Origin of the sequence: Agathobacter ruminis (assembly GCF_002735305.1) — a bacterium.
In the GTDB taxonomy this organism is placed as follows: domain Bacteria; phylum Bacillota; class Clostridia; order Lachnospirales; family Lachnospiraceae; genus Roseburia; species Roseburia ruminis.
Genome location: NZ_PDYG01000008.1, coordinates 1 through 95,870, shown reverse-complemented (window position 1 = coordinate 95,870; position 95,870 = coordinate 1). Strand labels below are relative to the sequence as shown.

The following is a 95,870-nucleotide window of genomic DNA, read 5'->3' as shown; positions in this document are numbered from 1 at the left end:
TCATCAATTTGTGTCCCAGTTGAATCCTTTACAACAGCACATCCTACATTAAGGAAAAGAAGGGCTATACAGATTCCTACCTTTATTTTCATATTCTTAACCATAGTATCTTCTCCCTTGAATTGTCAAGACTCGCTCCCACCAGAAAAAGATGCTCTAGGAGCATCTTTTTCTTCTCATTCTGGAACACTATCCGGACTCCATACCCCTTCCACATAAAACGGAAACACATTATTACGATTAGCACCAATCACCGCATATTTTAAATTCTCTTCATAAACCCAATTTCTCATAAATCTAATAGTGCCTTTATTAAAGAGATAATGATAACCTCTTGAAACATCCATCATAGTTTTTTTATCAGAATAATTTGTTCCATAAACATATGCTGTATATGTTTTGTTACTTGGCATAATAGTGCACTTCATATAACAGGATGAATCATCTTTTTTTTCTCGTGCATTCGTCTGAGCTTCCCATCCACTAAAATTAAAAGTATATTTAGTATCCTTATGGTTATTCGCATCAACACGATTCATACCTAGCTTTACTGATGTAACAGCAAAAAACAATATCAGCAAAACTGCAATCCCTTTTTTCTTCATAAATAAACCTCCCTTTCATCATTTTGCATAAAATTTGTTTTTTTAAATAACAACTTACTATTTAATTATAACAAAACAAGATTGAAATAAAATGGGTCTTTCGTCCCAAAACAAAAAAATCCAGCTGATGATTATCAGCTGGATTTTTAGAAATTTTTATACAGTTATATCAGCAGTCACTCCGAGTTCTGCACGATTCTTTTCGAGCACCGGATGAACCACATCTCGCAAATAAACTTCCACCTGATACGGAGCTCTTCCGACATACAATTCCGGTTTCAGGTTCTTTTCAATTTCTTCTTTTGTCAGATTAAAGGACGGATCTGCCGCAATCAATTCAACCAGATTGTTTTCCTTTCCTTCTACCTTAACTGTCTTTCCTGCTTCCATGGACAGTGTACGAATCTTTTCATGTAATTCCTGACGGTTGCCACCATTCTTTACCGCATCCATCATGATATTCTCGGTTGCCATAAATGGGATCTCACTCATGAACTGCTTGTAAATTACCTTTGGATAAACCACAAGTCCATCCACTACGTTCAGACACAAATCCAAAATTCCATCAGTTGCCAAGAATCCTTCCGGAATAGACAATCTCTTATTGGCCGAATCATCAAGGGTGCGTTCAAACCACTGCGTAGATGAAACGATAGCAGGGTTTAAAGCATCAACCATCACATAATCTGCAAGGGAAGCGATACGCTCACTGCGCATTGGATTGCGCTTATAAGCCATTGCGGAAGAACCAATCTGTGATTTTTCAAACGGTTCTTCGACCTGCTTTAAATGCTGAAGCAGGCGAATATCATTTGACATCTTATGTGCAGATGCCGCGATGCCTGCAAGCACATTGGCCACTCTCGTATCAACCTTTCTTGAATAGGTCTGTCCGGATACCGGATAGCATTCTTCAAATCCCATCTTCTTGGCAATCATCGGATCAATCTTGTCGATGGTCTCATTGTCACCATCAAAGAGTTCTAAGAAGCTTGCCTGTGTACCCGTGGTGCCTTTGGATCCAAGCAGTTTCAAAGTCGACTGCACATATTCGAGGTCTTCGAGGTCCAGCATGAATTCATTCAGCCAAAGAGTCGCTCTCTTTCCAACGGTCGTCGGCTGTGCCGGTTGGAAATGAGTAAAGGCAATTGTTGGCAAATCCTTATATTCCTTTGCAAACCTGGCAAGTTCATCGATGACACAAACCAGTTTCTTATGCACGAGCTTTAATGCCTCACGCATAATGATAATATCGGTATTGTCTCCGACATAACAGCTGGTAGCACCCAAGTGGATGATTCCCGCTGCCTTTGGGCATTGCTGTCCATAGGCATAGACATGACTCATCACATCATGGCGCACCTCTTTTTCACGCGCCTTTGCCACATCATAATTGATATCATCAATATGTGCTTTCAATTCATCTATCTGTTCCTGTGTGATAACCGGCTTCCCATTCTCGGATAAACCAAGCTCCATCTCGGTTTCCGCAAGTGCAACCCACAGCTTACGCCAGGTGGTAAATTTCATATCCTGCGAAAAAATATATTGCATCTCTTTGCTGGCATAACGCTCAGAAAGAGGGCTGATATAACGATCAGTTCCCATTGTATCTTATCTCCTTTTTGCAAAATCTTCAGTCGTTACGGGCGAGAAAGAATGCGTTTTTCCAAATCCGCCTCTTTGTCATAATAATCTCCGCGAATATCTTCTGTCGGAGGGTCCATCGGATAATTACCGGTAAAGCATCCGTTGCAAATCGGCAATCCATTGACCAACTGTGGCAGTCGTTCCAGTTCAAGATATCCCAATGAATCAGCCCCGATTATTTGGCGGATATCCTCGATGCTGCGATTGTAGGCAATCAGCTGCTCTCTTGCCGGAATATCGGTTCCGAAATAACACGGCCACAAAAATGGTGGCGAGCTGATTCTCACATGCACCTCTGTTGCACCGGCGTCACGAAGCATCTTTACAATACGGTCTGATGTGGTACCACGCACAATCGAATCGTCGATCATAATCACGCGCTTTCCCTGTACTGCTTCCTTCAGAACATTCAGTTTCACCTGCACAGACGACTCTCGTGCGGACTGCTTTGGTTTGATAAATGTACGACCCACATACGCATTCTTCACAAATGCGGTTCCGTAAGGAATTCCCGACTCTAACGAATAACCGAGTGCAGCTGCATTTCCGGATTCCGGAACACCCGTCACCAGATCTGCTTCCACCGGAGAATCCTGTGCCAGAAAACGACCGGCTTTGATACGGCTTGCGTATACGCTTTCGCCATCAATATGGGAATCCGGACGCGCGAAATAGATATATTCGAAAATGCATCGTGCTTCCTGCTCCTTTGGAACTGTCATATCCAGATTCGATACAATGCCGTTTTCAGGGGTAATCGTAACCACCTCTCCCGGCTTGATATCGCGCACAAAAGTAGCACCAATGGTATCAAGTGCGCATGTCTCGGAAGTGATAATATACGCATTGTCGCGTTTTCCGATGCAAAGCGGTTTAAAGCCCTGTGGATCTCTCGCACCAATCAGCTTACGCGGAGATGCAACCACAAGAGAATATGCACCTTTTAATTTGCGACATGCGCGTCCGACAGCTTCTTCAACAGTCTTCGAATTCAAACGCTCACGCGCGATATGATATGCAATTACCTCTGAATCAATTGTAGTTTGGAAAATAGCGCCTGTATACTCCAAGTCGTGACGGAGCTCTGCGGCATTGATCAGGTTTCCGTTATGTGCCAGAGCCAAGGTGCCCTTTACATAATTCAAAACCAGTGGTTGTGCATTTTCGCGGGTGGAAGACCCTGCTGTAGAATAACGCACATGACCGACTCCGATATCCCCATGCATCTTTTCCAACTGCTCTGTTGTAAAGACTTCGTTTACCAATCCCATTCCCTTATAGGATAACATATTTCCTTTCGGTCCCTGGGTGTCAGAAACAGCAATACCACAGCTTTCCTGTCCTCTGTGCTGGAGGGCAAACAGTCCATAATAAATGGAAGATGCTACATCATTTGCATCAAAGTCGTAGATACCGAAGACGCCGCACTCTTCGTGCAATGCGTCTTCGTCATATAAATTATTGTATAACTCGTTCATTAATAACCTCTAGAATGGCTTTCCTGTCAAAAGTTCAAATGCTTCTTTATATTTGTCGATTGTCTTTTCGATGACATCATCCGGGAGGAGATAATCACTGTCCGGATTTGCCTTTAACCAGTCACGCACGAACTGCTTGTCATAAGATGGCTGTCCTTTTCCAGGTTCATAACCCTCCAATGGCCAGAAGCGTGAACTGTCAGGGGTAAGCATCTCATCACCCAAGACAACATTTCCATTCTCGTCAAGTCCAAATTCAAACTTGGTATCGGCAATAATGATTCCTTTTGAAAGTGCATATTCTGCACATTTCTTATAAAGAGCAATCGTGTAATCACGAAGTTTCTCGGCATATTCGCGACCGCGTTCTGGATAGATTTTTTCCAGAACTTCTACTGATTGCTCGAAAGAGATATTCTCATCATGATCTCCGAGTTCAGCCTTTGTCGAAGGAGTGTAAATAGGCTCCGGAAGTTTATCTGATTCAACCAGACCTTCCGGTAAAGTAATTCCGCATACGGTTCCATTCTCCTGATAGCTTGCCCATCCGCTTCCGGTGATATATCCACGGACAATACATTCGATTGGAAGCATCTCGAGTTTTTTACAAAGCATGGAATTGCCGTCGAATCGTTCCTGTTGGAAGAATTCCGGCATGTCCTTAACATCAACTGATACCATATGATTCGGAAGGACATCCTTTGTAAAATCGAACCAGAATTCTGACATCCGGGTCAATATTGCGCCCTTATCGGTAATCTTGTTTTTCAAAATGTGATCAAATGCTGAAATGCGATCGGTCGCTGTAATCACAAGATTGTCTCCGATGTCATATACCTCTCTTACTTTTCCCTCTTTGAATGGCTTGTACTCCTGCATGATAGTTCTCCTTTATTTTATTTCATATATCTTATGTAAGAATTATCTTACCAATAAGCTCTTTCCGGTCATCTCAGCCGGCTGCTCAAGTTCCATGATATCAAGAAGTGTCGGCGCAATATCGGCCAGACATCCGTTTTCACGAAGCGTAGCGCCTTCCGGTCCGTTTACGAGAATAAATGGAACCGGGTTGGTTGTATGAGCGGTATGCGGTTCGCCGGTCTCATAATTGATTTCCTGTTCCGCATTTCCGTGGTCTGCACAAATAAATAATGCTCCGTTTACTTCCTGAATTGCATCGACCGCTTTACCTACAAGCTCATCGATTTTTTCAACAGCCTTGATACATGCCGAAATCACTCCGGTATGACCTACCATATCAGGATTTGCAAAATTTATGACGATTACATCGTATTTGTCTGATTTGATTGCTTCTACTAAGTCAACTCCAACTTCCGGTGCACTCATCTCCGGCTTCAGATCATAGGTTGCAACATCCTTCGGTGAATTTACCAGCAAACGGAATTCATCCACATTCGGATCCTCGACACCACCGTTGAAGAAGAAAGTAACATGTGCATACTTTTCGGTCTCAGCCAGACGAAGCTGCTTCTTGCCGCATTTTGCAAGGTATTCACCAAATGTATTCACGATGTTTTCTTTTTCAAATGCAATGGTCTTGTTCGGAATTGTCTCATCATAATCCTTGAAACATACATATGTTAACGGAAGGAATTCACGATTGAAACCTTCGAACTTGTCATCACAGAATGCACGGGTAATCTCGCGTGCACGGTCCGGGCGGAAGTTGAAGAAGATTACGGAATCATTCGCCTTTACAAGAGAAAGCGGATTGCCTGCTTCATCTGTAATCACAGTAGGAAGTACGAATTCATCAGTCACATCCTGTGCATAAGAATCGGCAACTGCAGCAACCGCATCTGTTGCCTTTACGCCCTCGCCCTTTACCAGGGAATCATATGCTTTCTGAACACGATCCCAGTTGTTGTCTCGATCCATTGCATAATAACGGCCGGAAACCGATGCTACTTTTCCGACTCCGATCTCGTTCATCTTATTCTGTAATTCTTCAATGAAATCTTTACCGGATGCAGGCGGTGTATCGCGTCCATCGAGAAATGCATGTACAAATACTTTGGTCAGCCCCTGCTTCTTTGCCATTTCAAGCAAGCCGTAGAGATGGGTGATATGACTGTGTACACCACCATCGGAAAGCAGACCCCAAAGATGTAAATCGCTGTCGTTCTTCTTGCAATTCTCCATTGCAGCCAGAAGTGCGCTGTTTTCAAAGAAATCACCGTCTTCGATTGCCTTGGTAATGCGGGTCAGATCCTGATAAATGATACGGCCGGCGCCGATATTCATATGTCCAACTTCGGAATTGCCCATCTGTCCATCCGGGAGTCCGACTGCAAGTCCTGATGCATTTCCTTTCACGAACGGACATTCCTTCATCAATCGATCCATAACCGGAGTGTTTGCCATTGCAATGGCATTTCCCTCCGTCTTATCGTTCAGACCGTATCCGTCCAAAACCATAAGTACAACCGGTTTCTTATTCATAATTTATTCCTCACTTTTCTTTCAGATAAACTGTCTCTTATTAACCATACCTATCATACAGAGAAACACCTCTGTTTGCAATGGTTATGTTAGCCAACTTTTTGCCTTTTTTACCGCAGATTTCCTACACCATCAATGGCATTTCCATCCAGATCGATACTTGCAGTCCTTTTCGCATATTCGCGGCCCGAATAATAGGCAAATGAACCATCCGGTTCTCCGGTTCGAAAACCAAGTGTTCCATCCTCTTTGATTCCGATTGCATAGGACAAATCTGCAAAATATTCATAGAATGCTTTGCGCTGATTGTCATCCTTGAGCACGGATGTATAGAGATTGGATTGTTTGCATGGCAAAACCGAAACTTCCAGTGCTCCGGATTTCGGTACCGTGATTTGCGCAACCGCTGTATATAAGCTGCCCGTCGAAAGCCAAAAATTGCCGAGTGACCAGATTACCGGGACCCCGTCCACATAAGTGGCTCCCTGCATTCTGTGCGAGTGATTTCCTACAATCACATCTGCTCCGGCTTTTGCAAACGCTCTCGCCAGTTCCATCTGGGCCTCGTCCGCACGCAGTCGGCCTTCCCAGCCCCAGTGTACATAGGCAATCACATAATCACTGTTCTCTTTTGCTTCCTGAATGACACGGACAAACTTTTCCGGATCAAGTGTCTTTAATACACCTGCACGATCCTCTGTTGCTTCCTTGGTATAATTCAGGCTGATTTCCACCTGTGTTGCCGCGACAAGCGCAATCTTTTTGCCGCCGACAATAAAATATTGTGGTTGCATGGCTTCCTTGATATCTTTTCCCGCACCCACATAACGAATCCCTGCATTGCGCAGAGTTTTCATGGACGACAGTACCCCATCCGCGCCATAATCATAGGCATGATTATTTGCCAATGATACAATATCAATGCCCAATGCATTCAGATTTGCAACATTCTTTGGTTCTGTTGCAAATATATAATCTTTTCCTTCTAATGGGGTTCCGCCGTCGGCATATACAAATTCATTGTTTGCCCAGGTGACCGCAGACTGATTCAAAGTGCTGATCAAATCCGCAGAAAATACAGAGGTTAATGCACCTCCGTTTTCCTCGAGCATGTTTTGCGTATACCATCCGTTTGAAAAGCACAAATCTCCCACAACCGAAATGGTGGAATTGTCTGTGGCCTGCGGCCATGTGACATTTCCTGTTGTATAAGTTGCAAAACTTTTTTCCTTGCAATATTCCGCATACAGTGTGTGGATGCTCTCCCCTGTGCATTCTCTCCAGATTTTTTCGGTTGCGATTCCCTGATGAACCGAATATGCCAGATCCACAATCGCATCATGGCCGAATTGTGCGGCAATCCAATAATAGAATGCTTCATCCAATGGATAATCTCCGGTCAGCGAATGATCAGCCTCCTCTATCATAATCAATACCGCCTTGCTCACACCGGTCTCATCATCCAAATGTAAAGTTTTCCCATACTGATTTTCAATTTTTTCCTGCCTGGCTTGCTTCTCGCTCATACGCTCTCGGTACTCACTCCCAAAAAGCGCCGCAGAAAGTATGACAAGAAGCACGATCACACAAATCAGGATTCTCATGTTCTTTGTCATTTTCATAAACCAAATTATATCATATTCATGATAAAAAAAGGACTTTTTATCTAAATTCAGATAAAAAGTCCCTTTCATTCATTATGCGTTTACGACTTTACCAAAATCAGCCTTCAAAGAAGCGCCTCCGATAAGTCCACCGTCAATGTTTGGCTTTGCAAGAAGTTCAGCAGCATTGCCTGCATTCATGGATCCGCCGTACTGAATACGAACTGCATCAGCAGTTTCCTGATCGTAAATTTCTGCGATCAATTCACGGATTCCCTTACATACTTCTTCTGCCTGATCGGAAGTAGCAGTCTTGCCTGTTCCGATTGCCCAGATTGGCTCATAAGCAATTACAAGCTTCTTTACCTGATCTGCAGTTACACCTGCAAGATCGGACTTAATCTGAAGACGAATCCAATCCATGGTCACGCCAAGCTCTCTCTGCTCTAAGCTCTCGCCACAGCAAAGAATCGGAGTAAGTCCTGCTTCAAATGCCTTCTTAACCTTTTTGTTCAAAAGAACATCATCTTCCTTGAAGTAATCTCTTCTCTCAGAATGTCCAAGGATTACATACTTTACGCCGGCATCTACAAGCATTGCAGCCGAGATTTCTCCGGTGAAAGCACCGCTCTCCTCAAAATACATATTCTCAGCACCAACTGCAACATTGGTACCCTTTACTGCCTCTACAACCGGTACAATATCGATTGCAGGTACGCAATATACTACATCTACATCCGGATTTACAACAAGATCCTTTAATTCATTTACAAGTGCAATTGCCTCGGAAGGAGTCTTGTTCATTTTCCAGTTTCCAGCAATAATTCTTCTTCTTGCCATGATTACTATCTCCTTATGATTTATTTGTCATCTGCAGCTGCTACACCAGGTAACTCCTTGCCTTCAAGGAATTCAAGGGAAGCTCCGCCACCGGTAGAAATATGGCTCATCTTGTCTGCCATACCCATCTGGTTTACTGCTGCTGCGGAATCACCACCACCGATAATGGTAGTAGCATCAGCCTTTGCAAGTGCCTCAGCAACTGCGAGTGTACCTGCTGCAAGAGTAGGATTCTCGAATACACCCATTGGTCCGTTCCAAACAACGGTCTTTGCATCAGCAACTGCTGCTGCATAAAGTTCACGGGTCTTAGGTCCGATATCGCATCCTTCACGATCTGCAGGCATTGCATCTGCATCATAAGTTTCGGTCTCGATTGGAGCATCGATTGGATTTGGGAAATCCTTAATGGTAACAGCATCAACCGGGAGAAGAATCTTCTTGCCAAGCTTCTCTGCCTTTGCCATCATTTCCTTGCAGTAATCAATCTTAGACTCATCAAGCATAGAAGTACCGATTTCCTTGCCCTGTGCCTTTAAGAAAGTATAAGCCATTCCACCACCGATGATTAAGGTATCAGCCTTCTCAAGAAGGTTATCGATAACATTTAATTTATCAGCAACCTTAGCACCACCGAGGATTGCTACGAATGGACGAACCGGATTCTCTACAGCCTTTCCAAGGAAGTCGATTTCTTTCTGCATCAAATATCCAACAACATTCTCGCCGCCCTTTGCAGAGATGAATTTGGTAACACCGGCTACGGAAGCATGTGCTCTGTGAGATGAACCAAATGCGTCACATACATATACATCAGCAAGATCTGCAAGTTCCTTAGAGAACTCTTCGCCGTTCTTGGTCTCTTCTGCACCGCGGAAACGGGTATTCTGAAGAAGAACAACATCTCCTTCTTTCATGGCAGCAACTGCTGCAGTTGCTGCCTCTCCGGTTACATTGTAATCAGCTACAAAATTAACCGGCTTGCCAAGCTTCTCAGCAAGTCTTTCTGCAACCGGTGCCAAAGACTCACCCTCGTTTGGTCCGTTCTTTACTTTTCCGAGGTGTGAGCAAAGGATTACCTTTCCACCATCATTTAATAATTTCTGGATTGTAGGAAGTGCTGCAACAATACGGGTTTCGTCTGTAATCTTGCCTTCCTTCAACGGAACATTAAAGTCACATCTTACAAGGACTCTTTTTCCTTTTACATTGATATCATCAACTGATTTCTTGTTTAATGACATTTTGATTCCTCCTTTATTGAATGAAAAAAACCCCAGTCAGTGTCTGACTGGGGTGATTGTTCTTGTGCCCGACACAAATTCGCCTCTGGCAAAACCATAATCCAGCCAAATTATGCCGTTCTTCCCGTTAAAGTTAGAAAAATTAAGCTAACTCTGAGAAGTACTTGATGGTACGAACCATCTGAGAAGTGTAGCTGTTCTCGTTATCATACCAAGAAACAACCTGAACTTCATATAAATCATCAGAGATCTTGCTAACCATGGTCTGAGTAGCATCGAATAAAGATCCGAATCTCATTCCTACGATATCAGAAGAAACGATTTCATCCTCGTTGTATCCGAATGACTCGTTTGCTGCTGCCTTCATAGCTGCGTTGATTCCCTCAACAGTTACGTCTGCCTTCTTAACAACTGCTGTTAAGATTGTGGTAGATCCTGTAGGGGTAGGTACACGCTGTGCAGATCCGATGAGCTTTCCGTTTAACTCTGGGATAACAAGGCCGATTGCCTTAGCTGCTCCGGTAGAGTTAGGAACGATGTTAACAGCTGCTGCACGAGAACGACGAAGGTCACCCTTACGCTGTGGTCCATCAAGAGTCATCTGATCTCCTGTGTAAGCATGGATGGTTACCATGATACCAGACTGTACAGGTGCATACTTGTTTAATGCATCTGCCATTGGTGCTAAGCAGTTTGTTGTACAAGAAGCTGCTGAAATAATGGTATCAGAAGCCTTTAATGTCTCGTGGTTAGTGTTGTATACGATTGTAGGAAGATCGTTTCCTGCAGGTGCAGAGATAACAACCTTACGTGCTCCTGCATTGATATGAGCCTGAGCCTTTTCCTTAGATGTATAGAATCCTGAACACTCAAGAACAACATCAACATTTAATTCTTTCCAAGGGCAGTTGTTTGCATCTGGGAATGCATAAATCTTGATTTCCTTTCCATCAACGGTGATAGAATCCTCACCAGCAGATACCTTGTCTGCCAATTCATACTTACCCTGTGATGAATCATACTTTAATAAGTGTGCAAGCATTTTTGGGCTTGTCAAATCGTTGATTGCTACTACTTCGTATCCTTCTGCTCCGAACATCTGTCTAAAAGCAAGACGACCGATACGGCCAAATCCGTTAATAGCTACTCTTACTGCCATGTCTATTTCCTCCTAAGAAATGATAATAAAATTTTACAGCGCTCATTCGCTGAACCTTTTACATTGTATAAAAAAAAACACATTGTTGCAAGTACTTTTCCATAACTTTGTTAAAAACTAATCAAACTTTAGTGCTTTTTTGCATTTTTCGTACTTTCCGGCATGCTTTTATGCTATGATAAACCTAAATTTGTTTTGTTATCAATTTCGGAAAGGACTGATATCACTATGAGAATATGGGATGCACATATGCATTGTCACTTTTCCGGTGACAGCGATGCTTCGCCGGAATCCATGATTGCCTCCGCAATGGACAAAAATCTTGCCGGCATCTGCTTTACGGACCATCTGGATTATGATTATCCAAATGAGCCGGATGCGTTTCTTCTGGATTTTGAATCCTATGAAAAGAAAATTTTGAGCCTGCAGCAGGAATACGATGGCATCTTTCCTGTCAATATGGGAATCGAAGTCGGCTTACAGCCACATATTGCCGATCAAAACCGGCAGGCCGTCGAGGCACACCCGTTTGATTTTGTCATCGGCAGTTCACACACCTGCGACCGTCTCGATCCTTATTATCCAAGCTTCTATGAGGGACGCACCGAAGAGGCTGCCTACCGCCGCTATTTCGAGAGCATCCTCGAGAACATCGACACGCCGGTTGACTTTGATGTCTACGGTCATCTCGACTATGTCGTGCGCTACGGTCCAAACAAAAACCAAAACTACTCCTATGAAAAATATGCAGATGTCATCGATGAAATACTCATCCGCCTTATCCGCAGGGACAAAGGCATCGAAGTCAACACCGCCGGATTCAAATACGGTCTTTGCGCACCGAATCCATGCCCGCAGATTATCCGACGCTACCGCGAACTCGGTGGCGAGATTCTGACCATCGGAGCCGACGCGCACCAGCCGGAGCATGTCGGCTACGCCTTCGATCAGATTCCGGCCCTGCTCAAAGACTGCGGCTTCAACTACTATACCGTCTTTACCGCGCGCGTGCCGGTCTTCTACAAGCTTCCGGACTAATCGCGCATTACATATCCTCAAGTCGACCGTGCTTTTCGTATGTCGTCTTGCGCTGTATATGATTACTGTTGTCGACGAAGACAACCTGAGGGTTATGATTTTTGGCTTCGTCGGCATCAACCTGGCAATAGCACATGATGATGACATGGTCATTAACCTGTACCTGGCGGGCAGCAGCGCCGTTTAAGCAGATCATTCCGCTGCCGCGCTCTCCTGCAATCGTATAGGTTTCGAATCGATTTCCGTTTTCGACATCGACAATCTGTACCATTTCATATTCGAGGATGCCGGCGGCATCGAGGAGATCTTCATCCACCGTAATGCTGCCCACATAATCGAGTTCTGCCTGTGTCACCACCGCACGGTGGATTTTTCCTTTTAACATTGTCAAGTTCATAATGTACCTCTTATTCCACAATAAAATTATCAATCAAACGGACATTTCCGATGAATACGGCCACAGCCATCAGAATCGGTCCATCAATCGTTTCTACCGGCTGTAATTCATTCCAGTCAACGATTTCCACATAATCGATTCTTGCAAGCGGTTCTGCTTCAATCATATCCCTTACGGTCTTTACCACTTTTGCCGCATCCTTTTCGCCGGCAAGTACCATCTCGCGTCCCTTTGTCAGTGCGCGATTGAGCACAACCGCTTTTGCACGCTCATCCGGGCTCAGATAGGTATTTCTGGAGCTCTTTGCAAGTCCGTCTGCCTCACGGATGATCGGACATCCGATGATCTCAATATTAAAATTCAAATCGCGTACCATACGGCGGACGATTGCAAGCTGCTGCGCATCCTTCTGTCCGAAATAGGCACGGTCTGCTTCTGCGATATGGAACAATTTGCTGACAACCGTGCATACGCCGTTGAAATGGATTGGACGGCTCTTGCCGCACAGGCCTTCCGACAAAGTGTCCACACCGACATATGAATGAAAATCCGGTGCATACATTTCAGACGGTTCCGGATGGAAAATCAGATCCACACCGATGCCTTCGCACAATTTGCAATCTGCATCAAAGTCACGCGGATAAGTTGCCAGATCTTCCTTCGGTCCAAACTGAATCGGATTAACAAAGTCCGATACGATGACAATATCATTTTCCTTTCTTGCACATTCCATAAGGCTGGCATGTCCCTCATGCAGATATCCCATCGTCGGCACGAGTCCGATGCTCTTGCCTTCCTTTTTCCATACACGAACATGCTCTTTTACTTCTGCGATTGTATTTGCGATAATCATGATAATTTCTCCTTTACTGCCTGAATAATTTCCGGGTCGATGGCAAAGTTATGCTCTGCTGCAGGGAATGTTTTTGCCTTGACCTCCTCGTCATATGCGCGGAATGCCCGCTTCATTTCTTCTCCGATATTGGCAAAATGTTTTACAAATTTCGGTTTGATACCGGAAAACATGTTAAGCATATCCTGATATACCAATACCTGTCCGTCACATCCGTTGCCGGCGCCGATGCCGATGGTCGGGATGCTCAGCTCCTGTGAAATCAATGTAGCAAGCTCGTCCGGTACACATTCGAGTGTCACCATAAATGCACCGGCACGCTCAACTGCTTTTGCATCTTCGAGGATCTGCAATGCACGCTGTTCATTCTTGCCCTGCACTTTGAAACCGCCGAATGCATGAATGGACTGCGGGGTCAGACCAATATGTGCCACAACCGGAATGTCCGCTTTGACAATCGCTTCAATCTGCTCGCAAACGGTCGCACCACCCTCTAATTTGACAGCCTGTGCATGGCCTTCCTTGATTAGGCGGCCTGCATTCTTAACCGCATCATATACGCTGGTCTGATAAGACAAAAACGGCATATCCGCCACCAGAAAAGTATCATGCAGTCCTCTTGATACACATGCGGTATGATGAATCATATCCTCCATCGTAACAGAAAGTGTATCCGGATATCCCATCATGGTCATACCAAGCGAATCACCGACCAAAACAGCATTGATCTGTGCTTCTTCGATGAGGCATGCTGTCGTATAATCATAGCAGGTCAGCATGCTGATTTTCTGTCCCTCCTGCTTCATTTTTTGTAATGTTGTCACTGTGTTTTTCATCTTTTTATGACTCCTGTTTTTTATTTTTCTTCCAAAATTTCGTACAATTGATGATAATCGCGATGTGGATGCTTGCCCTTTGCAATTTCAAGCACCTCCAGCGACAGATCCCGATAAATCCGCGCATGCAAATCGCGAAAGGTATGCAGATGCCGCTCAACAGTCTGCACGTCCGCACGCTCAATCGGTCCGGTTAGGGCATCCACTGCCGAGGTCTGCAAATAGCGTTCGACATTGCCTGTTACCAGCGGTTCCAATGCCTTCTTCGCATTCTCCTGCGTGAATCCGCACTGCTCGAGTTCTGATTGTGCACATGCAAGCAATCCCAATACCAGATTGGATGCCATCACGGCAGCTCCGTGATAACGCGTCTTGACATCTGCGGCAATTCGCTGCACCTGCAAATTCTTTTCCCTGCAAAATGCCTCCATTGCTTCAATGCCTTGCGGACTTCCTTCAATTGTAAATAATGCTTTTGGAATTTCACTGTACGATTCGTGTCGATTGGACACGGCCAGTAATGGATGGATTGAAAAACCGGTTGCTCCCGTCTTTTCAATATCATAAAAGATTTTCGAGGATAACGAACCACTGCAATGACAGATCATCTTTCCGTGAATCGGATATTTTTTGATTTTCTCCCACACCGGTGCAATCTGTCCATCCGGCACAGTCAAAAATAAAATATCACTTTCCTCTATAACTGCCTCTAATGTTTCAAATGCGTTTGATTTGGTAAATTCTGCCGCGTCTCTTGCAGATTGCGGCGACTTACTGTAATAACCGGATACCTGCGTCTTCTGCTCTGCGAGATACTTTCCCAACGAGCAACCGACCTTTCCGGCTCCTACAAATCCAACTCTCATGACATCACCTCCTATCATATTCCGTCCGGGTGATATAAGTCTTGTTCATGCGATACAAGCTTTGTCATGCAGTCTCCACCATAAAACTTAAGAGCACTCTCTAAAAAATACGGTATAGTTTCTCTCGAATACCATCCGCCAAACACTATATCAGTTTTCCACCACAAATTCAAGTCTCGCTCGGGCAGAAAAAAACCGGCGCACATGGCGCCGGCTGTCTTAGAATTTAACAGTTGTATACTGAATCTGGGTAACCGCATCATCCTTTAAAAGGAAAATGAGTTTCATCTGATCTTTTTCATATACCATCTGGCTGCTGTCGCTGGAAGACGGATCTCCGTATGCAGCGGTAACATCAGCGGAAGATGCCCCAACACTAACCTTCTCAGGTGTGCTGACAGTATCATCCTTAAGGATTACCTTTGATACATAATCAACCTTGTCCTGCTGGTAAGTATCTACTTCGAATCCCTTATATGTCCAGATTTTATCGAGGTCACCAAATGCACAGCTGGCAGCTTCAAAACAGCTTTCTTCCTGTCCGAGTGCAGATTTGAACTGCTCGAATTCCGCATCGATTACGATTGCGGTACCGTCAGCAGTCTTGAATGCATATCCGTTGGAAGTCTGGCTTGATGCAGAACTTGCATTGTTGGAAACCTTCTTTTGTGTGCTGCCACCACATGCAGTCAATGCACCGATGCAGAAGCATGCAACCAGGATAAGCGCTAATTTTTTCTTCATAATAAAATTCCTCCTAAAGAAATCGATTATTTCTTATAATTGTTTTTCAGTGTTACTCTATCAATTTTTCCATTTGCAGTCAATGGCATTTCTTCAAGCTGAATGATTTTGTTCGGAACCATGTAACGAGGAAGTTTTTCCTTGAGTTCGAGTGTCAGATCCTTTTCGCTGATATCGCCAACATAATAAAGGACAATCTTGCCCTTCTCGGTGTCATAGATACAGCCGGAGAATTTGATGGCATCCACCATATTGACATTGGCTTCGATTTCACCGAGCTCGATACGATGACCCATATGCTTAATCTGATAATCCTTGCGGGATACAAAGATCAAATCACCGTCCTCATTGAATCTGCCGAGGTCACCGGTACGATAAATCAATTCCGGATAATGCGGATTGAGCGGATTCTGCGTATATGCCTCCGCAGTCTTTTCCGGATTGTTGTAATATCCGAGTGTAATGGAAGTTCCGCGGATACAGATTTCTCCGACTTCTCCGTCTGCCGCTCTCTCGTTTTTGTCATTTAACAGGATGATTTCGGTATTTTTGAACGGGCGTCCGACCGGAATCACCTCATCAAGTTCAAAGTCACGGTTGACATGATAGAAACAGCACATGCCGGTTCCTTCTGTCGGTCCGTACAGGTTGGTAAAGGATGCTTCCGGGAGCACTTCCTTCCAGATGCGGAACTGCTTAATCGGGAATACTTCACTTCCGAATGCAATATTGCGCAAATACTGTGGCTGAACTGTCTTGAATGTTCCGAATGCGGAAATCATGGTAAGCGCAGATACAACCCAGCATACGGTATTGATCTGATACTGATTCAGATATTCCACCAGTTTAATCGGCTGCATGAACAATGCACGCGGAATCAGATATGTGGTTGCACCGAATTTCAGAGTCGGATAAAGTTCTTTTAAGCATGCATCGAAATATAATGGTGTCTGATTACCAAATACAGTATCTTCGTTGAAACCAAGTGTTTCGGAAAGCTGCTCGATATAATCGAGTACAGAGCGATGGCATGCACATACGCCCTTTGGCACACCGGTAGAACCGGAAGTAAATACAATATAAATCGGATCGGTATCGATTGCCTTATCATAGATTGCCTTTAAGCACAGATCATCCACGGCAGTCTTTGCAATTTCATCATAAAGTGCAACTTCTCCGGAAAAATTAAAATTCTGTGCCTTTTGCGCAGTCGCCTCATCGCAAATGATGACCGGAGACTGTACATTGTCCAGAATCAGCTGAATACGGCTTGCCGGCATTTCCTCATCGATCGGCACATAATAATTGCCGCCGGTGATAACACCAAAGAAAGCGGTCACTTCTTTCGGATGCTTATTCATGAATACAACAACAGGCTGATGATAAACACCCTTCTTTGCCAGAAAAGTACCGATTGCACGGCTCTGGTCATAGACTTCCTGAAAAGTCAGTCCTTCTTCTCCGTTTGAAAAAGCAAGCTTTTCCGGTTTTGTCTTTACGATATTGGTTAAATAATCTAGTACATGGTTTTGCATTTTTCTACTCCGTAATCAAATTATTATATTCTTCTTTGAGTTTTCCGCATGCAAGGACTGCCTGACGCGCAAGCACTTCCATCACATCCAAAAATCCTTTTCCAATCTGATAATCACGCTTGATCAGCGAAAGCTCCGTACAGCCGAGCAGAACCGTCTGCGCGCCCTGTGCAAACAGTTTGTCGGAGACTTCCTCAAACAGATCCATCTCCACCGGTCTGCCGGATTTGACATCATCATAGATGATATGCATGACTTTAGCCTGGTTCTTTTCACTTGGGATTACACAGGCGATTCCGTATTTTTCCAGAATTGTCTGAAACAACCGGCTTTCAACTGTGCCATCCGTCGCCATAATACCCACAACGGTGATACCTTTTGATTTCAAATATTTCCCGGTTTCCTCGATTGCATGAATCACGCGGGTGCCGAGTGTCTTCTCCAAACGCTTCTGAAAATAATGCGCCGTGATACAGGGAATGGCAATCACATTGGCCCCCTGGCGTTTCAGTTTGCGCCCGGCATCAAGCAGGAAAGGCATCGGATCTTCGTCGCTTTTTCCCAATATGAATTTTGTACGATCGGGAGTAGAGGGACGAGAATAAATGATCGTCTCGATATGCTCCTGGTCTGATGCGGCATCGGTCATCTGTACAACAAGCTGATAAAAATATGCTGTTGCCATCGGACCGAGGCCACCAATTACACCAAGTTTATTCATTGTTTCATCCTTATTCTTTGCTTTGGATTCTTAAGGGATATCCGGATATTTTGAACGGTCATAATTATGACAGTTGTCATGTGCATCAGAATATTCCTTTAATTCTGCATCGTTCAGCAGACACAGATACGGACGGCCAACACGCGGTGTGGCATCAAAATGATACCATCCATGACCATCTTCAAGGTCAACCAGATTCCAGTAATGCATCTTGTCACCTTCCGGAATACGCTCGATGTCCATATTGGTAATACCGGCTCTGGTCAAAAGTGCCTTGGATACGCTTGCATATACATAGCAGTCTCCACCTCGTGTAGTAATGCCTTCATATGCCGCCTTGACCCAGTCTCCTTTTTCCGAAGAATTCACATATCCGATATGCTCATGTTCCCAATTGTAAATGGCGATACACTGTTTTTCCTTACTCATATCCGATGTGATGATCTCTGCAAGAATCTCATCGCACAATTCATAAAGTTTCTGTTCGCTGTATGCATGTGCTTTGACAGTCATATTGACGGATGTGCTTGCGCTGTTGCCTGCACGGTCTGTGACTGTGTAATTTACCTGATAAGTGCCCTCCTTTTCGGTATCTACCTGGGAGTTGTCTACCTGAATATCCAGTTCTCCGTCGAGATTGTCGCTGACGGTCACATAGCTCTTGTATGCAATTGTATCACCGATATAGACTTCAAAATCCTGTCCACTGATGGTTGGTGCAACATCATCATAAGTCAACTTTAATTTTGCGTCATGACTGGTCTTATTGCCGCCTTCATCGGTTCCGATGATGGTCACATCCTGTGTCCCTTCCGAGCTGCAATCCGGTTCTGTTTCAAACTGATAAACCACCTTGGTGGCATCCTTTGCATCCACTACAAAGTCCTGCGCATTGATCTTGCTGTCCGAAGAATTCACACAGGTATCCAGGTCTTTCACTGTAAATTCCGGTGCAACGGTATCGACCACGCGCAAGGTTGATTTGTGTACAAACAATCCGGACTTAATCGCAATGGTAAAGTCTCCGACTTTGTTTGCGACAAAGCTGTCTCCGGTTACAATATCATCGCTGTCTTCCGTGAAATACGCTTTCTTGTCAGAAGTGCCAAGGAAATCACTTACGGTCAGCTGCGATCCCGCCTCTGCCTCAACGACTTTATAGACACGATTCTTCTCAAGTAAAACCATTGCCACGCCCAGCACAATCAATGCAAAGATAAAGGTAAACACAAGTCGTCTCACCAGTCTTCTCATTCTCTGCTGTTTGCGGCGGCGACGGTTGCGTGATCCGGATGGTCTCGAACCTCTGCCCGATGAATTATAATTGCGATAATTGCGCGTCGAACTGTTTGAATAACGACGCGCTCCGGATGTTCCCGGAATCACTTCAATACTATTTCTACCTGCCAATATTGTTTCCTCCATTTTGTTAATCTTTTTTCAAATTTCACACTTCTATTAACATAATACTAGAGGGACAATTGATATTGTTCACAAAGCATGGTAACGGTCATTGCAATCAATAAATAATCAATTTCATACGCGCCCATGAGTTTAAAATCATCCTGCTGATAAATCTTTTTCAATTCGTTGATGTAATTGACATCAAAGACACCATACTTCTTAATCAGTTCATCACTCAGGAAATCCATGGTAGACGGCTTTTTGATCATTGCCGACATACCCGGTGCCTGGAATGGGAATTTCTTTCTCTTCAGAATCGGATCCGGAACAATGCCCTCACCGGCTCTCTTTAAGATATATTTCTCATTCACACCCTTTAATTTATATTTGTCCGGAATCTTGGTTACAAAGTCAAGCAGTTCCGCATCCAAAAACGGATGACGACCTTCCACAGAATGTGAGAAGAACATGCGGTCTCCGTGCTCTCCGAGCAAATGGTCGGAAAGGCGAAGCTTGTAATCGATATAACTTCTTCTCTTCTGTGAGCTGAGTCCCTTTACTTTGCTGACATCAATCGGACTGGTTGCAAATGCGGAAAATTCATCAATATTTGCTCTGACATCCTTGCTGTAGAGATTCATATGAATCTTTCGGATTTCCGGATGATTGCGCTCAAAACGGAAATAAGGATCGCCCCAGAGACGTTCATTGACTTCGAGCTCTTCCGGTGTCATTTTGCCCTTTTGCATATTGCGGAACAAATCCACCATATATCCGACATATCCATAGAAGAATTCATCGGATCCCTGTCCTGTCAAAACAGCTTTTGCAGGAGATGACTGTACCAGTCCGGAAAGCATATAGGCAGCAACATCATAGCTCTCTTTTACTGCAGATTCCGCATGATAAATGACATTACCGATGTTGTTCCAGATTTCTTCTTCCGCAACCTTTGTGCTGTAATGTTCGGATTTCACACAATCCTTTACGATTTTCTGATATTCACTCTCATCGAGATCGCCCTCTCCGATTTCGGCAGAGAAGGAATAATAACTGTTCAAAAGGAACTTGCCGATATAGCAGGCAACCACGGAGCTGTCAAGACCACCGGAGATATAGAATCCGATCGGCACATCCGCAATCAGTCTGCGGGAAATCGCCTTCTTGAGCAATTCGCGAAGGTTTTCCACATAATATTCCTCGCCCTTGTCTTCCTCATCAGGGGAATACTGCAAATCCCAGTATTCGATATCTTTGATTTCCTCATCCGGACGGATGACAAGCATATGTCCGGCACGAAGTGAATAGATATTCTTAAAGAAGGTATTCGGGGATACCACACCCGGATAGTTCATCAACTGATCAACAGCCTTCATATTCAGCTTGCGCTCAATACCCGGATATTCCACGATTCCTTTAATCTCGGAGCCGTAAATCACACGGTCATCCGCAACGGTATAAAACAGCGGACAAATACCGATCTGGTCGCGCACGAGCACGAGTTGATCCTTGTTTCCGTCATACAGTGCAATGGCAAACTGACCATTCAGATGTTTTGGGAAATCCAGTCCGTATTCTTCATAGAGATGCAAAATCACTTCGACGTCGGTCTTGGTTCTGAACGTATGACCTTTTTTGATCAGATCCTCGCGCAATTCCTGATAATTGAAGATTTCTCCGTTACAGGTCATTGCAATCCTGCGGTCTTCGTTTTCGATTGGCTGCATACCGCCGGAAAGGTCGATGAAGCTTAAGCGTACAAAGCCAAGTCCGACTCTGTCATTGATCAGCATATTCTTTCCGTCCGGTCCACGATGCTTGATTTTTTCAAGCATCTTATCAAGTATTTTCTCTTCAATCGGCTTTACCCCGTGAAGATTATAAATTCCACAGATTCCGCACATTTACTTATCACTCTCCCTGTATCTGTATAAAGTATTTTTGTCAACCTGATAGTATTCACATTGACGATCGATTTCATTTTCGTATTCTTTGATATTCTCGGCCCAGATATCATCGAGTTCCTGATTGCCACGACGATCGATGATGCCATATTCCTCGGAAAGAATCCTGCCGAAATATTCAGCCAGTTTCTCAGCTCCGTTGATATTCATATGCAGACCTGCATCATAGGTATCGGTTGAATAATCGATTCCTGCTTCCTCCGTCAGTTCGAGGAAATTGTAATAAGGCAGATCATATTTGGACGCATAGTCCTCCACCTGCTGCTCGTACTGCTCATACCAGGTCGGATAAACGGACGGTGCCTTTACGAGAATCAACTGAATCCCATTCTCTTCACACAATTCACGCATTTTGTCCAGGTATTCCCAAGCCTTGTCGCCGAACGAATAATCGGCAAGTGCATTTCCTTCCGGAACTGTCTCAACCGGGCGTGTATCCACGCGCATAAAATAACCGTTGTAGCTTACCTTCGGGCTGTGGAACATATATTTGAAATCATCCTCTGTCAATTCGTTCCAGCGGCTGTGATAACGCAAAATTGGGAAAACATAATCCAGAAAATGTTCCTCCTCGGTCATGGATGCATTGATTGCTCCAATCTTGGACTTGGACCACTCCATTCCCTCAATGGACATACGGTTATAAGCCTCATTCTGCGATTCATTAAACTGCAGAGACTGGATATTAAATACCACAGCCTGTGGCACATGATAGCGCAGACTGTCCTCCAGCAAATAGTAAGACTGCCAGATATACTGCTCCGCACTTCCGCGGATATAGCTGTTGATGCCGTATTTTTCCCACAAAACAACCGGGGAAAAATTCTCATAAACTTCACAGTCTCCGACAAAAATCACATCAAAGTCTTTATTCTCTTCTTCGTAATATTCTGCCACAAAAGCGCCTTCCACGATTCCGGTCACATACTTTGGCATCAAAAGCTTTTGCAGGAAATATAATGCAAAGCAAACCAAAAGGACGGATACGATTACGCGCAGAAAAACAGTTCTCTTTTTTGTCATAATTGTTTCCTTTAATTCTGTTTCAAACCGCTAGAAGCGATTGTAAATAAACTGGCTGGAATCATATCCGATTCCATATGCACCCACCAGCAAAATCACTAGGAAGAGTGCAAACCAGATTACAAATCTTACCGGATAAGGTTTTGCAGCAATCTGATCACGGACACTGCCCTTTACCTGAACCATGCTGACGATGAGCATCACCAGTACACCGCAAAGCAAAATGATATAGTCGAGTGCGCTCACACCGAGATTCAATAATTCACCGGTTGTAAAAATCGAATAATTTGCAGAGGTAAACATGGTCAAAAATGCATGGAATGTCTCGGAAACCGAAACATAACAGTCAAACATATTCAGCACACAGATCAAAAGCAAGGTACGAAGTCCCATAAAGATTCTGTAGCCGATGGTGTTTGAAAAGCGGAATTTGCCATGGAATTTGTCGTACAGCGGCTCCAGTTCTTCCGAAACCATCAGAATCAGCCAGTTCAACAGGCCCCACACGATGAAATTCCAGCTCGCACCGTGCCAGATACCGGTTGCAAACCATACTACAAATGTTGAAACATAAACCGGAAGTTTCTTTCCGATATTGTCACCAAAATGTTTGCGTGAAAATTTTGCCAGTCCCTGAATTGCCTTGCTGGTGGAAACCGGATAAAAGACAAATTCACGGAACCACTGGCACATCGTGATATGCCATCTTCTCCAATACTCTTTCAAAGAGGTTGAAAAATACGGACGGTTAAAGTTCTCCGTCACACGGATACCAAGCATCTGTGCCACACCGATTGTCACATCAATTCCACCGGTGAAATCAGCATAAAGTTCAAGGGTATACAGGACCATTCCGACAAATGCATAAGCACCATGATAAACAGACACATCTGAAATCAAAACATTGACTGCAGGTGCCACACGGTCTGCAATGATCAGTTTCTTAAAGAATCCCCACATAATGCGCTCGATTCCGTAAGAGACATTGGTCCAGTCAAATCTATGTTCCGCATACAGTGTCTGTGACAAATCGCCGAAACGGCTGATTGGTCCCTGCACCAGCTGCGGGAAGAAGGATACAAACAATGCAAATTTAAACAGATTTTTTTCGGCTTTCACGGTTCCACGCTTGACATCGATCAAATAACCGATGGCCTGGAATGTGTAGAAGGAAATGCCCATCGGAACGGCCAGATCCATAAATCCGAGGCCTTTTCCGGTAAAAATTCCCACAATAAAATCAGTGTACTTAACCACTGCGAGAATTCCGAGATTAACCAGAACCCCCAACAACAACCAGCGGCCTCGTGCACTTTTCTTACTATTTTTGTATGCCTTTTTTTCTTCTTTGGTCAGACTTTCTTTGTTTGCCTTTAAGTATTCACTTTGCGTGGCAAAGTTTCGTTCAATCATCCGTCCGCAGCCCCAGATGGTCACCGTGGTCACTGCGATATAAATCAAATAAATCGGATTGGCAATCCAATAAAATAGATAACTGAAAAGAAGAAGCAGCATCCATTGCAGCTTCTTCGGGAATACATAATATAAAATTGCAAGGGCGAAGATAAAGCCTATGAATTCATATGATGTAAATAACACAGCTTATTCCTCGTCTTCCAGCTTCTCGATCAAAGCATATAAAGCCTGAGCCGAATTAAAGTTTTCCGGAATGATGTATTCTGCTGAAATGGTAACATCGAAATTCTCGCTGATTTCGGAAATCAAAGTAACAATGTCAAATGAATCCAAAATCATATTATCAATCAAACCAGTCTCAGTTGTAAAATCTACATCCGGGTGTAAGTCATTCAAAATCTCTAATAATTCATCCATGTTGATGTTCTCCTTCCAAATTTACAAAGTCTAATATATCATACAAAATTTGATTGGCAATGTCAAATTTCTGTGTTCACAAAAAATGGCGAAAGAATGGGATTTCTTTCGCCATTTTCGCCAAGAAATTCTTAATATTTCTTTAAGATTCTTTAAGAACTTCTTTAGGCAAAATATTGTGCTTCCACTTCCTTGAGTGGCTTTGAATATCGAGTCGCAGTATCCAGATGTTTGTGTAATGCCACACGCGCCTTGTCGCGGTCCTTTTGCTCGATTGCATCTGCGATTTCTTCATGCTCGAGCATAATCTCGCGGATACGCTCCGGCGTACGCACTTCATAATTGCGCCATCTGCGGATATGAATATACGGATCGGCAATCAATTCCATGACATGCGGTCTGCCAACCGCATCAAATAATACTTCATGAAACAGATTGTCCAATTCATAAAACTTCTGTGAAAAATCAGCACCTTCCTTCAGCTTCTTCTGTGCCTCGATGGCGCTTCTCATATGTTTGACAATCGATTCGACATCTCCGGATTCAATAATTCTGCAGATAGCCTCCTGCTCTACCGATTCACGCATATAGAGGATATCCGATATATATTCCGTATCGATCAGGCTGACAAAAGTGCCGCGCTGCGGATATACTTCCACCAGTCTCCGGTTCTTCAAAGCAGCCAATGCGCCTCGCACAATATGACGGCTGACGCCATACCGGCTTGCGAGCTCATTCTCGCTCAGTCGGTCGCCCGGCATATATTCCAAATTTTCTATTTTATTACAGATATCCCAATAGATGTCATCACTTGTAACAAATGATTTTGTTAATACGTTTCCCATTTTTTGTTCCTTGCCTGAAAAGTTTGCTCATCAACTATATCACATTATAGCATTCTTGTCGACAAGAACTCAATGGATTTGCGACTGCCTTTTATGCTTCCATATCATCAAACGGTGCTTTAATCGAGTGAACCCAATAAATTTCGACAGAATCGATGACCATACCGCTTGCGCCGAAATACAGTTTGACATAATGGGTCGGTGCAAACACTTCGGAAATTTCCATTTCCTTGGTTACCTTTGCCCCGTTGCTGCCCTGGAATGTCAAAATGCCGCGCAGCTGATTGTCAAACGATACCGAAATCGGCAGCTGTGCCAGATCATTGAGATCGGAATGTGCAGTAATTCTGATATTGTACATACCCTTTCTCTGGATATTGGTTGCAAATACTTCGAAATCTCCCTGCTGCGGGTTCCAGTCCGGATTCTCGATACGCAGGGTTCCTTCTTCGTCACTGTCATAGGTGATGATATTCTCAAAATCAATATCGCCCTCTTCCACAATGGCTCTTTCATCCAACTCTTCCTGTGAAATCTCATTCATTTCATATAACATAGCCGGAGACTTTAACAGGAATCCGAGGATGGATCTGGCATTTTCCTGAAGCTGTCCGAGTGTCAGCTCGCCGGATTGATAAGCCGCAAGAATGTCATCCTGCTTCATATCCGTCTGATCGTCCACAACCATATACAGATTGTTTCCGGCAGCAATCATTGCCGCACGGCACTTTCTGTCTCCCGGCTGGTTTTCAATACTTCCTCTTGCCCACCAGTCTGTCATGACGATTCCATCAAATCCCCATTCCTTGCGCAATACGATGGTATTCAGATCATAATGCGAGGAGGTCCAGATGCCGTTCACCGGTCCGTATGTGGTCATCACGGAACGCGCTTTTCCCTCTCGCACAGAAATTTCAAAGCCCTTCAGATAGATTTCGCGTGCAGCTCTCTGTGACATCACACCATTGACATCATTGCGGGAATATTCCTGGTTATTTCCCATGAAATGCTTAATGGTTCCGGTACTGCCCACACAGGAAAGTCCGCGGATCATGGCAGCGCCCATCTTTCCGGTCAAAACCGGATCCTCAGAAATATATTCAAAGTTACGACCGCAAAGTGGATTGCGGTGAATGTTCAGTCCCGGTCCAAGCAATGCGTCGATGCGGTTTTTGCGCAATTCCTTGCCTTCGAATGCATACAGGCTTTCTACCAGTTCCACATTAAAGGTACAGCCCAGGCTGGTACCGTTCGGAAGTGAAAATGCCTTGGTTCCGCAGTCCATACGAATTCCGGAAGGTCCGTCCGTCGTACATCCCGCCGGAATGCCAAAATGTCTTAAGTTCTCACTCAGTCCTCCGAATGCGGAGCCGGTTCCCGGTGTTACTTTCGGAGAACTCATTCCCTCACCGCGGAACAGAACAATCAGATCCTCTGCCGACAACTGTGCCAGGAATTCATCCATGGTTGCCTTGCCGTGATATACATCTGCCAATACAATTCCACGATCACCGGTATAAGCGATTTCCTGCGGTTTGTTGGCCTCCATGCGCTCATATGCGCCGATGGTGCGCAGCGGAGCATCTTCATATTTCAATTCATAATAATTGCCGGACACCGATGGTTTCATACGCTTAAACGGCTTGACCGGTGCATAGATTTCTTCCAGCTGGCTGACAACTGCAAATTCCTGACGGAAGGAACCAATCAGCTGTGCGCTGCGCACATCCGATCCCAGATAGAATTCATAGCTGCCCTCCTCGAGCACATATGCATTCTTGTGACCGGTTACACCGGAATCATCAAAGGAAGCAATCGCATATTTCGGAATCGTGAAAATCACCTTTGTACTTTCGCCCGGAAGCAATGCGCGTGTCTTTTCAAATGCAACCAGTTCTCTTGCCGGTTGGCCAAGCGCGCCCTGCGGCTTCTTGACATACAATTGTGCGACTTCTTTGCCCTCATATTCACCGGTATTGGTCACTGTTGCGCTGATATTGACAAACGGACTGTCAGAATCACCTGCAATCTGTCCCGCCATTTTGAAGGTGGTATAAGAGAGGCCGAATCCAAACGGATAGAGCACTCTGTCTTTTGCAAAGGTTTCAAAATAGCGGTATCCGACATAAATATCTTCTGCATAGATATTCTCATACTGGTTGCCGAAATTGGCGGTTGACGGATAATCCTGAATGGATTTTGCAATCGTATCCGACAATTTTCCGGATGGAGACTGCTCTGCGGTCAATACCGACAGCACCCCGTTGCCGCCTTCCTGTCCGCCCTGCCATACATACATAACAGCCGGAACCTTATCCTCTTCCACCCAGTTCATATCGATGATATTGCCGACATTTAACAGAACCGCAGTGCGTGTGAAATGTTTTGAGACTTTGCGAATCAGATCACGCTCTGTCGCTGTCAGGAGATAGCTTCCCTCCTTTGCAGCATTGTCCTGATCTTCACCCGCTGTACGGCCGATAATTACCAAAGCGACGTCATCTGCTTCAGCCGCCTCTGCGACAGTAGCTTCATCAATCGGCATTTCTTCCTGATTCCATGGAACAGTGCCCCAGCCATGCCCTTTGTCGAGCGGGTGGGAAGCATTCCAGTCCTCATAGATTTTTAACAGTTTCTTGTCAAGACGGATTCCATCGGATGCCATCAGTGCATCGAGGATTCCGGTCACATAACGGGTATTTACCAGACCACCGGATCCCAATCCGCTTTTATAATAATTGGCTGCCATTCGTCCAAAAACAGCAACACGATCTCCCTTTTGTAAAGGAAGTGTTTTGTTCTCATTTTTGATCAGGACACAGCCTTCGGCAACTGCCTGACAGGCAGTCTGCCGATATGCTTCCTGATCTAACTGAAATTCTGACATGATTCATCCTCGCATTTCATTTCTAATCATTCAATTTACATCATTGGTGTAAACAGTTTTAATACCATCAACATGGTTCTGACGATGACATTCTTTTGTTCGCACTCCTCGACCGATACTTCATGGCTGACCTGCATCGCGCCGTACAAATCGCGTTTCACATCACTGATTACCTTTGTGTTGTAATGGAAACTGCCGCATTCAAAATGCAGGGTCAGGCTGCGATAATCCAGATTGATGCTTCCGATGGTTGCATAGCAGTCATCCGCCACAAAGCATTTTGTATGTACAAATCCCGGTGTGTACGTATAAATCTTTACGCCACCGTTTACCAGCGAACGGAAATTGGATTTGGTCATCAGATAAATCAGTTTCTTGTCCGGAATTGCCGGGACAAGAATTCTGACATCCACACCGGATTTTGCGGCATTTACAAGTGCCTTGGTCATCTCGGAACTGATGATCAGATACGGGGTCGCAATATAGACATATTTATGCGCCCTTCCAATCATATTCAAATACACATTTTCCCCGACATATTCCCGGTCGAGCGGGAAATCGCAATATGGCTGTACATATCCGTTTCCCTCCTGCGGCATATATTCGTCATAATCGCTGCGGCGATAATATGGATCATCTTCATATTGGCGCAGGTAATGCGCATAATCCATTTTTTCGGAGCGTGCATATTCCCACATTTCCAGAAACATGACCGTAAAATTTCGCGTGGCCGGTCCGGTAATCCGGACGGCTGCATCCTTCCAATATCCAAAGCGTTCAATCGCATTGATATATTCGTCTGCCAGATTCACCCCTCCGGTATAGCAAACCTGATTGTCAATGACAACAATCTTGCGGTGATCGCGGTTGTTCATCACAATGGACAGAAACGGTTTGAACGGATTAAACCGAATTGCATGAATGCCTTTCTTTTCCAGAATGCGGTCAAATTTGCGCGGCAATACCTGAATACTGCCAAAATCGTCGAAAATCATATATACTTCGACGCCTTCTTTCACCTTCTGCTCGAGTACCTCCAAGGTACGGCCGAGCATTTCTCCCGTTCCGAGAATAAAGAATTCAATAAAGATAAAGTGCTTTGCCTTTTTCAAATCCTCCAGATATTCCGGGAACATGGCTTCACCGCTGTCATAATAGCGTGTGTCCTCCTCGCGAAAGATCGGATAACCGCCATAATTGGCAATATATTCCGATTGCAGATACGCATCCGGGCATTCTGTCCTGAGTGCTTCCGTCACAGTCGGATCACTCATCCTATATTGGCCGGTCTGGGCCAGAACCGCTTCCATCTTTTTGCGTTTTCCGCTGGTCAGCTCCGGGCGTCCAAACAAAAAATAAGTCACGATTCCGACAATCGGCAAAAACAGAATCAGGAATGTCCATGACAATTTGTGCGAAGTCCGGATATCCCGGCTGCAAATATAAAGTGTCAGGGCAACCGCAATCACCTGTAATCCCAGGTTGATGGCATAATTCCCCTGTGCGCCCCAGGCAATCACCGATGCAATCCATATAAATTGCGCCACAATCAAAATCGCCGAAAGGAAAAAGTTGATGATGGACGGAATATATCTTCTCGGTCCATATTTTCTCATTGGTTGATTGGTAGAAATCGTCTTATTCATACCAAATATTGTAGGCGAAAAAAACGATTATTTCAACTTTTTAAAATTATAAAAAAAGAGAGAACCAAATCATAGTCCTCTCTTTTTAGTAAGGTGTCAATTTTTTAGTTTACATATTTAAGAATGCAAAGCTTCTCATATCAAGCATTCCCTTTCCTTCAAACAGGAAATACAGAGCCTGCGTACCGCTGACATCCGCAAGCGGGATTAATTCGCAGCCAAAGTCCTCCGACTGGATATGCAGATCGGCCTCACCAATCACATTCTCTCCTTTTGGATCGGTTGCGACAAGTATGGCTCCGTCATACAGGCCCTTCATCTCAACGATGAGCATGTCTGCACCGAGAAATGCAAAATATTTGTATCCCAAAACAGTACCATCTGAGATATTGGCGACAAACACCTGATTTTTTTGCTCCGTCACCATGGTGGTCTCTGACATAACCGGATTGTCATATGCAATGGCATTCGGATATTTCGGGCATTGAATCGTACATGCGATTGCAGCCGGATAGGCGCCCGAAGCAGGCAACGGACCATTGTTTAATCCACAACTGGTCACTTCCACCTGATCGAATCCGCCGTCTTTGCGCATCGCAAGCTTCTCTGCGCAGCCCTGACGCGAATATTCGGTGCCATGAGTCTGTCGATGATAAAAAATATAATATTCTCCGTTTGCCCTGAGCAGTCCGCCGTGATTGTTTCCTGCCGGTGCCACATGCGTCTCATTTCCGTTCAATCCGACATCCGCATTGGATACCAGTGTGCCGCCGAATACAAAATCACGGTCCGGATAATCGCTGATTGCATAGCATAATTCATGCGACTTATGAGATGAATAAACAAAATAATAACGTCCATCAAATTTGCGAATCGATGAGGCCTCAAAGAATCCATGTCCTTCAAAGCTTGTGCCCCCTGCCTGTTCCTCGGAAGGAATCAGATTATGCGGCATCTCAAGCGTCGTAACCATATCCTCTGCGAGCCCGGCTACCACAGACCACTCATCACATTTGATTTCCGGTGGGAAGATATCTTTCTTTTCTCCACTCGGAGTAAATCCGGAATAGATATAAAATTTTCCATCATCATTCAGCACTGCAGGATCAAATGGGGTCGGCTTTTCCCAGACGGTTCCGTCCGGGAATTTCACATGACCGTAAAATTCAAACGGTCCGTTTGGCTTGTCTGCAACAGCCACACCGATTGCTTTGCAGTTGTTGAACGTATAATACAGATAATATCTTCCGTCCGCACCGCATACGACATCAGGTGCATACAGCTGCAGACTGTCATCCGCATTCATCGGATCCTGATTGCGTCGATAAATGACGCCCTCATACTGCCAATCGGACAAATCATTTTCCGGCGCAGACCATGCCACATAGTGGTCCTCACAATATCCGGTTCCGCCCGCCTTATCATGGGAACCGTAAATATATACTCTTCCCTCAAACAAATGCGGCTCCCCATCCGGAACATATTCATTCAAAGGCAGGTATGGATTAAAAACTGTCATAATATTTCTCCCTCACAAAAACATCGATAATCCATTTTACTATCGATTGCGAATTGCGTCAATCGGACGCTTTCTCGCATTGTGGTTAACCGGAAGGAAACTTGCAAGTGCTGCAACCGCAATACTTACCAGAAACAGTAATCCCACCTGACGCAGGTCAAAATTCAAGATGGTAACCAAAAGTCCGGTTGAGCGACGCGCCAATCTGTTTACAAGCAAAGTCGCAATGAATACGCCTGTTGTCGAAAGCACGAAATTAATCATTGCAATCACAAAGCTCTCTGAGAAAAAGATTCGGAAGACATCACTTCCACGCGCACCGATTGCACGCAGAATACCGATTTCCTGCTTTTTGTATGCGATACTGCTTGAGATAAATGTAGCCATCATCACACTTGCAAAGATTGCAAAGAAAATTCCGACTCTTACAAAGATCTTACTAAGCGCCTTAAAGACTTCATCCAGACCATCCAGCTCATAAGTCACGGAATTTTGCAGGGTGTAGCGTACGCCTCCCTTTCCGGTGTAAGCATATTTTACAATCTTTTTCACATCGGAGGCAGACTTTGGCATTGCTCCGATTGCGAATGTATATTTTCCTTTTTCGGAATAGGCCAGCTTCTCGAAAGACTGATCGTCCAATACCACTCCTTCATAAAAGGAAGTGGATTCATACGGCAGATAGCCAACCACCTGAACCGTATCCTCGAATTCAGTTTCTTCTTCCCAGCCTTCGCCCACTCTTTCCGATTTCCCTAATTGGTAATTCAATTCAATCGGGTCCTTGAGCAATTCTTCAAGCCCGATGCCTTTCATTTCTGCAGCTTGTTCCAGACAATCCTGTGTCAAAATGATCTCATTTTTCGAAAGACTTTTCTTCGGTTCGCCAAGCCATATCACTTTTGATTGGTCAATTTGATCCAATCGGATGAGTGTATCCGGATAAAAATCATATTCTTCGCCCTTGTGATAGCTTATGAAATATTCCGGTTTGATTTTACAGATTTTGGAGTTGCGCTCCTGCACCTTCTGGATATAGCCATCCCCGACCATAATCATCTGCAGGAAACTTAATTCTCTCGCCTTCTGTAATTCTCCGTTTAATGCAGTCTGCAGGATCAGATCCATACTGTTTAATCCCTTGTTTTCTTCGGTAAGAGACTTATAACGGTCCAGATCAAATCCGGTGTCCACCACGCCGACAATTTCCATATCGACGCCATCGATACGAATGGTTTTTCCCACCATATCAGCAGGCTCTTTGATGGTTTCATAGCGTGTCGTTGACTCTTCATTTTCCTGATATTCACGATATCCGGCAAGCATAAAGGTCTGTGCAATATAGCTGCTGATGACCATCTCGTCCTTGCTTCCGTCCGCGAGTCTGCCCGCAATCAGATGAAATCCGCTGGCATCAAGCATTTCCTGATCCAGAGTCGCATATCCCGAAAATCCGTATGCGTAAATATGATAATCTGTTTTGGTAAATTCATAACCGGTATCATATTGTGTCTGGAACGTATTTACGGAATTGCCATACGGATCATTGGTTTCCCATGTCTGCGGCACATAAGCGCCAACCACTTTGATTCCTGTATTCTTTTCGATTTTTTCGAAATCTTCGTCTTTGAGAGCGCTGTCCGAAGAATCCCAGATTCCTTCCATAAGACCATTGTATTTATAGAACTGTGCCTTCTGGAATGTTGCATAATTGATGTCACTGTCCATGATGGACTTCGTACAGGTATTGATATGATCATAACTTGCAAGTGTATCTGCCAGACCAAACAATCCATATGCCACACATGACAACAAAATGGTGATTACCAGTCGGAACTTCTTATGCTTTAATCCGCTCGCACCAATCTTAAATGCGTTTCGCATCGGAAGCTTGGATTTGATCAGTCTGAATGCCCCTGCTATCTGTGGGATGATCCGGCTCTCATCCGTCGGTGTGCAGCTGCGCAGGACATAGGAATCCGATTGATTTCCCACAGCAATGGTTCCACCGTTGCCCTTGACTTCGAGCCATTCATTGATTGCATCGAGATCAGCCTGTGTCAAATGATACTGCGGCGCCACAAGAATGCTGTCCGAACCAAAGGTCAGCCCCTCATTTGACGCATCCACTTCTTCTCCGAAATATTCCATATCACTGATTACATGACCATCCGACATTTCGATGATACGATCCGCATAATGCTCCGCGAATTCCCTGTCATGCGATACCACGATGACCAACTTATCCCTTGACAGCTTCTTTAAAGTATCGAGCACCTGTTTTCCGGTCACGGAATCGAGCGCTCCCGTCGGCTCATCCGCCATGATGATTTCCGGATCCTTGACCAGTGCACGTGCGATTGCCACACGCTGCTTCTGACCGCCGGACAATTCATTCGGTTTTCTGTTTCCATATCCTGCCAGATCAACCTGCTCGAGAATCTGATTGATTTTCTCATCGGTTACCTTCTGACTCTGCAACTGCAATGCCAATGCAATATTAGCACCGACATTGAATTCTTCTAGAATATTGTATTCCTGAAAAATAAATCCCAGATAAGTATTGCGATAGGAATCAAAATCCTTCTGCTTGAAATTCTTGGACGATTTGCCTTTAATAATAATCTCGCCATCATCATAGATATCCAGACCGCCAAGCAGATTCAGCATCGTGGATTTACCGCTTCCGGATTTTCCCAACAGGAATACCATTCCTTTATCCGGAAATCGCAGATTCACATGATCCACCGCCAGAACCGGGACACCCTTTTTCGGCTTATATACTTTTGTTAAATTCCGTACTTCTAACATTCTTTTCTCCCTTTCGTTAAAACTATGCTACATAAAGATTACCCATTCTTCTTCAAAATCACAAGTACTCAATCCCTTAATATTTCTTAAGATTTTATGAATCCATATCGGAATCTAATCTTTTCTAACAGAAAAGAATTGGATATACTAGAAATGGAGAAAGGCGGGTTGCTATGAAGCGTAGAATTTTTGATATTATACAGATTGGGCAAAAGGGGGATTTTGCGAGTCGTGCGTTTGATCTTGGAATCGTGATTGTGATTCTGGTCAACATTGCAACGATGATCCTGCAGACATTTGATGAGCTGGCAAACTATCAGAATGTCTTTGTGGTAGTGGAAACGGTCACAATTGTGCTCTTTATCGCAGAATATATTTTGCGGCTCTGGACTGCGGAATATCTGTATCCGACGAGCCATCGCGCGAAAGCAGTCCTGCGATTTATGATATCTTTTGACGGAATCATTGAACTGTTTACGATTTTGCCGTTTTTCTTTATGTCGGGATTTGTCGCATTCAGATTGTTGCGCGTGGTCCGCATCTTTCATCTGTTCCGCATCAATTCCTATACCGATTCTTTCCATGTAATCAAAAGCGTATTGTATGAAAAGCGCAACCAGCTCGTTTCATCAATTTTTATCATTGTGGTTCTGATGTTTGCCTCATCGCTGTTTATGTATTCGGCAGAGCATTCTGCACAGCCACAAGCATTTAAAAATGCCTTCTCCGGATTGTGGTGGAGCATGTCCACTCTGCTGACGGTCGGCTACGGCGATATCTATCCGATCACTGCGATTGGGCGCATCATGGCAATCTTTATTGCATTTCTTGGAGTTGGGGTTGTTGCGATTCCTACCGGTATTATTTCGGCAGGTTTTGTAGAACAATATCGAAAAGAACAGGATTCGACCAACAATGATCTGCAGCGGATTCATACGATTATCATTGACATCGACAGCCAGTGGCTCGGGCATACCGTCGCCGAAATCGAGCAGCAATACCCGGTGAATATCCTGCTTCGTCAAAAGGGAAAATATGCAATCAAGGCTGACTCCAATGATGTCGTCAGCCTTGAAGATGTTCTTACTGTTTACCAATATGAAGAACCACATATTCAGAAAAAGTCGCAGTCTTAAAACGAATTGTCATGGCATTCTCCTTTACTCACTGCGCAATGCTTCTACCGGATCCTTCTTTGCCGCGCTGCGCGACGGAATCAATCCTGCTAGCATGGTCAGCAAAATACTGATCAGTATCAGAATCACTGCTGCATTCACAGGCAATGATGCATTCAGATTGTTGATATCGGTCAGATGATGAATGACGGCATTAATCGGCAGACACAACAGTGCCGAAATGACAACACCCAGCAATCCCGCAACAAAACCGATGATGATGGTCTCCGCATTAAACATATGCGATACATTTTTCTTGGATGCACCGATTGCGCGCAGAATACCGATTTCCTTTGTGCGCTCCTGTACCGAAATCAGGGTAATCACACCAATCATAATCGATGATACAATCAGTGAGATGGATACAAAGGCAATCAGCACATAACTGATGGCATTGATAATGGTGCTGACTGAGCCCATCATCAAACCTACATAATCTGTATAAGTGATTTGTTTCAGCTCATCTTTGTCCCGGTTGTAATCCTTGATTGCATCTTCAATGACTTCCTTCGCATCAAATGAAGAAGAATATAAGGCCATACGGCTTGGTGACTCAATATCGATATATCCGAGTTTGCTCAGATTCTTCTCATAAGTCGTATCGGAAAATTCCAATACTTCATCATAATAATATGCCGACTCAGCCTCGCTATAGGACTCTGCTGCCGCCATTAAACCGGCGACCAGCTGTTCCGGCTGCATGGTCTGAATCTGCTGCATCGCATCGGCTGCGTATTGTGCACGAATCTGTTGTTCCACCATTGTGCGGTAATAGGTTGTGATATCTTCGGCTGACATCTCCTCCAGATAATGGTTGATATCATCTTCAGACATTCCCATCTGTTCCACCATCACCTGACGCATGGCCTCTTCCATTGCTGCGCGATCCACGGAATCCATGGTCTGATTGATCATTTCTTCCAGCCGGTCCTTTGGAGGTGTTGCAAGAATGGATGTATACAATGCCGCTTTCTCTTCGTCCGTCAGCTCATTGATATAATTTTGGAAATAATCCGCTTTTTCTTTTTCCGTCAAATTGGTGCTGCTGGATTTGAACGGCAGACCTGTAATGATATCCTTGTTCGGGCTTTCACGCTGAATCCGAATGGCATCTGCTTTTCCGGATTCTTCGATGACATATTCCGTCAAAGCGGAAGTATAGGCAATCGAACCTGCGATAATATTTGCATTGGCATCCTCATTTGGGCGGATGACACCTACCACCTTCAGTGGAATCGCATTGCTGTAGAGATATTGTAATCCTGCATCGCTCTTGCGCAAATCCGCATATAATCCGGTATTCTCGTCATAACTGTAGCAGTCGGAATTGAGTACCACGCGATATTCTCTTTTGCAGATATCCTCATAAGACCAGCGGTCGGTCGACAGCTTGGCCTGGCTTCCGTCCATCACCGATTTCATCAGATCGGCCATCTCTTCCTCCGGAATCAAACCGAGAGCGTACAGCGACATATCGGTCAATTCGTTGTTCTCATCCAGCACAAGAACTACTTCGTTATAATCATTCGGCCAGTTGCCATAGACCAGATCATACTGGTTATATACCATATCGCTGATCAATGCACCGTCATTTCCTTCGAGCATTTCGGACCACAATTCAGTTGAACCGGTCATGCTGCTCATGCCCATATTGGACATGGAAGAAAAAGCGGAAAGATTACCGGTTGAGGACTCCATGGTATTCATATAAGACATATCAATGCCCATATATTCGGTAATCAAATCGTTCAACAACTGTTCCGAATCGGAATACAGAATGTTGCCGTCTACATTTTCGGTATAGACAAGCAGATTCAGATCGTAAGAATATTTCACAGCGGAAAGTGCATCCGAAAGACCGCTTGCGGAGTCTTTGTCTGCGCGTTCTTTTTCCACATATTCCTTAAAGGATTTCAAATCATTTTCTGTCGTTTCCGCATTGTTCAAGGCATCAATCATGTCATACATGATCGGATTCATATAAACATCGGTATTGCCATGATCATGGCTGTTCTCCGAACCTCCGAGAAACAGTTTCAACAAAGTGGACAAATCCACGGAACTTGCCTCAATTGTCAGCGGATAGGAAGCCAATGTCTCTTCCTGAACCTGATCGATATAAGTATTTAATCCATTCGAAACCGACGATATCAATGCGATACCGATAATTCCGATACTTCCTGCAAATGCAGTCAGGACCGTACGTCCTTTCTTTGTGAAAAGGTTCTTCAGCGACAATCCGAATGAGGTGGCAAAGGACATCGATGGCTTCTTTTCTTTGCGGCGTTTCTTTTTGCCTGCATTTTGCTCCATGCGCGCTTTTACGAACTCATTCTCCTGTCTGATTTCCTCTTCGCTCAGCGGATTGGAATCATCGATTAGTTTTCCGTCGAGCATACGGATGATTCTGGTCGAATATTTCTCAGCCAGTTCCGGGTTGTGGGTTACCATGATAACCAGACGGTCTTTGGCGATTTCTTTTAAAATATCCATAACCTGAATACTGGTCTCGGTATCCAGTGCTCCGGTCGGCTCATCCGCCATAATAATATCCGGATTGTTCACAATTGCACGCGCAATTGCTACACGCTGCATCTGTCCGCCCGACATCTTGTTCGGACGCTTATGCAGCTGATCGCCAAGTCCAACCTTTTCGAGCGCTTCAATTGCACGGCGCTTGCGCTCTGCCTTGGACACACCGGAAAGGGTCAGTGCCAGTTCCACATTCATCAAAACCGTCTGATGCGGAATCAGATTATAACTTTGAAAGACAAATCCGATGGTATTGTTGCGATAGCTGTCCCAGTCACGATCCTTGTATTTTCTTGTCGAAATACCATTGATGATCAGGTCTCCTTCCGTATACTGATCCAGACCACCAATGATGTTGAGCATGGTTGTCTTGCCGCATCCGGACGGACCCAGAATCGAAACAAACTCATTGTGTCGGAAATTCAAATCAATGCCCTTTAAAGCATGAACCAAACCATTTCCGGCAGGATAATCTTTTTTGATATTCTTGAGTTCTAACATATGCGCTCCTTTTCTTTCTTACGCTGTCTCAAACTGCGAATTGTACAATTCATTGTAGAATCCGCCCTGCTGCATCAATTCTTCATGTGTACCGCTCTCGATCACATCGCCATCCTTTAATACCAGAATCAGATCGGCATTCTTAATGGTAGAAAGGCGATGCGCAATCACAAAGCTGGTACGGTTCTTCATCAGTGCGTCCATCGCTTTTTGAATCTTTAACTCAGTTCGTGTATCCACAGATGAGGTTGCCTCGTCGAGAATCAGCATCGGCCGGTCTTCGAGCATCGCACGTGCAATCGTCATCTGCTGTTTCTGTCCCTGTGACAGATTGACCGAATCATTCAACACGGTGTCATAACCCTTCGGAAGTGCATGGATGAAATGGTGCAATCCCACCGCACGACATGCCTCTTCCATCTGTTCATCCGTAATATTGTCGGAGCTGTAGACGAGATTCTCGCGCACGGTTCCTTCAAACATCCAGGTATCCTGCAATACCATACAAAATTGCTTATGTACATCTTCGCGTTTCAAATCGTGAATGGAAACCCCATCGATGCGGATATCTCCCGAATTGATTTCATAGAATCGCATCAGCAAATTCACCAGCGTCGTCTTACCTGCTCCTGTCGGTCCGACAATTGCGACCTTCTGGCCCGGTTTTGCTTCTGCTGAGAAATCATTGATAATGGTTTTGTCCGGATCATATCCGAAATGTACATGGTCAAATTCTACATGTCCCTTTGTATCCACGATTTCTGCAGTCTTGTCCTGCTCATCTTCCATCTCCTGCGCACCGAGGAATTCAAAGATGCGTCCTCCGGCCGCAGATGCAGACTGAAGTGCCTGAACACCCTGTGAAATCTGGGACAATGGTTGTGTGAACAAACGGACATATACCATAAATGCCACAATGACACCAAATCCGATTTTGCCGTCAATCGCCAGCGAAGCTCCAACGACACAGACTGCAACGAATCCGAGATTTCCGATGAATCCCATCATCGGCATCATCAGTCCGGACAATGTCTGTGCACGGAAAGCCGCGCGGCGGTGTTTCTGATTAATTTCATGGAAAATTTTGCGTCCGTCCGCTTCGCCGTTATAAGCTTTAATCAATGTATGACCGCTGTATGCTTCCTCAACGAAACCATTGACTTCTCCAAGTCTTTTCTGCTGGGAACGGAAATATTTCTGTGAGCGTGACATGATCAGCGACATCAGCACAAATCCGATGATGGTTGCACCGACTGCTGCACCGGTCATCTTCACATTGTTGCGCAACATCATAATAATGGAGCCAAAGAATAAGGTGACTGCAGATACCAGCGTTCCCACACTTTGATTCAATGACTGTCCGAGTGTATCGACATCATTGGTCACGCGGCTTAATACATCACCGGTCGTGGTCTTTCCAAAATATGCCATCGGCAAACGATTGATTTTGCGTGAGATGTCTGAACGCAGCTGCTTTGAAACCATCTGGGTAACATAGGCCATAATCTGCGTCTGAACCAGATTTAACAGCGCGCCGGACAGATAAATCACCCCGAGAATGATAATGACATTTCTGATATGTTCAATGTCAATCTCTCCTGTGAGTCCTTCGGCAATTGCATCCGTCACCTCCTGCAGACGATCCGGTCCGCTCAGTGTCGCGATTGTGCCGCCGATCGCTGCCAAAATGGCAATGATCATCAAAATATTATATTTTCTGCAATAGTGGAGGATTTTCTTCCACGCGCCCGGATACTTCTGGGTGTCAAATTCCATATTATTTCTTCTTGGCATCGTGCTCCTCCTTTCTATGCCAGTTCTTCCTCAGTCAGCTGAGAAAGAGCAATCTGTTGATAAACTTCACAATTTTGCATCAGTTCCTGATGCGTTCCCTGACCGACAATCTGTCCGTCTTCCATTACGAGAATCTTATCCGCATTGCGGATGGTTCCGATACGCTGTGCCACAATAATTTTGGTTGCATCCGCGCAGCGCTCCTGCAACATGTGGCGAACCGCACGATCGGTTTTATAATCCAGTGCCGAAAACGAATCGTCAAAAATCAAAATCTCTGCATTTCTTGCGACAGCACGTGCGATTGACAGACGCTGTTTCTGTCCGCCGGAATAATTATTTCCACCCTGCACGACTTCGCTTTCGATTCCGTTTTCTTTCTTTCCTACAAAATGTGCACTGCTTGAAATCTCGATTGCATTTTGGATTTGGTCTTCGCTAACAGGGCCTTTGCCATTGTCACCAAATGCAATATTCGAAGCAATGGTTCCTTTAAACAAAAATGCTTTCTGCGAAACATATCCGATTCGGTTATGCAATGCATTTTGCGTAAATTCGCGGACATTACGACCGTCGACGAGAACCTCTCCCTCGGTTGCATCATAAAATCTCGGAATCAGATTGACCACGGTAGATTTACCGCATCCGGTCGAACCGATAATTGCCACCGTCTGTCCTTTCTTTGCCGTAAAGGAAATATGCTCCAGCATATTGGAGGCCGCATCCGGATAACGGAATGACACATCGCGGAATTCAATTTCGCCTTCGTGCCCGGCAATGCCGTCTTCTTTGTCTCCGTCCGTGATGGTCGGCCTGGTATTCAATACCTCATTGATACGCTCTGCAGCAACAGAGGCTCTCGGCATCAGAATAAAGATGACCACGAGCATCATGAATGACATAACCACCTGCATCGCATAATTCATAAAAATGACCATATTGGCAAACAGTTCGCCTCTTTCTGTCAGCACCTCCATCATATTGGACATGTCTGCATTGAATGCGACATTGTGAATCAGTGCTGCACCGATTGCATAAATGGCAATCGACAAACCGTTTAGGAGCAAACCGATATATGGCATCATCGATGCCATCACACGGCTGGTAAACAGCGCCGTGCTGGTCAGTTCGTCATTTGCCTCCTCAAATTTGGCTTCCTGATATGCTTCTGCATTGTAAGCTCTGACAACCGAAAGACCGCTTAAGTTTTCGCGTGTGACACGGTTGATATTATCGGTCAGTTTTTGCATCATTTTGAATTTTGGGCGCGCCAGCTTCAATACAATGAACACACCAACCAGAAGCAACAATACGGTAATAAATGTTGCAACTGTCCATTCCAGACCCTTGTCAAAGATTTTGGCAATGGCCCATACCGCCGTAATCGGTGCTTTTACGATTACCTGCAGTCCCATTACAATGACCAGCTGAATCTGTGTAATATCATTGGTGGAACGTGTGATCAGACTCGAGGTAGAAAAACGATTGATTTCTTCCATCGAAAATGACTGTACACGAAGATACAAGCGCTCTCTCAAATTCGCACCAAAATTGGACGAAATACGGGATGCACAGATTGCCACAACAACGGAACCTGCCATGCTGCCGAATGCACACAAAAGCATTTTGCCGCCTGCAATCCAGACATCCTTCATATTATCAGTTCCTGTCGTAAGCAGGCTTGTAATATCTGCCATATAATCCGGCAGACGCAAATCCAGCCAGACCTGCCCGACGATAAACAATACTGCGATTGCCACGAGCATTGCATCTGACTTTTTAAAATTATGAAACAATTTTAACATCTTACATTTCCTTTCCTTTTTCTTGATTCTGATTGTCAAAAGACAATGCAATCAGATTTTCGTACATCTTGCGGGACACCTGCAAAAATATATTGACCTGTTCCGCAGGAATTCCATGAAACAGTTCTGATTTTGCATGATTCCAAATCTCATTCCAGTCATCGCAGAGTGGCTTGGCTGCATCCGCAAGATAATAATGTACAAAGCGACGATCGTTTTCATCCGCCTGATATTCTACCAGCCCGCGCTTTTCGAGCGCATCAAGTGTCTTTGAAACCATAGCCTTATTCATCTGCAGATATTTGCAGATATCGGTACCCCTGGTTTCGCCCGGATTTGCAAAATACAAATATCCAAGAATCTGTGCTTCCACTTTTTTTAAATTATGTTTTTTACGCACAATCTCATTTTGCTCTCTCCATGCCTGAAAGAACAAATTGCCGGATTTCATACGGTCACGTTCGTCCGATTTACAAATAAACATGTGCGATTCTCCTTCCTGCTTTTCATTCATCAAAACAACAAAAAAGAAACCATTTGCATTGACTTTGTTAATGGAATTCTATCCCCATCCTGTTTAGTAGTCAATTGCAAACAGTTTCTTTTTATAAAATATTTATTTCTTTATAATTGGTTCATAAATTATTTGAATGCGGTATAGCTTACGATGGTATTGATCAATTTTACCTGATCTGCATTATTGTCATCGTCCGCCATGGAATATAATACCCAAACGCGTCCCGGTGTTGCGGATTCGATCAGACAAATATAAATCTGTACATTCATGTCCTCAACATGATAATTATAATAAACCATTCTCTTGCTGTCACCGGTGGTCGTTTCCTTTTTCTCTGTGACAGCATATTTGTAATCTTTAAATTGATCGTCCATCGATGTCTTGAAGATTTCCAATGCATCGTCCACAGAGTTGTACTGCATCGGATACAATTCAACGGTATCATCCATGCCAAACATAAATGTGACATCATCCGTCTTGGAAGTATCCACATTGGTTACCAGCGACTTGTCATAAACCACCTCGACAGATGAAACCGTAACAGATGCCGTATCACCGTCTGTTCCCGGAGTCTGTGTATCCTGAGTGTTCTGTGTCTCCTGCGGCTTCTGTGTTTCCTGCGTATCCAAAACCGGTTCATTATAGGCATCCTTCTCCACATAGAGACTTTCGATCAGGTGACGCAAAGTACCTTCCGCACCGTCCATGCTGCGCACGGTATATTCCACATTAAATTTACCGTAGCTTTCGAGATAGCGGTCTACCTGAGCATCATTTCCGCTGTCATTGGTTTTCAGACTCATGCGATAAAGTACTTTATCGCCAACGGTCACTTTCTGAATATCGCCGGTCTCATTAATCTTTGCATCATCCTCAATTTCTTTTTTGAATTGTGCAAAATATTTCTTGAGGCTGTATACAGGCTTCTTGCGCACTGTCACTTCGATGGTTGCTCCGGATTCGAGTGTCACCGTGCAGGCATCATGTGCTTCTGCTGCAGTGGCATTTTCCGGATAGAGGAATGACACATCGGTCGATTCAATCGAAGTCTCCATCACGAGATAACCGGATTCTACATCCTGATTCGTCTTCTTAAAATCATCCGGATCATTCTTGGTATAGTTTTCCGAAATATGCAAAGTCTCCTGCAGGCTGCCATCCAGCAGATTCAGTGGTGACTTCGGCACAAATAAAAGTGCGCATACTGCACCGATCAGAATCAGCAAAACAAGAATTGTGATGATCAGACCCTTTTTCTTTTTCTTTTTCTTCTTTTTGGTCTTTTTACCAGTCGGTTCCGGACCTCCATAATAATAATCTCCGGCTGCCGGTACCGGTTGCTGCGGCTGCTGCGGCTGCTGTGGCATTTGCGGCTGCTGCGGCATTTGCGGCTGCTGCGGTTGCTGCGGTTGCTGCGGTTGCTGCGCCGTATAAGTTCCGCTCACCTGACCATAGAAAGATGTCGGATTCGTCGGCTGCGCCGGCTGAACCGGAGTCTGCGGTTCCGGCTGAATCGGTGTCGGCTGCACCGGCTCGATTGGAGTCTGTGGTTCCGGCTGAATTGGTGTCGGCTGCACCGGCTCGACCGGGGTCTGTGCCGGGGCCCCGCAATATGGGCAGAATTTCACATGATCCTCGATCTGATGCCCATTTGCACATAATTTCATAAATCATTCCCTCCTGTTTTCACATACATAATATAAATTATTTTAATATATTTCGAGTTTTTCGTATACCACATTCTTATCAAAATTAATTAATTTCGCGGCCGAATCATTTGCGGACCAACTGCTGCCGGTATAATAATAGCAATAGACATTGCCGAATTGTGATTTTGCATAAACCAGATAATATTTTCCGATTTCAGCGCGCACACGGGCATTCCCATCCGCATCCGGAGAATAGCTTGCATAATAATGGCCATTCGCATCATATAATACAACGGCCGAATCCGGTGCCTCTGTGGCAACTGACAGTTCAAAATAATTACTGCGCAAATTCTGATTGTCTTTTGCCGTCTGCTCACGGTCTCCCATCATGCCCATCTTTTCATAGCTGTCATGCACAATTTGCTCATAATCATGATATTCACTATGCGCACGGCAGGACAAAATCAATCCAACATAGACATCATCCAAATCAGATTGCGGAGTCAGAAATTCTATGGTATCCAGCCAGAGCATAATTTCGTGCGAAAGCGGCACAGATGCCGCATACAGGTCATATGCCACTTTGTTGAGCAGTGAACTGTTGGAATGTACGCCGCCATAATCATTCAAGGAAGCATTCGGATGATCCGTTTTCGGAACATAAAATGCATCACCGACAAAGGAAGGCTGATGATAGGCAATCGGATCACTCATCTTGCGAAATACATTTCCACAACTTTCTCCGATGCTCCATGTCTCATCCTCCGTCTTCTTGTCATACATTTCAACGAGATTGCCCATGATATCACTTAATGACTCATTGATTGCGCCCTGCTCATTTGCATAGATACATCCCTGCATCGCATGGCTGGTATATCCATGCGTAAATTCATGTGCAACAACATCGAGTGCCTGGCTGTCTTTGTTGACATCCGATACACCAAAAAATCCCCAGCCCATAATGCTTCCGTAGTATCCGGCATTATCGACGGGATTGCCTTTGCTGTCGCACATGCCCATCCCGATCAGAATCGGCATTCCGGCGCGATCAATAGAAGGCACGCCAATGGTTTTGTAAAAGTCCCATGCCTCAATATAATTTGCATAGGCCAGAATATAATTCATATCCCAGTCATTGTTGTTGGTACTGGTAATAAAATTCACTTCATCCTTGACATAAAAATCATAGAAGGAAGCTGCGGCAATCAGTCTCTTCGGATCCATCATATAATACAGTCCATCCGATTTGTTATAACAAACCGGAACGGAAATCGCCTCTGTGGTTCCATCGGCCTTTTGCACTGTCGTCTCGTAGACGGTCTCATCCATCCCCGAAAAATAATCTTCGTTGTGATAGCCCTTTGTATCGGTTGTAGATACGGTGCTGGTCGGTGTGCAGATCAGATAAGTTCCCTCGTTGCTGATATAATGCATCAAATATGGCATTTGAAAACTCTGACTGATGTCAGGGTTATCTGTATAAACCGCCATCGCCTTGGTCAAAACATTATTATGATTAAAATAAACTTCTTTTGTATACTGCGAATAGATGGTCAGTTGCGGATAATTGGTTTGCACAATCGTCTCCGCCTCCTGCGCCGTAATCATTTGTTCACTCTTTACGATTTCCGAAGAAAATGAATTCGAGAGCGCACAGACATAATGATCCGCATCGCGTACAATCACAAGCGAACCATTTTCCACCGACTGGTTACCCGCCATCTGCTTGTAGGTAAAATAGGTATAGTCTGTCTGCGTATCCGTAATCTGCGATGCGAGATAATATTCCGTATCTTCGCCAAAACCCAGCAAATCATAGACGGTTGCAAGTGCCTTTAATACATCGTCGGAAGACTCCACCTGATCCGGAGAAAATCGTCCGACCAGCGAAGAGACGTATCCGTCATCGCGATATACAATCACCGCATTTTCATCCGAATATTCCTCAATATCTTCTTTCGATACCTGATTTTCTTTTTCGTAATATTCAAGTGCGACATCACTCGCTTTGCGATCTTCATCCAGCAGATATACTGATTCATATTTGTTCGCACAGGCCGGAATCTGCGTCATGATGCCGACACAAACCAGCATCGCAATCCCTTTTTTCCACTTTTTTGTCATAACCGGTCCTCTTCTATCTTCTATCTTCTATTTCATGATTCTTGCTATCTTTCATTATACCGATATTTTGTTCCCACACAAGAAAAATGAAGCAGGTTCCGGAAATCCGAAATCTGCTTCATCTCATCAGTGTTTTTTCGTTTTAGAATTTTCCGACCTTGGTCAGTTTCTTTGGAAGTTTCGGAAGTTTCGCATCCTCCCACTTCACAATCGCATCCTCGTCGCATGCCGATACGCACTTGCCACACTGCTCGCACATATCCTGATCGATCATATGGATGAAGTTGGCCTTTCCGTCGATTGCATCTTCATCACATTCATCGACACAATCGCCGCAACCGGTACACAGATCCGGAAGGATGAGATAAACCGCTGCTGCCTTGTAGCACTTGCCACACTTACAGGTCTTTCTCTTGATATGCTCCTCGAATTCATCCTGGAACAGATTTACTGCAGAAATCAACGGTTTTGCCATGGCGCGGCCAAACGGACAATATGCACCGATTTCAATCAGTTCACCGACTTCCCTGATGAGATCAAGGTCTGTCACCTTTGCCTTTCCGGTTGTCATCTCCGTGACAATGGTCTTGAACTGTAAGGTACCTTCACGGCAGAGTACACACTTGCCGCAGGAAGAAGCCCATGCCTGCTCCATAATGGAAACCGCAGTCTGAACCATACATTCATCCTGATTGAATACGGTAATGGCATAATCATCGCGATCTGCACGGATTTCATAATCCGCAAGCGATTCCGGTTTGACAAAAGTACCCTTCTGACCACCGATCAAAACAGCCTTTGCAGAGCCTGCGTCGCAGATGCTTCCTGCTTTGGTGCCGATTTCCACTTCCTTGATTTCAGTCTTGCCGTCGGCTGTCACAGCTACAAAGCGGACATTCTTGCCGGTTGCAAGCAGATATGCTTCTTCCGGAGTCATTACGGATACTTCGTAATCCTCATAAGTTGCAACAAAATCATCCTGAATCATCGGACGAGGAAGATTTCCTGCCAGAAGCTGAGCGACGGAATATGGATTTCCAAGGGTTGGATTGTATGCTCCATAGCGGACTTCACAATCGATTCCATCGACTTTTTCGCCTTCCGGAAGCAGATAGAGTACATCTGCCTGCAGTTCTGCAGCCTTTTTCTCCACACCTGCTTTGACATCCGCAAGTTTCTCCTTCAGTAAGTGAATGGAGATATGCGCATAATTATCATCTTTCAAACAGCTTACTACTAATAAATTCTTCATTATTCTGCGCCTCCTTCCTCAGGAACATAATCGCTCCAGAATTTCTGAGGTGCAATCTGAAGTCTTAAATCACACTGGAGACAGCGGTCTGCCTCACAGCCTGCCATGCTGCAGTCGAATCCGAGATCCATTGGCTCGAAATTCTTTACGCGGTCTGCCGCATCGATGGTTCTCGGTTCGGTACGGTTAGCACGCTGTGCCTCTGTAGCCTTGCCGATGCATGGATTTGCATCCTGCTCCGGTGCCAGATTCTCTTCGATATTGCCATCTCCGCCGAGATACTGATCCATTGCGGATACAGCAAGACGTGCTTCTCCGACAGCCTGAATGACAGATCTGGTTCCGGTGACACAGTCTCCGGATGCATAAATGCCCTCGATATTGGTTGCAAAGGTCTCCGGATTCACCACGATACGACCGCGGTTCAATTCCACACCGAATTCTTCTGTCACATCCGGATGCTGTCCGACTGCAAAGATTACGGTATCGGCCGGGAAGGTTACGGTAGAATCCGGGATTCTGGTGAATTCCGGTCCCTTCGGTCCGAATTTCAGTCCTTCAATTCCGGTAACGGTCAGACCGGTCACTTTGCCATTCTCTGCAACAATTGCATCAAAGGTTCTGGAATTTTCTACGATGATTCCATCCTCTTTTGCCCATGTCACTTCTTCCGCAGAAGCGGTCATCTTGTCCGGTGCCTCAAGACAGGTCATAACAACATGCTTTGCACCAAGTCTGACTGCGGTTTCCGCACAGTCGATGGCAACATTACCACCACCCAAAACGACAACATTCTCTCCAACCGGAAGCGGATTTCCAAGATTCTCTGCACGCAGGAAGTCTGCATTCAGATACACATCCGGCAGATCATTGTTTTCAAGCGGAAGCTTGTTTCCTGCATGTGTTCCGATTGCTGCATAGACAACATCATAATCTTTCTTTAATTCTACGGCGCTCTTCACTTCGCTGTTGCATTCGATCTTAACACCGATTGCTTCAATCTCTGCGATTTCTGCATCGAGAACCTCACGCGGGAGACGATAAGAAGGAATACCATATCGCATCTGTCCACCTGCCTTCGGCAGTTTCTCAAATACAGTCACTTCATGGCCGAGCTTTCTCATATAATATGCAACCGTCAATCCTGCCGGACCGGATCCGATGACTGCAACCTTCTTGCCTGTATCCGGCTTCTGGAATGCATTCTTCTTCCATGACCCGTCATCCTGCGATGCTGCATATCTCTTTAAGTTGCGGATGGATACCGCACCATTTAAGAAGTTTCTCTTACAATTTGCTTCGCAGTCATGCACACAGACATAACCCAAAGTCTCCGGGAACGGAACCTTCTCGCGAACGGTTGCTGCAGCTGCCGCATAATTGCCCTCGTTGATATAACGGATATACTTCGGCACATTGACATGTGCAGGACAAGCCTCACGGCATGGTACCAGTGCACGCTCCTTTGGAAGATTGTCATCAAATACGCCAACCTTATCGCGGATGGAACCGGTCGGGCATACTTCCACGCAGGCGCCACAGAAACGGCATCCTGCTTCTTCAAGGCTGTCGCCATTGATTACGACGCGCATTCTTCCGTCAACCTTTTCAAATTTCAATGCACCTACACCACGCATTTCGTTGCAGGCTCTGACACAGCGTCCGCAAAGAATACAGCGATGCATCTCATGCAACATGAGCGGATTGCTCTCGTCTGCGGTCACACGAATCTGGCAATAGCGCAGATCGCGTCCGGTATCTCCGACATACTGTGAAATTGATGCCAGCTGGCATTTACCGTATTTCGGACATCCGGTACATTCTGTCGGATGCGTTTTGAACATGAAGTCACAAGAAAGCTTGCGGATTGCTTCCGCCTGCTCGTCTTTGGTATGAATCACCATTCCCTCTTTTACTTTTGTGGAGCATGATGTAATCACACCGTCGACTCCGTCCTGTTTTACAACACAGAGACGACATCCTCCATTCGGATGAAGATTTTCATGATGGCAAAGATGAGGAATGTAGATGCCATTATCCAAAGCAGCCTCTAAGACGGTTTTGGATTCATCTGCCTCAATCTTATAACCATCAATGGTTAATTGAACTGTTCCCATTTGATCCCTCTCTCTTCTCTTTTATTTCTCTAATCTATTGGTTTTCTGACAAATGCTTAATTTTCATTTGCATAATCAGCTGCGCCTTCACCGGCAAAACGACCGGAATTCAGACAATATCCCATGGTATTACCCGGCAGCAGGAACATGTAGCTGTCACCGTAAATGGTACATGTATCGGTTCCGCATGCAAACAGGCCCGGTACCTTTTCCCAATCCGGTTTCAATACTTCCATATTGTCATTGACCTTGATTCCGCCGAGTGTACCATATCCTGACGGGCGGAATGCGCCTGCATAGAATGGTGCTTTGCGGATTGGCTTCATGAATTTGCGTGGTTTGTAGAACTGAGTATCAGCCGCATCACACATATCATTGTATTCATCTACGGTATCTGCCAAAGCTTCCGGATCGATACCAAGTTTTTCTGCAAGTTCCTCGATGGTATCTGCCATATAAACATCAGGATTGCCTCCGGCAATCTGTGCTTCGAGCACTTCGTCAAATTCATCAAGATTTTCCGGATGATGTACGAAGTTGACCACGTCGAGTCCTCTCTTCTTATATCCCTTCAAAATGGATGAGTCAAAAATAGAATATCCGACAGATCCTTTCTGGATATTAATTGCATTTCCGGTAAAGGTAGTATTCTGCATCTGCTCCTCATTGATGAAGCGACGACCGAATTTGTTTACCATCAGGTTCGGCTGCATAAATACCGCCGGCAATGGCTCGATCATATCTGTATTTGGCAATACATAAATCATTTCGATATTCATCTCTGTGGTCGCAGCACCTGCAGCAATTGCCATCTTAATTCCGTCGCCCTCAAGTCCCGGAATACGGAAGTTGAACATATCCTCGCCCCAGGTATATCCCATACGCTCTTTGATATATTCAGGTGAATCGCCTGCTCCACCGGTCGCAATAATGACTGCCTTTGCGGAAACTTCGATTTCTTCTCCGTCTGCCGCTTTTGCCTTGACACCGGACACCTTTCCGCCATCCATTGTAATGGATTCAACGGTAACGGAATTCAGATATTCCACACCGAGCTCGGTTCCCTTGTCCATCATGGCCTTGTTCATGATTGCACCGCCGTTACGGCCGATTCCGCCATTGACTGCCACAATATGCCAGGTTGCCTCTGACTTCGGGAAATACGGATATGCGCCTGCAAATTCTACGCCCATATCCTCGAGCCATTCGATGGTATCCTTTGAATTCTCAAAATATTTCTTTACAAGGTTGGCATCAACTCTCCAATGGGTATAATCCATAAACATTTTGAAAGCTTTTTCTACATCAATGTCAACCATCTGCGCCTGCTGCTGTCTGGTTCCGATACCGAGTGGTCCCATTCCCATGTTTGCGGCACCACCGACAACATCCGCCTTGTTCAATACCACAACCTTTGCTCCGTCATCCGCTGCCTGAACGGATGCTGCGAGTCCGGAAGGGCCTGCACCTACAACTACTACATCTGCTTCTAATTTTTTCATCACATTACCTCCATATACAATCTGTGACTGATCTATTAATGATTCCCATTTTGGATAACATATTCAAATTCAAACTCACAAGTCGCCATGAACGCGTCTTCTGGAAATATTCTTCATCTCCTCAGAATCGATGACATCTTTCAAAGCTTCCATATATTTTTCCGACTGATGCACTACATAAGCATCCGTGTCAATCGGAATTTCTTTTTCTTTCATTTGGCGAATGGACCATACATACAAAATATCCAGAGCCGGAATCAGTTCCTCCGCCTCTTTTGTCAACTGATAATGAATCAATGGCGGATGTGCATTGCCATCCACAATTCGTTCCACCAGTCCATCCGCACACAGTTCTTTTAACTGCTGACTTAAAACTTTCTCCGAAAGCGGCAACACTTTCAATGTCTGATTGAAACGAATCTGGCCATAAGTGTACATTTCATGTAAAATGGTCATCTTCCATTTGCCGCCCATACAATGCAGTGCATAGTGATATGGGTTAACCGGATCTCTTTTTTCCTGATCGCTCATACATTACTCCTCTAGTCATGCATTGAAATCTGCGGGAGAGAAAACTCCCCCGCATTTATTTTACTTTCCGTAAAGCATCCGAATAAGATACTCATTCAAATCGGCATTGGATTTTGCAACCTGTTCCGGTGTCCATTTCTGGAAACCTTCTCCGGATTTAAATCCAAGCTTGCCCTCGTCGCGCAATTGCGTCAAAAGCGGCGACGGCTCATGTGAATCACATAAGTCTTTCAAGATATAATCATGAATATTATAGGTCAGATCTGTTCCGACCATATCTGCATTCTCCATCGGTCCAAGCTGTGGAAGACGAAGTCCGAATGCATATTTGACAGCTTCATCTACGGTTGCGGCATCTGCGATTCCGCTCTCCACAATGTAGATTGCCTCACGCCAAAGCGCATGCTGCATACGATTGGCAATAAAGCCCGGTACATCCTTTTTGCAAAGGACCGGCTTCTTGCCTGCCTTGCGAAGCACTTCCATCACTGTCTGTGCCACTTCATCCGAAGAAGCATCACTCTTAATGACTTCAACGAGCGGAATCAGATGGCCCGGATTCCAGAAATGTGTTCCGACAAAGCGCTCGCGATGCTGCAACTTCTCGGAAATCTGTGATGGGCTCATAACAGAAGAATTGGTACAGAAGATGGTATTCTCGCGGCATCTTGCCTCAAGCTTTGCGAATGTCTCCTGCTTAATCTTCATATCCTCAAAAACAGCCTCAATCACAAGGTCTGCTTTTGCGATGAGTGGAGAATCGATGTCGGTGGTGAATGTAATACGGCTCAAACGATCGTCGATATCCGCATCCGTCATGACACCTTTTTCCACCAGCTGTCTGGTATTGGTGCGAATGCCTCCTGCCACATCGGTCTCATACAAATCATATACGGTGACCTGATATTCCGGGTTGGAAGCCATTACAAATGCAATGTTCTTTCCCATCATACCGCCGCCGCAAATTAATATTTCTTTGATATCAAACATTTCCTGCCTCTTTTCTCAGAAAAAGATTATTCGTCTACTTCTTCATAATCTGCATCATCTTTCGTGCGGGCTCCGTCTTTTTCATAAGTTCCCATCGTTCCGCAAACAGGACATTTGCCGTAGTCGTCGCCAAATTCAGGGATCATATCCAGGGCGTATTTAAATTTTTTCCCACAGTTCGGACAGATGTAGTACATGAAGCTCGGTCCCCAGGTCATTATTTCAAACCTAAGATTTCGCGTGCTTCATCCGGAGTTGCAACCTCGTTGCCATACTCACGAATCAGACGAGCCGCACGCTCTACGAATTGACGGTTGCTGTCTGCCAATACGCCCTTTGCATACATGACATTGTCTTCCATTCCGACACGGATATGTCCGCCCAATGCAATGGCACCGTAAGTCATCTCAAGTGCGCTCTTGCCGACACCGAAGCAACTCCAGGTAGAACCCGGGCATAAGCTTTCCATGGTTTCTTTCATGAAAATCAGGTTCTTCATGGAACCCGGAATACCATTTGCACAGCCCATGCAGAACTGGAAATGAAGCGGTGCTTTTAACACACCTTTCTTCAAATAATATGCAGCATTTGCAATCATACCAGGGTCAAATGCCTCGATTTCAGGCTTTACACCCCACTCCTGCATATTATGTCCCAATTCTTCCAGGAATTTCGGAGAGTTGATAAATAATCCGGAATTTAACCAGTTCATGGAACCGCAATCATATGATCCCATTTCCGGACGCAATTCCTTCAGATGGATCTGACGGGTTTCATCAGTTGCATTCAGATCTCCGGAGGTTGTCAGATTCAAAATAATATCGCAATCCGGATGATTGGTGCGAAGAAGGTTCACGGTCTCACGGAATTTGTCAGCTGACATGGTTCCATTACCCTCGTCGTCACGCATATGTAAATGAGCAATTGCTGCACCTGCCTGCCAGCAATCATAGACATCCTCTGCGATTTCTGCAGGAGTCATCGGAACATTTGGGTTGTTCTCCTTTTTTGGCCAGGCTCCTGTACAAGCCACTGTGATAATTGTCTTTTTTGCCATTTTATTTCCTTTCCTAAAACCACAAGCAACTGTCCCGATTTTCAAGGACAGTTGCCGGCGTTATTCGTTTGATTATTTACGGTTAAACAGTCTCTGCATATATTCCAGACAGCTGTCTCCGTTTCCTTCCGGATCACCATATCCGGTTCCGCAATATTTGTAAGTACGCTCCGGAACGCTCATGTCAACATCTTCTTCGTTTACATAAGCTACCGGATGAGCCATAGAACCATCACCCATGTACCAGCGGATTGGATAGCAATGGAACTCAAACCACTTACCTTCTCTGATACGGTCGAGATCACCACCGAGGTTTTCTACACCTACGATACCATGTCCGAGCATTTCCTTGTGGCATGGCTCCCATGTTCCCCAGATGCCGAGGTCTTCGAGTTCGCCGAATTTCTTCTCATAAGCTTCCTTGCCATGGATACGGATGTATTCAAATTTGTCGAATTCCGCATAAGCTTCCTCGCCAAAGAGCTGCTTGTATTCTTCTGTAATCGGATATCCGGTTGCACCGAGAAGATTCATTCTGGTCATACCGTTATTACCCATAGCCGTATGAAGCGGATGATCAAGTGCCTGGCTGTCCATTGCAACACACTTAACGCCCTGCTTTACAAACCACTTTCCTGCATCGATTCCGGTACCTGCTGCATAATGATAATATGCCTTGGAATCATCAAACAGACGATGCATTCCTGTATTTAAGCAAAGGATCTTGCCCTTTAAGTCACCGTCCTTTAAGCCGTACTTCTTCATACATGCATCAAGATGCTTATCGGTGATCAGTCCCCATGGCTCGATATCAATTTTAAATACAATTGCCTCTCCCGCATATGCATCAGCAGGCATCTCGTGTGTATAACGAGCACGTTTGCCGTCAAATTCATATTCCATAACATGACGTGGAGCATCACAATGTGTTCCGGTATGCATGGTACAGGTAATTCTCTGGGTTAATACACCACCCTTTGCCATCGTATGTGCGCCCACGATTTCAGGCTTGTCAAAATAAGGCCAACGAGGGATTTCTGCACTAAACGGATGTGCCAAATCTACAACAACTTTTGCCATCTTATAATCCTCCTATTCATTAAAACAAATATTTTATTCTCTCCGCTCTTAGCAGGTAAGATATCCGCCTGAGCAATCGTAGTTGCCACCGGTCATGAATTTTGCAGCATCTGATGATAAGAATAATGCAAATCCAACAAAGTCATCCGGCTCTCCGAGACGGCCGATTGGCTCTCTCTTTAAGAAATTCTTGTAAACTTCTGATTCCGGATCGTACATCCACTCGGTCAGTTCCGAACGGAATACGGTCGGGCAGATAGAGTTGACATTGATGCCGTATTTTGCAGTAAGATCGCAAGCCATGGAAGATACCATCAGATCTGCACCGCCCTTGGAAGTACAATATCCGGTATATCCTGCCATACCTCTCTTTGAACGCTGAGAAGTAACAACTACCATCTTGCCGCCCTTGCCCTGAGCAACCATCTGCTCAGCAACATATTTGCAGACAATATATACAGACTTGCAGTCTGCGTCCATGATATACTGCCAGTCAGCAACAGACTGATCAAGAATGTTTGCAGGCTTGTTGTATCCGTGCGCGATTGCAAGGATGTTTACCTCACCGTATTTCTCGACAACAGCCTTTACCAGAGCTTTTACATCATCTTCTTTTGCAGGATCTGCAACGAAATATGCACAATCAATATTTTCTGCCTTGAATTCTTCTTCCAAAGCTTTTAATTTTGCATCGTTACGGCCGGTCATGAATACCTTTGCTCCTGCATATCCGTATGCCTTAGCGAGAACAGAGCCAAGTGCTCCGGTCGCACCGGTAACGAGTGCTACTTTTCCTTCTACTGAAAACATGTTATTTACATAACTTTTTTCTACTTTAACCATTTTTATTTCCTCCTGATTACGGTTCCCGATTTTATTCCGGATAATTGATGATAACAAGCATCTTTGCAGGCTTGTCAGATTCGTTCTTCAATCCTCTTCCCTCATTTGGTGGGAAAGAAATGGATTCATTCGCATGGATGACATATTTGTTGCCATCTTTATCGGTAACGGTCATTTCTCCCTCAAGTACAAAGTAAACCTTCTCCAATGGGTTGTCTTCATAAGCCCAGTCAGCGCCACCGCCCGGCTCAAACTCAGATACCCCGATCCAGAATTTGCTGGCTCCGGTCTCGTCCTTTCCATGATAGCGCTTGCAGGTTACCCCAAAGTGGCCTGCCGGGAAATAAGGTTCCAGTTCTTCGTAGGTTCTCTTAATCATAGTAATTCTTCTCCTTTTCTCTCTTATGACTGTCCGTTTATTCGTCTTTTTGTATAAACACACAATGCATTTCAGTGCTTATATTATACAAAATTTATAAGACCTTATCAAGAATGCACTGATTAGTAACTACATTACTTATAGGTAACTAACTGATTTCCTTAACAAATAGGGCGATAGTACCAAACCTGCAAACAAAAGAAAACACTTCTTTTGATTCTGTTGTTTATCTCGAGCATTTTTTCCATCCCCTTTAAAAAATTTTTTCAAAAAAAATACGCCGGATTTAACCGGCGTATTTTCGCTCATCTGATTCCTGTTATTTTTTCAGTTTTTATCTCTCTGCAAGTGCTGCTTCCAATGCAAGTGCAAGCTGATTCGGGCAGGAGTTTCCGCCTCTGCAGTCGATTCCTTTGCAGCGGCTGATGATTTCTTCTGCTTCCATTCCTTCGGCAAGACGCGCAACACCCTGTGTGTTACCTCTGCAGCCTCCTGTAAATACTACATTGTGTACAATTCCGTCAACCAGATCAAGGTCGATTTTTTGAGAGCAGACGCCTTTCGTCTTAAAAGTAATATGTTTTTCCATTTGTTTGATGATTCCTTTCTAAATAATTTCTATGACAGTTTTTTGATTTCACGGATGATTGCCCACTCAAAGCCTGCTGCAGACAAAATCATACATGCAACCAGAATCAAACTTGCCGGTCCCGGTATTTCCCGGCCGATCACATCAAAGACACAGGGGATTACCAGTCCGACCGAAAAAATCAATTTTTCCAGCCGCACCATCCACAGTGTCAATGTTCGCACTTTTCCTCTGCTTGTTTCCTCCGGCAGGCGATTCACCCATTCCGGATAGATGCTCAGCAGTGTGAAAAAAGCATATACAACCAGCATTACCACACAATTCATGATAATCATCAATGGACCTCGGTGATAATGTATCCCATATGCAATCTGTAAAACCATATACGTAACCGCTATGATAATTGTAACTGCTTCCAGAAGCAAAGCAGGTACTGTCAAATCTCTTCGTCGCATTTCTAATCCTCTAATTCTTCCATCCAGATATTTGCCAGCGCATCGGATGGCATACGCAAATCGCCGCGCGGTGAAACCGCCACCGTTCCCACCTTCGGGCCATCCGGCAGGCAGGAGCGCTTAAAGTGCTGCGCAAAGAAGCGCCGGTAAAAGTTTTGCAGCCACTTATGAATAAATGCTTCCTCATAATCCGGGAATGCAATGGTTGCGAGTCTCAGAATTTTCTTTGGAGAAGATCCGAAACGGAGCATATGATACAGGAAGAAATCATGCAGTTCGTACGGTCCCACCAGTTCCTCTGTCTTTTGCGCAATTTTTCCGTCTTTCGGTGGCAACAGTTCCGGCGAAACCGGCGTGTCGAGTACATCCAGCAAAACCTGCTTGAGTTTATCATCCCCACAGGTCATCGCATAATAGTGCACTAAATGTCGCACCAGGGTCTTTGGCACTGAGCTGTTTACCGCATACATGGACATATGATCGCCGTTGTAGGTTGCCCAGCCGAGCGCCAGTTCCGACAAATCGCCTGTTCCCACGACGAATCCTCCTGTCTTGTTTGCCACATCCATCAGAATCTGTGTACGTTCACGCGCCTGTCCATTCTCGTAAGTCACATCATAATCCGTCAATGACTGGCCGATATCTTTAAAATGCTGCTTCACGGAGTCGACAATCGAGATTTCCTGCAAAGTAGCTCCCAGACTGTGAATCAGCGACAGCGCATTCTCATAGGTTCTGTCTGTCGTGCCAAACCCCGGCATCGTAATGGCAATGATATCTTTTCGGTCACGTCCCAGCAAATCAAACGCACGGGCCGTGACAAGAAGTGCCAGTGTAGAATCAAGACCTCCCGAAATACCGACCACTGCGGTCTTTGCATGGGTATGTGCAAGACGCTTCTTTAATCCGCTCGCCTGAATCATCAGAATCTCTTCACAGCGCTCCGCGCGTCTTTTCTCATCGGATGGCACAAACGGTGCCGGATCGATAAAGCGGGTCAGCGAAGTCTCTTCTTTTTTCAATGTAAACGGGATATCCATATGGGTATCTTCAATCTGGAAGGTTGACATTCTGCGTCTCTCCTCCTCAAGCTTATTGATATCGATTTCCGAATAAATCACCGATTCTGTAAAGCGTTTGGATTCAGCCAGCAGATATCCGTTTTCCGCGATCATGCAATGGCCGCTGTAAACCACATCCTGTGTAGACTCTCCCTCACCTGCGGAAGCATAGACATATGCGCACAGCAGTCGGGCGGATTGTCCGGCGACAAGAGATCTGCGATAATTTGCCTTGCCCGTCAGTTCGTCTGAGGCGGACAGATTGACAATCACATTGGCTCCGCCGAGTGCGTGTGCCACGCTTGGCGGATTCGGCACCCACAGATCCTCACACAATTCTGCCGCGATTCGTAATTTTGGCATCGTCTCACATTGAAAAATCAATCCGGTTCCAACCGGTACATTATATCCGTCAAATTCAATATAACCGCTTAACATCATGCCGCTTTGAAAATTACGTCCTTCGTAAAACTCATTATAGGTCGGCAAATGCAGTTTCGGCACAAGGCCAAGCAGACGCCCGTGAGAAACAGCCGCTGCCATATTATATAATTTGCCCCGAATCTCCATCGGCACTCCGACAAAGAAAATGGCATCGTATTCTTCGCTTTCCTCGACAATCCAGTGCAATTGCCGATATGCCTTGGACAGCAACAGATCCTGTGTGAACAGATCTGCGCATGTATAACCCGTGATGCACAATTCCGGAAAGACAACGATTTTTGCGCCTTCCGCAACCGTTTCTTTCATATAGGCGCGGATCATCGCACCGTTTGCTGTCGTATCAGCCACGGCAATCTTTGGCGAAACCGCAGCTACTTTTACAAATCCGTCTCTCACCTGTCTTTGATCTCCTTCAAATCATCCGTTGTAAACCGATATGCACGATTGCAGAAATGACATTTGATTTCCACATCTTCCCCGTCATCGATCAGTTCCTGCAAATCCTTTTTGTTTAATGTTGCAAGCGCCCCTGAGATGCGTTCCTTCGAACAGTCACAATGAAAACGGCATGGCATCTTCTCTGTGATTTCGAGTCCGAAATCGCCGAGCACTTCCTCAAGAATCTGCTCCGGTGTCATCCCCCGCTCGAGCATGGTTGTGATGCTGTCAATTTCGCCAATGCGTTTTTCGAGGCGGTCAATCACCTCATCCTCCGTAAACGGCATCAGCTGGATAATAAATCCTCCGGCCTGACGCACGCCGTCATGATCCACCAGAACGCCAAGCGCCACCACCGACGGCACCTGCTCACTTGTCGCGAAATAATAAGTCAGATCTTCTGCAATTTCACCGGTTTGCAGGGCACATTGTCCCACATAAGGTTCTCTGAGTCCCAGATCACGGATTACCGACAGGACACCCGGTCCAAGTGCAGCTCCCACATCAAGCTTTCCTGCATATTTCAGCGGGACATCCACATTCGGATTATTCACATAGCCCTTTGCATTGCCATGTGAGTCTGCAGTTACCGTGATTCCTCCGGCCGGCCCATCACAGGCAATCTGAAGTGTCAGCAAATCCTTTTCCCCCTTCATCATGCTTCCCATCATCAATCCGGCCGAAAGCAAACGCCCAAGAGCAGCCGTCATAACCGGGCTGGTGCCATGATGGTCCAACGCCTCCTGCACCAAATGCTTCGAGGTAATTGCAAACGCGCGAATGCTGCTGTCTGCAGCGGTTGCACGAATCATATAATCATTCATAATATTTTCCTTCCATCTGCTTTTCCCGTGCGACAATCAGCATACGCTCCGATTCCTCGCGCAAAACGCCCCGGGTATATCCATCAAATGCCGCAACGAATTCCATGCCCGCACCTTCGAGCAGTGCGCGCACTTCCTGCAACGAATAAGCCCGCTCGTAATGCTCCTCACTGTGGCGGGCAAACATTCCGTCCTCCTGCTCCAGAAACAGGGTCAGCTCATAGGCATTCATTCGTGTCTCTTCGTCAAAATAATTATCCCAGATAAAAGCACAATCCTCGCGATTCTCCGCAAAGGTCTCCTGTGCCAGCATCTTTTCATATTTGTATGGGGTATTCATATCAAAAATAAACAGCCCCCGCGCTTCCAGATAGTTGTTTGCCAGCGCAAAAATCTGTTGCAGGTCTTTTGGCTCGGTGATGTAATTGAGACTGTCACAACAGCTGACAATTGCCTGCACCGTTCCGTACAATTCAAATTCACACGCATCCTGATTCAGATATAGGATATTCTGAGAATCCTGCTCCATCGCGACCTGCAGCATTTCGTATGACAAGTCAATTCCAATCATGTCATAGCCGTGGTCGCGTAAAAGGCGTGTCATTTTTCCGGTTCCGCAACACAGATCCAGAACCAGTCCTTTTTCTATCTGATACTCGCTTAAGAGTTCGCAAATTCGTTTTGCCCATTCTTCATATGGAATATTGTCCATAAAAGTGTCATAGACTTTTGCGAAATCCGTATATGCTTCCATTTTTCATCCTCTCAATCAAATACGCTTGCGCAAAAAAGCCACAATCTTTTCGACATGGAACGGCTTCTCGTACTTTGCCTGCACCGCAAGACGGTTTTTCTCCGAGAATCCGACTACAATCTCATGATTTGCTTCCGCAAGATAATCCATAATACCATCGATATCCGATTTGATATTTTTCGGGCAATGAAAATAAAAATGTTTATTGGCATAGATATGCATCGTATAGGAAATGCTGAAATGATACCATAAGAATTTGTGCAGTGTCGAATGCTTATAAATCCACAAAATCTGACTAATCGGCACAATTGCATTTCCCACAGGACTTGTCATAATAAAATAATGCTCTGTAATAAACATATCTTCGGTTGCCAGCTGTGGCAATGTCGCAAGCTCTTCTTCCGCTTCCTCGAGCAGCTTTCTCGGATTGCCAAATACCACAAGGTTCGAACATGCCGGAGCCGTAACCGGGAAGATAATATGAATCAAATACATGATCAGACTCAGCACCGCAAACAGCAAGGTTGCAAAATAGACTGCAAACAGGATATACGTCAGGCGATACTGATTGGCCGGCTCACTGAAATAAACAGCCGGCACTTCATTTTCGATTCCCGATTCTGTCCATTTCAAATCCTCTGCCAGTTTGTTCAGCAGCTTTTGGTAGCTTTCCGCACCTTCCTGCAGTTTTCCGTTGACATGCAGTTTCTCAATATTCGGGATTCCCTGCTCGCAGGTCTTTGGCGACAGCAGAACAATTGCGACCGAATCACCCCATGGCACATAATAATAATATCCCTGGGTATCCCCTCTTGCGGTTGCAATATAGCCCGTAAAATGTAGATCATGGAAAGTGGCATTTACATAATGCGACTCCTTCTGATAAAAATATTCCAGATCGGCATCTGCACTCAAATTAATCGGTTTGAGAATCGAAGACATCGAAAATACAAACCAGCAAATTCCCAGAATCACAATATAGATCAGCGGCATCCAGATTCTTCTTTTATAATAGGCCCTGATATTTTTGGTAATATAGTGTTCGTAATTTTCAATCATACTATAACCTGTAAATGTACAAAGCAATCACGCTGACTGCCAGCTGCAAAATTGTAAAACGGATTGTCACCTGCGCATTGGACCATTCTTTTTTCTTGCGCACATTGTCATGCAATGGTGTCAACGTATTTTTCAAAATATGAATCTTCAGGAAGCGCAAAAGGGACACTTTGACCAGACCCAGTCCTCCGTCCAAAATCAATACAATCGCAAAGACCAGAAACATTACCGGACTCTTGCTCTTAATCGCAAGAACCGCAAGGAAAAATCCCATTGCACGGCTTCCCGCATCGCCCATCAAAAGCAGACTCGGGGTGGCATTGAACCACAGATATCCCAGGAGACTCAGTGCAAACAAAACAGCGGTAAACAGGAACGGATCATCATTGCCGGCCATCTTTGTGAGTGCATAAAAGCTCATCATGGTCACAATCGATACGCTTCCGGAAAGTCCGTCCACACCATCCGAACAATTGGTTACATTGATAGCTGCCCAAACCAGCACAACTGTCAACAGTCCATATAATATTGCAGGAATCTCGACACTCGTATTTCCAAACAGTGCAAATACAATGCTCGAATCGTTATAATGCAGATATACAACCGCAGTTGCAACTGCAACAGCCAGATCAAGGATTCCCTTTAAATATTCGTTCCATGGTTTTTCTGCTGCATCATCAAAATATCCGGTAAACATTTCAACCACCACAAGCAGTACATACAAAACCAGTTCCAGCGAAAAATCACAGCACAACAATGCGCTGATTGCAAAAACAAATACAAAAATAATACCTGCTCCGCGTGGCTTTCCCGCACTCTTTGCGCCTTCTACCGCAAATGCGCGCCCCTGATCGCGAGGCAGTTTATCCTTTAATGCCATTGTCAACAATACAGTGCCGAAAAAAGCAATAATCACACCCAACAATGCAATGATTTGATGCGAAAGTCCATCAATCAAATACAACATATCTTTTTCCTCTTTTCCTTACTTTTGTTCAAACTATAATTATATAAACTTTCACACTTTTTTTCAACATTTCCGGCAATTCTTCTATTCCCAACACGGTTCCTCGACCTATTACGATTGCTATCGCTATAACCGGTAGCGCAGCTTATCATGCATTTATCGAAAACTTGAAAAAAAGCTTTTTTTATGGCAAAATAGGTACGCAAGGAGAGAAATGATGGAAAAAAAGAAACATTTTGTTATTGCGGTTGCCTTTTATGTTCTTGGCACATTGGCAGCGCTTTATTTCGGTGTATTTTTGATGTTTTTAAAACCGGTATATCTGCTTTGGCTTGGATTCATTCAACATAAACTCCATGCCGGATTCGTTTTGCATATGCTGGTTCGCATTGCTTTATCATCCACGATGTTTGGATTTATCTGGTGCATCGGCTATGTATTTTTCAACCACTTTATGGGAACAGAAGATCCGGACTGGGAGTCATTGAATCCCGCACCTGACGAATCCGAAGATGCCATTGCGGAATCGATTCACAATTCTGTTTCGAATTCTATTTCGCAGATGAACGAATAATCGTTAAGAAAAACATAAAAAAGACAATCGATTCAAATCCCACGGATTTCATTCGATTGTCTTTTTTGTTTTCGTCTTTTTTATATTTTTCTGTTTGATTCTTCTATTTGATTTTCTTTTTGATTTTCTGTTTGAATTTTACTGTATATTTTTCACTTTATTTTTTGATGATGCATTTTTTCTGAAGCACCGGATATAATTTTGCAACCTGCTGATAAATGGAACCGGCTTTCACACCTTTGGAATCTTCACCCCAGATACTTACGCAGGCTCCAACAATTCTCTTTGCAGTTTTGCACTTGCTTCCGGAATCTCCGTCCCACATGCGAATGGACCAATTTGCTTTTGCATCATTGACCGCATATATCGTATCTGCTTTGGATACATTCTTTTTGTTTGGTGTCAGATACAGATAATAGGAATTGTAATTCAATACCGAAAATCCTTTTGCCTGCAGTTCAGGAAGTGTCGCGCGCACTTTTCGGCGCCCTTTGCGCTCTGCAGCGTCGGTCGTATCGCCATCATAGCTCCAGTACGTCACCATAATTTTTTTATTGATGGATTTCATATTCGTCTTTGTGAGCAAATCATTCCATGCCCACACGCGAAAGCCCTTCTTTTGCATATATTTGCTGATTGTATTGATGTAAGAAGCATTCTGCTTTGCACTTCCGGACCAGAATTCATCACATCCGATATGAAAATATTTACATCCCTTGAACAATTTGGCATATTCATTGTAAATATTCTTTGCAAATTTGATGGCCTGCTTATTCTTAATCGCAAGCTCCCCTTCGTAATCAGCATGAAAGATCTTCGCATTGGTCTTGCCATATTTCTTGATATACAGCTTTTCAAAACCGCCAACATGTCCCGGCATATCAATTTCCGGTACAATCATTACTTTTTTCTTTTTGGCATAAGTCAAAATCGTCTTAATATCTTTCCTGCTCAAAAAACATTTTCCGGTCTTCGGATTATAATATGCACCATTTTTGCGACGGTATTTTGTTTTTGCAACCTGTCCGAGATATTGGCATTCAATTCCGACAGCGTTGTCTCCCGTCAGATGCAGCTGCACATAACCATTCTTTTGTTTTGCCACCAGATTAATATATTTTTCAATCTCTTTTACCGAATAATAGCGGTTGCTGACATCGAGTGTGATTCCACTCAACAGATATGTTGTCTTCTTCGTTGCAGCGTTTACCTCCATCGGCTGTATGATTGAAACCAGCATTACCATAGCTAACATAAGCGCTACAGATCTCAACATTTTTTTCATAATCATTCGCTCCTTCACAATCATAAGCTATTCATAACATGCCATTATAGCATGTTTCTTCTTTTTTTCAACCCTTGGGGACGGGGGTCAGCGGATAGTCGGGTGTCCCTAAAGGTATAGTACCCCGTCCCCAAAGAAAAGAAGGGTGTCCCCAAAGTGTAAAAAACAACCAAATAATACCTGTAATTACCGCATTTTTCCTAAATCAGCTCTATAATGCTGATTCAACAGGAGCGACTCCCGATATTTTTATTTTCGCCATTCGCATTTTCCAAACAAAAAAAGCATCCGGAATCGCTTATTATTCCAGATGCTTTCATATTTTTTTAACCTTTAGGGACAGGTTACTCACCTTTGGGGACGGGGTACTATACCCTTGGGGACACCCGACTATCCGCTGACCCCCGTCCCCAAAGGTGAAAGGACGACAGTGCCCTGCTCGCGCGTAGCCTTCATGTCGATGATGCGCTGATTTGTGGAGCCGCGGAATTTAATTTTGAGACTCATGAGCGATTGTTCGAAACGACCGTCGACAAGAATATCGATCTGGTCAAGAATACCGTCGGTGAAATCTGTGTAGCGACGGCCACCCGGCAACAGATCCTCGTAGAGATTCCCTGTGTACATCCAGATATCTCTGTTTGGAAGTTCTTCGCGCACACGGGTGATAAACGGAAGCAGAGCTTCCTGATTCGATGGTTCGAACGGTTCCCCGCCGAGAATGGTTAGACCTTGATAATATCCGGCCTTTAGCTCATTGATAATCATATCCTCGGTTTCTTTTGTGAATTCCTGACCGTAATGAAAATCCCATGTCTCCGGCTGGAAACAGCCCGGGCAGGCATTGGTGCAGCCTGAGACAAACAGGCTGACGCGGACGCCTTCTCCATTGGCGATATCCGCTGTTTTTATTGTGCCATAATGCATATTTGATTCCTTTCCTGTTTCTGTAAAAGAAACAAAAACCCTTGAAGAATCTTCAAGGGCTTTGTTTACATATCTTGTCTGTGGCGGACGCGTCTTGCCACATAACTGCTTGACAAATTATAAATGAAGAACGCGCTCCTTGATTTCCTGTGTACGACCCTGGTTCCAGAACTGTGTTCCGATATAACCGCAGGTTCTTCTTGCAACACTCATCTTGTCCTGATTGCGGTTTCCGCAATTCGGGCATTCCCAAATCAACTTGCCGCTGCCTTCTTCTTCTACGATTTTGATTTCTCCATCATAGCCACATTCCATACAGAAGTCGCTCTTGGTATTCAGCTCTGCGTACATGATGTTGTCATAAATGTACTGCATTACGGAAAGTACAGCCGGAATATTGTCCTGCATATTTGGCACTTCCACATAGCTGATTGCACCACCCGGAGAAAGATTCTGGAACTGTGCTTCGAATTTCAATTTATCGAACGCATTGATTTCCTCGGTAACATGGACATGATAGCTGTTGGTAATATAATTCTTGTCGGTTACACCCTCAATGATGCCGAAGCGCTTCTGCAGACACTTTGCAAATTTATAGGTGGTAGACTCAAGCGGTGTACCATATAAGCTAAAGTCGATGTTGGATTCCTCTTTCCATTTTGCACATGCATCATTCAGCTTCTGCATGATGGTCAAAGCAAATGGTGTGCCAAGTTCCGGATCGGTGTGAGAAACACCCTTCATATAGCGAACGGTCTCGCATAATCCCGCATATCCCAATGAAATTGTGGAATATCCATTGAAAAGCAATGGATCAATCACTTCGCCCTTTTTCAATCTTGCAAGTGCACCATTCTGCCAGAGAATCGGTGCTACATCAGATGGGGTGCCGAGCAGTCTCTTGTGTCTGCAGAGGAGTGCTCTGTGGCAAAGTTCAAGACGCTCATCAAAGATTTCCCAGAAACGCTTTTCGTTTCCTTCGGAAGAGCATGCAATATCCACAAGGTTGATGGTTACGACACCCTGGTTAAAGCGGCCGTAATATTTGCGCTTTCCTTCCACATAATTCTTCGCATGTGCAATATTTCCAACTGCCTCGGAGCAACGGTCCGGAGTCAGGAAAGAACGACATCCCATACAGGTATATACATCGCCCTTTTTCAGTTCACGCATTACCTTCTCGGAAATATAATCCGGCACGAGTCTCTTTGCAGAGCACTGTGCAGCCAGTTTGGTCAGCTCCCAATACTGGGATCCTTCTGTGATATTATTTTCCTCCAAAACATAAATCAGTTTCGGGAATGCAGGTGTGATATAAACACCCTTTTCATTCTTAACGCCCTTGATACGCTGGCGAAGCATTTCTTCGATAATCGCTGCAAGGTCCTCACGGGTCTGACCCTCCGGAACCTCATTCAAATACATAAATACGGTGATAAACGGAGCCTGTCCGTTGGTGGTCATCAGAGTAATTACCTGATACTGAATCATCTGAACACCGCGGTTGATTTCTTCTTTTACACGAAGCTCTGCAATCTTGTTGATCTGCTCTTCGTCGATGGTAAGACCTGCCACTTCATATTCTTCATGCACCTGCTTGCGGAATTTTTCACGGCTGATCTGTACGAATGGTGCAAGATGCGCCAATGAAATACTCTGTCCACCATACTGGTTGGATGCAATCTGTGCAATTGCCTGTGTGGCAATATTACATGCAGTTGAGAAGCTTCTTGGCTTGTCAATCATGGTCTCGGAAATGACGGTTCCGTTCTGGAGCATGTCATCGAGGTTGACCAGACAGCAGTTGTGCATATGCTGTGCAAAATAATCTGCATCATGGAAATGAATCAGACCTTTCTCATGTGCATCCACAATATCTTCCGGAAGGAGGAATCTCTTTGTAATATCCTTTGAAACCTCGCCGGCCATGTAGTCACGCTGCACCGAACTTACGGTAGGATTCTTGTTTGAATTTTCCTGCTTGACTTCCTCATTGTTGCACTCGATCAAACTGAGAATCTGCTCATCTGTGGAATTGGATTTACGAACCAGCGCTCTCTTGTAACGGTATGTAATATAATTACGCGCAACCGTGAAAGCACGCTGATTCATCAGCTGATTTTCTACCATATCCTGAATTTCTTCTACGGAAGGAGAACGCTTCATATTCTGGCATGCGGTTTCTACATTTTCTGCAATCTCTTCGATTTGTTCCGCTGTCAGTTTTTCATAATCAATTACCGATTCATTTGCTTTTTCAATCGCACTGATAATCTTCTTCAGATCAAAAGTTACTTCGCTTCCGCTTCTTTTGATAATCTTCATATATATGTCCTCCTAACCATAAAAGGGAAAATTCCCCCTGTGCAAGTTTTATTATACTAGATATTGTGGTTGTGTCAATAACTTCTATCCATATTTTGTGTCTGTAAACTCGTCAAACTTTCAGATTATTTCCACGCAAAAAGCGCGTAGAATCAAGGTTCTACGCGCCCTTCTATACACTTTGCACAAAGACAGGTATTACTTTTTGTTATTTTTTTTGCAGCACAATTTGCCTGTTTTTGCTTCCAGATTTTGTATTGTGCGTTCAAGCAGCCCCCTATATGTTGTGATTTCCTCATCCGTCATTCCCATCAGGATTGTCTCCTCAAGTTCCTTTAGATTGGCAATTGCTTTCTCGTGGTACTCCTTTCCTTTTGAGGTCATGGTGATTTTTTTCTTGCGCGCATCATCCGGCATCGGTTCACGATGCACAACGCCCTGTCGCTCCATGCCCTTTAATGTATTGGATGCCGTAGCACCGGAAATCTGGAATGCATTTTCGATATCTTTTTGAAAAATATCCCGATCCCGATTGTCATATAAGTAACGCAGAATCGCGCTCTGTGACATCGTTAATTTCACACCGAACGATTCCATGTTATGAATTGAAAAATAATGTTCAATCCCGTTATGGATCAGTCGAAATGAATGTCCCACATGTTTATTAATCGGTTCCTTTCCCATATCTTGTGCCTCCTACGCCGTCTTTCCCGTATACAACTGATAGTACTTTCCTTTTGCGGCAATCAATTCATCATGATTGCCCTTTTCAATGATGCGTCCCTGTTCGAGAACCACAATGCAGTCTGAATTTTTGACAGTAGAAAGACGATGGGCAATGACAAAGGTCGTACGACCGGCCATCAGTTTGTCCATACCATCCTGCACAATCCGCTCCGTTCTCGTATCGATGGAGGATGTCGCCTCATCCAGAATCAGACATGGCGGATCGGCAATCGCAGCTCTTGCAATTGCAAGCAGCTGGCGCTGGCCCTGTGACAGGTTTGCACCGTCTCCGGTCAATACCGTCTGATATCCGTCCGACAACTGGCGGATAAAATGATCGGCATTGGCAAGTTTTGCTGCAGCATAAACTTCTTCATCCGTCGCGTCAAGCTTGCCGTAACGGATATTCTCCATAACAGTTCCGCTGAACAAATGCGTATCCTGCAATACGATACCGAGGGATTTTCTCAAATCCGCTTTCTTAATCTTATTGACATTAATTCCGTCATAGCGAATCTTGCCATCCTGAATATCATAGAAACGATTGATCAGATTGGTAATCGTTGTCTTTCCTGCACCGGTCGATCCGACAAAAGCAATCTTCTGCCCCGGTTTTGCAAACAGTTCAATATCATGAAGAACAATCTTCTCATCCGAATATCCAAAGTCGACATCATCAAAGATAACACCGCCTTCGAGCTTGACATAGTCCACCGAACCATCTGCCTGGTGCGTATGTTTCCACGCCCACTGACCGGTATGTTCTTCGCATTCCGTAATGGTTCCGTTTTCTTCTTTGCAATTAACAAGCACAACATATCCGTCATCCACTTCCGGCTTCTCATCCAAAAGTTTAAAGATACGATCTGCTCCTGCCAATGCCATTACGATATTGGTCACCTGCATGGACAGCTGTGAAATCGGCATGTTAAAGTTCTTATTTAAAGTAAGGAAAGTTGCAAGGGAACCGACATCAAAATTACCGATGCGATTGATTGCAAAAATTCCTCCGATTGCCGCACATAATACATAGCTGACATTTCCAAGCTGCATATTGATTGGACCTAATATACTTCCGTAAATATTAGCCTTCTTTGCACTGTCAAAAAGCTGATCGTTCAATTCATTGAATTCCTCGATTGCAATATCTTCATGCGTAAAGACTTTTACCACCTTCTGTCCGGACATCATCTCCTCGATATATCCGTTTACCGTTGCCAAATCTTTCTGCTGTGCAAGGAAGTAGTTTGAAGACAAACCACCAATCTTCTTTGTAACAAATAAGGTTACAAAAATCATTGCCACCGTCAGCGCAGTAAGCGGAATGGACAAATAAATCATCATTGCAAAAGTCGATACCAGGGTAATCAGTGAGTTGATGGTCTGTGGAAGTCCCTGGCTGATCAACTGGCGAAGTGTATCGATATCATTCGTATAGGTTGACATAATGTCGCCATGTGAATGGGTATCGAAATATTTAATAGGAAGACTCTGCATATGATTAAACATATCATCGCGCAGTTTGCGCATGGTTCCCTGCGAAACAATAATCATCAGTCGCGCCTGCACAAAAGATGCAATGACGCCGATTCCGTAAAAGCATGCCACACGGAAAATTTCATTGCGCAATGCTGTATAGTCCGGATTCTGTTTTCCGATCAGCGGTTCAATATAATCGCTGATTAAGGTCTTCATAAACATGGTTCCCTGCAAACTTGCAAAAACCGTCAGGAATATGCAGATCAGCACACCAATGCATGCAGCCATATATTTCTGTGTCATATATTTCATCAGGCGTCCCATGATTTTTCCCGGGTTTTCAAGTTTTGGTCTCGGTCCTCTCATTCTCTGTGGTGGAGGAGCCTGCTTTGCTTTATCTTTTGCCATTATGATTCCCCTCCTTCATCAAAATCTCCTGAGCCGCTCGTCTGTGACTCATATACTTCACGATAAATTGCATTGTTTGCTACAAGTTCATCGTGTGTGCCGATTCCATCGATTTTACCGTCTTCCATGACAATGATGCGATCCGCATTCATAACGGAAGACACACGCTGTGCGATAATAATCTTAGTTGTATTCGGAATTTCTTCTGCAAATGCCTTACGAATTTTTGCATCCGTTGCTGTATCCACCGCACTGGTCGAATCGTCCAAGATTAAAATCTTTGGTTTTTTCAACAGAGCTCTTGCAATACATAAGCGCTGCTTCTGACCACCGGATACATTGGAACCACCCTGTTCAATATAGGTATTATATTTTTCCGGCATGCGTTCAATGAATTCATCTGCGCAGGCCAGTTTGCAGGCACGTTCACACTCTTCTTCAGTCGCATTCAAATCACCCCAGCGAAGGTTATCATAAATGGTTCCGGAGAACAATACATTTTTCTGCAATACAACCGATACCTGATTTCGAAGGCTGTCCATATCATATTCACGTACATCTTTTCCGCCGACAACGACCGAGCCTTCGGATACATCATAAAGACGGCTGATCAACGATACAAGTGATGATTTCGAAGAACCGGTTCCACCGATGACTCCGATCGTCTCTCCGGATGCAATTGACAAATTGATATGGTCAAGCACCGGTTTGTCGGAATGCTCGTTGTAACGGAATGTCACATCCTTAAATTCGATAGAGCCATCTGCCACTTCAAATTCCGGATTCTGTGGATTGGTCAGAGAGCTTTCCTCATTTAACACTTCCGAGATACGCTTAATGGATGCTGCGGAAATTGCAAGCATTACAAATACAAAGGAAAGCATCATCAGATTCATCAGAATGCTCATGCAATAAGTCAAAAGCGACATCAGATTACCGGTTTTAAGGCTTCCGCCAATTACCATATGTGCACCAACCCAGCTGATTAAAATGATACAGCTGTAAACCGCAATATTCATAACCGGTCCGTTAAATGCAACAATTTTCTCAGCCTTGCAAAACAGATCATAAATATGCTGGCTGGCTTTTCCAAAACGCTTCTTTTCATAATCTTCGCGCACATAAGCCTTCACCACGCGGATTGCAGATACATTTTCCTGCACGGATTCGTTCAGATCATCATAGCGATCAAATACCTGCACGAAATATTTATGTGCCGAAATCATAATGATACCAAGCGCAATCGAAAGCAGCACAACCGCACACAAATAAATCAGCGCAATGCGGGTGCTGATAAAAAAGGACATCGCCATTGCCGCGATAATTGAAATCGGCGCGCGGAAAAGCATACGAAGCATCATCATATATGCCTGCTGCACATTTGTGACATCCGTTGTCAGTCTGGTAACCAGTCCGGATGTAGAAAAATGATCAATGTTGGCAAATGAAAATGTCTGAATACGCTCAAACATTGTCTTTCTCAAATTTCTTGCAAGTCCCGTACTTGCAATCGAGCCACATCGACCTCCCATAATTCCGCAGAATACGGAAAATGCTGCAGCTACCAACATACCTCCACCCATGATGAAGATATGATTCAAATTGCTTTGTTTGACACCGGAATCCACAATCGAACCCATCATATACGGAATGATTGTCTCCATGATTACTTCTAGAATCATGAAGACAGGCGTCATAAATGACACGAGCTTATACTCTTTCAGCTCTTTCAAAATCGTCCTCATATTCCTACCTCTCTTCTCTTAATTAGTACACTAACCATTTTAATAGGGTGCTAACTATTTGTCAACGAACTTTTTTCACAACTTCATTTTTTGCCTGTTCAAAAAAGAATTTGGCACAAAAAAATGCCGCCTGTTCCGGACAGGCAGCATCCATATGTTTTTTTTCTATATTCTATTGACTGATTGCTGTCTCAGTTTTTGACATCTTCTTCCATACGATGATAAAACATATCACATGGATCAGGAATGTCACAGACCATGATACCGGATAAGTTGCATAGAGTGATTCAATGCTGTGGAATTGCGGTGTCTGAAAGAAGGTAAAAATCCAAAGCAGACGAAGTCCGCAGGCTCCAATCAAAGAGACAATCATCGGCATAATGGAATAACCAAGTCCACGCAAAGAGCCGACCATGACGTCCATCATTCCGCAAAGTGCATATGGCATGCAGATCCAGTAAAGTCGAATCGTGCCGGCGGCAACCGCTTTCGCACTGTCTGTATACAATTGCAGGAGCGGATGCGCAAAAAATACGACAAGGTTTCCAAGTATCAGACCGGTCATAATGACGCACCCAAGTGCGCGCAACAGAATCGGGACAATGCGCTCTTTTTTTCCAACCCCCATATTCTGGCTGGTAAAAGTGATGGCAGCCTGATGAAAAGAATTCATTGCGACATAGACAAATCCTTCAAGGGATGCGGCAGCAGAATTGCCTGCAATCGTGATATTTCCAAAGGAATTGACGGACGCCTGAATGATTACATTCGACAAAGAAAAGAGCAGTCCCTGAAAACTGGCCGGCAATCCGATCTGCAGGATGCGCAAAAATTTGTCCCTGTGAATGTGAAGCTTTGAAAGTTCTACATGAATACTTCCCGGATTCGTCAGAAGACAATGCAGCACCAGTCCTGCGGAAATGCACTGCGAAATCACGGTCGCAAGTCCAACTCCGGCAACGCTCATATGAAATACGATTACAAAAATCAGATTCAATATGACATTGACGATTCCCGCAATCACCAGATAATAGAGCGGTCTCTGTGTATCTCCGGTCGCACGCAAAATCGCTGCGCCGAAATTGTATAACAGCATTGCCGGCATTCCGGCAAAATAAATCCGCAGATATAATGTAGCCAATTCAATCACGCCATTCGGGGAACCCATCCAGATCAAAAAATATTTGGCGCCAATTACCCCGACAAAAATAAGAATGACTCCGCTTACGAAGCTCAGCAGCATGGATGTATGAATGGTCTCACTCAAATCCTTTTCCTGCTTTGCGGCAAAATAGCGTGCAACCAGTACATTGGTTCCGACGGACAATCCGAGGAACAGATTGACAAGCAGATTGATCAAAGCTGAAGTCGAGCCCACTGCTGCCAATGCATTATCTCCCGAAAACTTACCGACGACAACCGTGTCTGCAGCATTAAATAAAAGCTGTAACAGACTGGAGGCCATAAGCGGTACAGCAAAAAGCAGCATCTTATTTAATATGGTGCCGCTTGTCATATCGATTTCATATTTTTTGGTTCTTGTTGTTCTATCTGATTTCATAAAAACTACTATACTCTTTTTTTTGAGGATTTCAACCATTCAAGTCTCGCTCGCGAGACTTGCGTCAGCGTAGCTGACATATTTAGTATACCTTTTGGTCTATCTTGACAAGTTTGTCGCCCGCGTATTGCAATCGCATGGTAAAAAAAGAATCACTTTCCATCAAAAGTTTCAGGAACGGGCGATCGCCTTCCCAGAGATTCAGGTTCATGATATCCTCTTTTGCGATCCAGCGAAGTTCTCCCTCTTCGCATTCCGGAACCGGCATCGTCAGACTATGCGCGTGTGAACTGTCATCTTCGATGATTGCATAATTCTCATACTCGGACGTGTCATGCTTTGAATCTTCAAATGCATCTGCCGTAAACAAATGCATATACTCGCACCCCCACTCATCCGACACGAAGGTGATCAGTCCGCGAAAGCAGTAATCGGTCAGATGCAATCCGGTCTCTTCAAAGACTTCGCGCTCCACACATTCTTCCGGGCTCTCGCCCTCTTCAAATTTGCCGCCGACGCCGACCCATTTGCCCGCATTTTCGTCGACTTTCTTTTTGTTGCGAAGCATCATCAGATATGCTCCGTTTTTTTCAATATAGCATAATGTCGTATTCCGCATCTTTATTCCATCTTTCCTTTTGATAAAACACTGTTTTGATATTTCCCCGATGATGTTACATCTTCCCCGAACCACTCCGGCGCCACAAATGCATTGGCTTGTTCAATGGAATCAAATTCGACTTCCACCAGAAGCAAACCTTCATAATCATCATGAAACACATCAAGCTCCGCAAGCGTACCGGAGTGGATATGCTTTCCGTCCGCATCGGTTTTCAGTTCGCCTTCCAGCGGAATAAAATATCGGGTCTTTTTAATCAAGATCCCGTCAGCCTTTTTTGCCAGATGATGATAAGATTCTTTCGTCAGCGGCAGATTGTATTCCTCTCTTGCAAGCAAACCGGATCCTTTGTAAGTCAGATAATATTCGTCATTTTCCGCACGCACACGCACAACCGGTTCTGTACTCAGATACCCCTGTTCCATTTCTGCTTTTTCATACTGCTCCAGGTTTTCCGGCAACTGCTTCACCAGATATTTGCGTTCAATTTCCATCTCGTTATCTCCTAAAAATAAAAGAGCTATCCTGCTCCGATAACTCTTTTATCTAATCTGATCGTTTCATTTCATTTTGACTAGAAATGTGCAACCTCATCGATGCTCTTTCTTGCGCCGAGTACCGGTTCCTTCGCGCCATAGCCAATTGCAATGATTGCTGCAATCTGCTCTGTCTTCGGAATATCAAGTGCTTTGCGCAACTCAACAGAATCTCTTAAGCCAAGAATTAGGGTATCAAGACCTCTGTCTTTTGCGGCAAGTATCAGATATGCATTGGAAAGGCCAAGGTCATATGCACCCCATTTGTTGCCAAGTTCATTGTCAGGATTGCCTGCGGTAAAACCGGAAGTATCCTTCACATAAGTGGTAATAATATAGGATGCATTGGCTGTGCTCTTTTGATTAAATGAAGGCATGCAGGCGCGTACCTTCTCGATTCGCTCCGGTGTATTTGCAACATAAAAACGGGAAGTCTCATAATTCTTCCAGGATGGTGCAAGCAGTGCATCTTCGATAATCTCGCGGATTACGTCATCCGAAATGCTCTTTCCCTCCTGATATGCACGGACACTTCTGCGTTCTTTGATTAATTCTTTAAATTCCATATGAATTCCTTCTCCTTTCACGAAAATCATTTCATTCCTATTTTAGTCTATCGCTTGAAAGTTTACAACCGATTCGGAAGGATTCTCCATAAAAAATCGGGGTGCCTGTGTAGGCACCCCAATTGGTTAATCCGTCAATGCATTTTTTAATGCGATATAGATATCAAGTGATTCCGGATTCTGCAATGCAGACCGGTTGGTGACATCTTTTCCGTTGAAAATATTGGTTACAGCACTTTCTACTTTCTTGCCGTTCATCGTCTTTGGAATATCCTTTACTTCATACATCAAAGCCGGAACATGTCTCGGAGATGCATTCACGCGAAGTGTGGTCTTAATCTTCTTGATCAGTTCCTCGTTCCACTCAAATCCGTCATTCAATTTCACAAAGAGAATGACACGCTGGTCTCCATTGTGATCCTGCCCGATTGCGAGAGAATCTTCCACTTCCGGAAGTTTCTCAACCTGGTTGTAGATTTCTGCTGTGCCAATGCGGACGCCGGATGGCTTCAATACAGAGTCAGAACGTCCACAGAATGATACACCGCCGGTCTTCTCGTGGAAGATAACGAAATCACCATGGCGCCAGATTCCAGGGAATACATCAAAGTATGCGTTAAAGTAACGCTCACCGCTCTCATCATTCCAGAATTTCAAAGGCATACATGGAACCGGGAATTCACAAACCAGTTCGCCTTCTACATCACGGATTGGCTTTGCATTGTCATCGAAACAATTGATTTTCATACCCAGTCCGGCGCTCTGTAACTCAGAGCCGTAAACCGGCTTTAAGAGGTTCGCAATCGCAAAGCATCCATTGATATCAGTTCCACCTGCGATGGAATTGAAGAACAGATCCTTCTTGATATCACTGTAAACATAATCCCAGCCTGCATCGGAAAGTGCGGATCCGGTCTGTGAAATCTCCTTCAATGCAGATAAGTCGACTTCCTTCATCGGAGAATATCCCTGATTCAAAAGCATATGGATGTAGCTTGCAGAAAGGCCGAATACGGTGACCTTTTCCTTCTCCAGAATTCTCCAGATTGCTCCGTTGTCCGGATAAGATGGATTTCCATCATAAAGAACAAGTGTCGCACCGGTTCCGACAGACGCAGCCTGCCAGTTCCACATCATCCATGAACAGGTTGTGATATATAAAAGCTTATCCTCTCTGGTTAAATCAGACTGGATTCCAAGCTCCTTGAGCTGATTGAGCAACAATCCCATTGCCGACTGCACCATACATTTTGGCTTTCCGGTTGTTCCGGAAGAGAACATGATAACAAGCGGCTGAGAGAATGGATACTTCTCATATACAAATCCATCGGTATCATATCCGTCGATAAATGTTTCGTATGGAATGGTATCTCTCACGGTCGGAAGTGTTCCTTCGCCTGCGAACGAAACGACTACGACCTTCTCAATGGTATCGATTGCATCTACGATTTCCTTGATATTGGTCTCGCAGTTAAATGGTTTGCCTTTGTAATAATATCCGTCTACGGTAAGAAGGACCTTCGGTCCAATCTGCCCGATGCGGTCGATTGCGACCTGTGAACCCACATCAGTTGCACATGAGCACCAGATTGCTCCGATGGATGCGGTTGCAAGCATTCCGATTACAGTTTCCGGAAGGTTTGGCATATAAGCCGCCACAATGTCGCCCTGTTTTACACCGGCATTTTTTAATGCAAGTGCGAAAGAAAGCACCTGTCTCTTGACTTCCTTTCTGCTAAGACGCTTCTCTACGACATTCTCTCCGTAAAATACGATTCCATCACTGTCTCCGTCCATAAAACGAAGCATATTCTCGGTATAATTTAATTTTGCACCTGGGAACCAGTTCATCTTGCGGAATTCCGGAACTTCTTTTGTTGAGAATCCCTCTCCCTTTTCTCCAATGATATCGAAGAAGTCCCAAATGGTTTCCCAGAATTTAATCGGTTCATTCACAGACCAGTCATAAAGCTGCGGATAGTCCGAAAAATGATTTCCTGTCTCCTTATTTACAAATTGCAGGTATTTCCAAATCACAGAATTCTCTTTCTGCTCCTTGGATGGTGTCCATAGTAATTTACCCATACCCAATACTCCTTTCATCTTTGTCTCAATCTATCAAAACACGTCGGTCTAACCCTTCAGTGCTCTAACCCCACTCAAAATTTATAAAAACAATGATACCAATGGAATGGTAATAATCGAAAGAATTGTCGTAATCACAATTCCTCGGCTTGTCACAATCTCATTGGCACCATAATTGCGATTCAATGCCAGCACCAAAGCGCCTACCGGCATTGCGATTTCCATCACGAATACATTTTTGACCATTTCGTCCAAAGGAAATCCCTTGATGATCAAAGCTGCCGCAATTGGAATAATCAGCAATTTGATAACCGAATAAATATAAACTCTTACACTTGCCAGATATTCTCTGACCGGGAATTTTGCAATCGAAATACCGGTGATAAACATCGACATCGGAATGGTCGCATCGCCCATATATCCGCAAATGGTCGTAAACGGATCACCGACTTCCACTCCTGATGCGTACAACAGAATCGCCAAAATAGATCCGATAAATCCCGGATTAATCATACTTTTTAATTGATATTTGGCTTTGTCTCCTTTTGTTTTTACCGTCAGATACAGTCCATAGCTGTAAATCAGCACATTATAAACCAATACATAAAAAACAATATAGATGGTTGCGCCGTTTCCATAAAGTGCAGCCAGAACCGGGATTGCCATAAATCCGACATTTGAAAAAATCGTCATCAGATTATATTGATAACTTTCCGTTCCTTTTGCACGGATGATAATCGGAATCACGATTCCAAGCACAATCAGCAATACATAATAAATACCAACCAGGATCAGATTCTGCACAATCTGGCCTGTCCCAATCGAACGATCCGCTGTAATCACCGCATTAAAAAGCAGGATTGGATTCAAAATGTTGGCCACAATTGTGGATAAGGAAGAATATCCTTCCTCTCCTACCCATTTCTTTTTATAGGAATAGTATCCACAAGCCATCATAAACAGCAGGGCAATCATTCGCTTTAACAAAACCAAAAACGTTGTCATTTTTTCAAAACCTCATACAAAAATATTTTACTATAAAGGTTACCTGTTAAGCAAGAAACCGCCAGGTAACCTACTCAAAAAAATCCCCCACAGTCGATCTGTGGGGGATGCAACTTCAGATACTTATTTATTCGACCGTCTCCAGATATTCAGCTTCTCCGCTTCTTTGATTAACTCATCGCGGAAATCCGGATGTGCGATGGAGATTAACTGCTCTGCACGCTGCCATGCGGAAAGTCCCTTCAGGCAGATCATGCCGTATTCTGTCACAATATACTGTCCATTTGCACGGGTGTCGGTAACAATGGAACCGGTTGCAAGTGTCGGACGAATGCGGCTGTTTAATGTACCATCTTTTGAAGCAAAGGTAGATGAAAGACAGATGAAGCTCTTTCCACCATTTGATAAATATGCACCCAAAACGAAATCAAGCTGTCCGCCCGCACCTGAAATATGCTTGGTTCCGGCAGATTCTGCATTGATCTGACCAAAGAGGTCGATATCGACTGCATTATTGATGGAAATGAAATTATCCAGCGCACTGATCTGGCGAATATCATTCGTATAACTTACCGGTGCACTCATCAATTCCGGATTCTCATCCATATAGTCGTACATCTTCTTGGTTCCGGCTCCGAAACCGTATACCTGACGGAAGCGGTCGATATTTTTCTTGGAACCGGTGATTTTTCCAGCTTTTGCAATATCTACAAACGCATCAACATACATCTCGGTATGCACTCCGAGATCTTTCAAATCAGATTCTGCAATCATGCTTCCGACTGCATTCGGCATGCCACCGATACCAAGCTGTAAGCATGCTCCGTTTGGAATCTCATTTACAATCAGTTCCGCAACCTTCTTGTCAATCTCGGTTGCAGCGCCACTGCCTCCGAGCTCTCCGATTGGAGGATTGCTTCCCTCAACAATATATTCTACCTGAGAAATATGGACACCGGTTTCGGTACCGCCAAGACATCTTGGCATATTCTCATTGACTTCGACAATAATATGTTTTGCGGTCTCACACATTGCACCAAGGTGAGAAGCATTCGGTCCAAAATTAAAGAATCCATGCTGATCCATCGGTGCAACCTGGAACATTGCCACATCATCGCGATCAGATTCCGGCATGTCGCGATAATATCTCGGCAACTCCGAATAACGAATCGGTGCATAATATGCACAGCCTCTTGCAATCAATTTGCGCTCAAGGCCACCCATATGCCATGAGTTCCAGCAGAAATGTTCTCCTGCATCTTCTCGTTCAAATACTTTAAGCGGTGCAAGTAAAATACCACCGCGCAATTTTACATCTTTTAATTCATCGGTACGCTTTGCCAATGCCTCATCCAAGGCAACCGGCGTATTATTGCACCATCCGTAATCTACCCAGTCTCCGGATTTTACGACCTTGACTGCTTCATCTGCAGAGACAAGTTTCTGATTATATTCTTCCTGAAATCCCATTGTGCTCCTCCGTCGCATTTTTTGTTTGTTAATTTTTTATCACTTTGTAAATTATAGCACTCTTCCTCCCACAATTCAATAACCTAGTAGCCTAGAATGTCCCATGGGGACGGTGTTTGTGGGTCATCCGATATGCTCTACTATGAATGAAATATCTTTTTTTATCTTTTCCAAATAATAATTATCATTTTTATAATTATCCATAAATTCGAATTCCGTCCCTTAATATTTCATTGGTAAGTTCTAAATTGTCTTTGAGCTGGTCAAGATTAAGGACATCTACTCTCTTATGAAGTGCTAGTCGAAGCTTTTCAACTAATCCATAAAACTTAATGCCCTTCAAATCTGACGAAATAAGAAAATCTAAATCACTGGATTCATTTGCTTTTCCTTTTGCATAAGATCCAAACAAAATGCAATAGTGGACCGGATATTCATCAAATACTTCTTTACACTTTTCCTTGATGAAATCCATATCTAAAATCCCATGATCTTCATCAATCGGATTCAAATCGTTAAGTTTCTCTAGTATATAATTGTATTTGATGGTATCTTCTTTCACCTTATCATTTTCATATGATTTATATGACCGAAGTGAAACCCCTACAAAATCAGCCACTTGCTGTTGTGTAAGTTTTTTTTCTAATCTAATCTTTTTAATTTCACTCATATTGCACCTCTTTTTTCAATGGGCGAGTGCAGGAATTGCACTTTCTATATCTATATAGTGCAACTTTTGCACTCGGATGTCAATACGAAGTGCAATTTCTGCCTAGAAAACTGAGAGAGACTATAAACAGAAGAAATTCATTGGAACTTAATGATGACTGTGCATTGGAAGAATGCTGGAATACTCTAACTGATATTCTAAGTAGCAGCATTGAAGAAACTATAGAATTTCTAAAGACCTGCACAGAAGATGAATTTTACGGTGTCGCCGAAGTCTTTCCCGAAATCATAAAGAAAACACAAAGTCGAGAAATCTATAATACCATGCTATCCAGAAACGAATCGTTGAAAAACCAAGAATATAAGGAAAGCAATTTGACAGATTTGAGATTTGCAGAAGAAGCTTTTATACAGTAAACATATCAAATAATAAACCCGCACGAAATTATCAAATTTCAGAGCACTCTACTCTGTCATAGATGTTTCGTGCAGGTTCTTTTTATGCGTTTTTTAATCTAGTTTTTTATCTAGTTTTTTATCCCAATATTAGTTATTTGAGAAATCGGTTCATTTGTCCACACATGAGCCTCGATATACCGCTCCGGCCCATGTGCGCCATCATCATTCCACTCCTGTGGCAAACCATATCGATCGATGATGCGCAAGATTTCTTCGTAGGTATAAACCTGATTCCGATATTCTTTGCCATCTTGTACTTTCGGGCTGAAGGTCGGCATGGAATCCCCATAAGTAAAAGAAATCTTTCGTGTATCAAATGCATCGATTGGGATTTTTAAAAAGTCACCCTGTTCATACCAGGTGCTTAACCACGGGCTATGCTCCACAACCATATAATGTGGAGAGTCAAGGTCCATGATGCCACCCTTCTTTGCGAATTCTCTCCTGAGAATTGCTTCGCAATTACGGCGCTTCTTAATATATTCCAAATCTCTTTTTGCACACATTGAATCCGGACGTTCTTTTTTCATTTGCTCCAAAATCAAATTGCTCTGCTCCGCCGAAAGCGCGGTCAAACTGCGAAACGGACCGGACCGTTTATCATAATAATGGTATAAATACATCCCATCCCCCGAAAACTTCTATTCCAGCACCTGATCAGCTACTTCAATCAATTCCGGAAGCGATTGAATCTTCGGCACCTGATGACTGATTTTTCCAAATCCGTATGCGGCATGGATAAATGCAAGTCCGGCCTCCATCGTCGCATCATAATCGCCCTGAATGTCTCCGATATAAGCCGCATCAAACAAGTCATTGCGCTCATAAAGCAGGCGAATATTCTGCCCCTTCGGCAATCCGTTATCTCCGAAGCACTGCGTATCCTCGAAATAATCCCACAGATGATAATAATCAAGAAAAGCTTCGATATATCCACTCTGGCAATTACTTACAATATATAAATGATACTTTTTCTTTAATTCTTTTAAAGTCTCTTCCAGCTGAGGATAGAGTACGCCACCATGTTCGCGCAAATATTCGTTCTCAAAATTTCCGGAATATTCCAAAGCCTCCATCCGCTCTTTCAATGGCAAATCCGGGAAAATGATTTCTGCGATTTCAGTCATTGTCTTTCCCATCACAGACTGCATGTCTTCCACTGTGATCACGCGGTGATAGCCAAGTTTTTCATTTGCAATTGTCCACGACTTTGCCACATTTTCTGAAGAATCCCAAAGGGTTCCGTCCATATCAAAAATCAATCCTAATTTCTCGTTCATATCATCCAACTTTCTCAATCTCTTATTTTTCTATTCCAACATTACATTTATATCATACTCTTTCTCCATTTCCCCTTTAAGAAGTCAAGGATTATCGGTGGTTTAAGTAAAACACCGCCAGCTGCGTACGATCACGGAGCGACAATTTTTCCAAAATCGTACTGATATAATTGCGCACAGTTCCTTCCGACAGGCACAATGCATCTGCAATTTCCCGATTACTCTTTCCGCTTCCGACTTCAGCAATCACCTCGATTTCCTTATCTGTAATATCATAGACCGCATAATCAAATGATTCCTTTTTCGTGGTCAGTACCGGTATCTTACTTACAATCTCACCGCCAAACACACTCTGTCCGCCGTAGACTGCTTTTACTGCCGGAACAATTCCATTGAAGTCCTGCTTTAAAATATATCCTTTGACGCCAAGTTCCAAAGCTTTCATAATATATTCATCATCTGAAAAAGTTGTCAGCAACAAAATCTTTGCATCCGTATCCTTTTTCAGGATTTCTTCCGCAGCACATAATCCGGACATTTTCTTCATCTGAATGTCCATCAAAACCACATCCGGATGATATTTCTCATAAAGAGCTACCGCATCTTTCCCGTCATTGCCGGATGCAACCACAGCCAACTCCGAATCTGCTTCCAATATAGTTTTCAAAGAAAGTGCAACGAGCTGATCGTCATCACATACGATAAGATTCACTATTTTATTCCCTCCTGTTCCTTCGGAATCGATAATAATATCTTAAATCCATTTACATCTGAAAAGGAAATCGTTCCACCGATTGCCTTCACACGGTCTTCCATATTATGAAGTCCAATTCCGCCATGCTCTCGGTCAATCTTCCCGGTTCCGTTGTCAGCAACCATCATCTGATAAAATCCCGGATGTTCTCGCAAAACAACAGACACTTTGGTTCCGTCGCAATGCTTGATGATATTCGCAGTAGCTTCCTTTGCGATTGCAAGAAAACAATATTTGACGTTGCTGGCAATTTCCGTTCCCATATCATATTCATAATCAACCTGATAATGCGCACGCAACTCAGCAAGTACTTCCTCTACCGAGCGCTTTAAGTCGAGTGAATCATTGTGAAGATCATGTACACTCTCACGAATATTATTCATCGCTTCATTCATCGAATCATTCACGCTTTGCAACTGTCCGTGAAGCGGCTCCTCTTTATAAATCGTAAGCAACGCTCCCGTCTGCAAAATCGTACGGGACAGCATATGACCAACATTATCATGAATTTCTCGCGCAATTCGATTTCGCTCCTGCAAGGTCGCCAACCGCACCGAGTCATCCTGGCTGGCAAGGAGCTCTGCATTGCGTTGCTGCAATTTGTTTTCGAGTGCAACCGACGAATCGATTTGATTGAGAAACTGACGGCGATATGCGGTTGCTTTTAAGTTTTCATAGGCCAAAAGCATCGCAAGTACCATTAAAATTCCCAGTGTGCAGACCGGCCACTTCCTGTCAAAAAAAGGAGAATCAATTGCATATTCTGCGGCAAACGGCAGCAACAGTATGGGGATAAACAGCCATTTTTCCTTTTGTGCGAGTGAAAAAGAAATCACCGGCATAAAGAATAGCAATGGCCACCACAAAAATGAGATGCACAGACAAAGTATCATCCATCCGTAATCTACTCTCTTATCGTCAAACAAATATTGAAGTACAATTGCGCTTTCCGTTTCAATGATTCCAATCAGGCTTGCAATCACGATATAATTTTCCTGTGTGGTCAGCACAAGAAGAATGATTCCGGAAACCAATATCAGATTTTTTTCTACTATCTCCCTCATACATTTTCGCTTTCTTCATACGCCTTTTGATTGCAAAAACAAACATAAATTAAGATTATCATAAAATATGACAAATGTCATTTTGAAGTTCTGACATCTAACACTGTTTTTCATTCCGGTGAAGCATTATGCTTAATACAACAAAACGAAAACAATGAAGGAGGAGTTATATATGAACGAAACAGCCGTAAAGGTAAAGGAACTGGTGAAACGCTATCGCGAACTGCTGGCGGTTGACCATTTGAATCTTGAAATCAAGCAGGGGGAAATTTTTGGATTGCTTGGACCAAACGGTTCCGGCAAGACCACAACGATCAATTGCATTCTTTCACTTTTGTCTTATGACAATGGGGAGATTGAAATCTTCGAAAAACCGATGAAAGCTGACGCCTATGATATCAAAGCAAAAATCGGTGTGGTCATGCAGAATGTTGCTGTATTTGAGGAGTTGACTGTCCAGGAAAACATTGATTATTTCTGCGGATTATACATCAATGACAAGCAGCTGCGCAAGCAATATGTAGAAGAAGCGATTCAGTTCACCGGACTCGAAGACTTCCGCAAATTCTATCCAAAGAAGTTATCCGGTGGTCTTCTTCGCCGCCTAAACATTGCCTGCGGAATCGCGCACAAGCCAAAACTGATCATCCTGGATGAGCCAACCGTAGCTGTTGATCCGCAGAGCCGAAACCGCATTCTCGAAGGCATTATGGAATTAAACAGACAGGGCGCAACCATCATTTACACCTCCCATTATATGGAAGAAGTAGAACAGATTTGCTCTCGCATTGCTATTATCGATAATGGAAAATGCATTGCTCAGGGAACTGCGGAAGAATTGAAAAAGCTGATTAAGAAACGCGAAATCATCACCATCGATATCTTATCTGTCACCGCAGATGACATCGAGGCATTAAAGGCACTTCCACATGTCTATTCTGTCACCTTTGAAGATTCCAAACTGACAATTCTCTGTGACGGCGGAAGCCACAATCTCGTTCGCGTACTGGATTATCTGCAGGGCAAAGAATATTCCTTCGGACATATTCATTCCGCACTTCCGACATTGAACGATGTCTTTTTGGAAATCACAGGAAAAGAATTACGCGATTAAAGGGAGGAAGTTATGTTAAGAACAATGATATTCAGCTGGAAGACACTCTTCCGCGATAAAGCCAATACCTTTTGGATCCTGCTCTTTCCGATTATTCTCGGAAGCTTCTTCAAAATTGCTTTCGGAAATCTTGGAGCGACAGAAAATATCTCGACCATCCCGGTTGCAATCGTGAAATCCGATTCCGTATATGACGAACAGCTCGACAATGTGATCACGCAGCTGTCAACCGAAAAAGGCGGATTTTTGGAAGCATCCTACTGTACGGAAGAAGAAGCCAAAGAACAGTTAAAAGAAAAAGAAATTGTTGGCATTCTCCATTCCGGCGAGATGGTTCGCCTGAGCGTGTCGGAGAATATGAAAGAACAAAGCATGCAGCAAAGCATCCTCAAAACTTTCGTTGACCGCTACAACATGCAGGTAAATGCCCTGACAGAACTGCTGCCGGATCATATGGAGCAGTACCAGGAAATGATTGATGCATTGTCAGCCGAGATTACCTACAATGCAAACGAATCATTGGGACGCCATCCGGATCAGTCACCATATACCCAATATTTCTTTAACCTGCTTGCAATGCAATGTCTGTTTACTGCTGTCGGTGGGGTATTGGTTGCCTGTCACAACCAGGCAAACCTGTCAGAGCTTGCAAAGCGAATCACTGTTGCCCCGACCCACAAACTGATTCGCATCGTTCCGGAACTGCTTGCCGTAACCATTTATGAATTTGTACTCAATGCAGTCGGATTTGCTTATATGGCTTTCATCTTAAAAATTCAATTGCTGGACCGCCTGCCGTTTACAGTCCTTACAATGTTTCTCGGCTGCTTCGTCGGCGTATCGCTCGGATTTTTCATTGGCTGTTTTGGTCACTTCGACCAGACTGCAAAGCAGGGACTGGTCTTCGCAGTTACGATGCCGCTTTGCTTTTTGAGCGGATTGATGATTGGAAATATGAATATTCTGATTGAGAATCACCTTCCGATTGTCAATCGACTCAACCCGGCAGCTCTTTTGACCGACAGTTTTTACCGCTTAAGCCAGTACGAAGATCTAAGCCGTTTTTATACCAACATCCTGACAATTATTGGATTTATCATTCTGTTTTGTGTCACCGGATTTTTAATGACAAGGAGAAAAACCTATGCTCAACTTTAAGACCTTTTTCCAAATTGCAAAAAAGCATATTGGCACCTGCTTCATCTATGTCATCATCTTCCTGATTCTGATGGTTGTCATGACCAATATCAATAAGGGAAGCAGCACTTCAAAATTCGAAGCAAAGTCCGTGAAATTTACCGTAATCGACGAGGATGATACCGTCGCAAGCCATGCACTAACGGACTATCTGGCTACCAAACATAAATATATTTCGTTTGAAGGAAAAGACATTTCGAAGATTCAGGACAATATGTATTATGAAGAAATTTCATATGTCCTTACCATTCCGAAAGGATACGAAGAAGAATTAAAGAACGGTAATTTCAAGAATCTGGTAACACATTCCATGCGCACCGATTCTGCTGCCGGATATTTCTTTAACCAGGATGTGGATTCCTATTTCCGGGCATTATCCGTTTATCAGGCATCCTCTGAATCTTTGGAAGATTCGTTAAGCAAAGCTGCCAATGTAATGGAGAAAGTAAATGCAAACGAAGTCGAAATGATTACCTTTGAGAAAACCAATAACGGGAATTCTCCAAGCGGATATTTCTTCCAATATTTTGCTTATATTTTGATCTCAGTTCTGCTCCTTAGCATGTCACCGATTCTGATGACCTTCCATAACAGAGATCTGGCAGCGCGCATCTCCTGCAGCTACTTAAAGCCTCGCCGCAAAGCTGCCGGAATCGGACTCGGTGCCATCTGCTACAGCATCCTGGTATGGCTGATTATCCTGATTGCCGGCGGATTCGGCGGAATGTACCGTTACGATCCGATTGAGACAATCGCACTTATGACAGCAAACAGCTTTGTCTATCTGATTGTAATCGTCACCATGACACTGTGCATCGCATCCTTCTCGCTCTCTGAGCACGCACTTCAGTTGATTGCCAATGTCATTGGTCTGGGAAGCTCTTTCCTTTGCGGGGTTTTCGTCCCACAATGGATGCTGGCTGAGAATGTAACTCGCATCTCACGCTTCTTCCCGGCTTACTGGTTTATTCGCAACAACAACATCCTGGCCGGTTTCAACGGAGAAGCCTTCAACCCGGATGAATATCTGCTCAACCTCGGCGTGCAACTGCTCTTCGCACTTGCATTTATGACGATTTACTTCGTGATGCATGTGCAAAAGAAAGCGAAGGCGGTTGCGTAGAAAAGCTGAAATATAATATATTTCAGCTTCTACGAGAATATTTAGTTATAGTATTGAATACGTACTTTATAAATGATATTATAATAGAACAATTTGGTATGTTTAACATATCGTTTGAAAAACACCGACTGATTGCGCCAACGATCTCTCCGGTGTTTTTCTTTTGTAATAATTACTTATCAGCAAATTTAAACGACATGTTTTTTCAGAATCCGTACATACCATTCTCGCATGATAATACTCTGTCATTTGAAGTAACCTTTTTAAAAAGAAGTCCATTACAATAGTATTTTTTTCCATTGGAAGATAATCAATCAATAATACTATTGTCTTTGCGCTTTCCTTTATTTCTTCTACTTCTTCTTGTTCCAATATTTTACTTAATGAAATAACATGCCAATTTGACAGTATATCTTCAACCAGTTCTACGTAAGGACATTCTTTGGGGATTTCTTTTTGGTCCCAAAAAACACCGAATAATTTGTATGATAATTTCATGGATTCGTCCTCCTATAATTCAATTGAAATTCCGGTATTATTATGAATTGCTCTTATTGCATAATCTTTTAATGTGGCTATCGGTATCTCATACTCTTCCGGTATAAATTCATTCGAAATATTATCAAGTAGTTTTACAAGTTTAGCACACTTTTCTGCATCAAGGTAATCATAATCCCCGTCATCAAGCAACGTTTCACACGACGCATTAATTTGATCTACCATATTGTTTAAAAACCAATCATCTACATCATCTGCAACATACTCCTCAATTTTATCCGGCCAGCCCGATCCTAAATCATAAACAGGACCATACTTTTCAATTCCATCTAATGTTTTAGCAAGTTGAAATCTCATTTTCTCATCTCCTTCCTTTTCATGATTTTAAAATGGGTTTCTTCTAGACTACGGCTAGGAGTTCCATCAATTTTCGTATACATTTTAGCTTTTTTATCATATATACGTAAATATCCGGAGGGCATATCTGCTTTTATAATGTAATTTGAATTTTCAAATACAAATTTCACACCTTTCACTTTCCCTTTTGCCCCCGGTGTAAATCGATTAACAATATCATTTAAGTTAACCATATGTTTCTTCCAATTCTTGTTGTATTTTTCTTCACGGATTTTACTATTGTAATATCTAATCGCATCAAGCATATTCCCGTGAATCATAATACGCGCATAAAATTTTGCAGCTATTGAATAACCGGCTTTGCTATCTGACATAAGGCACCTCCTTACATAATCTATGAAAATCTAAATACACTCTGTAATCAATGCCCATGACATCTAATTGTTTTTCTACAATCTTATCTTGTTTTCCATACAAAACAAGTTTGCTCGGTAATAAATAAAGAATCTTTTCCAAATAACTAAAGTCTTTCTCATCGCCAATTATATTACAGCCAAGGAATCCGGAAGCAGCCATTACCTGCTGAGGAAAATTATTAAATACTCTCGCCAAGTCCAAAGTTGCGGATCTGGTATTAATTACAATTTTTACACCATTTACAGCTAGAATAGCCAAAAACATTTGATTCACTAGTTCAATGACAGCTTGCCATTCCTCATCCATATCGTCCGTAATCGTTACGTCCATCCCGATTACACCCATATATTTCTTATACTCATCAATTTCATCTAACACTTTGGTCAATCTAGGATATAAATGACAATCACTATCAAAAAAGCAAATTAATGTCTTTTGTGGGTTCTTCACACGCCAATTTTTTCTTTGCGAATAAGGAATTACCAATTTAGGCCAATCAGTTAAAAACATTTCTTCCGCAAATATAGGAAAGCCTTCTTCATTAAAAGAAATACCACTTTGTTTCAGATAGTTACGATATTCAATTGTAATCTGTATTAAATTTTTTAAATTAGAAATTTTATTCATAAAAATTCCTCGTTTTCTTAATATTAGAGGAATTTCTATATTAAACAATTCTACAATTTGGTATGTTTAACATATCGTTCCTCATTATTTGAACTATGTAAAGAAAACTACTGCGCCAACAGTTTTTTCTTCCATAATCCTATATGTCCATATGCATCACCTCTTTCTTATATATATGATATCTTGCTCTTATTTAGAGTTCAACTCTAATCTTTTCATTTTTGCAATTTGCATAAAATGCATAATTTTAATCCATTACAAAAAGCTTTTTCCATTTGGAACCAAAATACCATTTGCTTATTAAAGAACATTTGATAACATGAAAGAAAATAGCTTCTAATTTTTCAAACGTGGGAATAATATTCTATGATAGCAAAAAAGAAAAGTTGTTCTACAAGGATAATATGTATTATGTTCTACGTGAGAATAAAGATGATGAATATATCATTTCATCTTGCTACAGTGCGTATGATATGATTGATATACCTATTACTGTGCCAACCCCTTTTTATTTTACCTTCATCCCAGAGTGTCTGGATACATATGAAAAAGATTACGAACCAAATTATGTGCTGAAAGTCGTTTTTGACATATTTTCCTTTTCAGATATGAAAGAGTTTTATTCTCGAATGGATGATAAGTATTATCACATTGATGAAACTAATCAAACAATTACTGTGAATGGCTATGATTGTAAGCATAATACGGAAGTGAAAGACTGTATGATGTTTGACTATAAGAATCGTACGATTAGCGGAATCAACAAAGATGGCGATCTGGAAATTATTATTCAACCAAAAAAGATACTCCTATTTCCTTTTAGGAAATGGAGTATCTTTTCTAATTACATTTCTAATTCGGCCCTTTTCCGGCCCCCTTGAGTCGAGCCATCGCTCGGGCAAGATTGGCTGCCGAAATATGATATTCCTGTATGCTCTGCTTTTGACGCAATTGTTCCTGCGCACGTTCAAGTGCTTCCTGCGCACGGAACCGATCGATATCCTCCGGTTTTTCGCAGGAATAAACCACCAGTTTCACACTGCCGTCTTTGTATACAGTCAGCAAGCCATCCGAAATGATGGCATAGTGCCACACCTGATCCGGCGTGCGATATTTGATTTCCCCGATTTCAATCACACCGGTCATGGTTTCATGGTGATTGAGCACTTCAATCTGACCATCTGTTCCCGGGAAAATAAGTGATTCACATTCGCCATCATAAAAAATGCCTGAGCATGCTACAATTGTCAAATGGTATGCGGATGCCATATCTGCCTCCTAACTTATTTTCGACTTTCTTCTTTTGCCTTCTTTTTCACATCTTCGATGGTACCAACATTGAAAAATGCGTTTTCAGGATATTGGTCCATTTCTCCGTTTAAGATGGCTTTGAATCCGCGAATGGTCTCTTCAATCGGAACAAACTGTCCTTTCACGCCGGTAAAATTCTCTGCAACCGAGAATGGCTGTGACAGGAATCGCTGAATTTTTCTCGCGCGATAAACGGTTTGCTTGTCTTCATCGGAAAGTTCTTCCATACCAAGGATTGCGATAATATCCTGCAGTTCCTTGTATTTCTGCAAAATTTCCTGAACGGCTCTCGCTACCTGATAATGTTCTTCGCCCACAACATCCGGCTCAAGAATACGCGAAGTGGATTCGAGCGGATCCACTGCAGGATAAATACCCTGCTCCACGATTTTTCTCGAAAGTACCGTAGTGGCATCCAAATGTGAGAAGGTGGTTGCCGGTGCAGGGTCCGTCAAGTCATCCGCAGGTACGTAAACGGCCTGTACCGAAGTAACGGATCCGTTTTTTGTGGAAGCGATACGCTCCTGCAATTCTCCGAGATCATTGGCAAGTGTCGGCTGATATCCTACTGCGGACGGCATACGTCCAAGCAATGCAGATACTTCCGAACCAGCCTGCACAAAACGGAAAATATTATCAATAAATAAAAGCACGTCCTGATGCTGCACATCACGGAAATATTCCGCCATGGTAAGTCCTGTTTCCGCCACACGCATACGCGCTCCGGGCGGTTCGTTCATCTGTCCGAATACCAATGCGGTTTTATCCAATACGCCTGACTCTGACATCTCCGTCCACAAATCATTTCCTTCGCGGCTTCGCTCTCCGACTCCGGTGAAAATAGAATATCCGCCGCTTTCGGTTGCGATATTGTGAATCAATTCCTGAATCAATACGGTTTTGCCTACACCGGCACCACCGAACAATCCGATTTTTCCGCCCTTTGCATATGGCGCAAGCAAATCAATGACCTTGATTCCGGTTACCAACATTTCCGCTACCGGACTTTGATCTTCAAATGTCGGCGGCTCACGATGAATGCTCCAATGTTCAGCATCTGCGAGAGATTCCTTTCCATCGAGCGTATCGCCAAGTACATTGAAGAGTCGTCCCAGCGTCTTTTCTCCAACCGGAACCGTAATTCCATCTCCGGTCGCGACAACCTCCATATCTCTGCAAAGTCCCTCCGACGGCGCAAGCATAATGCAGCGCACCACACCAAGGCCGATATGCTGGGAGACTTCCATTACACGCTTTGTCCCATTGACCATGACATAAAGCGCATCGCGGATAGCCGGCAAATTGTTGTCTTTAAATTCTACGTCTACAACAGGTCCTGAGACCTGGACGATTTTACCTATCTGTTCTGACACTGCTATCACCTCGCCTGTTGTTTCTTCTTTTCCTTTTTCTTTTTGAGTGCCTTGGCGCCTCCGATCACCTCAGTGATTTCCTGTGTGATGGCCGCCTGACGCACGCGATTGTATTCTATGGACAACTCATGAAGAATCGCTTCCGCATTGTCTGTTGCCGATTGCATTGCAAGCATACGTGCATTTTCCTCACTTGCCGAGCATTCCACCAATGCACCGTAAGTAAATCCGGTGACAAAGTTGTAGACGAGCCGTTCGAGAACGCGGCGCGGTGACGGATAAAATTCATACCAGTCATCTCCGGTCTCCATCGCCTCTTCCTCATAACTGTTTAATGTTTCGATATGGTGTGCTTCATCTTCGCGTTTTTTTACACCGGCAAGCTTCATTTCGAATTCTGCCTGCATGGATTTGTGCGGTTTGAACGGAAGAATGCGCTCGACATTGGTCTCCTCCGCAATCGAATTGAGCATCTTGGTATAAATGATATAGACCTCATCCAATTCTTCTTTCAAATACAAATCAATGATATATTCTGTAATCACACGTGCACGATGAATCGAAGGATTGTTTGCGGAAAAGCGGAAATTTTCATCTACATGATATCCCTGTCCGATGAAAAACGCACGGCCGACTTCCCCGACGACAAACATCGTATAATCCTCACTTTTCGGATCATCAATCAAAGCCGAAGCTTCCTTGATTGCATTATGATTGTATGCACCGGCCATTCCTTTATCGCCGGTCATGACAATATAGCCTTTCTTTTTTACAGTCTCCTGCTCGTCTTTGATTCGGTTATCGAAATAAATGCTGCGGATGTCCGGAAAATGTGCCATCGTCTCCGCAATTGCGCGCTGTGTCGATTCAAAAAACGGAAGCGTGTCTTCCAGTTTTTGCTTTGCTTTGCGCAATTTCATCGAAGACATCATATACATTGCTCTGGTAATCTTCATGGTATCCTGAATACTGCTGATTCGATTCTGGATTTCCTTTGTATTTGCCATAGACTACTCCTGATTGTTCTTGAATTCCATTGCAGCTTCAATGATTGCATTTTTGACTTCGTCACTCAAATCTTTGGAAGATTCAATTGCACTGATAATTTCGCTGTGTTCGCCTGCAAAGAATGACAGCAGGTCATCGCGGAACCGTTTGATCTGGTTTTCCTCGAGATCCGAGAACACATGCGCATTTGCACTCACAAGCAGAATTACCTGTGCTGCCATCGAAAGCGGATGATTCAACGGCTGCTTCAGCAGATTCATCAATGCTCTTCCGTGCGCAAGCTGTGCCTTTGTCGCCTCATCCAAATCAGATGAGAACTGTGTAAACACTTCCATCTCACGATATTGTGCCAAATCAATTCGGATGGATCCTGCCGCTTTTTTCATCGCTTTGGTCTGCGCAGCGCCTCCTACACGGGAAACCGAAAGTCCTACATTGACCGCAGGTCTTTGTCCTGAGAAGAACAATTCTGATTCCAAAAAGATTTGTCCGTCCGTAATAGAAATGACATTCGTCGGAATATATGCAGACAAATCTCCGGCCTGCGTCTCGATAATCGGCAATGCGGTAATCGATCCACCACCGGCTTCCGGTGTCAGTCGCGCAGAGCGCTCCAGCAATCTCGAGTGCAGATAGAAAACATCACCCGGGTAAGCTTCTCGTCCCGGAGATCGTTCCAACAGCAATGAAATTGCACGGTATGCAACCGCATGCTTTGACAAATCATCATAAATAATCAGCACATCCTTGCCGCGATACATGAAATACTCCGCAAGCGCAGTTCCGGAATAAGGTGCAAGATATTGCAACGGTGCCGGATCGGACGCAGTCGCCGAAACGACAATCGTATAGCTCATCGCATCATGTTCGCGCAATGTATTCACAAGTTTTGCAATCGTGGATGCTTTTTGTCCGATTGCAACATAAACACAGATGACACCTTTTCCCTTCTGGTTTAAGATGGTATCTGTCGCAATGCTGGTCTTACCGGTCTGTCTGTCGCCGATGATCAGTTCACGCTGTCCGCGACCGATTGGAAACATCGAATCGATTGCCAATATTCCGGTCTCCATCGGCACTGTAACCGATTTTCGGTCTACGATACCCGGTGCCGGAGTCTCCACCGGTCTGAAATCGTCCGCGTCAATATCGCCTTTTCCATCCAGCGGTGCACCAAGCGCATCGACAATTCTGCCGCAAAAAGCTTCTCCGGTCGGCAGACCTGCCATTTTTCCGGTTCGTACCACGCGGCTGCCCTCTTTGATTTCCGTGTCGCGTCCAAACAGGATGACACCGATTTCATCTCGTCTGACATCCTGCACCATGCCTTTTACGCCACAGTCAAAAATGACGATTTCGCCGTAGAATGCATGATCGATGCCATCGACATTGGCAATTCCATCGCCGACATAGTTGACAATTCCGATCTCGTTGTCCTTTGCTTCGAGTTCAAAATCTTCCACGCTCGCCTGCAGAATCGAAAGAATCCCTTTCTCACTTGCAGTTGCGGAAGCCATATTCAATTTTTCTTTTAACTGATTGATTCGTCCCTGCTCACTCCAGTCATATTCCTTGGAGCCAATCTCAAGTACAAAACCGCTTCCTAACGTCTCGTCCTCTTTCAAATCAATCTCAACCGCTTCATTTCCGGTCTCTTTGACCACAAACTGTCGGATTCTTGCGAGCTGCTCCTCATTTGGAGCTGTCACATAGGTCAGTCTGGCCCGCTCTACGACATCCTTCTGACCCTGCGGTTGCTCTTCGAGTGCTTCACGCACCTCTTCGATACAGTCAAAATCGCCGTTATCGCATAACAATTTCAGGAAATTGCGAATCTCCTTCGGAAAAATCCGATCCACAACCAATACTTTCTTTTCGAGTGATTCCGTTGGATTCTCCAGTTGCTCACGAATTGCAGGCACTGCATCCATAATGGACAATGCCGCATCGAGACTTGCTCTGGCATTCACCTGATTTTGCAGACTTCTGGCGTATTCAATTGATTTTTCTCTCACGCTATTCACCTGCTTTTCCTAAAAACTGTTCGTATAAGTCGCTGTCGACCTCAGCACTGTTCTTGCTTCCAACCACTTTGGTGGTAGCATCTACAATCAGCTGTGCGATCTCTTTGCGCGCAGAACCAATGATTTCTTTCTTTTCATGCTCTGCTGCAGCAACTGCATCTTTGTGTATCTGACTTGCCTCACTCTTTGCATCCGCGAGAATATTCTGATATTCTCCATCCGCATGCTTACGTGCTTCGGCAAGAATCTGTTTTCTTTCACTCTCCGCGCCAATCAATTTCTGCTCATAAGAATTCTTTAATTCTTCCGCATCATTCTGTCGGCTCAACGCCTCCTCGTACAGTTCGTCCGCTTCTTTCTGTCGCTGCGCAATAATCTTTGCCAACGGTTTGAAGAAGAAGATCCGAAATGCAATAAACAGAATCAACAAATTGACAACGGTAAATAGTATCGACCAAAATGAAATTTGAATCATATCATCAACCTGCCTTTATCAGCTATTTCACCATTACAATAACCATCAATGCAATAACAAATCCGTAAATCGCGGTTGCCTCTGCAAGCGCACAACCCAAAATCAGATTCTTTGTAATCTTGCTGTCTGCTTCCGGCTGACGCGCAGTTGCCTCACATGCCTTTCCGGTTGCAATTCCGATTCCGATTCCTGCTCCCAAACCTGTTAATACTGCAATTCCTGCTCCAATAGCAATCAGTGTACTCATTTTTTTCTCCTTTTCTGTGCCAATCTTTCTGTGTCAATCTTTCTGTGTTAACCGTTCTGTGTTAACCCTTCTGCGAGATTCTTTCGCCGTCATTCTTTCGCATCCTCGCGGAGCGTTTATCTCAGTCGGAGATTGTAACCCCGACTGAGACCAGTTTG

Annotated in this window: 86 protein-coding genes; 8 read left to right on the top strand and 78 right to left on the bottom strand. The window is 44.0% G+C overall.

Annotation, left to right across the window (positions count from 1 at the left end):
- Window positions 1–176: 176 nt before the first annotated feature.
- The 9 genes from CSX02_RS02870 to gap form a co-directional block, all read right to left on the bottom strand.
- Window positions 177–605 (bottom strand): DUF2712 domain-containing protein, encoded by a 429-nt coding sequence (locus tag CSX02_RS02870; protein WP_099385564.1) that lies wholly within the window; start codon window positions 603–605, stop codon window positions 177–179.
- A 156-nt stretch (window positions 606–761) separates the two neighbouring features.
- Complete coding sequence (purB, locus tag CSX02_RS02865) at window positions 762–2,213, bottom strand: adenylosuccinate lyase (protein ID WP_099385563.1); 1,452 nt, start codon at window positions 2,211–2,213, stop codon at window positions 762–764.
- A gap of 35 nt (window positions 2,214–2,248) precedes the next feature.
- Window positions 2,249–3,733, bottom strand: coding sequence for an amidophosphoribosyltransferase (purF, locus tag CSX02_RS02860; RefSeq protein WP_099385562.1), 1,485 nt, complete (start codon window positions 3,731–3,733; stop codon window positions 2,249–2,251).
- A 9-nt stretch (window positions 3,734–3,742) separates the two neighbouring features.
- Window positions 3,743–4,612: a phosphoribosylaminoimidazolesuccinocarboxamide synthase gene (locus CSX02_RS02855; RefSeq protein WP_031542092.1), complete on the bottom strand. Its 870-nt coding sequence runs from the start codon at window positions 4,610–4,612 to the stop codon at window positions 3,743–3,745.
- A gap of 42 nt (window positions 4,613–4,654) precedes the next feature.
- Window positions 4,655–6,196, bottom strand: coding sequence for a 2,3-bisphosphoglycerate-independent phosphoglycerate mutase (gpmI, locus tag CSX02_RS02850; RefSeq protein ID WP_099385561.1), 1,542 nt, complete (start codon window positions 6,194–6,196; stop codon window positions 4,655–4,657).
- Window positions 6,197–6,306: 110 nt separating this feature from the next.
- Complete coding sequence (locus CSX02_RS02845) at window positions 6,307–7,812, bottom strand: CapA family protein (protein ID WP_189281298.1); 1,506 nt, start codon at window positions 7,810–7,812, stop codon at window positions 6,307–6,309.
- 81 nt (window positions 7,813–7,893) lie between these two features.
- Window positions 7,894–8,640: a triose-phosphate isomerase gene (tpiA, locus tag CSX02_RS02840; protein ID WP_031542085.1), complete on the bottom strand. Its 747-nt coding sequence runs from the start codon at window positions 8,638–8,640 to the stop codon at window positions 7,894–7,896.
- 20 nt (window positions 8,641–8,660) lie between these two features.
- Window positions 8,661–9,884: a phosphoglycerate kinase gene (locus CSX02_RS02835; protein ID WP_099385559.1), complete on the bottom strand. Its 1,224-nt coding sequence runs from the start codon at window positions 9,882–9,884 to the stop codon at window positions 8,661–8,663.
- Window positions 9,885–10,026: 142 nt separating this feature from the next.
- The gene (gap, locus tag CSX02_RS02830; RefSeq protein WP_099385558.1) at window positions 10,027–11,043 is read right to left on the bottom strand and encodes a type I glyceraldehyde-3-phosphate dehydrogenase; all 1,017 of its coding nucleotides are present in this window, start codon (window positions 11,041–11,043) and stop codon (window positions 10,027–10,029) included.
- A 228-nt stretch (window positions 11,044–11,271) separates the two neighbouring features.
- Here gap and CSX02_RS02825 point away from each other — a divergent pair, with 228 nt between their 5' ends.
- Entirely contained in the window at window positions 11,272–12,081 is an 810-nt protein-coding gene (locus CSX02_RS02825) for a histidinol-phosphatase HisJ family protein (protein WP_031542078.1), read from the top strand.
- A 7-nt stretch (window positions 12,082–12,088) separates the two neighbouring features.
- Here CSX02_RS02825 and panD read toward each other — a convergent pair whose 3' ends face one another.
- From panD to CSX02_RS02740, 17 genes are all read right to left on the bottom strand, one after another.
- A complete protein-coding gene (gene panD, locus CSX02_RS02820; RefSeq protein WP_099385557.1) occupies window positions 12,089–12,478 on the bottom strand; it encodes an aspartate 1-decarboxylase in 390 nt (129 codons plus the stop codon).
- A gap of 10 nt (window positions 12,479–12,488) precedes the next feature.
- Window positions 12,489–13,331 (bottom strand): pantoate--beta-alanine ligase, encoded by an 843-nt coding sequence (gene panC / locus CSX02_RS02815; RefSeq protein ID WP_099385556.1) that lies wholly within the window; start codon window positions 13,329–13,331, stop codon window positions 12,489–12,491.
- Window positions 13,328–14,167 (bottom strand): 3-methyl-2-oxobutanoate hydroxymethyltransferase, encoded by an 840-nt coding sequence (gene panB, locus CSX02_RS02810; protein WP_031542071.1) that lies wholly within the window; start codon window positions 14,165–14,167, stop codon window positions 13,328–13,330. The genes panC and panB overlap by 4 nt, the downstream gene beginning before the upstream one ends.
- A gap of 20 nt (window positions 14,168–14,187) precedes the next feature.
- A complete protein-coding gene (locus CSX02_RS02805) occupies window positions 14,188–15,033 on the bottom strand; it encodes a Rossmann-like and DUF2520 domain-containing protein (RefSeq protein WP_099385555.1) in 846 nt (281 codons plus the stop codon).
- 219 nt (window positions 15,034–15,252) lie between these two features.
- Complete coding sequence (locus tag CSX02_RS02800; protein ID WP_099385554.1) at window positions 15,253–15,777, bottom strand: hypothetical protein; 525 nt, start codon at window positions 15,775–15,777, stop codon at window positions 15,253–15,255.
- Window positions 15,778–15,803: 26 nt separating this feature from the next.
- A complete protein-coding gene (locus tag CSX02_RS02795; RefSeq protein ID WP_031542063.1) occupies window positions 15,804–17,312 on the bottom strand; it encodes an amino acid adenylation domain-containing protein in 1,509 nt (502 codons plus the stop codon).
- 4 nt (window positions 17,313–17,316) lie between these two features.
- The gene (gene cuyB, locus CSX02_RS02790; RefSeq protein WP_099385553.1) at window positions 17,317–18,033 is read right to left on the bottom strand and encodes a cysteate racemase; all 717 of its coding nucleotides are present in this window, start codon (window positions 18,031–18,033) and stop codon (window positions 17,317–17,319) included.
- 30 nt (window positions 18,034–18,063) lie between these two features.
- Window positions 18,064–19,443 carry a transglutaminase domain-containing protein gene (locus CSX02_RS02785; protein WP_189281296.1) on the bottom strand — a complete coding sequence of 460 codons (1,380 nt, stop codon included), beginning with the start codon at window positions 19,441–19,443 and terminating at the stop codon, window positions 18,064–18,066.
- A gap of 59 nt (window positions 19,444–19,502) precedes the next feature.
- The gene (gene asnB, locus CSX02_RS02780) at window positions 19,503–21,341 is read right to left on the bottom strand and encodes an asparagine synthase (glutamine-hydrolyzing) (protein WP_031542057.1); all 1,839 of its coding nucleotides are present in this window, start codon (window positions 21,339–21,341) and stop codon (window positions 19,503–19,505) included.
- Window positions 21,342–22,424, bottom strand: coding sequence for an SGNH/GDSL hydrolase family protein (locus CSX02_RS02775; protein ID WP_099385551.1), 1,083 nt, complete (start codon window positions 22,422–22,424; stop codon window positions 21,342–21,344).
- A 30-nt stretch (window positions 22,425–22,454) separates the two neighbouring features.
- Window positions 22,455–24,023 carry an MBOAT family O-acyltransferase gene (locus CSX02_RS02770; protein WP_099385550.1) on the bottom strand — a complete coding sequence of 523 codons (1,569 nt, stop codon included), beginning with the start codon at window positions 24,021–24,023 and terminating at the stop codon, window positions 22,455–22,457.
- Between the two features lie 3 nt (window positions 24,024–24,026).
- The gene (locus tag CSX02_RS02765) at window positions 24,027–24,257 is read right to left on the bottom strand and encodes a phosphopantetheine-binding protein (RefSeq protein WP_031542051.1); all 231 of its coding nucleotides are present in this window, start codon (window positions 24,255–24,257) and stop codon (window positions 24,027–24,029) included.
- A 164-nt stretch (window positions 24,258–24,421) separates the two neighbouring features.
- Window positions 24,422–25,102: a GntR family transcriptional regulator gene (locus CSX02_RS02760; protein ID WP_099385549.1), complete on the bottom strand. Its 681-nt coding sequence runs from the start codon at window positions 25,100–25,102 to the stop codon at window positions 24,422–24,424.
- Window positions 25,103–25,193: 91 nt separating this feature from the next.
- Window positions 25,194–27,989 carry a glycoside hydrolase family 3 protein gene (locus CSX02_RS02755; RefSeq protein ID WP_099385548.1) on the bottom strand — a complete coding sequence of 932 codons (2,796 nt, stop codon included), beginning with the start codon at window positions 27,987–27,989 and terminating at the stop codon, window positions 25,194–25,196.
- A 35-nt stretch (window positions 27,990–28,024) separates the two neighbouring features.
- Window positions 28,025–29,605, bottom strand: coding sequence for a cardiolipin synthase (cls, locus tag CSX02_RS02750; protein ID WP_207653743.1), 1,581 nt, complete (start codon window positions 29,603–29,605; stop codon window positions 28,025–28,027).
- A gap of 139 nt (window positions 29,606–29,744) precedes the next feature.
- A complete protein-coding gene (locus CSX02_RS02745) occupies window positions 29,745–31,154 on the bottom strand; it encodes a family 43 glycosylhydrolase (protein WP_099385546.1) in 1,410 nt (469 codons plus the stop codon).
- A gap of 39 nt (window positions 31,155–31,193) precedes the next feature.
- Window positions 31,194–33,965: an ATP-binding cassette domain-containing protein gene (locus tag CSX02_RS02740; RefSeq protein WP_099385545.1), complete on the bottom strand. Its 2,772-nt coding sequence runs from the start codon at window positions 33,963–33,965 to the stop codon at window positions 31,194–31,196.
- 173 nt (window positions 33,966–34,138) lie between these two features.
- Between CSX02_RS02740 and CSX02_RS02735 the strand changes: the two genes are divergently transcribed.
- Window positions 34,139–35,101 (top strand): ion transporter, encoded by a 963-nt coding sequence (locus tag CSX02_RS02735; protein ID WP_099385544.1) that lies wholly within the window; start codon window positions 34,139–34,141, stop codon window positions 35,099–35,101.
- A gap of 24 nt (window positions 35,102–35,125) precedes the next feature.
- Here the strand turns inward: CSX02_RS02735 and CSX02_RS02730 are convergent, their stop codons facing one another.
- The 24 genes from CSX02_RS02730 to CSX02_RS02620 all read right to left on the bottom strand — a co-directional run bounded on the left by CSX02_RS02730 (window position 35,126) and on the right by CSX02_RS02620 (window position 62,404).
- Window positions 35,126–38,173 carry an ABC transporter ATP-binding protein/permease gene (locus tag CSX02_RS02730; protein WP_099385543.1) on the bottom strand — a complete coding sequence of 1,016 codons (3,048 nt, stop codon included), beginning with the start codon at window positions 38,171–38,173 and terminating at the stop codon, window positions 35,126–35,128.
- An 18-nt stretch (window positions 38,174–38,191) separates the two neighbouring features.
- Window positions 38,192–39,967: an ABC transporter ATP-binding protein gene (locus tag CSX02_RS02725; protein ID WP_099385542.1), complete on the bottom strand. Its 1,776-nt coding sequence runs from the start codon at window positions 39,965–39,967 to the stop codon at window positions 38,192–38,194.
- A gap of 14 nt (window positions 39,968–39,981) precedes the next feature.
- Window positions 39,982–41,772: an ABC transporter ATP-binding protein gene (locus CSX02_RS02720; RefSeq protein WP_099385541.1), complete on the bottom strand. Its 1,791-nt coding sequence runs from the start codon at window positions 41,770–41,772 to the stop codon at window positions 39,982–39,984.
- A 1-nt stretch (window position 41,773) separates the two neighbouring features.
- Window positions 41,774–42,256, bottom strand: coding sequence for a MarR family winged helix-turn-helix transcriptional regulator (locus tag CSX02_RS02715; RefSeq protein ID WP_189281294.1), 483 nt, complete (start codon window positions 42,254–42,256; stop codon window positions 41,774–41,776).
- A 158-nt stretch (window positions 42,257–42,414) separates the two neighbouring features.
- On the bottom strand, window positions 42,415–43,956 hold the full coding sequence (locus CSX02_RS13975) for a zinc ribbon domain-containing protein (protein ID WP_207653742.1): 1,542 nt from the start codon (window positions 43,954–43,956) through the stop codon (window positions 42,415–42,417).
- A gap of 42 nt (window positions 43,957–43,998) precedes the next feature.
- Window positions 43,999–46,062, bottom strand: coding sequence for a M4 family metallopeptidase (locus CSX02_RS02705; RefSeq protein ID WP_099385539.1), 2,064 nt, complete (start codon window positions 46,060–46,062; stop codon window positions 43,999–44,001).
- Window positions 46,063–46,204: 142 nt separating this feature from the next.
- Entirely contained in the window at window positions 46,205–47,314 is a 1,110-nt protein-coding gene (locus CSX02_RS02700; RefSeq protein WP_099385538.1) for an NADH-ubiquinone oxidoreductase-F iron-sulfur binding region domain-containing protein, read from the bottom strand.
- A complete protein-coding gene (locus CSX02_RS02695) occupies window positions 47,314–49,431 on the bottom strand; it encodes an FAD-dependent oxidoreductase (protein WP_099385537.1) in 2,118 nt (705 codons plus the stop codon). The genes CSX02_RS02700 and CSX02_RS02695 overlap by 1 nt, the downstream gene beginning before the upstream one ends.
- A 56-nt stretch (window positions 49,432–49,487) precedes the next feature.
- Window positions 49,488–50,933, bottom strand: a complete 1,446-nt coding sequence (locus CSX02_RS02690; protein WP_099385536.1) for an FAD-dependent oxidoreductase — start codon at window positions 50,931–50,933, stop codon at window positions 49,488–49,490.
- A 75-nt stretch (window positions 50,934–51,008) separates the two neighbouring features.
- Window positions 51,009–51,464: a winged helix-turn-helix transcriptional regulator gene (locus CSX02_RS02685; protein WP_099385535.1), complete on the bottom strand. Its 456-nt coding sequence runs from the start codon at window positions 51,462–51,464 to the stop codon at window positions 51,009–51,011.
- 60 nt (window positions 51,465–51,524) lie between these two features.
- Window positions 51,525–52,454: a 3-hydroxyacyl-CoA dehydrogenase family protein gene (locus CSX02_RS02680; protein WP_031542010.1), complete on the bottom strand. Its 930-nt coding sequence runs from the start codon at window positions 52,452–52,454 to the stop codon at window positions 51,525–51,527.
- Between the two features lie 26 nt (window positions 52,455–52,480).
- The gene (locus CSX02_RS02675; RefSeq protein ID WP_242970401.1) at window positions 52,481–52,651 is read right to left on the bottom strand and encodes an excinuclease ATPase subunit; all 171 of its coding nucleotides are present in this window, start codon (window positions 52,649–52,651) and stop codon (window positions 52,481–52,483) included.
- A gap of 20 nt (window positions 52,652–52,671) precedes the next feature.
- The gene (locus CSX02_RS02670) at window positions 52,672–53,511 is read right to left on the bottom strand and encodes a BKACE family enzyme (RefSeq protein ID WP_031542004.1); all 840 of its coding nucleotides are present in this window, start codon (window positions 53,509–53,511) and stop codon (window positions 52,672–52,674) included.
- Between the two features lie 72 nt (window positions 53,512–53,583).
- A complete protein-coding gene (locus tag CSX02_RS02665; protein WP_031542002.1) occupies window positions 53,584–54,591 on the bottom strand; it encodes a cyclase family protein in 1,008 nt (335 codons plus the stop codon).
- Window positions 54,592–54,639: 48 nt separating this feature from the next.
- On the bottom strand, window positions 54,640–55,434 hold the full coding sequence (locus CSX02_RS02660; RefSeq protein ID WP_031542000.1) for an SDR family NAD(P)-dependent oxidoreductase: 795 nt from the start codon (window positions 55,432–55,434) through the stop codon (window positions 54,640–54,642).
- 31 nt (window positions 55,435–55,465) lie between these two features.
- Window positions 55,466–55,813: a cupin domain-containing protein gene (locus CSX02_RS02655; RefSeq protein ID WP_031541998.1), complete on the bottom strand. Its 348-nt coding sequence runs from the start codon at window positions 55,811–55,813 to the stop codon at window positions 55,466–55,468.
- Between the two features lie 138 nt (window positions 55,814–55,951).
- A complete protein-coding gene (locus CSX02_RS13485) occupies window positions 55,952–56,122 on the bottom strand; it encodes a hypothetical protein (protein ID WP_189281293.1) in 171 nt (56 codons plus the stop codon).
- A 25-nt stretch (window positions 56,123–56,147) separates the two neighbouring features.
- A complete protein-coding gene (locus CSX02_RS02650; RefSeq protein WP_099385534.1) occupies window positions 56,148–56,402 on the bottom strand; it encodes a TIGR03905 family TSCPD domain-containing protein in 255 nt (84 codons plus the stop codon).
- Between the two features lie 29 nt (window positions 56,403–56,431).
- Window positions 56,432–56,857 carry a hypothetical protein gene (locus CSX02_RS02645; RefSeq protein WP_031541994.1) on the bottom strand — a complete coding sequence of 142 codons (426 nt, stop codon included), beginning with the start codon at window positions 56,855–56,857 and terminating at the stop codon, window positions 56,432–56,434.
- A 2-nt stretch (window positions 56,858–56,859) separates the two neighbouring features.
- The gene (locus CSX02_RS02640) at window positions 56,860–58,758 is read right to left on the bottom strand and encodes an NAD(+) synthase (protein ID WP_099385533.1); all 1,899 of its coding nucleotides are present in this window, start codon (window positions 58,756–58,758) and stop codon (window positions 56,860–56,862) included.
- Entirely contained in the window at window positions 58,755–59,624 is an 870-nt protein-coding gene (gene hslO / locus CSX02_RS02635; RefSeq protein ID WP_031541990.1) for an Hsp33 family molecular chaperone HslO, read from the bottom strand. The genes CSX02_RS02640 and hslO overlap by 4 nt, the downstream gene beginning before the upstream one ends.
- Window positions 59,617–60,378, bottom strand: coding sequence for a class I SAM-dependent DNA methyltransferase (locus CSX02_RS02630; RefSeq protein WP_099385532.1), 762 nt, complete (start codon window positions 60,376–60,378; stop codon window positions 59,617–59,619). Before CSX02_RS02630 ends, hslO begins: the two co-directional genes overlap by 8 nt.
- 15 nt (window positions 60,379–60,393) lie before the next feature.
- A complete protein-coding gene (locus CSX02_RS02625; RefSeq protein ID WP_099385531.1) occupies window positions 60,394–61,437 on the bottom strand; it encodes a DUF6709 family protein in 1,044 nt (347 codons plus the stop codon).
- Between the two features lies 1 nt (window position 61,438).
- Complete coding sequence (locus CSX02_RS02620) at window positions 61,439–62,404, bottom strand: MraY family glycosyltransferase (protein ID WP_099385530.1); 966 nt, start codon at window positions 62,402–62,404, stop codon at window positions 61,439–61,441.
- Window positions 62,405–62,621: 217 nt separating this feature from the next.
- Here CSX02_RS02620 and CSX02_RS02615 point away from each other — a divergent pair, with 217 nt between their 5' ends.
- Window positions 62,622–62,978 carry a hypothetical protein gene (locus CSX02_RS02615; RefSeq protein WP_099385529.1) on the top strand — a complete coding sequence of 119 codons (357 nt, stop codon included), beginning with the start codon at window positions 62,622–62,624 and terminating at the stop codon, window positions 62,976–62,978.
- A gap of 157 nt (window positions 62,979–63,135) precedes the next feature.
- On the opposite strand, the gene CSX02_RS02610 is transcribed toward CSX02_RS02615, so the two are convergent.
- The 14 genes from CSX02_RS02610 to CSX02_RS02545 all read right to left on the bottom strand — a co-directional run bounded on the left by CSX02_RS02610 (window position 63,136) and on the right by CSX02_RS02545 (window position 80,385).
- Window positions 63,136–64,263, bottom strand: a complete 1,128-nt coding sequence (locus CSX02_RS02610) for a family 20 glycosylhydrolase (RefSeq protein WP_207653741.1) — start codon at window positions 64,261–64,263, stop codon at window positions 63,136–63,138.
- Window positions 64,264–64,653: 390 nt separating this feature from the next.
- On the bottom strand, window positions 64,654–65,190 hold the full coding sequence (gene nrdG, locus CSX02_RS02605) for an anaerobic ribonucleoside-triphosphate reductase activating protein (protein WP_099385527.1): 537 nt from the start codon (window positions 65,188–65,190) through the stop codon (window positions 64,654–64,656).
- Window positions 65,191–65,307: 117 nt separating this feature from the next.
- Window positions 65,308–67,515, bottom strand: a complete 2,208-nt coding sequence (gene nrdD / locus CSX02_RS02600) for an anaerobic ribonucleoside-triphosphate reductase (RefSeq protein ID WP_099385526.1) — start codon at window positions 67,513–67,515, stop codon at window positions 65,308–65,310.
- Window positions 67,516–67,713: 198 nt separating this feature from the next.
- Complete coding sequence (locus tag CSX02_RS02595) at window positions 67,714–68,199, bottom strand: MarR family winged helix-turn-helix transcriptional regulator (protein ID WP_051637784.1); 486 nt, start codon at window positions 68,197–68,199, stop codon at window positions 67,714–67,716.
- A gap of 12 nt (window positions 68,200–68,211) precedes the next feature.
- On the bottom strand, window positions 68,212–70,128 hold the full coding sequence (locus CSX02_RS02590; protein ID WP_099385525.1) for an ABC transporter ATP-binding protein: 1,917 nt from the start codon (window positions 70,126–70,128) through the stop codon (window positions 68,212–68,214).
- The gene (locus CSX02_RS02585; protein WP_099385524.1) at window positions 70,128–71,873 is read right to left on the bottom strand and encodes an ABC transporter ATP-binding protein; all 1,746 of its coding nucleotides are present in this window, start codon (window positions 71,871–71,873) and stop codon (window positions 70,128–70,130) included. Before CSX02_RS02585 ends, CSX02_RS02590 begins: the two co-directional genes overlap by 1 nt.
- Before the next feature lie 172 nt (window positions 71,874–72,045).
- Window positions 72,046–73,434: an MATE family efflux transporter gene (locus CSX02_RS02580; protein WP_099385523.1), complete on the bottom strand. Its 1,389-nt coding sequence runs from the start codon at window positions 73,432–73,434 to the stop codon at window positions 72,046–72,048.
- A gap of 82 nt (window positions 73,435–73,516) precedes the next feature.
- Window positions 73,517–74,053 (bottom strand): NUDIX hydrolase, encoded by a 537-nt coding sequence (locus CSX02_RS02575; RefSeq protein ID WP_099385522.1) that lies wholly within the window; start codon window positions 74,051–74,053, stop codon window positions 73,517–73,519.
- Between the two features lie 2 nt (window positions 74,054–74,055).
- Window positions 74,056–74,547, bottom strand: coding sequence for a CYTH domain-containing protein (locus CSX02_RS02570; RefSeq protein ID WP_099385521.1), 492 nt, complete (start codon window positions 74,545–74,547; stop codon window positions 74,056–74,058).
- Window positions 74,548–74,627: 80 nt separating this feature from the next.
- On the bottom strand, window positions 74,628–75,155 hold the full coding sequence (locus CSX02_RS02565) for a nitroreductase family protein (RefSeq protein WP_031545138.1): 528 nt from the start codon (window positions 75,153–75,155) through the stop codon (window positions 74,628–74,630).
- A gap of 126 nt (window positions 75,156–75,281) precedes the next feature.
- The gene (locus CSX02_RS02560; RefSeq protein WP_099385520.1) at window positions 75,282–77,240 is read right to left on the bottom strand and encodes an acetoacetate--CoA ligase; all 1,959 of its coding nucleotides are present in this window, start codon (window positions 77,238–77,240) and stop codon (window positions 75,282–75,284) included.
- 81 nt (window positions 77,241–77,321) lie between these two features.
- Window positions 77,322–78,245 (bottom strand): AEC family transporter, encoded by a 924-nt coding sequence (locus CSX02_RS02555; RefSeq protein WP_031545134.1) that lies wholly within the window; start codon window positions 78,243–78,245, stop codon window positions 77,322–77,324.
- A gap of 123 nt (window positions 78,246–78,368) precedes the next feature.
- On the bottom strand, window positions 78,369–79,715 hold the full coding sequence (locus CSX02_RS02550; protein ID WP_099385519.1) for a butyryl-CoA:acetate CoA-transferase: 1,347 nt from the start codon (window positions 79,713–79,715) through the stop codon (window positions 78,369–78,371).
- A 196-nt stretch (window positions 79,716–79,911) separates the two neighbouring features.
- A complete protein-coding gene (locus CSX02_RS02545; protein ID WP_099385518.1) occupies window positions 79,912–80,385 on the bottom strand; it encodes a nucleotidyltransferase domain-containing protein in 474 nt (157 codons plus the stop codon).
- Window positions 80,386–80,525: 140 nt separating this feature from the next.
- Here CSX02_RS02545 and CSX02_RS02540 point away from each other — a divergent pair, with 140 nt between their 5' ends.
- A complete protein-coding gene (locus CSX02_RS02540) occupies window positions 80,526–80,801 on the top strand; it encodes a hypothetical protein (RefSeq protein WP_143248124.1) in 276 nt (91 codons plus the stop codon).
- A 110-nt stretch (window positions 80,802–80,911) separates the two neighbouring features.
- Here CSX02_RS02540 and CSX02_RS02535 read toward each other — a convergent pair whose 3' ends face one another.
- The 4 genes from CSX02_RS02535 to CSX02_RS02520 form a co-directional block, all read right to left on the bottom strand.
- Window positions 80,912–81,466 carry a hypothetical protein gene (locus tag CSX02_RS02535; protein ID WP_099385516.1) on the bottom strand — a complete coding sequence of 185 codons (555 nt, stop codon included), beginning with the start codon at window positions 81,464–81,466 and terminating at the stop codon, window positions 80,912–80,914.
- Window positions 81,467–81,484: 18 nt separating this feature from the next.
- Window positions 81,485–82,123 carry an HAD family hydrolase gene (locus tag CSX02_RS02530; RefSeq protein ID WP_099385566.1) on the bottom strand — a complete coding sequence of 213 codons (639 nt, stop codon included), beginning with the start codon at window positions 82,121–82,123 and terminating at the stop codon, window positions 81,485–81,487.
- A gap of 91 nt (window positions 82,124–82,214) precedes the next feature.
- Window positions 82,215–82,835: a response regulator transcription factor gene (locus CSX02_RS02525; protein ID WP_099385515.1), complete on the bottom strand. Its 621-nt coding sequence runs from the start codon at window positions 82,833–82,835 to the stop codon at window positions 82,215–82,217.
- On the bottom strand, window positions 82,835–83,941 hold the full coding sequence (locus CSX02_RS02520) for a sensor histidine kinase (RefSeq protein ID WP_099385514.1): 1,107 nt from the start codon (window positions 83,939–83,941) through the stop codon (window positions 82,835–82,837). The genes CSX02_RS02525 and CSX02_RS02520 overlap by 1 nt, the downstream gene beginning before the upstream one ends.
- A gap of 172 nt (window positions 83,942–84,113) precedes the next feature.
- Between CSX02_RS02520 and CSX02_RS02515 the strand changes: the two genes are divergently transcribed.
- The 3 genes from CSX02_RS02515 to CSX02_RS02505 are packed head-to-tail and all read left to right on the top strand — an operon-like array spanning window position 84,114 to window position 87,375.
- Entirely contained in the window at window positions 84,114–85,055 is a 942-nt protein-coding gene (locus tag CSX02_RS02515) for an ABC transporter ATP-binding protein (protein WP_031545119.1), read from the top strand.
- 12 nt (window positions 85,056–85,067) lie between these two features.
- A complete protein-coding gene (locus CSX02_RS02510) occupies window positions 85,068–86,213 on the top strand; it encodes an ABC transporter permease (RefSeq protein WP_099385513.1) in 1,146 nt (381 codons plus the stop codon).
- Window positions 86,200–87,375, top strand: a complete 1,176-nt coding sequence (locus CSX02_RS02505; RefSeq protein WP_099385512.1) for an ABC transporter permease — start codon at window positions 86,200–86,202, stop codon at window positions 87,373–87,375. Before CSX02_RS02510 ends, CSX02_RS02505 begins: the two co-directional genes overlap by 14 nt.
- Window positions 87,376–87,477: 102 nt before the next feature.
- Here the strand turns inward: CSX02_RS02505 and CSX02_RS02500 are convergent, their stop codons facing one another.
- Genes CSX02_RS02500 through CSX02_RS02485 form a run of 4 tightly spaced genes read right to left on the bottom strand, consistent with a single transcriptional unit; the run spans window position 87,478 to window position 89,274 of the window.
- Window positions 87,478–87,873 (bottom strand): hypothetical protein, encoded by a 396-nt coding sequence (locus CSX02_RS02500; RefSeq protein ID WP_099385511.1) that lies wholly within the window; start codon window positions 87,871–87,873, stop codon window positions 87,478–87,480.
- A gap of 12 nt (window positions 87,874–87,885) precedes the next feature.
- On the bottom strand, window positions 87,886–88,230 hold the full coding sequence (locus tag CSX02_RS02495) for a hypothetical protein (protein ID WP_099385510.1): 345 nt from the start codon (window positions 88,228–88,230) through the stop codon (window positions 87,886–87,888).
- Entirely contained in the window at window positions 88,227–88,604 is a 378-nt protein-coding gene (locus CSX02_RS02490) for a hypothetical protein (protein WP_099385509.1), read from the bottom strand. The genes CSX02_RS02495 and CSX02_RS02490 overlap by 4 nt, the downstream gene beginning before the upstream one ends.
- Window positions 88,594–89,274, bottom strand: coding sequence for a DUF4417 domain-containing protein (locus CSX02_RS02485; RefSeq protein WP_099385508.1), 681 nt, complete (start codon window positions 89,272–89,274; stop codon window positions 88,594–88,596). Before CSX02_RS02485 ends, CSX02_RS02490 begins: the two co-directional genes overlap by 11 nt.
- 404 nt (window positions 89,275–89,678) lie before the next feature.
- Here CSX02_RS02485 and CSX02_RS02480 point away from each other — a divergent pair, with 404 nt between their 5' ends.
- Window positions 89,679–90,155 (top strand): hypothetical protein, encoded by a 477-nt coding sequence (locus tag CSX02_RS02480; RefSeq protein ID WP_099385507.1) that lies wholly within the window; start codon window positions 89,679–89,681, stop codon window positions 90,153–90,155.
- Here CSX02_RS02480 and atpC read toward each other — a convergent pair.
- The 6 genes from atpC to atpE are packed head-to-tail and all read right to left on the bottom strand — an operon-like array spanning window position 90,127 to window position 95,712.
- Window positions 90,127–90,543 carry an ATP synthase F1 subunit epsilon gene (gene atpC / locus CSX02_RS02475; protein ID WP_099385506.1) on the bottom strand — a complete coding sequence of 139 codons (417 nt, stop codon included), beginning with the start codon at window positions 90,541–90,543 and terminating at the stop codon, window positions 90,127–90,129. The two genes, CSX02_RS02480 and atpC, sit on opposite strands and share 29 nt — an antisense overlap.
- A 14-nt stretch (window positions 90,544–90,557) precedes the next feature.
- Complete coding sequence (atpD, locus tag CSX02_RS02470; protein ID WP_031545110.1) at window positions 90,558–91,958, bottom strand: F0F1 ATP synthase subunit beta; 1,401 nt, start codon at window positions 91,956–91,958, stop codon at window positions 90,558–90,560.
- Window positions 91,959–91,963: 5 nt separating this feature from the next.
- Window positions 91,964–92,965 carry an ATP synthase F1 subunit gamma gene (gene atpG / locus CSX02_RS02465; protein WP_031545108.1) on the bottom strand — a complete coding sequence of 334 codons (1,002 nt, stop codon included), beginning with the start codon at window positions 92,963–92,965 and terminating at the stop codon, window positions 91,964–91,966.
- A 3-nt stretch (window positions 92,966–92,968) separates the two neighbouring features.
- Entirely contained in the window at window positions 92,969–94,981 is a 2,013-nt protein-coding gene (atpA, locus tag CSX02_RS02460) for a F0F1 ATP synthase subunit alpha (protein ID WP_099385565.1), read from the bottom strand.
- Between the two features lies 1 nt (window position 94,982).
- Complete coding sequence (locus CSX02_RS02455) at window positions 94,983–95,465, bottom strand: ATP synthase F0 subunit B (protein WP_031545104.1); 483 nt, start codon at window positions 95,463–95,465, stop codon at window positions 94,983–94,985.
- 22 nt (window positions 95,466–95,487) lie between these two features.
- On the bottom strand, window positions 95,488–95,712 hold the full coding sequence (gene atpE, locus CSX02_RS02450) for an ATP synthase F0 subunit C (RefSeq protein WP_031545102.1): 225 nt from the start codon (window positions 95,710–95,712) through the stop codon (window positions 95,488–95,490).
- Between the last annotated feature and the right edge of the window lie 158 nt (window positions 95,713–95,870).

What these genes read in the sequence shown, in the direction of transcription:
- CSX02_RS02870 (WP_099385564.1), bottom strand. Translation starts at nt 605, where the DNA reads ATGAAGAAAAAAGGGATTGCAGTTTTGCTGATATTGTTTTTTGCTGTT.
- purB (WP_099385563.1), bottom strand. Translation starts at nt 2,213, where the DNA reads ATGGGAACTGATCGTTATATCAGCCCTCTTTCTGAGCGTTATGCCAGC.
- purF (WP_099385562.1), bottom strand. Translation starts at nt 3,733, where the DNA reads ATGAACGAGTTATACAATAATTTATATGACGAAGACGCATTGCACGAA.
- CSX02_RS02855 (WP_031542092.1), bottom strand. Translation starts at nt 4,612, where the DNA reads ATGCAGGAGTACAAGCCATTCAAAGAGGGAAAAGTAAGAGAGGTATAT.
- gpmI (WP_099385561.1), bottom strand. Translation starts at nt 6,196, where the DNA reads ATGAATAAGAAACCGGTTGTACTTATGGTTTTGGACGGATACGGTCTG.
- CSX02_RS02845 (WP_189281298.1), bottom strand. Translation starts at nt 7,812, where the DNA reads ATGACAAAGAACATGAGAATCCTGATTTGTGTGATCGTGCTTCTTGTC.
- tpiA (WP_031542085.1), bottom strand. Translation starts at nt 8,640, where the DNA reads ATGGCAAGAAGAAGAATTATTGCTGGAAACTGGAAAATGAACAAGACT.
- CSX02_RS02835 (WP_099385559.1), bottom strand. Translation starts at nt 9,884, where the DNA reads ATGTCATTAAACAAGAAATCAGTTGATGATATCAATGTAAAAGGAAAA.
- gap (WP_099385558.1), bottom strand. Translation starts at nt 11,043, where the DNA reads ATGGCAGTAAGAGTAGCTATTAACGGATTTGGCCGTATCGGTCGTCTT.
- CSX02_RS02825 (WP_031542078.1), top strand. Translation starts at nt 11,272, where the DNA reads ATGAGAATATGGGATGCACATATGCATTGTCACTTTTCCGGTGACAGC.
- panD (WP_099385557.1), bottom strand. Translation starts at nt 12,478, where the DNA reads ATGAACTTGACAATGTTAAAAGGAAAAATCCACCGTGCGGTGGTGACA.
- panC (WP_099385556.1), bottom strand. Translation starts at nt 13,331, where the DNA reads ATGATTATCGCAAATACAATCGCAGAAGTAAAAGAGCATGTTCGTGTA.
- panB (WP_031542071.1), bottom strand. Translation starts at nt 14,167, where the DNA reads ATGAAAAACACAGTGACAACATTACAAAAAATGAAGCAGGAGGGACAG.
- CSX02_RS02805 (WP_099385555.1), bottom strand. Translation starts at nt 15,033, where the DNA reads ATGAGAGTTGGATTTGTAGGAGCCGGAAAGGTCGGTTGCTCGTTGGGA.
- CSX02_RS02800 (WP_099385554.1), bottom strand. Translation starts at nt 15,777, where the DNA reads ATGAAGAAAAAATTAGCGCTTATCCTGGTTGCATGCTTCTGCATCGGT.
- CSX02_RS02795 (WP_031542063.1), bottom strand. Translation starts at nt 17,312, where the DNA reads ATGCAAAACCATGTACTAGATTATTTAACCAATATCGTAAAGACAAAA.
- cuyB (WP_099385553.1), bottom strand. Translation starts at nt 18,033, where the DNA reads ATGAATAAACTTGGTGTAATTGGTGGCCTCGGTCCGATGGCAACAGCA.
- asnB (WP_031542057.1), bottom strand. Translation starts at nt 21,341, where the DNA reads ATGTGCGGAATCTGTGGAATTTATAATCTTCACGGGGTAAAGCCGATT.
- CSX02_RS02775 (WP_099385551.1), bottom strand. Translation starts at nt 22,424, where the DNA reads ATGACAAAAAAGAGAACTGTTTTTCTGCGCGTAATCGTATCCGTCCTT.
- CSX02_RS02765 (WP_031542051.1), bottom strand. Translation starts at nt 24,257, where the DNA reads ATGGATGAATTATTAGAGATTTTGAATGACTTACACCCGGATGTAGAT.
- CSX02_RS02760 (WP_099385549.1), bottom strand. Translation starts at nt 25,102, where the DNA reads ATGGGAAACGTATTAACAAAATCATTTGTTACAAGTGATGACATCTAT.
- CSX02_RS02755 (WP_099385548.1), bottom strand. Translation starts at nt 27,989, where the DNA reads ATGTCAGAATTTCAGTTAGATCAGGAAGCATATCGGCAGACTGCCTGT.
- cls (WP_207653743.1), bottom strand. Translation starts at nt 29,605, where the DNA reads ATGAGAAAATATGGACCGAGAAGATATATTCCGTCCATCATCAACTTT.
- CSX02_RS02745 (WP_099385546.1), bottom strand. Translation starts at nt 31,154, where the DNA reads ATGACAGTTTTTAATCCATACCTGCCTTTGAATGAATATGTTCCGGAT.
- CSX02_RS02740 (WP_099385545.1), bottom strand. Translation starts at nt 33,965, where the DNA reads ATGTTAGAAGTACGGAATTTAACAAAAGTATATAAGCCGAAAAAGGGT.
- CSX02_RS02735 (WP_099385544.1), top strand. Translation starts at nt 34,139, where the DNA reads ATGAAGCGTAGAATTTTTGATATTATACAGATTGGGCAAAAGGGGGAT.
- CSX02_RS02730 (WP_099385543.1), bottom strand. Translation starts at nt 38,173, where the DNA reads ATGTTAGAACTCAAGAATATCAAAAAAGATTATCCTGCCGGAAATGGT.
- CSX02_RS02725 (WP_099385542.1), bottom strand. Translation starts at nt 39,967, where the DNA reads ATGCCAAGAAGAAATAATATGGAATTTGACACCCAGAAGTATCCGGGC.
- CSX02_RS02720 (WP_099385541.1), bottom strand. Translation starts at nt 41,772, where the DNA reads ATGTTAAAATTGTTTCATAATTTTAAAAAGTCAGATGCAATGCTCGTG.
- CSX02_RS02715 (WP_189281294.1), bottom strand. Translation starts at nt 42,256, where the DNA reads ATGTTTATTTGTAAATCGGACGAACGTGACCGTATGAAATCCGGCAAT.
- CSX02_RS13975 (WP_207653742.1), bottom strand. Translation starts at nt 43,956, where the DNA reads ATGAAATTATGTGCAAATGGGCATCAGATCGAGGATCATGTGAAATTC.
- CSX02_RS02705 (WP_099385539.1), bottom strand. Translation starts at nt 46,062, where the DNA reads ATGACAAAAAAGTGGAAAAAAGGGATTGCGATGCTGGTTTGTGTCGGC.
- CSX02_RS02700 (WP_099385538.1), bottom strand. Translation starts at nt 47,314, where the DNA reads ATGAAGAATTTATTAGTAGTAAGCTGTTTGAAAGATGATAATTATGCG.
- CSX02_RS02695 (WP_099385537.1), bottom strand. Translation starts at nt 49,431, where the DNA reads ATGGGAACAGTTCAATTAACCATTGATGGTTATAAGATTGAGGCAGAT.
- CSX02_RS02690 (WP_099385536.1), bottom strand. Translation starts at nt 50,933, where the DNA reads ATGAAAAAATTAGAAGCAGATGTAGTAGTTGTAGGTGCAGGCCCTTCC.
- CSX02_RS02685 (WP_099385535.1), bottom strand. Translation starts at nt 51,464, where the DNA reads ATGAGCGATCAGGAAAAAAGAGATCCGGTTAACCCATATCACTATGCA.
- CSX02_RS02680 (WP_031542010.1), bottom strand. Translation starts at nt 52,454, where the DNA reads ATGTTTGATATCAAAGAAATATTAATTTGCGGCGGCGGTATGATGGGA.
- CSX02_RS02675 (WP_242970401.1), bottom strand. Translation starts at nt 52,651, where the DNA reads ATGTACTACATCTGTCCGAACTGTGGGAAAAAATTTAAATACGCCCTG.
- CSX02_RS02670 (WP_031542004.1), bottom strand. Translation starts at nt 53,511, where the DNA reads ATGGCAAAAAAGACAATTATCACAGTGGCTTGTACAGGAGCCTGGCCA.
- CSX02_RS02665 (WP_031542002.1), bottom strand. Translation starts at nt 54,591, where the DNA reads ATGGCAAAAGTTGTTGTAGATTTGGCACATCCGTTTAGTGCAGAAATC.
- CSX02_RS02660 (WP_031542000.1), bottom strand. Translation starts at nt 55,434, where the DNA reads ATGGTTAAAGTAGAAAAAAGTTATGTAAATAACATGTTTTCAGTAGAA.
- CSX02_RS02655 (WP_031541998.1), bottom strand. Translation starts at nt 55,813, where the DNA reads ATGATTAAGAGAACCTACGAAGAACTGGAACCTTATTTCCCGGCAGGC.
- CSX02_RS13485 (WP_189281293.1), bottom strand. Translation starts at nt 56,122, where the DNA reads ATGAGCGAAAATACGCCGGTTAAATCCGGCGTATTTTTTTTGAAAAAA.
- CSX02_RS02650 (WP_099385534.1), bottom strand. Translation starts at nt 56,402, where the DNA reads ATGGAAAAACATATTACTTTTAAGACGAAAGGCGTCTGCTCTCAAAAA.
- CSX02_RS02645 (WP_031541994.1), bottom strand. Translation starts at nt 56,857, where the DNA reads ATGCGACGAAGAGATTTGACAGTACCTGCTTTGCTTCTGGAAGCAGTT.
- hslO (WP_031541990.1), bottom strand. Translation starts at nt 59,624, where the DNA reads ATGAATGATTATATGATTCGTGCAACCGCTGCAGACAGCAGCATTCGC.
- CSX02_RS02630 (WP_099385532.1), bottom strand. Translation starts at nt 60,378, where the DNA reads ATGGAAGCATATACGGATTTCGCAAAAGTCTATGACACTTTTATGGAC.
- CSX02_RS02625 (WP_099385531.1), bottom strand. Translation starts at nt 61,437, where the DNA reads ATGATTGAAAATTACGAACACTATATTACCAAAAATATCAGGGCCTAT.
- CSX02_RS02620 (WP_099385530.1), bottom strand. Translation starts at nt 62,404, where the DNA reads ATGTTGTATTTGATTGATGGACTTTCGCATCAAATCATTGCATTGTTG.
- CSX02_RS02615 (WP_099385529.1), top strand. Translation starts at nt 62,622, where the DNA reads ATGGAAAAAAAGAAACATTTTGTTATTGCGGTTGCCTTTTATGTTCTT.
- CSX02_RS02610 (WP_207653741.1), bottom strand. Translation starts at nt 64,263, where the DNA reads ATGAAAAAAATGTTGAGATCTGTAGCGCTTATGTTAGCTATGGTAATG.
- nrdG (WP_099385527.1), bottom strand. Translation starts at nt 65,190, where the DNA reads ATGCATTATGGCACAATAAAAACAGCGGATATCGCCAATGGAGAAGGC.
- nrdD (WP_099385526.1), bottom strand. Translation starts at nt 67,515, where the DNA reads ATGAAGATTATCAAAAGAAGCGGAAGCGAAGTAACTTTTGATCTGAAG.
- CSX02_RS02595 (WP_051637784.1), bottom strand. Translation starts at nt 68,199, where the DNA reads ATGGGAAAGGAACCGATTAATAAACATGTGGGACATTCATTTCGACTG.
- CSX02_RS02590 (WP_099385525.1), bottom strand. Translation starts at nt 70,128, where the DNA reads ATGGCAAAAGATAAAGCAAAGCAGGCTCCTCCACCACAGAGAATGAGA.
- CSX02_RS02585 (WP_099385524.1), bottom strand. Translation starts at nt 71,873, where the DNA reads ATGAGGACGATTTTGAAAGAGCTGAAAGAGTATAAGCTCGTGTCATTT.
- CSX02_RS02580 (WP_099385523.1), bottom strand. Translation starts at nt 73,434, where the DNA reads ATGAAATCAGATAGAACAACAAGAACCAAAAAATATGAAATCGATATG.
- CSX02_RS02575 (WP_099385522.1), bottom strand. Translation starts at nt 74,053, where the DNA reads ATGCGGAATACGACATTATGCTATATTGAAAAAAACGGAGCATATCTG.
- CSX02_RS02570 (WP_099385521.1), bottom strand. Translation starts at nt 74,547, where the DNA reads ATGGAAATTGAACGCAAATATCTGGTGAAGCAGTTGCCGGAAAACCTG.
- CSX02_RS02565 (WP_031545138.1), bottom strand. Translation starts at nt 75,155, where the DNA reads ATGGAATTTAAAGAATTAATCAAAGAACGCAGAAGTGTCCGTGCATAT.
- CSX02_RS02560 (WP_099385520.1), bottom strand. Translation starts at nt 77,240, where the DNA reads ATGGGTAAATTACTATGGACACCATCCAAGGAGCAGAAAGAGAATTCT.
- CSX02_RS02555 (WP_031545134.1), bottom strand. Translation starts at nt 78,245, where the DNA reads ATGACAACGTTTTTGGTTTTGTTAAAGCGAATGATTGCCCTGCTGTTT.
- CSX02_RS02550 (WP_099385519.1), bottom strand. Translation starts at nt 79,715, where the DNA reads ATGGGATTTCAGGAAGAATATAATCAGAAACTTGTCTCTGCAGATGAA.
- CSX02_RS02545 (WP_099385518.1), bottom strand. Translation starts at nt 80,385, where the DNA reads ATGAGTGAAATTAAAAAGATTAGATTAGAAAAAAAACTTACACAACAG.
- CSX02_RS02535 (WP_099385516.1), bottom strand. Translation starts at nt 81,466, where the DNA reads ATGTATTTATACCATTATTATGATAAACGGTCCGGTCCGTTTCGCAGT.
- CSX02_RS02530 (WP_099385566.1), bottom strand. Translation starts at nt 82,123, where the DNA reads ATGAACGAGAAATTAGGATTGATTTTTGATATGGACGGAACCCTTTGG.
- CSX02_RS02520 (WP_099385514.1), bottom strand. Translation starts at nt 83,941, where the DNA reads ATGAGGGAGATAGTAGAAAAAAATCTGATATTGGTTTCCGGAATCATT.
- CSX02_RS02515 (WP_031545119.1), top strand. Translation starts at nt 84,114, where the DNA reads ATGAACGAAACAGCCGTAAAGGTAAAGGAACTGGTGAAACGCTATCGC.
- CSX02_RS02510 (WP_099385513.1), top strand. Translation starts at nt 85,068, where the DNA reads ATGTTAAGAACAATGATATTCAGCTGGAAGACACTCTTCCGCGATAAA.
- CSX02_RS02505 (WP_099385512.1), top strand. Translation starts at nt 86,200, where the DNA reads ATGCTCAACTTTAAGACCTTTTTCCAAATTGCAAAAAAGCATATTGGC.
- CSX02_RS02500 (WP_099385511.1), bottom strand. Translation starts at nt 87,873, where the DNA reads ATGAAATTATCATACAAATTATTCGGTGTTTTTTGGGACCAAAAAGAA.
- CSX02_RS02495 (WP_099385510.1), bottom strand. Translation starts at nt 88,230, where the DNA reads ATGAGATTTCAACTTGCTAAAACATTAGATGGAATTGAAAAGTATGGT.
- CSX02_RS02490 (WP_099385509.1), bottom strand. Translation starts at nt 88,604, where the DNA reads ATGTCAGATAGCAAAGCCGGTTATTCAATAGCTGCAAAATTTTATGCG.
- CSX02_RS02485 (WP_099385508.1), bottom strand. Translation starts at nt 89,274, where the DNA reads ATGAATAAAATTTCTAATTTAAAAAATTTAATACAGATTACAATTGAA.
- CSX02_RS02480 (WP_099385507.1), top strand. Translation starts at nt 89,679, where the DNA reads ATGTATTATGTTCTACGTGAGAATAAAGATGATGAATATATCATTTCA.
- atpC (WP_099385506.1), bottom strand. Translation starts at nt 90,543, where the DNA reads ATGGCATCCGCATACCATTTGACAATTGTAGCATGCTCAGGCATTTTT.
- atpG (WP_031545108.1), bottom strand. Translation starts at nt 92,965, where the DNA reads ATGGCAAATACAAAGGAAATCCAGAATCGAATCAGCAGTATTCAGGAT.
- CSX02_RS02455 (WP_031545104.1), bottom strand. Translation starts at nt 95,465, where the DNA reads ATGATTCAAATTTCATTTTGGTCGATACTATTTACCGTTGTCAATTTG.
- atpE (WP_031545102.1), bottom strand. Translation starts at nt 95,712, where the DNA reads ATGAGTACACTGATTGCTATTGGAGCAGGAATTGCAGTATTAACAGGT.